Origin of the sequence: Streptomyces sp. Root1310 (assembly GCF_001426425.1) — a bacterium.
Classification (GTDB): Bacteria; Actinomycetota; Actinomycetes; order Streptomycetales; family Streptomycetaceae; genus Streptomyces.
In genome coordinates this window covers 227,774-339,959 of the sequence record NZ_LMEQ01000012.1, presented here as the reverse complement: position 1 = coordinate 339,959, position 112,186 = coordinate 227,774, and the positions used below count along the sequence as shown (strand labels likewise).

Sequence of the window (112,186 nt, the reverse complement as noted above, 5' to 3'; positions counted from 1 at the left end):
CAGCGAAGGGACCTGCGCTCGGAGGGGGGCGCAGGTCCCTTCGTCTTTTGTCGGCGGAACGCGGGCTCGGACTCGGACTCGAACTCGGACGGAACGCTTACCGCTCGGACCGGACGCCTACTGCTTGGGCGGGACGGCCGGCATTCCCAGGAACGGCAGGCGCAGCGCGCCGAACGCCTCCGCCGGTACCGCCGGGCTGACCGGCTCCACCGGCTTCAGCCGCTCGTAGGCCGCGCCCTGCGTCGGACGCGGGTCCGTCTCGCCCTTGTTCGGCCAGTACGACATCGCGCGCTCGGCCTGGGCGGTGATGGTGAGCGACGGGTTCACGCCCAGGTTCGCCGAGACCGCGGCGCCGTCGACGACCGAGATGCCGGGGTGGCCGTAGAGGCGGTGGTAGGGGTCGATGACACCCGTCTCGCGCGAGTCGCCGATTGGGCAGCCACCGAGGAAGTGCGCGGTGAGCGGGGTGCCCATCAGCTCGCCGACGTTGGACCCGGCGAAGCCGTTGATCTCGGCGGCGATCGCGGAAGCCGCCTCGGAAGCCGCCCTGATCTGCTTGGGGTTGGGTGCGCCGTGGCCCTGGCGGGCGGTGAGCAGCCCCTTGCCGACGCCGTCCGGTTTCAGATACGTCGTCAGCGAGTTGTCGAGGGACTGCATCACCAGACCGATGATGGTCCGCTCCGACCACTTGCGGTTGGAGAGCGAGCGCAGGACGAGGAGCGGGTGGCGGGCCGCGTTCGCGAGCCAGCCGGCGACCCTCGACGAGCCCTCCGCGTACGGCACTTGCAGGATCGACAGGCCGCCCATCGAGTTGGAGCCCTTGCCGTAGCGGACCGGCTCGATGTGGGTGCTGTCGTCCGGGTGGACCGAGGAGGTGATGGCGACTCCGCGGGTGAAGTCCACCTTCGCCGCGCCCGTCGCCTTGCGGTAGCGGCGGTCGTCGGTCTGCGCACCGACCAGCGCCTCCGAGTTGGTACGGGTCAGCTCACCCAACCGCTGCGAGAGATAGGGGAGTTGACCGCCCGCCTTCATGCGGTGCAGCAGCGTCTGGGTGCCGTAGGTGCCCGCGGCGAGCACCACCCGGCGGGCCTTGAAGACCCGGCCCCTCGCCTTGCGGCGGTCGTCGGTGGGCAGGGTGGCGACCGCGTAGCCGCCCCGCGAGTCGTCCGTGACCGAGACGGCCGTCGTCAGCGGGTGCACGACCGCGCCCGCCTTCTCGGCGAGGTGGAGGTAGTTCTCGTTCAGGGTGTTCTTCGCGCCGTGCCGGCAGCCGGTCATGCACTCGCCGCACTCGGTGCAGGCCTTGCGGGCCGGGCCGACGCCGCCGAAGTAGGGGTCGGCGACCTGCTCCCCCGGCGCGGCCTTCGCCGTCCCGTCGGCGTCCTCGCCGTCGCCGAAGAACACGCCGACGGGCGCCATGTGGAAGGTGTCGCCGACGCCCATCCGCTCCGCGGCCGCCTTCAGATGCACGTCGGAGGGGGTGGTCGTCGGGTTGAGCCGTACGCCCAGCATGCGCCGCGCCTGGTCGTAGTACGGCTTGAGCTCCTCCTGCCAGTCGGTGATGTCACGCCACTGGGGGTCGTCGAAGAAGGGCTTCGGCGGTACGTAGAGGGTGTTGGCGTAGTTGAGGGAGCCGCCGCCCACGCCCGCGCCCGCCAGCACCATGACGTTGCCCAGCAGATGGATGCGCTGGATGCCGTACATGCCGAGCCTGGGGGCCCAGAGGTAGTTCTTCAGATCCCAGGAGTTCCTGGGCAGCGACTCCCGGGTGAAACGGCGGCCCGCCTCCAGGACACCGACTCGGTAGCCCTTCTCCGTCAGGCGCAGGGCGGTCACCGAGCCGCCGAAGCCGGATCCGACGACGAGGACGTCGTAGTCGTAGTCGTGGGTGTCCTGGGGCACGTTTGCTCCTCTTTGAGTGTCCGTGCGGGTCGTACGTGGTCGCTCGCGCTCACGAGGCGGGGGCCGCACCTGGATGCGGCCCCCGCCCCTTCAAGGCCCTGGCCCGGCTCCTACCTGAACCGGAATGCCTTCATCAGCCTCAGGCTCCGGCTCATGAACTCCGCGTACTTCTCGTCGTTCATGCCCAGTGCCGGAGCCATCGGGAGAAGCCGCTGCTGGGCCACCGTCTGGGCCTCGGTGTACTTGAGGATGCCCTCGGAGCCGTGGCGGCGGCCGAGACCGGAGTCCTTCATGCCGCCCATCGGCGACTGGACGCTGCCGTAGGCCGGGGCGTAGCCCTCGTTGACGTTCACCGTGCCGGTGCGCAGGCGGGAGGCGACGTCCCGGCCGCGGCGGCCGTCCTTCGTCCAGACCGACGAGTTCAGCCCGTACGGCGTGGAGTTGGCCTGCTCGACGGCCTCGTCGTCGGTCTTGAAGCGGTAGATCGAGACGACCGGGCCGAAGGTCTCCTCGGTGCAGACGGACATGGGTTCCGTCACTCCGTCGAGGATCGTCGGCTCGAAGAAGTACGGGCCGATGTCCGGGCGGGCGACCCCGCCTGCGACGACCTTGGCGCCCTTGGCGACGGCTTCCTCCACGTGCCGGGTCACCGTCTCCAGCTGGCGCTCGCCCACCAGGGAGCCCATGTCGGCGCCGTAGGCGAGGGAGGTGCCCAGGCGCATGGCCTTGGTGCGGGCGGCGAAGCGCTCGACGAAGGCGTCCGCGATCGACTCGTGGACGTACAGCCGCTCGATGGAGATGCAGAGCTGGCCCGCCGAGGAGAAGCAGGCGCGGACGGCGCCGGCCGCCGCCTTCTCTATGTCGGCGTCCTCGAGGACCAGCATGGCGTTCTTGCCGCCGAGTTCGAGGGAGACGCCGACGAGACGGGCGGCGGCACCCTGGGCGACCTCGCGGCCGGTACGGGTGGAGCCGGTGAAGGAGACGTAGTCGGCGTGCCGGACGACCTCCGGGCCGACGACGGGACCCTCACCGAGGACGACCTGGAAGACCTCGGCGGGCAGCCCCGCCTCGACGAGCAGGTCACGGGCCCACAGGGCGGTCAGGCAGGTCTCGGTGTCCGGCTTCATCACGACCGCGTTGCCCGCGACGAACGCCGGCAGCGCGTCGCCGACGGACAGCTCCAGCGGGTAGTTCCAGGGGGCGATCTGGCCCACGACACCGCGCGGGTGGCGCAGTTCGGTCACCTTCGTCAGTGTCGGCATGGCGCCCGCGTGCCGCTTGGGGCGGAGGTAGGCGGGGGCCTTGCGGCCGTAGTGCCGGGCGGCGACGGCCACCGCCTGCACCTCCTCGTGGGCGTGCAGACGGGCCTTGCCGGTCTCCAGCTGGATGAGGTCGAGCACCTCGGCCTGGCGCTCCAGCACCAGGTCGTGGAAGCGGAGCAGGACGGCGGCGCGTTCCCGCACGGGCGTCCGCTCCCAGACCGCCTGTGCCTTGCGGGCCGCCTCGAAGGCCTTCAGCACGTCGTCGGGCGTGGACTCGGGCAGGTCGGCCAGCTTCCCGCCGGTGAAGGGCGTGTGGTTGGCGGTACGGCCGGAGCCGGTCACCCCCTTGGTGAGCTGGGCGACCAGCTCCGGCGTGACCACGTCTGCGGCGGTACGGACGCCGGTGGGAGCGGGGGCGAGGGGGTTGGTACCGGTCGTGGTCGTCCCACTGAGCTCGGTGCCGGTCTTTTCCGGGGCCTGCGAGTCCGTCATGAGGCGCAGAGTATGACGTGGGGAAGACTTTGGGTACCCGCCGGTAATACGGTTTCACCGACCGCACACATGGCGCCAGCGTTCACTGGCAACAAACCCGCTGATCAGGACGTCGCCCGGTCGTCTACCGACCTCCAGCCGGTCGCGCGCCACTTTGGACACCGCCGTGCGTCTTCTCCTCTTCCTCCGGCTGCTCCGACTTCCCCGACTCCCCCGCCCCGTACCCCCCGGGCTCTCGGTGCTCCCCGGGCCCTCCGTACCCCCCGGGCTCTCCGTGCCCTCCGTGCTCCCCGGCCGGGGTCCCGGCCGGGAGGCTCTCCGCGATCGCGGCGAGGGCCTCGGCGACCTCCGCCGGGTCGGGCCGCTGTACCGGGTCGCGTACCAGGAGCCGTACGAGCAGCGGGCCGAGCGGGCCGGCCTGTTCCGGCTCCGGTGGGTCGGCGGCGATGACCGCGGCGAGCGTGGACTCCACGGTCGTACGGCGGAACGGGGACCAGCCCTCGACGGCCGCGTACAGCAGGACGCCCAGGGACCAGAGGTCGGAGGCGGGGCCCCCGCCCCGGCCGGCCATCCGCTCCGGCGCGACGAACTCCGGCGAGCCGACGAACTCGCCGCCTACGGTGAGGGATTCCTCGCCCTGAATGTGGGTGATGCCGAGGTCGGTGAGGACGACCCGGCCGTGGGGGTGCCCCCGCCGGAACGAGGTCGGGAGCGGGGAAGGGCCGAGCAGGACGTTGGCGGGTTTCACGTCCCGGTGGACGATGCCGACGGCGTGCGCGGCACGCAGGGCGCCGAGGACGTCGAGGCCGATCCGGGCGGCCTCGGCCGGGGCGAGCGGGCCGCGCTTCAGCACCTCGTGCAGGGACTCGCCGCGAACCAGCTCCATGACGATCCACGGGAGTCCGCCCTCCCCGTCGGCACCCGCGCCCTCCTCGAACACGACGTCGTGGATGGCGACGGCGCAGGGGTGGTCGACCCGGGCGGCGGCCCTGGCCTCGCGGTGCAGACGGCGGGCGGCCCGGCGGTGGAAGTCGTCCTCGGGATCACCGGGCAGCCGGGGCTGCTTGACGGCGACCTCGCGCTCCATGAGCTCGTCGCGGGCCCGCCAGACGGTGCCCGTACCGCCGGAGCCGATACGTTCCAGCAGCCGGTAGCGCCCGCCCACCGTGCGGCTTTCGGCGCCGCCGGGGTCCCCGTCGTTGCTCATGCCTCCATGACTACCACGATCTCCAGCGCCCTCACCTGCCCACGGCGAACCGTCCCGTTTCCAGCCGTCACACCTCGACCGCACCCGGCCCGGAGAAGTGTGCGGGTATCACCAACTCCCTTTCCTCCAAAGCGCTTTGGAGGACCGTGCGCAGCCGGAGCGGGCCGCGCCGGGCGCCTGGGCCGGGGAGAGGCGATACGGCAGCCCGTACGCCCTCTCCCACGCCTTGAGCCGCGAGTTCGGGACGGCTCCGGGGAGGTACCGGGCCGCCACCGGCCGCCCCTGGCCCGTCACCGGCCGCCCCCCTGGCCCGTCACCGCCCGCCACAGGCCCGGCACGGGCCCGCCACCGGACTAGAGCTTGTCGATCTTCAGGTTGGCGATCGCGATGCGGGCCACCTCCTGGCCGCGCCGGGTGAAGTCGCCCTTGCCCGGGTAGCCGATCATCAGTTTGTACATGTCGCCACCGGTGGACTTGTAGTACAGGATCCTGAGCTCGCGCGGAGCCGGTTCCTGGGTGTCGGTGGTGGTGTACTCGACCGTGTTCCCGGCGGCCTTGCGGTCGTGGAAGGTCATGTTGTCGTCGGTCCGGGTCTTCGGCCCCTCCGGCATCTCCAGCTCGTAGCTGCCGGACTCCTTGAAGTCCCCGTCGTCGGCGTACATCTCGGCGGCCGCGGAGGCCTTGATCTCGCGGCCGGTGTCCTCGGCCTTGCGCTCCACCAGCAGGACGACCGAGATCGCGCCGCTGGGGTCGGTGTAGCTGACCCAGTGTTCGTCGGCGGCGGCGTTCTTCCCGGGCTCGCCGCGTACGTAGGTGTCGGGCACCGCCAGCGTCGCGGTGACCTCCTTCTCGGGCTTCGTCGCCCAGCCGTCCGGCAGCGGCCCCGCGAACGGGTCGGCGACCACCAGGTACGCCGCCACCGCCACCGCGACGACCGCCGCGCCGAGCCCGCTCCACACCGCGCGGCCGAACCGGCGCCGGGCGCGCGGGACTTCCACCTCCCGTACGACCTGGGTGGGCGGGGATGCGGGCGGGTTCGCGGCGGCCTCCAGCAGGGCCCGCACCCGTGCGGCGGCCGGGCGGCGCGCCGGGTCCTTCTCCAGCAGTCCGTTGACCGCCTCGGCGAGCGGGCCCTGGGCGGCGGCGGGCGGCGCGGGCACCGCGTTGAGGACGGACTGGAGCGTGGCCGGGGTGTTGCTGCGGCGGAACGGCGAGACGCCCTCCGTCGCCGCGTACAGCACCACGCCCAGGGACCACAGGTCGGAGGCCGGGCCGGGGCGCTGGCCCAGCACCCGCTCGGGGGCGATGTACTCGGGCGAGCCGACGAAGCCGCCGGTGTCGGTCAGGTTGGTCTCGCCCTCGATCTGGGCGATGCCGAAGTCCGTGAGGACGATCCGGTCGTGGCGGCCGAGGAGGATGTTGTCCGGCTTCACGTCCCGGTGCAGGATGCCCGCCGCGTGCGCGGCCTCCAGCGCGCCGAGCACCTCCAGGCCGACCCTGGCCGCCTCGCGCGCGCCGAGCGTGCCCTCCTGCAGGGCGTCGCCGAGCGAGCGTCCGTGGACCAGCTCCATCACGATCCACGGCCGGCCGTCGACGACCGCCACATCGTGCACGTTCACCACGGCCGGATGGTCCAGCCGGGCCGCGGCCCGCGCCTCGCGGCGCATCCGCTCGAACGCGTTGGCCTGTTCACGTTCGGGAAGGTGGTCCGGGACGCGGGGCTCCTTGACGGCGACCTCGCGGTCCACCGTCTCGTCCTTGGCGCGCCACACCGTGCCCATGCCGCCGTGCCCGAGCTTGGCGAGCAGCCGGTAGCGTCCCGCGATGAGCCGCCCGACGCCCGGCTCCTGCGGCGGGGCGACCTGGACGGGCACCGCGGCCTGCTGGTGCGGTGCCGGCCTGGGCGGTTGCAGAACAAAACTCGTCGTCTCGTCGGCCTCGTGGCCGGCGCCCCCGTCGAAACTCATGGTCCATCCATATCGCGCCAGGCAGGCCGGTATCCACCGGCGGCGCCCACCGGTCACAGACCCGTGACGCGCAACGTTCCTTATCTCCCGTTTAGGTCGATACGGTGAACGTGTCGACCGCGACGTCGAAGTACTCCCGCGCCTCCCGCACCTTCCCGACCGGCGCCGACACCCACACGTCGTACAGCAGACCGCCCTCCTGCCAGCACAGGTCGTAGGTGTGCCGGGGCCCCTCCGCCGCGCTGAAACCGTTCCAGGTGAACTCCCAGAGGGCGGCGGGGTGCCCGCCGTGGCGGGTCTCGGTGACCCGGCCGTCGTGGTAACCCGGGTTGGTGTCCGGGCCCTTGGCGGCCGCCGACTCCATCACGGCGAGCGGGCCGCCGGGCGGTGCGGCGGCGACCTTGACGCCGAGCCGGAAGACCTGCCCGGGGGACATGTAGAAGACCCGCTCGCCCTGCGGTACGCGGGTGAAGTCCTCCGGCACGGCGAGCGAGAACCCGGCGGGATCCACCGCCACCCGGTAGCCGGAGGGGGCGGTGGGCGTACCGGGACGGTCGTCCGAGGCGGGGGAGGCGGAGCCGGCCGTGGAGGAGGCGGCCGGCCGGGAGGGCCGGGAGGACGTGGTCGCACCGGACGGGGAACGGGTGCCCGAGGAGTCCCCGGTGGGCGTCGGGCTCGTCGAGGAACTCGCCGAGGACCCCGGCGCCGAACTCGTGGGGGTGCGCCCGCCGTCGCCGTCCCCGTTCAGCAGCAGCGCCGCCGCCGACACCCCCGCTCCCGCCATCGCGGCGACCAGCAGCGCGGCCACGAGCACCCCTCGCGTGGAGCGCTCCCTCGCCGGCGCCTCCCACCGCGGCCGGGGCAGGTCCGCCTGGGTCGGCGTGTATCTCGACGACACCGGCGTCGGCGTATGCCCGGTGTCCAGATAGGCGCGCAGCAGCCGCTCCGCCTCCTCGGCGCCCAGCCGCCGGTCCGGATCGCGTTCCAGCAGCCCCCTGACCACGGGGAGCAGCGGCTCGGCCTGCGCGGGTGTCCTGATCTCGGCGAAGACCACGGCGTGCAGGATGCCGCCCAACGAGTCGCGGCGGAAGGGGGATTCGCCGCTCAGCGCCGTGCACAGCAGCGCGCCCAGCGACCACAGGTCGGCTTCCGCTCCGGTCCGCGCCCCGGACATCCGCTCCGGCGCGGTGTATTCGGGCGAGCCGACGAACGACCCGGTCTCGGTGAGCGTGGTGGCGCCCGCGACCTGCGCGATACCGAAGTCGGTGAGGACGACGCGGTCGCTGTCGCCTTCGAGCAGGACGTTGGCGGGCTTGATGTCCCGGTGCAGCACCCCGGCCGCGTGCGCGGCGCGCAGGGCCCCGAGCAGAGCGATGCCGATCCGGGCCGCCTCGGCCGGCTCGATCGGTCCCCGCGCGGCGATCCGGTCGGCGAGCGAGCCGCCGTCGATCAACTCCATGACGATGTACGGCCGTTCGCCTTCCTCGACGACATCGTGCACGACGATGATGTGCGGGTGGCTCAGCTGGGCCACCGCGCGGGCCTCGCGCAGGGTCCGGTCGCGGCGGCCCCGCGCCTCCTCGTCGGAGAGCGCGTCGTCCTGGGTCAGCTCCTTGACGGCGACACGCCGTCCGAGCAGCTGGTCGGTGGCGCCCCACACGACCCCCATGCCTCCGCGCCCGAGTCTCGCGTCCAGCCGGTAACGGCCCGCGATGACCCGTGCGGCGTCCCCGCCCCCCTCTGTCCCCATGGGCTCATCATGCCCCACCGGACGTCACGCCTCCGGGGCGCCGTCCGGCCAACTACCGGGACGGGCACGACGCTACGATGTCGGCTCCCGCCAGCTCTGCAGTACGGACCTGAACTGCCCGGCCGCCTCGGTCCAGTCCTCGGCGGGCGAGGACATGTAGATCGCGTACTCGGTGCCGTCGCGGGACACGTACGTCTCCTCGATCGCGCGGCGCGGCCCCGGGAACTTCGTGTCCTTGGCCAGCGCGGTCCAGGTGTACTCCCACTCGGAGCCTTCCCGGTCGCGGTAGACGTTCTTCTCCAGGGTGACCCGGTTGTAGGCGACCAGCCGCTCGAGCTGCTGTTCGAGGTCGATCTGGTGCGCGTACGGATCGCTGAAGTCGGGGGACGTGTCGAGGGCGATCCGGAGGAAGTGCTCGCCGCCGTCGGGCGAGTAGTCGATCTGCTTGAGGTCGCCGTCGTCCTGGAACACCTCCCGTTCCCAGCCCTTGGGGAGGGAGAGCCCGAAGCCCAGCGGGTCGTCGATCTCCTCCCAGGTGTCGGCGCCCTGCCCGCCGGGGGTGCTCGTCCCGGCGGGGGTGCTCGGGCTCGGCGAGGTGGACGCCGTCCCGGACCCGCCGGTGTCCCGCCGCCCCTCGTCCCACTTCTGCCACGCCACGGCCGTACCCCCGCCGACCAGCGCGGCGAGGACGACGACGAGCGCCAGCACGCGACGACGGCGCCGGGGCGGCCGGGACGGCCGGGTGGACGGCGCCGGGCCGATGTCCGTCGGGCCCACGGCGGTCGCGCTGGTCACGGGGTGACCGGGAACGGGCGTCGCCGCCTCCGCCGCCACCGGGACGTACGCGGTGCCGGCCGTCGGACGGGACAGTGAGTGCGCCCCGGAATGATGACCCCCCGCAGAACGGTCGGGCCCTCCGTACTGCGTCGGCACGTACGCCTGCGCCCCGCTGGGGCGCCGGCCCTCGGCCGCCTCCGCGAGGAGTTGCTCGGTCTCGGCGGTGTCCGGGCGGGTGGCCGGGTCCTTGCGCAGCAGGGCGCTGATGACGGGGCCGAGCGGACCGGCGTACCCCGGTTCGGCGGCCTCCTCCTCGACGACGGCCTGAAGAGTGGTCAGCGGCGAGGTGCGCCGGAACGGGGACCGCCCCTCGACCGCCGTGTACAGCGTCGCGCCCAGCGCCCACAGGTCGGAGGACGGGCCGGGGTCCTGACCGCGCACCCGCTCGGGGGCCAGGTAGTCGACCGAACCGACCACCTCCCCGGTCCGGGTGATGGTGCTGTCGCCCTCGATCTGGGCGATGCCGAAGTCGGTGAGGAGGACGCGTCCGTCGTGCGAGAGCAGCACGTTGCCGGGCTTGACGTCACGGTGCAGGACGCCGGCGGCGTGCGCGGCGCGCAGGGCACGCAGCACCCACAGACCGATCCGGGCCGCCTCGGTGGGCTCGACCCGCCCGTCCTCCTTGACGGCGTCGGCCAGCGAACGGCCTTCGACCAGTTCCATCACGATCCACGGCCGGCCGTCGTGTTCGAGCACGTCGTGCACGGTGACCACGGCGGAGTGGTTGATCCGCGCGGCCGCGCGGGCCTCCGCCCTGGTCCGCGCCAGCAGGATGGCCTGGTCGCCCTCCGCGACGTAGAGCGCCGCCGTCAACTCCTTGATGGCCACGGCCCGGTGGAGCAGCTCGTCGTGCGCACGCCACACCCGGCCCATACCGCCGCTCCCGATGGCGTCGGCAAGCCGGTAGCGACCCGCCAGGAGCAGGCCCTGCATCTGATTCACGTTGCCCCGCAATGCTCTTGACAGCGCCAGCCTAAAGACCGGGCAGCTCCCGGGGAACCGGCAGGGTGCCAAGGTGACAGCACTGTGACGGTTGTCGCTTCTCCGGCAGGCGGGGAAGCGGACGGACCCGGGCGGGACCGGACGGGCCCTCAGCCGGTGTACTGGTAGGTGGCCGAAGCCTGCTCGAACAGCCGGCTGACCTCGTCCCGCTCGGCCTCCGGACCCCTGACCTGCACGATGTGGTAGCGCCCCGAGATGAGGATCGCGACATTGCGGACGTACAGCGCCCGCCCGTCGCCGCCGGTCCAGGTGAACTGCCCCTCGGCCATGGTCCGAGCGCCCACCGTCGTCGTGCGCAGCCCGGACGCCGTCGCCCAGCTGGAGTCACGGTACGGCTGGAGCTCGCTCTCCTTCTCCCGCTGGTAGACCATCGGGTCGCTGCTGTTGGACGACGCGCTGTCGCGACCGGGTACGACGATCAGCTCGAAGTCGCCGTGCGTGTACACGACCTGGCCACGCCCGTTCTTCGGGGTGCGGTCCCAGCCGTTGGCCACGGCGACCCGGAAGCCGGCGTCGTCCGCGCGGACGGTGAACCCGTCGGCGGCCTCCGCCCCGGACCCGCCGGTCTGCGTCTGGGTGGCCTCCGCTCCCGAGGACCCGGCGGACGGGGAGGTTGCGGTGCCCGGCGAGGTCTGGTCGGGCCGGGGCTCGCTGCTCGCGTCGGGAGCCTGGCCGCCCGCTGCCCCGGTGGCCCCGGTCCGCCGGGCGCCGTCCGTACCGGCCGCGCCCTCCTCGTCCGCCTTGGGCATGAACATCAGGGCGTACGCGATCGCCCCGGCCAGCAGGAGCAGGATCAGCACCAGCAGGGTGCGGCCCAGGCTGCGGGGCGAACCGCTCGTCTCCGGCCGGCCGCGTTTGTGCCGCGCGTGGGTGGCGGGCAGCCGGGCACGGCGTCTGCGCACCAGTTCGCCCCGGCGGCGGACGATCGGCAGCCGGCGCGGATCGGTCGGCGGCGCGGCGACGACGTACGTGCCCGCCTCCGGCTCCGGCGCGGACCGCACCAGCGAGCGCAGCCAGCCCCGCAGTTCCTCGAATCCGAGGCGCTCGGTCGGGTCCTGGCGCAGCAGCGACTCCACGACCGGCCTGAGCGGGCCGCACTCCTCGGCGAAGGCCGGGGGCTCGGCGCACACCATCTGCACCAGCTCGGCCGTCGACTCCTCCGGATAGGGCGCATGCCCCTGCACGGCCCGGAAGAGCAGCGCGCCCAGCGCCCACAGGTCGGTGGCGGGACCGATCGGCGCGGCCAGCTGCCAGTTCTCGTGCACCGGCCCGGCCTGCTCGGGCGCCCACCGCTCGGTGACCGGCCCGACCACGGCCATCCGCGCCTGACGCGCCCGCTCGGCGGCCAACGCGGTGGCGGGCCCGCGCCGGGGCACGCTCCCGGTCGTCCCGGCCACCGGCTCGTCCCACCGGGCCGCGCCCCGCACCTCACCCGACGGCCCCTGGCCCTGCCCCGGTGCGGGCACCTGAGCGCCGGGTACGGGCGTGAGCGCGGGGTGCGCGGGGTGCGCGGGGTGCGCGGGGTGCGCGGGGTGCGCGGGGTGCGCGGGGTGCGCCGCCGGAGGGGCGGCATACGGTGCGCCGCCAGGAAGGGGACCCGGACCGGCGGTGTGGAGGTGAGCGGGCCGGCCCTGGCCGTAACCGGCGGGGCCGGGCACGGGCGCGCCCGCGACGCCGTAGGGGTCGGCGATCTGCCCGGGGGGATTGCCTCCCGGGGCCCCGTGGCCGTCGTCGCCCGGGGTACGGGCGCCGGGCAGGGCCGCACGTCCGTTCTGCTGCGCCTCCTGGGCCTCCTGCACCCGGGCCGCCGCTCGCGCGCCCGCGCGGTACGCGGCGATCGCCCCGGCACGCGCGGCCCGGATGTCTCCGCCGGTCTCCACGTGCGCCCTGCGGGCCACCGCCCCGGACGCCCCGCCGCCACCGGACGGCTCACCCGCAGGCACCGGCAGCGCACCGGACCCCCGCGCCTCTATGGCCGCCCGCCGAGCGGCCTCGGGATCGGCCGCGCCGGTCCCGGGCCCACTCCCACCGTGGCCGGCCCCGACGGAACCGGCCCCGACAGAACCGGCGAAACCACCGAAGCCGCCCGAGCCACCGGAACCGGCGGAACCACCGAGAGCGCCCGGTCCGTCCTGCCGGGACGGAGCCGCGGAAGTCCGGGGCCCGACGACGCTTCCGCCGTGGCCCGCGTCTGCGTTCCCCCGGCCCGCCGCGCCCCGCTCACGCTCCGCCGCGTCCGGCGCCGGCACCGGGTCGTACCCGCACAGTGCCTCTTCCGCCGCGCCGACCGCCAGTCCGGTCAGCATCACCCGCCCGTCGTCGCAGACGAGGACCGTGCGCGCGGTGATGTTCCGGTGCACCCAGCCGTGAGCGTGCAGGACCCTCAGCGCCATGAGCACGTCGGAGGCGACCTCGGCCGCCCGGTACGGCGTCAGGGGCTTCTCGGCGAGCAGTGCCGACAACGGCCGCGCGGCCACCAGTTCACTCACTATCCACAGCGAGCCGCCCTCGGCGAACACGTCGAAGACCTGGTCGAGCCGCGGATGGTCGGGAATGCTCGCCGTGGCCTGCGCCGCCTCCATGGCACGCCGGACGACGGGGTCGGCGGGCCGTCGCGTTCCCTCACCCACACCCACGCCCCGGGACCTCGGCCCCCGGGCCCCGCGTTCACGCGCGGTGAAGCCCTCGGGCAGCCCCTCCGCGTCGAGCACCTCGGCCTCGACCACCTCAGGCAACGGCACCTGGCGGACCAGGACTTCCTGCCCGCTGTAGGTGTCGAAGGCGCGGGTCTCGGTGAGTTCGTACTCGTCGGCGGGCGGCAACGGCAGGCGGTAGCGGTCGACGAGTACTCGACCCGCGTAGTCGTCCACGTTGCCTCCCCCGGCCGCCCGGTCGATCAATTCCGTTCGCGTTGCGTGCCGTTACAGCCTTATCCGGCCGCATAGCTGGATGCGTACGGTCCGCAAGCACTCACGATACGTGCCGGAGGCAACCCGCAAAGAGGGGATGCCAGATCTCACCCCCGAACACGGCTCCTCGGCGGCCACTACTTCTTGGGCGTGAACGTCTCCGTCAGCGTCGTCCAGGTGGTCTGCCGCAGGTCGGTGCCCCATGCGGCGGACTTGGCCGTGTACATCAGCGCGTACCCGAGGCTGCCGTTCACGACGAACCCGCGGTCGACGGTGCGGTAGGCCGTCCCGCCGTCCGTGTAGGTGAACTCCCAGTCGGCCGTGTTCCAGCCGCGGTAGTTCACCGCCGCTATTCGGATCTTCTTGTACTGGGAGCGCGTCATGCCGCGCTCCTGGTTGTTCCAGTCGGCGACGGGGTCGTCCTTGGGCGTGGTGGTCCAGGCGATGAGCAGCTTCTGTCCGTCGGGCCCGGTGAAACGGTCGCCCGCCGCGTCCGAGGAACGGTACTTCCACCCGGTGGGCAGCCCGATCGAGTACCCCTGACCGCCCTTGTACGTCGTCGTCGCGCTGCCACCGGACGCGGTGACGCCGGATCCGGCGCCCCCGGCCGCGGAGGTGCCGCCCGAGGCGGAACCGGAGGACGCGCCGGGCTCCGAGGACGACGATCCGTCCGCACGGGCCCCGCTGTCCTCGTCCTCCTTGGTGTCGGCGCTCGCGCTCGCGCTCCCGCCGGCCACCGCCCGGGAAGCCCCGCCACCCTTGGCGCCGCCGGCGGTGTCGTCGCCCCCACCGAGGGTGAGGGCCAGCACGGTACCGAGCACCGCGAGCGCCACGACGACGGCGATGATCACCAGCGTCCGCTTGGGCACCACGTCGGTCAGCGGTGCCCTGGGCACGGACCGCGGCGGCAGATCCGGCGGCGTCATCACGGGCCACCCGGAACTCCGCCCGGCACCCCCGCCATTGCCCCCGGAACCAGCACCGGCACCCGCGCCGCCACCGTTACCCGCACCCGTGCCCGTACCGGAACCGGAACGCGCCGCCGGTACGGACGGCGACGCCTGCGCCGCACCGGACACCGGCCCGGACGTCGGCCTGGACGCCGAGGCCGGAGCCGACCCCGTCGTGGCCCGGGAAGCCGGGGCCGCGGGCGCGGCGGCGGAAGCGGTGGCCCCGGTCCCCCGGGCCACACCGCCCTGCTGCGCACCGCCCTGCTGCGCTCCGCTCTTCCGCGTCTCGGGCGCGCCCACGGAACCGGAAGCACTCGTGCCGTTGGCCGACCTGGCGCGGGCCGCGGCCGCCGAGGTCGCGGCGCCCGCCGCGACGGCGGCCTTGCGCACCGAGCGGAACGCGCCGCGCAGCTTCTCGCCCGCCTCGGCGCCCGCCGAACTCCCCCTGCCTCCGGCGGCGTCCGGCAGCGCCGGCAGCGGCACGACCTTCGTCGCGTCGGCCGGCTCCGCGTGCCGCGGCTCGGGCGCGTGCAGCACCGCGTTGAACATCGCCCGCGCACCGGCGTCGTCGAGCCTGCGCGCGGGATCCTTGGTGAGCAGGCCGTAGATGACGTCCTTCAGCGGACCCGCGTTCTTCGGCTCCTCCAACTGCTCGGTCATCACCGCGGTGAGCGTGGCGATCGCCGAACCCTTGTCGTACGGGGGCGAGCCCTCGACCGCCGCGTACAGCAGACCGCCGAGCGACCACAGGTCGGCCGCCGGGCCCGGCTTGTGACCGCGGGCCCGCTCCGGGGAGATGTACGAGGGGGCGCCCACGAGCATGCCGGTAGAGGTGATCGACGGATCGCCCTCGACCTGCGCGATGCCGAAGTCGGTGAGCACGACCCGGCCGTCCTCGGCGATCAGCACGTTCGACGGCTTCACGTCACGGTGCAGGATGCCCTCGCGGTGCGCCGAACGCAGCACGTCGAGGATGGCCAGCCCGACCTCCGCCGCACGCTTCGGCTCCAGCACGCCGTCCTCACGGATGACCTCGGCGAGCGACTTGCCCTCGACGAGTTCCATCACGATCCACGGCCGGTCGTCCTCCTCGACCACGTCGAAGACCGTCACCGCGCTGTTGTTGCGGATCCGCGCGATGGCCTTGGCCTCGCGCAGGGTCCGCGTGATCAGCCGGCGCTTCTCGTCCTCGTCGATGTTCCCCGGGAACCGCAGCTCCTTGACGGCGACCGTGCGTCCGAGGGTCTCGTCCTCGGCGCGCCACACCGTCCCCATGCCGCCGCGGCCGAGTACGTCTCCCAGCCGGTACCGCCCGGCGAGGAGACGTGCGCTCTTGTCCTGACGGGATGCTCCCGCCCGCTCCGCCTCCGACATGCGTCCCCTCATGCAACCCGCCCTGACAGAGCCTCCATTGTCCCTCACCCGACAAGTGCCCAACGCCCAGGGTGCCCCTCATCCCCTTTCGGCCGCACTCAGGAGCGGTGCATTCCGGCCAGAAGGTGCAGCACACTCCGGCCACGGAGCCCCCACGAGCCCCTTTCGTCGGTCGGGGACCGGATGAAGTGAGGCGCGACCGACCCTGGATGATGAGCCTGCCGGGAGAGAAGAGAGGAAGGAGGAGCCGTGATGCGACCGCTACGGAGCCTGGTGGCCGTACCCGTGTCCCTCGCGCTCCTCGGCCTGTTCACAACCGGCTCACAGGCGGCTGCCCCCGTTCTCCCCACGGACTCCCTCCTCCCGCTGCTCCTCCCGCGGGGCAAGGCGCCCGCCGCCGCCCTGCTGGCCCGTGAGGAGAGCGGCACCCGCTACGCGGAGGCGGGCCCGGACATCTCCCGGTCCGACCACTTCCGGGCCGGCAGCATCACGAAGACCTTCCTCGCGACCGTCGTACTGCAACTGGCCGCCGAGCAGCGGCTGTCGCTGTCCGACACGGTGGAGTCGCACCTGCCGGGCCTGGTGCGCGGGGCGGGCAACGACGGGCGCGCGCTGACCCTGCGTTCCCTGCTCACCCACACCAGTGGCCTGTACGACTTCACCCGGGACACCGAGGGCACCGTCCCGCTGCTCCCGCTGCAAGCCGTCCGTATCGCTGTCACCCACCCTCCGGCCGACCTCGGCCGCTTCGCCTACTCCAACACCAACTACGTCCTGCTCGGCCTGGTGGTCGAGCAGGTCACCGGCCGCTCGTACGCCACGGAGGCGGAGCGGCGGATCATCGCTCCCCTGCGTCTGACGGGCACCTCCTTTCCCGGCTCCCGCACCTCTTTGCCCTCCCCGCACAGCCATGCCTACGACCTTGACGGGATCGAAGTCACCGAGCTCGACCCTAGGGTGGCCGGGGCCGCGGGCGAACTGGTGACCACACTCACCGACCTGGACCGCTTCTACGCGGCACTGCTCGGCGGTGAACTGCTACCCCCGCGCCGGCTGCGCGAGATGCTCGACACCCGTACCGCACACGGCTCGTACGGCATGGGCCTGTTCCCCGCGAAGCTCCCGTGCGGCGTCACGGTGTGGGGGCACAACGGCCGGATCTCCGGCAGCTACGTGCGCACCGCGGCCACCGTCGACGGTCGGCGTGTCCTCACGTTTCGGGTGAACACGACGGCGATCGCAGACCCCGCCATCGAACCGGCCCTGCTCGCCGCCGAGTTCTGCCCTCGCACTACGTAGAACGAGCCGGTGGCGAACAGAGATCCCGCATCCCGACACCCGTTCGAGTGAACCCACCACGCGAAGCCGAACCCGGTCCGACCTGGCCGGACCCGTCCCGACCTGGCCGGACCGGCCGGACCGTGCGGACCCAGGTGGACAGGCCCCGCACGGAGGCCGGGCAGGACCCGAACAGGGGCTGGGCAGGACCCGAGCAGGGACCAGGACAGGGAACGGGGCGTCAGAACTGCACGATGTCCGGTGCTCCCAGGCGTGCCGCGTCCGCCGTCAGGTCGTCGGGCTGGCGCTGGGACTCGCGCTCGGCCTCCACCCGCTTCTCGTAGTGCTGGACCTCGCGCTCGATGTGGTCCTTGTCCCAGCCGAGGACCGGCGCCATCAGCTCGGCGGCCTCGCGGGCGCTGCGGGTGCCGCGGTCGAAGGTCTCGATGGAGATGCGGGTGCGGCGCGTCAGGACGTCGTCCAGGTGCCGTGCTCCCTCGTGCGAGGCGGCATAGACGATCTCGGCGCGCAGGTAGTCGTCGGCGGCCTGGAGCGGCTCGCCCAGCGTCGGGTCGGCGGCGATGAGGTCCAGCAGCTCCTCCGTCATCGCCCCGAAACGGTTCAGCAGATGCTCCACCCGCACCACGTGCAGCCCGGTCCGCGCGGCGATCCGCGCCCGCGCGTTCCACAGCGCCCGGTAGCCTTCCGCGCCGATCAGCGGCACGTCCTCCGTGACGCAGTCGGCGACCCGCTGGTCGAGCCCGCGCACCGCCTCGTCGACCGCGTCCTTCGCCATCACCCGGTACGTCGTGTACTTGCCGCCCGCCACGACCACCAGTCCCGGCACCGGATGCGCGACGGTGTGTTCCCGCGACAGCTTGCTGGTGGCGTCGGACTCGCCGGCCAGCAGCGGCCGCAGCCCGGCGTACACGCCCTCGACGTCGTCGCGGGTCAGCGGCACCCGCAGGACCGAGTTCACATGCTCCAGCAGATAGTCGATGTCCGCGCTGGAGGCGGCCGGGTGGGCCTTGTCGAGGTCCCAGTCGGTGTCCGTGGTGCCGACAATCCAGTGGCGGCCCCACGGGATGACGAACAGCACGGACTTCTCGGTGCGCAGGATCAGACCGGTGGACGAGCTGATCCGGTCCCTCGGCACGACGAGATGGATGCCCTTGGACGCGCGGACGTGGAACTGCCCGCGCTCCCCCACCATCGCCTGGGTGTCGTCGGTCCACACACCCGTGGCGTTGACGATCTGGCGGGCGCGGATCTCGTACTCCCCGCCGCCCTCGACGTCCTGCACCCGCGCGCCGACGACCCGTTCGCCCTCGCGGAGGAAAGCCGTCACCCGAGCGCGGTTGGCCGCCTTGGCCCCGTAGGCCACTGACGTGCGCACGAGGGTGGCGACGAAGCGGGCGTCGTCCATCTGGGCGTCGTAGTACTGCAACGCGCCGACCAGCGCGTCCTTCCTCAAGGCCGGGGCCACCCGCAGGGCATGACCGCGGGTCAGGTGACGGTGCATCGGCAGGCCCCGACCGTGCCCGCGGGCCATGGACATCGCGTCGTAGAGCGCGACACCCGAACCGGCGTACAGCCGTTCCCAGCCCTTGTGCTGGAGCGGGTACAGGAAGGGAACGGGCTTCACGAGATGCGGAGCGAGTCGCTCCAACAGCAGCCCGCGCTCCTTCAGCGCCTCCCGTACGAGCGCGAAGTCGAGCATCTCCAGATAACGCAGACCACCGTGGATCAGCTTGCTCGACCGGCTCGACGTGCCCGACGCCCAGTCGCGCGCCTCGACGAGCCCGGTGGACAGACCACGTGTCACGGCGTCCAGGGCGGTGCCCGCGCCGACCACACCGGCTCCCACCACCAGCACGTCCAGCTCCCGCTCGGCCATGGCTGCCAGTGACTCTGCTCGCTGCGCCGGCCCCAGTGTCGCTGTCCTCACCACTGCCTCCCGCTGTAGGTCGCGCCGGCCGCGCCCTCAGGGCGAGATCCGGTTCGTATCCCTCATGCCCAAATTCTGACCTTGATGCCCGGCTTCAGCCACCACTCGCCCCCAGCCTGTGGATAACTCTCACGGAACCCGAACCGGCCTTCCGGAGAACACGGCGGCAGCCGCGGCGGGCGACAGGGCTTGTCACCGCCGGTCGGCGCACCGCCCGAGCAGGCCGGTCGACACAACCGGCCAACACAGTCGATCAATCCCGCATAACGGTCATATTTACTCCTAGTCTGACATTGCGCTCGTCCACTCTGTCCACCGGGCTTGCGCACCTGTCCCACCTCGGTTACTGGGAAGGACGGCATACGCCATGCCCGCAGATCTCGCCGTCATCGGACTCGGCCCGTTCGGCCTGCCCCTGGCCCAGGCCGCCGTGGCCGCCGGAATCCCCACCATCGGCTACCGCACCGGCCCCGAGGCCGGCTCCCTCAGCCCCGCCGAACTGCGCCGGATGCTCTCGGGAGGCTTCCGGCCCGCCACCAACCCCGCCGAGCTCGGCCGGGTACGCACCGCCGTCATCTGCGCCCCCACCCCGCGCGACGCGGACGGCGGACTCGACCTGAGCCAGCTGGAGACGGCCGCCCGCACCCTCGCCGGGCATCTGCGCCCGCACACCACCGTGATCCTCGAGTCGCCCGTGTATCCCGGGGCCACGGAGGACTTCCTGCGGCCGCTGCTGGAGGAGACCTCCGGCCTGCGCGCCGGACGCGACTTCCACCTCGCCTACTCCCCCAGCCGGGTCGACCCCGGCAGCCGCGTCTTCAACCCGGCCAACACCCCGAAGGTCATCGGCGGCCTCACCCCCGCCTGCACCGAGTCCGCCGCCGCCTTCTACGGCCGTCTCACCGACAAGGTGGTACGCGCGCGCGGCCTGCGCGAGGCCGAGACCGTGCAGCTCCTGGAGACCAACTTCCGCCACGTCAACATCGCCCTCGTCAACGAGATGGCCGTCCTGTGCCACGACCTGGGCGTCGACCTGTGGGACGTCGTCCGCTGCGCGGAGACCAAGCCCTTCGGCTTCGAGACCTTCCGCCCCGGCCCCGGCGTCGGCGGCCACTCCGTCCCCCTGGACCGGACCGGCCACTCCGGCAGCCCGCTGCGCATGGTCGAACTGGCCCAGCAGGTCAACAGCCGCATGCCCCGCTACGTCGTCCAGCGCGCCGCCGCCCTCCTCAACGAGCACGGCAAGTCGGCGCGGGGCGCGCGCGTGCTGCTGCTCGGCGTCACCTACAAGCCGGACCTCGCCGACCAGCAGAACACCCCCGCGCGCGAGATCGCGATCCGCCTGATGGAGCTCGGCGCCGCCGTCAGCTACAACGACCCGCACGTCCCGTCCTGGAGCGTCCTGGACCGCCCGGTGCCCCGCGCCGACTCCCTCTACGAGGCCGCCGCCGACGCCGACCTGACGATCCTCCTGCAGCAGCACCGGACGTACGACCTCCAGGGCCTGTCGGTGAAGGCACAGCTGCTGCTGGACACCCGGGGAGCCACCCCTACGGGGGCGGCGCACCGGTTGTGAGCCCGGGGCGCACACCGCCACCCCGGGCTCCGGGGGCTGGTGGCGTGCGCCACGGCCCGCCGCCTACGTACGGAACAGGCGGAGCCCACCGCAGCGGGTAACCGCGGCAGGCTCCAGGATGGATCACGGAGTGTCCGCCCTCATGAGTGTTGGGGGCGGACACTCACCATCCGCAAAGACGCGAGATCCACCTCCTCCGGCACTGCACCGTCCGAAGACGGAGTCGGTCCCGGCGGGTGGGCTTGCGGTGACGTCCCACGGGCGCCCCCTTCCACGACGCCGCCGTGACCGCCGCACGCCCCGGCCCGTCCGGGCATGCGAAAGGGGCCGGCCATCTCACCCGAGTGAGTTGACCGGCCCCTGCCGACGTCCTACGGAAAAGCGTCTATCGCCGGTGCACCGAGTCCGCGACCGTCACCTCGACGCGCTGGAACTCCTTCAGCTCGCTGTAGCCGGTGGTGGCCATGGCGCGGCGCAGGGCGCCGAAGAGGTTCATCGAGCCGTCGGGCGTGTGCGAGGGGCCCGTGAGGACCTCCTCGATGGTGCCGACCGTGCCGAGGTCGACCTTCTGCCCGCGCGGCAGCTCCTCGTTGACCGCCTCCATGCCCCAGTGGTGGCCACGGCCCGGCGCGTCGGTCGCGCGCGCGAGCGGCGAGCCCATCATCACCGAGTCGGCGCCGCAGGCGATCGCCTTGGCCAGGTCGCCGGACCAGCCGACGCCGCCGTCCGCGATCACGTGCACGTAGCGGCCGCCGGACTCGTCCATGTAGTCGCGGCGGGCAGCCGCCACGTCAGCGACCGCCGTCGCCATCGGGACCTGGATGCCCAGCACGTTGCGCGTGGTGTGCGCCGCGCCGCCGCCGAAGCCGACCAGGACGCCCGCCGCGCCGGTGCGCATCAGGTGCAGGGCCGCCGTGTAGGTGGCGCAGCCGCCGACGATCACCGGCACGTCGAGCTCGTAGATGAACTGCTTCAGGTTCAGCGGCTCGTGCGAGCCGGACACGTGCTCCGCCGAGACGGTCGTGCCGCGGATGACGAAGATGTCCACGCCCGCGTCCACGACGGCCTTGGAGAACTGGGCCGTGCGCTGCGGGGAGAGCGCGGCCGCGGTGACCACGCCCGAGTCGCGCACCTCCTTGATGCGCTGCCCGATCAGCTCCTCCTTGATGGGAGCCGCGTAGATCTCCTGGAGGCGGCGGGTCGCGGTCTGCGCGTCCAGCTCGACGATCTCGTCGAGCAGCGGCTGCGGGTCCTCGTGCCGGGTCCACAGGCCCTCGAGGTTGAGGACGCCGAGGCCGCCCAGCTCGCCGATGCGGATGGCGGTGGCCGGGGAGACGACCGAGTCCATGGGGGCGGCCAGGAAGGGCAGCTCGAACCGGTAGGCGTCGATCTGCCAGGCGATCGAGACCTCCTTCGGGTCCCGCGTACGGCGGCTGGGGACGACGGCGATGTCGTCGAAGGCGTACGCCCGGCGGCCGCGCTTGCCGCGCCCGATCTCGATCTCAGTCACGTGTGTGGCCTTTCCCTGATGCGTTGCAGCGTCTTCCAGTATCGCCGACGGGTACGACAAGGGCGGCCCCGGAGTCTCCGGGACCGCCCTCGGTACGCCTTGCGCACGCTTCACGCGCGCGTGGGGGTCACTTGCGGCTGTAGTTCGGCGCCTCGACCGTCATCTGGATGTCGTGCGGGTGGCTCTCCTTCAGGCCCGCGGACGTGATCCGGACGAAGCGGCCGTTGTCCTGGAGCTCCGGCACCGTCCGGCCGCCGACGTAGAACATCGACTGACGCAGACCGCCGACCAGCTGGTGGACGACGGAGGACAGCGGGCCTCGGTAGGGCACCTGGCCCTCGATGCCCTCGGGGATCAGCTGCTCGTCGGAGGCGACACCCTCCTGGAAGTAGCGGTCCTTGGAGAACGACTTGCGCTCGCCACGGGTCTGCATGGCGCCCAGGGAGCCCATGCCGCGGTACGACTTGAACTGCTTGCCGTTGATGAAGAGCAGCTCGCCCGGCGACTCCTCGCAGCCAGCGAGCAGCGAACCCAGCATCACCGTGTCGGCGCCCGCGACCAGGGCCTTGGCGATGTCGCCGGAGTACTGCAGACCGCCGTCGCCGATGACCGGAACACCGGCCTCCTTGGCGGCGAGCGCGGCCTCGTAGATCGCGGTGACCTGCGGGACACCGATGCCGGCGACCACGCGGGTCGTACAGATGGAGCCCGGACCGACGCCGACCTTGATGGCGTCGGCGCCCGCGTCCACCAGGGACTTGGCGCCGTCACGGGTGGCGATGTTGCCGCCGATGACGTCCACCCGCGTGTGGTTCGACTTGATCTTGGCGATCATGTCGCCGACGAGCCGCGAGTGGCCGTGGGCGGTGTCCACGACGATGAAGTCGACACCGCGCTCGATCAGGGCCTGGGCCCGCTCGAAGGAGTCACCCGCGACGCCGACGGCCGCGCCGACCAGCAGACGGCCCTCGGCGTCCTTCGCGGCGTGCGGGTACTTCTCCGCCTTGACGAAGTCCTTGACCGTGATGAGTCCCTTGAGGACACCCTCGTCGTCGACCAGCGGAAGCTTCTCGATCTTGTGCTTGCGCAGCAGCTCCATGGCCTCGACACCGGAGATGCCGACCTTGCCGGTGACCAGCGGCATCGGCGTCATGACCTCGTGCACGCGGCGCGTGCGGTCGGTCTCGAAGGCGATGTCGCGGTTGGTGACGATGCCGAGCAGCCGCTTGTTGCCGTCGGTGACCGGGACGCCGCTGATGCGGAACTTGCCGCACAGCGCGTCGGCCTCGGCGAGCGTGGCCTCCGGGTGGATGGTGATCGGGTCGGTCACCATGCCGGACTCGGAGCGCTTCACGAGGTCGACCTGGTTGGCCTGGTCCTCGATGGACAGATTTCGGTGCAGAACACCGACGCCGCCCTGACGGGCCATCGCGATCGCCATGCGCGATTCGGTGACCTTGTCCATGGCGGCGGAGAGCAGCGGGATGTTCACCCGCACGTTCTTGGAGACGTACGAGGCGGTGTCGATCTCGTCGGGAGCCATGTCCGACGGGCCCGGCAGCAGCAGCACGTCGTCGTAGGTGAGCCCGAGGGTCGCGAATTTTCCGGGCACTCCGTCGACGTTGGCAGTCATGACACCTTCCCCAAATGGCCTTGATCGGTGCGGATGTCCATGCTAACGGGAAGCGCACCTCCCGAATTCCACGGCCGAGTGTGACTCCGGGCTTCGTATGTTCGTACGGAAACGGTCGGCGCCCTGTTCATCGACGCCTGTTCCGAAGGGGCTGCTACGGACTGCTACTGCTCGGCGAGCGCCCGCAGTCTGCTCAGTGCCCGGTGCTGGGCCACGCGGACCGCCCCGGGTGACATTCCCAACATCTGGCCGGTCTCCTCGGCGGTGAGGCCCACGGCGATGCGCAGCAGGAGCAGCTCGCGCTGGTTCTCCGGCAGGTTGGCCATGAGCTTCTTGGCCCACTCGGCGTCGCTGCTGAGCAGGGCGCGCTCCTCGGGGCCGAGTGAGTCGTCCGGCCGCTCGGGCATCTCGTCGGAGGGGACCGCCGTGGAGCCCGGGTGGCGCATCGCGGCGCGCTGGAGGTCGGCGACCTTGTGCGCGGCGATGGCGAAGACGAAGGCCTCGAAGGGCCTGCCGGTGTCCCGGTAGCGGGGCAGTGCGAGGAGAACCGCGACACAGACCTCTTGCGCGAGGTCCTCCACGAAGTGGCGCGCGTCGCCGGGCAGCCGGGACAGCCGGGTGCGGCAGTAGCGCAGCGCCAAGGGGTGGACATGGGCCAGCAGGTCGTGAGTGGCCTGCTCATCGCCGTCCACGGCGCGATGGACGAGCGATCCGATCGTCCCCACGGCAGTGACCGCCTCGTCATCGCGCATCGGTCCATGGTGCACTGCGGCCGGACCGGCCGCGGCACCGTGCCCGTCGTTGTGCACCGAAGCGTTATGAGCAGGTGCGCCGGAACTCATCCCCTGCGCCCTCCCCTCCCGCTCGACCGACTCGTCCCCGAGGAACTCCACACCTCAAGGATGCGGCATCCGCGGCGAAACGAGCAGCGGTCACCCGGCGGGAGCCTGTGCCGCCCCCGTCCGCCGTGCGGTGGGAGGGGTCCTCGTGCGACCTCCGCACCGCGTCTGAGCAGGGAGGTTCACCCATGACCCCGCTCTCCTCACTGAATGACGGATGTCACCCGAACCCGGTCGGATCTGCCGGACGGCCGGGGCCGACCCGCCTCGAACCGACCCGGGACCCGCCCCGCTCCGGACCGCTCGCCCGTACCCGCACACGACGGGACAGACAGGCGGGCGGCGGGGACGGGAGGGCGGGGACGGGGCCTAACGGACCAGTCCCCACCGGAAGCCGAGCGCCACCGCGTGCGCACGGTCCGAGGCGCCGAGCTTCTTGAAGAGCCGGCGGGCGTGCGTCTTGACGGTGTCCTCGGAGAGGAACAGCTCACGGCCGATCTCCGCGTTGGAGCGGCCGTGGCTCATGCCCTCGAGGACCTGGATCTCACGCGCGGTGAGCGTGGGCGCGGCGCCCATCTCGGCCGAGCGCAGCCGGCGCGGGGCGAGCCGCCAGGTCGGGTCGGCGAGCGCCTGCGTGACGGTCGCCCGCAGTTCCGCGCGGGAGGCGTCCTTGTGCAGATAGCCGCGGGCGCCGGCGGCCACCGCGAGGGCGACGCCGTCGAGGTCCTCCGCGACGGTCAGCATGATGATGCGTGCTCCGGGGTCGGCGGACAGAAGCCGCCGCACCGTCTCGACGCCGCCCAGTCCGGGCATGCGTACGTCCATCAGAATCAGGTCCGAGCGGTCGGCACCCCAGCGGCGGAGGACTTCCTCGCCGTTGGCCGCCGTCGTCACGCGCTCGACGCCGGGCACGGTCGCGACCGCGCGGCGGAGCGCCTCTCGGGCAAGCGGGGAGTCGTCGCAGACGAGGACGGAAGTCATGGCCGCCCTCCGCAGCTGATGCGCGTCACCTTGTGCCTCCAGGCTGTTACGAATCGTCACCTGTGCGGTCGACCGTCTCGGACGCCTGCCCGAGCGTTTGTGTTTTCAACCGCCACCGCACTCTCAACGACGGTCACTCGAAAGAGTTACGGGGCTGCATGCATTCTTCGGCACTCTACGTGAGGGGGCGGATACGGAGGAGGCAACCACACGGACCCTCAAGCTTTCATCACAAGCGATGCCCCATTCGGCCCTATTTCTTCCCTTTTACTGGTGTCTGAGGCTAGATTCGCAATGAGTCATATTTTCATCTCCTTAGATCGTAGTTGTACGGTCGTGGGCACCGTATCCGCTCTGAACGGCTACAAGGGGTCACGCAATGGCAGATTTCTCCCGCCTTCCCGGACCGAACGCGGACCTGTGGGACTGGCAGCTCCTGGCTGCCTGCCGCGGGGTGGACAGTTCGCTCTTCTTCCATCCGGAGGGTGAGCGCGGGGCGGCTCGGAGCGCTCGAGAGAACTCGGCCAAGGAGGTCTGCATGAGGTGCCCGGTCCGCGCGCAGTGTGCGGCGCACGCGCTGGCGGTACGCGAGCCGTACGGCGTGTGGGGCGGGTTGACCGAGGACGAGCGCGAGGAGCTGATGGGCCGGGCGCGCAATCGCCTGGTGTCGGCGTCGTCGGGCGCGAGAGACGATTCCTCGAACACATGAAGGAACGTTTCTGCAAAGCGCTGTGAGGAAGCGGTACCGAAAACGGCGGGCACACGTGTGTGCCCGCCGTTTTCGCTGCCGTGCGCGTCGGTTCCGGCTGCCGTGCATGTCTGTTCCGACCGCCGTGCCCGCCGTTCTCGGCTGCTGTCAGCCGAGGCGCGCCGCCGCCCGCCCCAGCTGTTCCAGCGTGGCCGACACCGCCGGCACCTGGGCCAGATCGGGCAGCGTGAGCGCGACGATCTCCCGCCGCACCGCTGGTTCCAGGGTCACCGCGCGGGCACCACGCGGGCGGACGGACTCGATCGCGAGCTGGGGCAGCACGGCGACGCCGAGGCCGGCGCCCACCAGGCCCACCACCGCCGGATAGTCGTCGGTCGCGAAGTCGATGCGGGGCGTGAATCCGGCGCTCTCGCACACCTGGACCAACTGGCCGCGGCAGCGCGGACAGCCGGCGATCCACGGCTCGGCGGCGAGGTCGCCGATGGCGACGGACCCCGAGGGCCCCGTGCGCGCCAGGCGGTGCCGTTCGGGGACGAGGGCGACCAGCCGGTCCGTCAGCAGCGGCCGTACGACCAGGTCGTCCCATTCGCCTTCGCCGGCCTGCTCGGCGCCGCCGCTGCCCGTCGCGCGTTCGTAGCGGAAGGCGAGAGCGATGTCGCAGTCGCCCTCGCGGAGCAGCTCGACGGAGTTCGGCGGCTCGGCCTCCTCCAGGGAGACCCGGGTGCCGGGGTGGGCCGCGCGCAGGGCGGCGAGGGCGGTGGGAACGAGGGTGGAACTGCCGCTGGGGAAGGACACCAGACGGACCCGGCCGGCGCGCAGCCCCGCGATGGCGGCGACCTCCTCCTCGGCGGCGGTGAGTCCGGACAGGATGCCGGCCGCGTGCCGGACGAGGGCCTCGCCCGCCTGGGTCAGACGCATCTCGCGACCGCTGCGGATCAGCAGGGGTGTGCCGACGGACGCCTCCAGCGCCTTCATCTGCTGGCTGACGGCCGGCTGGGTGCAGCCCAGTTCGCGCCCGGCCGCCGAGAAGGAGCCGGTGGCGGCCACGGCACGCAGGACGCGGAGATGACGGGCCTCGATCATTCGCCGAGCATAAGCGAGCCTTGGACAACCGCGCGAATAATGCGTCGACACTTTGACCACCGGCCTCGTACCGTGCCGCTATGAGGCTTCTGTCTGTCAATCTGGGCCGCGCGAAGGCCGTGCCGTACACCGACCAGCCGCAGGGCCTGACCGGGATCGACAAGCGGCCGGTCGAGGGGCCCGTGCGGGTCGCGGCGCCCGGCCCCAAAGGGGTCGGGGCGAGCGGAGTGGCCGGGGACACCGTGTGCCATCTGCGCCACCACGGCGGCGACGACCAGGCGGTGTACGCCGTCGCCCGCGAGGACCTCGACGACTGGGAGAGCGAACTGGGGCGCACGCTGGCCAACGGCGCGTTCGGCGAGAACCTCACGACCACGGGTCTCGACGTCTCCGGCGCGCGGATCGGCGAGCGCTGGCAGATCGGCTCCGAGGTCGTGCTGGAGGTGACGTCCGGGCGGATACCGTGCCGCACCTTCCAGGGCCACCTGGGCGAGGAGCGGTGGGTCAGGAGGTTCACCGAGAAAGCGGCCACCGGCGCGTATCTGCGGGTCGTCGTGCCGGGTGAGATCCGCGCGGGGGACGAGGTGCGGATCGTCCACCTGCCGGAGCACGAGGTGACGGCCCGGATGGAGTTCCAGGCGGGCACCACGCACCGGGAGCTGCTGCCCCGGCTACTCGCGGCGGGCGAGGCGCTGCACCCGGAGGCGCTGGCGGCGGCCCGTAAGTACGTGGAGAAATACGGAGACGGGTCCGGGAACGAGTCCGGGAACGAGTCCGGAAACGGGTCCGGGGGCAGGTAAGGGGCGGGCAGAGAGCAGGTCGGGGGCCAAGTGCGGTGACGGGTAAGGGGGCTGAGTTCGCGTCAGTCCGGCCCGTGCCAGGTGCCCGGGGAGCGGGTGGGGCGCGAGGCGGCGTACGCGGTCTCACGCACGAGCCCTTCACCTTCGGGAGGCCACGTGCAGAGAACGGACGTCCGTACTCCAGGTCACTAATCTTCTGCCATGACAACGGCTCTGATTACGGGTTCGACCGCGGGCATCGGTGCCGCGTTCGCGCGCAGACTGGCGGCGGACGGGCATGATCTCGTCCTCGTCGCACGGGACATCAAGCGGCTGCGTGAGCAGGCGACCGAGTTGCACGACCGGCACGGCATCGAGGCCGAGGTGCTGACGGCCGACCTAGCCACCGACGGGGGCATCGAGGCGGTGGCCACCCGGCTCGGCGACCGCAAGAACCCCGTCGATCTGCTGATCAACAACGCCGGCTTCGGCAACAAGGGCCGCTATCTCGATGTGTCCATGGCCGACGAGCTGAAGATGCTCAAGGTGCACTGCGAGGCGGTGCTGCGGCTGACGTCCGCGGCGACGGCGGCGATGCGCGAGCGCGGGCGCGGAGGTGTCGTCAACGTGGCCTCGGTGGCGGCCTTCGTGCCGCGCGGGACGTACGGGGCGTCCAAGGCCTGGGTCGTGCAGTTCACCCAGGGAGCGGCGAAGGACCTGGCGGGCAGCGGGGTGCGGCTGATGGCGCTGTGCCCGGGGTTCGTGCGCACGGAGTTCCACGAGCGGGCCGGGATGGGCACGGACAACATCCCGGGCTGGATGTGGCTGGACGCGGACAAGCTGGTCGCGGCGGCGCTGCACGACCTGGCGCGCGGGAAGTCGCTGTCGATCCCCGACCCGCGCTACAAGGCGTTGATGGGCCTGGTGAAGGTGACGCCCCGCTCGCTGCTGGGCGGGATCAGTTCGAGGACGGGCCGGAAGTACGGGCCGCAGTAGCGGGCCCGGCGGTGGGCGGGTGGCGTCGGCGCTCCGGTGGGAAAATGGGCGTGACAGGGACCGGACCCAGGGGGGCCGGAGGCGGCGTCATGACGTTCGTACAGCTCATCGACTGCAAGACCAGCCGGTTCGAAGAGATGGACCGGCTGATGGACACCTGGGTCGAACAGACCAGGGGCAAGCGGACCGCGTCGCACGCGGTGGTCGGCAAGGACCGCTCGGACGCCTCGCACTTCATCGAGATCGTGGAGTTCCCCTCCTACGAGGAAGCGATGCGGAACTCGAACCTTCCGGAGACCGACAAGGTCTTCCGGGAGCTGGTGGCGCTGTGCGACGAGATGCCCACCTTCACGGATCTGGATGTCGTACGGGACGAGCAGCTGTACGCGGGTACGGCACGGCGGTTCTTCGAGGCGATCGGCGCGCGGGGCGAACTGCCGCCGCTGGACGGCCTGATCGCCGAGGACTATCACGACCACGATCCCGCCAACGAGCAGGACACCATGGGGATGGACGCGATGCGCCGGGAGGTCGAGATGTGGCGGGGCGGATTCGACTTCGCCTTCTCCCTCGAGGACCAGATCGAGCAGGGGGACCGCGTGTGCAACCGGTGGACCTGGAGCGGCACCCACAAGGGCGACTTCATGGGGATCCCGGCCACCGGGAAGCAGGTCGGCATGACCGGCACGACCGTCTTCCGGTGCCGGGAGGACGGGAAGATCGTCGAGGCCTGGTGGCAGTACGACCGGCTGGGGCTGATGGAGCAGCTGGGGGCGCTGGACGCGCTGGAGCGGTAGACGACGCAGAGGCCCGGCACCCCTTGTTCTCGGGGTGCCGGGCCTCGGCCGTGCCTGCGACCTGGGTCAGTGTCCGTCGACCCGGGTCGGTGTACCGACGCGCTGCGTCAGTGGGAGTGACCGTGCGAGTGGCCCGCGGCGGCCGGCTCTTCCTCTTCCTTCTTCTCGACGACCAGGGTCTCGGTCGTCAGGAGGAGGGAGGCGATGGAGGCGGCGTTCTCCAGGGCGGAGCGGGTGACCTTGACCGGGTCGATGACGCCGGCCTTGACCAGGTCTCCGTACTCGCCGGTCGCGGCGTTGAAGCCCTGGCCCTTGTCGAGCTCGGCGACCTTGGAGGTGATGACGTAGCCCTCGAGGCCCGCGTTCTCGGCGATCCAGCGCAGCGGCTCGACGACGGCGCGGCGAACGACGGCGACACCGGTCGCCTCGTCGCCGGTCTTGCCAAGGCCGCCCTCGAGCACCTTGGCGGCGTGGACGAGCGCGGAGCCACCGCCGGAGACGATGCCCTCCTCGACCGCGGCGCGGGTCGCGGAGATGGCGTCCTCGAGACGGTGCTTCTTCTCCTTCAGCTCCACCTCGGTGGCGGCGCCGACCTTGATCACGCACACGCCGCCGGCCAGCTTCGCGAGGCGCTCCTGGAGCTTCTCGCGGTCCCAGTCGGAGTCCGTGTTCTCGATCTCGGCCTTGATCTGGCCGACGCGGCCCTGGACCTCGGCGGAGTCGCCGGCACCGTCGACGACCGTGGTGTCGTCCTTGGTGACGGTGACGCGGCGGGCGGAGCCGAGCACGTCGACGCCGACCTGGTCGAGCTTGAGGCCGACCTCTTCGGAGATGACGGTGGCGCCGGTGAGGACCGCGAGGTCCTGCAGCATCGCCTTGCGACGGTCACCGAAGCCGGGGGCCTTCACGGCGACCGCGTTGAAGGTGCCGCGGATCTTGTTCACGACCAGGGTCGACAGGGCCTCGCCCTCGAGGTCCTCGGCGATGATCAGCAGCGGGCGGGAGGAGTTGGTCTGGATGACCTTCTCCAGCAGCGGCAGCAGGTCGGCGATGGAGGAGATCTTGCCCTGGTTGATGAGGATGTAGGGGTCCTCGAGGACGGCCTCCATGCGCTCCTGGTCCGTCACGAAGTACGGCGACAGGTAGCCCTTGTCGAAGGCCATGCCCTCGGTGAAGTCCAGCTCCAGACCGAAGGTGTTGGATTCCTCGACGGTGATGACGCCGTCCTTGCCGACCTTGTCCATCGCCTCGGCGATGAGCTCGCCGACCTGCTGGTCCTGGGCGGACAGCGCGGCGACGGCGGCGATGTCGGACTTCTCGTCGATCGGGCGCGCGGTGGCCAGCAGATCGTCGGAGATGGCCTTGACGGCGGCGTCGATGCCCTTCTTCAGGGCGGCCGGGGAGGCACCCGCGGCGACGTTCTTCAGACCCTCGCGTACCAGCGCCTGGGCGAGCACGGTGGCGGTGGTCGTACCGTCACCCGCGATGTCGTTGGTCTTGGTCGCCACCTCCTTCACCAGCTGGGCACCGAGGTTCTCGTACGGGTCGTCGAGCTCGACCTCGCGGGCGATCGTGACACCGTCGTTGGTGATGGTGGGGGCGCCGAACTTCTTGTCGATGACGACGTTGCGGCCCTTGGGGCCGATCGTCACCTTGACCGTGTCGGCAAGCTTGTTGACGCCGCGCTCGAGGGCGCGACGGGCGTCCTCGTCGAACTTCAGGATCTTCGCCATGGGAGCGGTTCAGCCCTCTCGGAAAACGTGGGAGAAACGAACTGCGCCCCCAGCACCCGGCTTCACAAAGTCGCGGGGCCAGGAGCGCAGTTCACTGCAAAACTGGGTGAATTACTTCTCGATGATCGCGAGCACGTCGCGAGCCGAGAGGACGAGGTACTCCTCGCCGTTGTACTTCACCTCGGTGCCGCCGTACTTGCTGTACAGGACTACGTCGCCGACCTTGACGTCGAGCGGCAGGCGCTCGCCGTTCTCGAAGCGACCCGGGCCCACCGCGAGGACAGCGCCCTCCTGGGGCTTCTCCTTCGCGGTGTCCGGGATGACCAGGCCAGAGGCGGTGGTCTGCTCGGCGTCGAGCGGCTGGACCACAATGCGGTCCTCGAGCGGCTTGATGGCAACCTTGGAGCTGGTGGTCGTCACGATCCGACCTCCCCCTTCGGAGATCTCACGGGGCTAACTGTCTGAGGTGGCGACCAGGTGGATCCGTCGTCGCGGGTGCCGGACCTGCCCGTCGCGTGTTGGCACTCTCCTGGGGGGAGTGCCAGACCTGAGACTATGACCGCGATTAGCACTCGGTCAAGCGGAGTGCCAATGCGTGCGGCGCGTCGGCCGGATTTCAGTGGGCGTGAGTGGCCTTGTTCGCCCGGTGTCGGTGCGGACGTCACCAGGGGCTGCCGCCCCGGACCCACGCTTCGGCCCTGGACGGGCCTCGTCCTCGAACGCCCGACGGACCGACGGACCGACGGACCGACGGACCGACGGACCGACGGACCGACGGACCGACGGACCGATGGGCCGATGGGCCGACGGACCGATGGGCCGATGGGCCGACGGACCGATGGGCCGACGGGTGAGCCAGCCCCCACAAGGCGCCCTACAGATAGTCCTCCAAGCGGCCCACCGTCAGACCCTGTTCCTGTACCCGGCGCAGGAGTCGTGTCGTGCGTTCCCTCAGGCCCGGGCCCGTCGACTCGTCCGGGGCCACGGCGATGATGTCGCCCGGGCGGGGGCGGTGGGGGCCGTGCGGGTAGGTGAGGTCCGTGGGGCCCATCGAGGCGCGCCAGAGGACGATGGCCGCGATGCCGCAGTCGGCGGCGGCGCGTCGGGTGGTGGTGTCGTAGGTGCCGTAGGGCGGACGGAAGAGGCGTGGGCGCAGGCCGAAGCGGGCGCGGAGTTTGTCCTGCTGGCCGCAGATCTCGGCGCGCTGGCCGGCGTAGGGCAGGCCGCGCAGGGCCGGGTGGTCCAGGGTGTGGTTCTGGATGTTCGCGCCGACCGACCGCAGGCGCGCGAAGTGGGCGTAGCCCGGCCCCACCACGCTGTCCGTGAGGAACATGCTCACCGGGAGGCGCAGCTCGCGGACCATGTCGACGAAGCGGGGGTCGCGCTCGGCGCCGTCGTCGTAGGTGAGGAAGACGACCCTGTCGGTGGTCGGGACGTGGTCGACGACCGGCGGGAAGGCCGCTCCCGGACTGCCCGCCAGGGAGCGGGCGGGGTGGCGCGGCGCGGGGGCCAGCGGGGCCGTCAGACCCCAGTGGCGGTAAGCCTCCCGCCCGGTCGGGCCGTGCGGGCGGACCCGGGCGGCGGCCTTCTTGCCGAGCCGTTCGATCGGGTCGACGGACTGGGCGCAGCCCGCCAGCGCGGCCAGTGCCGAGAGGGTCGTCAGGATCAGCAGTACGGCCGGCAGCCCCCGCGTCCTCACAGGTAGTCCTCCAGCCGTGCCACCGCGTATCCCTTCGCCGTGACCTTGTTCAGGAACCGGCGGACCATGTCGGGCATCGTGCCCTTCCAGTCGCCGCGGCCGCGGAAGTGGCTCAGGACGATGTCGCCGGGATGGAGGTCCTGGTCCCACTCGCGGTACTCCCAGTGGTCGACGAACACCTCCTCGGCCCAGAGCGGGGCGTAGCGCACGCCGCAGGCCTTCGCCGCGCGCAGGGTGTCCTGGTCGTAGTTGCCGAAAGGCGGCCGGAAGAGGGTGGGGCGCTTGCCGTAGCGCTCCTCGATCACGTTCTGCATGCCGCAGATCTCGCGCTTCTGGCGGGCGTAGGAGAGGGCGGGCAGGTAGGGGTGGTGCAGCGTGTGGTTGTTCAGCCCCACACCCCGGTCCTGCATCCGCTTGAAGTAGCCGTAGTCGTCCTTGACCAGGTAGTCGCTGAGGAAGGCGGTGTACGGGATCTTCAGCTCGCTCATCATGCGCAGGAACGCCGGGTCCTTCTCGGCGCCGTCGTCGATGGTGAGGAAGACGACCCGGTCCCCGGTCGGGACGGTGGTGAAGACCGGCGGCAGACCGAGTTCCTCGTGGTCGTCGACCTCGAAGCCCTTGCGGGTGGTGATCTCCGGCTTGCTCGCGGGCGGCGCCGGGGGTGTCAACGGGACCTTCTTCAGACCCCAGCGCTTCGCCGCGGCGACCCGGGCCTGGTGTGCGGCGCGGAGCCTGGCGGCGTAGGAGTGCAGGGCGCGGGCGGGCGGCGCCGCGGGGGGCGGCCCCGCCTTCCGCGGCTGCTGGCCCGGGGCGGGGCGGGCCGGGCGGTCGGCGCCCTCGCCGCCTCCCGCGCAGCCCGAGGCGATGGTGGCGAGCGCGAGGACGGCGATCAGGCTGCGGACGCCCGCACGCCGGCCGGCCGGCGCGCGCCGACGCGCCACCCGAGAACAGCCGCGCTTGTCATCATTTTGTACGACAGGTCCCATGGCGCCGGATCCTCGCAGTCACCGCCCCGCAACCCGGTCCGACACCGCCGCCGCGGACACACCATCCACCGACTGGCCCAAAGCGGCCGGCAGCGGCGGGCGGTGACCGGTGCCGTGGCCCGCTGGTCGACAATGAGGTGGTGAACGACCTCGCTCCCCTCCTCACCGCCGAGGGCCGTGCCCTCCTCGACCTGGTGCGTGGCACCGCTCCCGCCGACGAACTCGCCGTCGCCACCCGGCTGCGCCGCGAGCATCCCGCCGGCCTGGTGTCCGCGGCGCTCGGCCAGGCCCGGCTGCGACAGCGGGCGGCGGCGAAGTTCGGGACCGCGGACGCGGAGCGGATGTTCTTCACGCCGAACGGGGTGGAGCAGTCGACGCGGGCGAGTGTCGCCGGATACCGGGCCGAGCGGATGAGGGCACTGGGCGTCACGTCGGTCGCCGACCTGTGCTGCGGGATCGGCGGCGACGCGATCGCGCTCGCCCGGGCCGGGATCCGGGTGCTGGCCGTGGACCGGGACCCGGTCACGGCGGAGGTGGCGCGCGCGAACGCCGACGCGCTCGGGCTGAGCGGGCTGATCGAGGTGCGGGAGGCGGACGTCACCGAGGTGGACACCGGTGGCTACGACGCCGTGTTCGTCGACCCGGCGCGCAGGGGTGGCCGCGGGCGCATCTTCGACCCCGAGGCGTACTCGCCTCCCCTGTCGTGGGCGGTCGGCGCCGCCCTCGCCGCCCCGCGCGCCGCCCTGAAGATCGCGCCCGGCGTGCCGCACGAGGCGATCCCGGCCGAGGCCGAGGCCGAGTGGATCTCGGACGGCGGGGACGTGAAGGAGGCGGTGCTGTGGTTCGGCACCGAGCCGGGGGCCGTGCGGGCCACCCTGCTCCCGGGGCCGCGGACCCTGCTCGGCGCCGGGCTGCCCGACCCGGACGTCCGGCCGGTCGGACGGTATCTGTACGAGCCCGACGGCGCCGTCATCCGGGCTCATCTGGTCGCCGACGTGGCCCGGGACCTCGACGGCGGGCTGATCGACGAGACCATCGCCTACGTCACCGCCGACACCCTGCGTCCGACCCCTTACGCCACCGCCTACGAGATCACCGACCGGCTTCCCTTCAACGTGAAGAAGCTGAAGGCGCTGCTGCGGGAGCGGGGGGTCGGGATCCTGACCGTGAAGAAGCGGGGGTCGGCGGTGGAGCCTGAGGAGCTGCGGAAGAAGGTGCTCCCCAAGGGGCACGGGCCGCACTCGGCGACCGTGTTCCTGACGCGCCGACGATGCTCGTCGGMGCCCCCGCCGGGCCGGCCGCCACTGCCGGTGGAGCGTCTTGAGGCTGTGAGGTGCCTCAGTTCGGGCGGCACTCGTCGGCGCGCGCCCGCAGCAGCTCCCGTTCGCGCTCGTTGCCCGTCAGCTCCGCGGCCCGTTCGAACTCGGCCCTGGCCTCCGCCGTCCGGCCCAGCCGCAGCAGCAGGTCGCCGCGGACGCTGGGCAGCAGGTGGTAGTCGCGCAGGGTCGGTTCGGCGACGAGACGGTCGACGATCTCCAGCGCGGGCTCCGGGCCGTCCGCCATCGACACCGCGACCGCGCGGTTGAGTTCGACGACCGGGGACGGGGTCCGGGCCGCCAGTAGTCCGTACAGGGTGGCGATGGCCCTCCAGTCGGTGTCCTCGTAGGTGTGGGCGTGCGCGTGACAGGCGGCGACGGCCGCCTGGAGGGCGTACGGGCCGGGAGCGCCGGTGGCGGTGGCGCCGGCCCGGTCGAGGGCGGCGATACCGCGGGCGACGAGCATGCGGTTCCAGCGGCGCCGGTCCTGGTCCTTGAGGAGGACGGGCCTGCCGTCGGGGGCGGTGCGGGCGGCCGTGCGGGACGCCTGGAACTCCAGCAGCGACACCAGGCCGTGGACCTCGGGCTCCTTCGGCATCAGGGCCGCAAGCTGCCGGGCCAGCCGGAGCGCGTCCTCGCACAGGGCCGGGCGCAGCCAGTCGTCGCCCGCGGTGGCCGCGTACCCCTCGTTGAAGATGAGGTAGATGACGTCGAGGACCGAACCGAGCCGGGCCTCGCGGTCGGGTCCGTACGGCACCTCGAAGGCGATGTTCCTGGTGGCCAGGGTCTTCTTGGCGCGGACGATGCGCTGGGCCACGGTCGGTTCGGGGACCAGGAAGGCGCGGGCGATCTCGGGTGTGCTCAGGCCGCCGAGCAGACGCAGGGTGAGGGCGATGCGGGCTTCGGCGGAGAGCACCGGGTGGCAGGCGGTGAAGACGAGCCGGAGCAGGTCGTCGTCGATGGCGTCCGGATCGGCGGGCTCCTCCGGCGGGGCCGCCTGGTCCAGGCTCCGGCCGATCTCCTGGAGCTTGCGGGCGTAGTTCTCCCGGCGCCGGACCAGGTCGACGGCGCGGTGCCGCGCGGTGGCCGTGAGCCAGGCACCGGGGTTGTCCGGCACGCCGTCGCGGGGCCACTGCTCCAGGGCGGCGACCAGGGCGTCCTGCGCCAGCTCCTCCGCGATGCCGACGTCCCGCACGACACGGGCGACGGCGGCGATGACACGGGGGGACTCGAGGCGGAAGACGGTCTCGATGGCGACCCGGGGATCCGGCGGTCGCGTGACACGCGGATCCGAGGCGCTGCCGGAGTCCGAGGCGGTGCCGGGATCCGAGGCGCTGCCGGGATTAAAGGCGGTGCCGGAGTCCGAGGCGGTGCGGGGGTCCGAGGCGGGCTGTTGTTCCACAGCCCACCATCGAACACCCCGGCGGTCGTTCAGGCCAAGGAAGGCTCAGCCTTCCGCGATCTCCCGCACCTCACAGGTCACCGTCCAGTGCTCCTCGTGCACCTTCAGGAACCGCTTCGTCCACTCGATGGCCTCGGCCATGTCCTTGCACTGCATGAGCGCGTAGCCGCCGACGACCTCCTTGGACTCGGTGAAGGGTCCGTCGGTGAGGGAGATCTTCCCGCCCTCCCAGTGCGCGCGGACGCCCTGCGCGGACGGTGTGAGCCCGGCCGTGTCGAGCATGACGCCGGCCTTGGTGACCTCCTCGATCAGCTCGCCCATCCGCTGCATCAGCTCGGGGCTCGGGCCCTCGGCGGGGGCGGTGGCCTCGTCGATCTTCACGAGCGACAGGTAGCGGGGCATGGTGACTCCTCGGTGCGGTGAACCGGGTCCTTCCCGGCCTCTCACTCCTTCGTCGAACGGAGGGCGACCGGATCGACACCCTCGCCGAACTTTTCCCGGGAAACTTTTCCGGCCGGCGTTTCCGCAGCTCGCCGCCTGCGGCAGCAGCACGGAGACGGGGGCGGTTCGCTCAGGGGCGGTTCATCTCAGCGACGCCCACAGCTCGCTCGCCGCCGGTTCCTGTGCCACCACCCGGTTGGGGTCGGAGGGGGCCGCCACCACGGGCATGGTCACCGTCTCCAGGCGGTCGGCCGAGAGGCCCTTCAGGCTCTGGGCGAGCTCCGTCAGCTCGGTGAGGGAATCGAGGCCGGTGTCCGTCGTGAGGCTGCCGGTGACCGCGTCGGCGACCGCGTACAGCCTGGTGGGGCCGGTCAGCAGGTCGGTCGAGGCGATCTGCTCCAGCAGGGCCTTCACCAGCGTCTGCTGGAGGCCGATGCGGCCGAGGTCGCTGCCGTCGCCAATGCCGTGCCGGGTGCGGGCCAGGGCGAGCGCCCGGGTGCCGTCCAGATGGTGGGTGCCGGCCGCCAGATGCAGATGGCTGTCGTCGTCGTCGATGTCCTCGTCGGTGGTGACGGTGACTCCGCCGAGCGCGTCCACGAGCTTCGCGAAGCCCGAGAAGTCGACCTCGATGTAGTGGTCCATGCGGACGTCGGTGATCGACTCGACCGTCTTGACGGCGCAGACGGGACCGCCGACCGAGTAGGCGGTGTTGAACATCGCGCCGTACGCCACCGCCGTCGAGCCTCCGCCGGACAGCGGGCAGGAGGGGCGCGTGACCAGGGTGTCGCGCGGGATGCTGACGACGGTGGCGGTCGTGCGGCCCGCGTCGATGTGCACGACCATCGCGGTGTCGGAACGGGCGCCCGAGCTGTCGCCGCCGCCGAGCGCCTGGTTCGCCTCGCCGCTGCGCGAGTCCGAGCCCAGCACCAGGATGTTCACGGCCTCGGTGGGGAGCGGGGAGGCGGACGCCGAACCGGACGGGGACGGGGACGTGACCGCCTTCGCGGGGCGGTTGTCACCGAGCGCGCTGTCGATGTCGACGCTCGTGATGTTGTCGTTGAGGTGCCAGTAGGCCCAGCCCGCCGTCCCGATGCCCACCACCAGGACGGCGGCCAGGGTGAGACCGGCGGCCTTCAGCACTCTCGACCGCCGGCCCGGTTGTCTGCCCGCGTCGTCCTGCTCCTCGTGTCGCGTCACGCACAGGAACGTAAGTCCGAATTATGAGCGAACCGTTAGGACGGCCGCCCCACGGCGAACTTCTTGTGAAAATCTCACGATCCCCGGTCCGGAGTCACCGTCAGCCCGGCGTCACCTTAGGCCCGTCGTCGTCAATCCCTTCTCGTCGTCAGCCCAGTGTCACCGCCGGTACCGGATTGCTGCCGCTCCAGCTCGCGTTGAACCCGAAGCTCACCGAACCCCCGTCCGGAACCGACCCGTTGTACGAGGCGTTCGCACAGGTCACGGCCGCCCCCGTCTGGGTGCAGCCGGCGTTCCAGGCCTGGGTGATCTGCTGGCCCGCGCCGTACGTCCAGGTCACCTTCCAGGAGGACAGCGCGGCACCCGAGCAGGAGATCGTCACGTTCCCGGTGAATCCGGTGTTCCACTGACTGCCCACGCTGTACGCCGCCGTGCACGCGCCGGTCGGCGGAGGTGTCGTCGTGCCGCCCAGCGCCTCCGCGATGCCGTAGTACGCGGGTTTCGGCGCGTAGTTCGCGTCGTACGGCGTCGCCGCCCCCTGTCCCGGGAAGGTGCTCTCCACCCAGGAGTCGGAGTCGGTGAAGCCCCACACGGTGAGGTTCACGCAGCGCGCGACCGCGACACAGGCCGCGGTGACGGCCTTGTAGTCGGCCTTCTGCTGGGTCAGCTTGGCGCTGTCGGACGGGAGCGTCATCCGGATGTCCAGCTCGGTGATGGCCACGTCGACGCCGAGGTCGGCGAAGCGCTGGATGTTCTGCTGGAACGTGGACGGGACCTGACCGAGGATGAGGTGGGCCTGCAGGCCGACCCCGTCGATCGGGACCCCCCGCTCCTTCAGCGACCTGACGAGGTTGTAGAGGGCGGTCGACTTCGCGTTGACGCCTTCCACGTTGTAGTCGTTGATGTACAGCTTGGCGGCCGGGTCGGCGGCCCGCGCCCAGGTCAGCGCGTTGGCGATGTAGTCCGCGCCGAGGCCGTTGTACCAGAGGGTCGAGCGGTAGGTGCCGTCCTCGTTGAAGGGCTCGTTGACGACGTCCCAGGCGGCGATCTTCCCCTGGTAGCGGCCGACCTCGGTGTTGATGTGGTTCTGCAGCAGGGTGCTCAACTGGGCCGACGTCCAGGTGCCGTTGGCGAGCCAGTTGGGGTTCTGGCTGTGCCAGACCAGGGTGTGGCCGCGCACCTGCTGGTTGTGGGCCTGCGCGAAGGCCACGATCTGGTCGGCCTCCGCCCAGTTGAAGGAGCCCTGGGTCGGCTCCACCGAGCCCCACTTCATGGCGTTGCCGGGGGTCAGCGAGCCGAACTGCGCCCCGGTGATGTCGCCGTAGGTCCCGGTGAGTTTGGAGCCGGTGACCGCCGTGCCGACGACCTTGCCCTTGGCCGCCCCGAGCTCGCGCAGCGGGGTGTCGGCGGCGTGCGCCACTCCGCTCAGGAGGGCGCCGACGGTGGCCGCCCCGGCGAGCAGGGCGGCGAGACGTGCACGTATCGACGAACTGGAGGATCTCATTGCGGGTGCCTCCGAAAGTTTCGGTCGTGCAACCGATTGACTTCGGAGGAGTGTGGAGGCCTCCGTCACACCCGTCAATACGTCAACTTCCGGCCACTCGCGTTTCCTGTCCTACCGGGCGGGCGGCGCCCCGGTGCTCGTCCGCACCACCAGGCTCGTCGCCAGCTCCACCCGCGTCGCCGTCGGCGTCTCCCGGGACGCCGAGCGCCCCAGCTCCAGCACCAGCCGCGCCGCCGCCTCGGCCATCTCCGTGAGCGGCTGCCGCACGGTCGTCAGCGGCGGGCCCACCCAGCGGGCCACCGGCAGGTCGTCGAAGCCGACCACGCTCACGTCCTCCGGGATGCGCAGTCCCAGCTCACGGGCGGCCTCGTAGCAGCCGAGCGCCTGGAGGTCGTTGCCGGCGAAGACGGCGGTGGGCCGGTCGGGGCGGTCGAGGAGCTCGCGGCCGAGCCGGTAGCCGGTCTCGTGGTGGAAGTCGCCGGTCTTGATCAGCTGAAGGTCGACCGGCAGCCCGGCCGTCTCCAGCGCGGCCCGGTAGCCGTCCATCCGGGCGCGGCTGCACATCATCTGCGGCGGCCCGCTGATCGCCCCGATCCGCCGGTGCCCCAGTTCGACCAGGTGCCGGGTCGCGGCGAGGCCGCCCTGCCAGTTGGTGGCCCCGATGGACGGCACGTCGGCGCCCGGGTCCCCGGCCGGGTCCATCACCACGAACGGGATCGACCGGCTGGTCAGCAGCGCCCGCTGGGACTCGTCGAGCCCGGACAGGACCAGCACGACCCCGTGCGGGCGGCGGGCGGCCACCTGGTCGGCCCAGGTCCGGCCGGGCGTGAGCCGTCCGGCGCTCTCGCTCAGCACGACACTCAGCCCGGCGTCCCGCGCCACGTTCTCCACGCCCCGGATGACCTCCATCGCCCAGGCGCTCTCCAGCTCGTGGAAGACCAGGTCGATCAGCGGGGAGCGGGTCGCCTCGGCGCGGCGGCGACGATAGCCGTGGGCGCGCAGCAGTTCTTCGACGCGGGTGCGGGTCGCCGGGGCGACGTCGGCGCGGCCGTTGAGGACCTTCGAAACAGTCGGTGCCGATACGCCGGCCTCGCGGGCGATCTCCGCGAGCGTCGCGGTCTGCGTCGGCCGCGCTTCTGTCCGCGTTTCCGCGGGCTCCGAGGGTGTCATGGCGGCGATCGTATCGCCACGCGACCTCTTGACGAACCTATTGCGACGCCATAGGTTCCCGGAACATTCGAAGTACAGCTCGAAACATTCGTACTCCTTGCTCTCCGCACCGACTGTCCACCTGGTGGCTCACCGACCTCTGACAGGAGTTTCATGACCACCGCCCCCTGGCGTGACCCCGCCCTGCCCGCCGCCGCCCGTGTCGACGACCTCCTCTCCCGGATGACCCTGGAGGAGAAGACCGCCCAGCTGTACGGCGTGTGGGTCGGCGCCGCGACGGACGGCGACGGAGTCGCCCCGCATCAGCACGACATGACCGCCGACTACGACTGGAACGAGCTGATCACCCGGGGGCTCGGCCAGCTGACCCGGTCCTTCGGCACCGCGCCCGTGGACCCCGCGCTCGGCGCCCGCGCGCTGGCCCTCGCCCAACGGCGGATCGCCGCGGCCGGCCGCTTCGGCATCCCGGCCGTCGCCCACGAGGAGTGCCTGGCCGGCTTCACCGCCTGGCGGGCCACCGCCTACCCGGTCCCGCTGGCCTGGGGCGCCGCCTTCGACCCGCCGCTGGTGGAGGAGATGGGCCGGGCGATCGGCCGCGACCTGCGCGCGGTCGGCGTCCACCAGGGCCTCGCCCCCGTCCTGGACGTCGTCCGCGACCCGCGCTGGGGACGGGTCGAGGAGACGATCGGCGAGGACCCGTACCTGGTCGGCACGGTCGGCACGGCCTACGTCCGCGGGCTGGAGTCCGCCGGGATCGTCGCCACGCTCAAGCACTTCGCCGGGTACGCGTCCTCGGCGGGCGCCCGCAACCTGGCCCCGGTGCGGGCGGGCACCCGGGAGTTCGCCGACGTGACCCTGCCGCCCTTCGAGATGGCCCTGCGCGAGGGCGGCGCCCGCTCCGTGATGGCGGCCTACACGGAACGCGACGGCGTCCCGGCCTCCGCCGACCCCGAGTTGCTGACCCGCCTCCTGCGGGAGGAGTGGGGCTTCACCGGCACGGTCGTCGCCGACTACTTCGGCATCGGCTTCCTCCAGACCCTGCACCGGGTCGCCGGCACCCCCGCGGAGGCGGCCCACCTCGCCCTGGCGGCCGGCATCGATGTCGAACTGCCCACCGTGAAGTACTACGGCGAGACACTGGTCGCGGCCGTGCGCGCCGGCGAGCTCCCCGAGGAGCTGGTCGACCGGGCCGCCCGGCGCGTCCTGCTCCAGAAGTGCGAGCTGGGCCTGCTGGACGAGGACTGGCAGCCGCCGAGCCCCGAGACGGTCGACCTCGACCCGGCGGCGAACCGCGCCCTGGCCCGCCGGCTGGCGGAGGAGTCGGTGGTCCTGCTGGACAACCCCGACGGGCTGCTCCCGCTCGCCCCCGACACCCGCGTCGCCGTGGTCGGCCCGCGGGCGGCCGACGCGCTGGCGATGCTGGGCTGCTACTCCTTCCCGTCCCATGTCCTCACCCACCACCCCGAGGTGGACGCGGGCATCGACATCCCCACCGTGCTGGAGTCCCTGCGGGCCGAACTCCCGGACGCCAAGGTCACGTTCACGGAAGGGTGCGGGGTCTCGGACCCGGACCCGTCCGGCTTCACCGAGGCCATCGCCCGCGCCGCCGAGGCGGACGTCTGCGTGGCCGTCCTGGGCGACCGGGCGGGCCTGTTCGGCCGGGGCACCTCGGGCGAGGGCTGCGACGTGGCCGACCTGACCCTGCCCGGCGTCCAGGGCGAACTGCTGGACGCGCTGGTCGCGACGGGCGTCCCGGTCGTCCTGGTCCTGCTCACCGGCCGCCCGTACGCGCTCGGCCGCTGGCACGGACGGCTCGGGGCGGTCGTCCAGGCGTTCTTCCCGGGCGAGGAGGGCGGCCCGGCGGTCGCGGGCGTGCTCTCGGGCCGGGTGAACCCCTCGGGCCGCCTCCCGGTGAGCGTGCCGCACGTGCCGGGCGGTCAGCCCTGGACCTACCTCCAGCCGCCGCTGGGCCTGGCGGGCGAGGTCAGCAACCTGGACCCGACGCCGCTGTACCCGTTCGGACACGGGCGCTCGTACACGGAGTTCGCGTGGGAGGACTTCTCCGGCCCGGACGCGGAGATCGGCACGGACGGCTCGTACGACCTGTCCGTCACGGTCCGCAACACCGGTGGGCGGGCGGGCGCGGAGGTCGTGCAGCTGTACCTGCACGACCCGGTGGCGAGCGTCACCCGTCCCGACGTACGGCTGATCGGCTATCAGCGGCTGGAGCTCGCGGCGGGCGGGTCGGCACGGGTGACCTTCCGCTTCCACGCCGACCTGTCGGCGTTCACCGACCGCGCGGGACGCCGGGTGGTCGAACCCGGCGATCTGGAACTGCGCCTGGGAACCTCCAGCGGGCAGGTGCGGGAGGTGGCCCGGGTGCGGCTCACCGGGCCGGTGCGTGAGGTGGGGGCGGAGCGGCGGCTGCGCTGCGAGGCGGACGTCCTGCCGCGTTGAGGTGTCCACGGGCGGCACCCGTCCGCGGCGACGACGCGGTGGACTCCCCCGGGGCCCCCGGCACCCGGAGCGCCGGGGGCCGGTGCCGGAGGCGCTACCCCCCGACCGGCTCGAACCGCCACCGGTGCGGGGCCCGGCTCGCCAACCCCGCGTCGGGGTCCGGGAGTTCGGGGAGGACGGCGTCGTAGTCGGCGTCCCACCAGGTGATGACCAGCACCCGGTCCTGCGGGGCACGGAAGGTCTCCCGGCGCGTGGGCGCGGGCGCGAGATCCTGCGCCCGCGCCCAGGCCAGCAGGTCCTCGCCCCGGCCGGTGACCGCCCGGGCCTCCCACATCAGCGCGACCGTCATGAGTAGAGATTTCCCTTGCCGACCTCGTGGACGTGGTCGTGGTCGTGCGGGCGGCCCGGCACATGCGGGTCGGTCACCGGCAGCGAGGAGTCCGCCGAGAGGTCCCAGTCGGACGCGGCGCGTCCCCGGGCCACCATCTCGGCGCCCAGGGCCGCCACCATCGCACCGTTGTCCGTGCACAGCTTGGGGCGCGGGACGCGCAGCCGGATTCCGGCGGCCTCGCAGCGCTCCTGGGCCAGGGCCCGCAGCCGGGTGTTCGCGGCCACCCCGCCGCCGATCATCAGGTGGTCGACGCCCTCGTCCTTGCAGGCACGTACGGCCTTGCGGGTCAGGACGTCCACGACCGCCTCCTGGAAGGAGGCCGCCACGTCACGGACCGGGACCTCCTCGCCCGCCGCCCGCTTCGCCTCGATCCAGCGGGCGACCGACGTCTTCAGCCCGGAGAAGGAGAAGTCGTACACCGGGTCGCGCGGGCCGGTCAGGCCGCGCGGGAAGGCGATCGCCGAGGGATCCCCCTCACGTGCGTAGCGGTCGATGACCGGGCCGCCCGGGAAGCCCAGGTTCAGCACCCGGGCGATCTTGTCGAAGGCCTCGCCCGCCGCGTCGTCGATGGTCGCGCCCATCGGGCGGACGTCGGAGGTGATGTCGGTGGACAGCAGCAGGGACGAGTGGCCGCCGGACACCAGCAGGGCCATCGTCGGCTCGGGCAGCGCGCCGTGCTCCAGCTGGTCCACGCAGATGTGGGAGGCGAGGTGGTTCACCCCGTAGAGGGGCTTGCCGAGGGCGTAGGCGTACGCCTTCGCCGCCGAGACGCCGACCAGCAGGGCACCGGCGAGCCCGGGACCGGCCGTGACCGCGATGCCGTCGAGGTCCTTCGGACTCACCCCCGCTTCCTTCAGCGCCCGCTCGATGGTCGGGACCATGGCCTCCAGGTGGGCCCGGGACGCCACCTCCGGCACGACCCCGCCGAAGCGGGCGTGCTCGTCGACGCTGGAGGCGATCGCGTCCGCCAGCAGGGTCGTGCCGCGCACGACGCCCACGCCGGTCTCGTCGCAGGAGGTCTCGATCCCCAGAACCAGGGGTTCGTCAGCCATTGTTCTCGGTTTCCTGTGTCCCTTGTACCGGGGTCGGTACGGATGTCGATGGATCGGTCAGCCGCATCACCAGGGCGTCCACGTTCCCCGGCTGGTAGTAGCCGCGCCGGAAGCCGATGGCCTCGAAGCCGAAGCGTTCGTAGAGCTTCTGGGCGCGCACGTTGTCGATCCGGCACTCCAGCATGACCTCGGCGCACTCGAAGGCGGTCGCCGCGCGGAGCAGCTCCGTCAGCAGGCGGGCGCCGAGCCCGGTGCCCCAGTGACCACGGGCGACGGCGATGGTCTGGACGTCGGCGACCGCGGCGAAGCCGCTGTCGGACCCCGTGCCGGCCGCGGCCAGGCCCGCGTACCCGACGATCCGCTCGCCCTCGGCCGTCGTTTCGACCGCGACGACATAGCGCCGGGTCGCCTCGGGGCCGCGGGCATGGGCCAGGTCGGACCAGAACATGCCCCGTGACCAGGCGTCCTCGGGGAAGAGGTCCTTCTCCAGCTCCAGCACGGGTTCGATGTCCCACCAGCGCATCTCCCGCAGCTCGGGCAGGCCGGTCGGGTTGGCGGCTTCGGTCACTTGGGGGTGACCACCTTGTAGTTCTTCGGCGCCTGGGCGTCCGGCCGGCGCAGGTACAGCGGGCGCGGGGCCGGCAGCTCCTCGCCCCGGACGAGCCGCTCGGCGGCGAGCGAGGCGAGGGCGGCGGCGGAGACGTGCTCGGGCTCGTACGCCTCGGGGAAGGTGTCCGGGTACAGCAGCGCGCCCGCGCCGACGGACGGCAGCCCGGCCACCTCGTCGGCGATGTCGGCGGGCCGGTCCACCGCGGGGCCCGAGACCCGGGTCCGGGAGTTGTCGTATCGCGCCCAGTAGACCTCCTTGCGGCGGGCGTCGGTGGCCACGACGAAGGGGCCTTCGAGGTCGGACGCGTAGGCGAGGCCGTCGAGCGTGCACAGGCCGTGCACCGGGACGCCGAGCGCGAGCCCGAAGGTGTCGGCGGTCATCAGGCCGACTCTCAGCCCCGTGTACGGGCCGGGGCCGACGCCGACGACGATCCCGGTGACGGCGTCGAGACCGCGCCCGGCACCGGCGAGCAGCCGGTCGACGGCCGGCAGCAGCAGCTCGCCGTGCCGGCGCGCGTCCACCTGACTCGAGGAGGCGATGACGTCCGTTCCGTCGTGCAGCGCGACGGTGACGGCGGGGGTGGCGGTATCCAGAGCGAGCAAGAGCACGCAAACAGCCTACGGCTCCCGTGCCCCGGACATGGCCGCACCGGTCGGAGGCGTGATGGCTGCTAACGTCGCCGCGAAACGTGACGTACGGGACAGACTGGGTGGTCGTCGATGCCAAGCAACAGCGCGACTTTCGTGGCCGGGCTCACCTCGGCGGCCCTGGCGACGGTCGCGTTCCTCACCTTCCAGGCATCGGCGAACGCGCCCGCCGACCTGACCCGGCCGCAGCGCAGCGGCGCCCCCGCGAAGGCGGCCCGGGACAGGGGCCACCCCGCCGCGCTGCCGGCCGACTCCGGCCTCGGCACGCGGGTCGTGTACTCGCTGGACGCGGACCGGGTGTGGCTGGTCGGGCCGGACGGCGGGGTCAAGCGCACGTTCAAGGTCGCCCCCGGCAGTGTGGACCCGCTCCCGGGCACGTACGCCGTCACCTCCCGCGCGGGTGCCGTCACCGGCACCGACGGCACCCCCATCGAGCACGTCGTGCGCTTCACCACCGTGAACGACGTGACGATCGGCTTCAGCGCGGCACTGGACGGCTCGCTGCCCGGCCCCGACCCGACGGTGAAGACGGGCGGCATCCGGCAGACCGTCGCGGACGGCGACGCGATGTGGGACTTCGCGACGATCGGACAGGCCGTCGTCGTGATCCCGTAGGGGTGACGCGGGCCGTGGGGGCGCCTCGCCCGAGGATCCCGTGAACGTTCCGACGAGACGTCGGCAAAATGTTGCGTCCGGTGTCCCGTGCGTGGTCACATGGTATCAACTTCGTAGTTAGGTCTACCTAACTACGCCCGCCCCCGAACCTCAGGAGGCGTCCATGTCGGTCACCGAGCCCAAGGGCCGGCCGTCGCGGCCGTTCACGCTCGCCGGTGTGTCCATGCGTGACCTGCTGGCCTCCTGCGCGGCCGCGGAAGCCGTCTCGACGCCGCCGCGGCTGCCCGATCAGGCACTCACGGAGCGGCCGGTGGAGCGTCCCAAGGCGGCGTGAGCCCCACCGGCGACCGGCCGCGGCCACCCGTCCGGCACCCGTCCGGCCGACCGCACGCCGATCACCGCGACCGCACGCCGATCAGGCCGACAGCACGCCGAGGTCCGCCGAGGCCCAGCGGTCACCGAGCCCCGTCACCGTCACGTGCCGCACCTCGTCCGTGGTGTCGCCGACGGCACGGTGGATGAGGACCTGGAGCCGGTCGTCGGTCAGTTCCTCGACCTTGCCCTCGCCCCACTCCACGACGATCACCGACGCGGGCAGCGACACGTCGAGATCGAGATCCTCCATCTCGTCGAGCCCGCCGCCCAGGCGGTACGCGTCGACGTGGACGAGCGGCGGACCGTCCCCGAGCGAGGGGTGCACGCGGGCGATCACGAACGTCGGGGACGTGACGGCACCCCGGACCCCGAGCCCCGCACCGAGCCCGCGGGTGAGCGTCGTCTTGCCCGCGCCGAGTTCCCCGCTGAGCATCACGAGATCACCCGCGCGCAACAGCTTGGCGAGACGACGGCCCAGCTCCCCCATCTGCTCGGGGGAGTTGACGACGATCTCGACGCGGTTTCCGACGCGGTTTCCGAGAGGTCCGGGCTCAGCCGGGTTGTGCGCTGCTGCTGGTGCTTCCATAGCCGTTCACGGTAGCTCCTGCGGGCACCGCGCCCGCGCGGGTGAGCAGGTCGGCGAGGCGGTCGGTGACCACTTCCGGGTGTTCCAGCATCACGAGGTGCCCGGCGTCGGGCACGAGGACCAGCTCGGCGTCCGGCAGCAGGTCGGCGATCGCCTCGCTGTGCTCGCTCGGCGTGACCAGGTCCCCGATCCCGGCGAGCACCAGCACCGGCATGTCGGTGAAACAGCCCAGCGCCTCGGTCTTGTCGTGATCCGTGAACGCCGGGTAGAACTCGGCGACCACGTCGATCGGCGTGCCCTCGATCATCCGCTCGGCGAACCGCGCCACCGCCGGATCCACGTCACGTGACGCGAACGAGTACCGCTTGATGATCCCGGCGAAGAGATCGGCGGTGGCCCGCCGCCCCTTCTCCACCAGGGCGGCCTGCTGTCCCAGAGCCTTCAGGACCCCCGGCAGCACCCGCCGCACCGCGTTCACGCCCGCGACCGGCAGCCCGAAGTTGACCTCGCCGAGCCGCCCCGAGGACGTACCGACGAAGGCGGTGGCGACGACCCGCTCGCGGATCAGCTCGGGGTACAGCGCGGCCAGCGCCATCACCGTCATCCCGCCCATGGAGTGCCCGACGAGCACGATCGGCCCCTCCGGCACGGCCGCGTCGATCACGGTCCTCAGGTCGCGCCCCAGCTGATCGATGGTGACGGGCTCGCCGTCCCGTATCTGGGCGGTGCCGCGACCGGACCGGCCGTGGCTGCGCTGGTCCCAGTGCACGGTCCGTACGACGCCCCGCAGGGCCGCCCGCTGGAAGTGCCAGGAGTCCTGGTTGAGGCAGTAGCCGTGGCTGAAGACCACGGTGACGGGGAGCGGGGCCTTGCGTCCGAAGAGCCTGCGCCGCCGGTTCGCCGGTCCGCCCTGCGGCTCGACGTCGTCGACCTCGTAGTACAGCTCGGTGCCGTCCTCGGCGTACGCCTTGCCGGGGGTGCCGCGCAGGCCGCCGTAGGGGCCCGTCGAGTCGAGGGCGAGCCGGGCCTTCGCCCGCATGCCGCGCCCGACGGTCATCCGCTCCAGGGCGACGCCCGCCGCGGCGCCCGCGGCGATCACGCCTATCGCGGCGCCGGCGATGCCGGTCGCCCGGCGCCACCCTCCGCCCGCCCCCGTGGCGGAGGCGGCAACGACCGCCGAGGCGGCGCTCGCCACCGCCTCCGCGCTGCTCTCGCTCACGTACCGCTCCTCTTTGGCCGATGCCCGTGTACTGACTGCGGGTTACCCGTCCCGGTCACTCGTTCACATAGACGCGGGGGACCCGCGATCCGATGCGCGTGACGATCTCGTACCCGATGGTGCCGGCCGCCTGGGCCCAGTCCTGCGCCGTGGGTTCACTGCGGTCGCCGGGCCCGAAGAGGACCGCCTCCGCCCCGGGGCCGGGCTCGTCCCCGCCGAGGTCGACGACGAACTGGTCCATGGCGATCCGGCCGGCCGCCGTCCGCCACTTTCCGGCGACCAGCACCGGACCGCTCCCGGAGGCGTGCCGGGGAACACCGTCCGCGTAGCCGAGGGGGACCAGGCCCAGGGTGGTCTCGCCCGGGGTGACGTAGTGGTGGCCGTAGCTCACGCCGTGGCCGCCCGGCACGTGCTTCACCAGGGCCAGCGAGGCCGCGAGGGTCATCACCGGGCGCAGCCCGAAGTCGGCGGCGGAGCCCAGCTCGGGGCTGGGCGACAGGCCGTACATCGCGATGCCCGGCCGGACCAGGTCGAAGTGGGTCTCCGGGAGCGTGAGGGTGGCCGGGGAGTTGGCGATGTGCCGCACCTCGGGCCGCACACCCTGCCGTTCGGCGTACGCCACCATCTCGTGGAAGCGGTCGAGCTGGGGCGCGATGGAGGGATGGCCGGGCTCGTCGGCACAGGCGAAGTGGGACCACAGCCCGGTGACCCGGAGCAGCCCCTCCCCCTCGGCCCGCAGCGCCTCGCCCACCAGCTCGGGCCAGTCGGCGGGCTGGCAGCCGTTGCGCCCGAGCCCGGTGTCGGCCTTGAGCTGCACGCGCGCGGCCCGCCCGGCGGCCCGTGCCCCCTCGACGACCTCCCGCAGGGCCCAGAGTCCGCTCACCGACACGTCGAGGCCGGCCTCCACCGCCTCCCGCCAGGGCCCGCCCGGTGTCCACAGCCAGCACATGATCCTGACGTCCGCCGGCAGCCCGCCGTCGGCGCGCAGCGCCAGCGCCTCCTCGGGCGTGGCGGTGCCCACCCAGCCGGCGCCGGCCGCGACCGCGGCGCGGGCGCAGGGGGCTGCGCCGTGCCCGTACCCGTCGGCCTTCACCACGGCCATGAACTCCGCGCCCGGCGCCTTGGCGCGCAACGTACGCACGTTGGCCCGCAGCGCGGCCAGGTCGATCTCGGCACGGGCGCGCGACGGGGCGGCGGGCGGCTTGGCAGTCTCACTCATCGCGCCCAGTGTCTCAGAGGGCCAGGACAGCCCCCTAGGTACCGGGCCGGTGCCCCCACACGTAGACCCGGTCGCCCTTCTTCAGGACACCCCACAGCCTGCGCGCGTCACCGACGGTGAGATTGACGCAGCCCATGGAGCCGATGGTGGTGTGGATGCTGTCGTAGACGGCGTGGAAGGCCTGGCCGCCGTCGAAGAACTGCGCATACGGCATAGGGGCGTTGTAGAGCGTGGAGACGTGGTTCTTGTGCCGCCAGTAGATGGTGTGCCACCCCTTGCGCGTGGGGTGCACGGCCCGCCCGCTGCGCATCGACACGGGTCCGAAGACGACCTTCGTCCCCTTCTGCACCCAGGTCAGTTGCCGGTCGAGATCGACGCAGGCGACCCGGCGGGTCCGCACCGGACACTTCTTCTGGGCGTTGGGGTTCTTCCTCGCGGCGACGAGCTGCATCCGCGCCCAGGTGACGGGCCCGGCGAACCCGATCGCGGGCTGGATCCCCTGCTGCCGCTGGAACGCCCGGATCGCCCTGCAGTCGGCCGCGGACTGCTTCCCGTCCACCTTCAGCCTCAGCCACCGCTCGACCGCCCGCTGGTACGGCCCGACCCGCTTGCTGCACGCCACCCGGGTCATCACCTCGTCCAGCGGCACGTACTCGACGAGCGCGTACGTCCCCTTCACCGCGTCCCGCGGCTCGACGGCGTCCTCGGCGGCGGTGGGCGTGTACACCCTCGGCGCGAGCACCTGGTCGGGCGTGTCGATCTCCCAGGACGGAGGGGACGGAGGGGACGGAGGGGACGGAGGTGGAGTGGCGCCGGCCGGCGTACCCAGGGGAAGAAGCGCGGCGGCGGCAAGAAGGAGACTCACGATTCGCGTGCTGAACATCCGATCAGACAAACGCGCCCCGTACGTCCCCCGGGACTGCCGCGCGGCAGCTTCACCCTTTCAGCGGGGGCACCGACAGCCCGTCCGGTGCTTGAGGACGAGGCCGTCCAGGCCGAGGGGGTCTGGGGCACAGCCCCCAGGGCCGGGAGCCGTCCAGGCCGACAGGGGGTCTGGGCACAGCCCCCAGGGCCGGGAAGGGACGGGAAGGAAAGGGGCTGCGGGGGCGAGAAACCCCTGCCGCCTACCGCCGCACGTCCCGCCAGGCCCCCGCGACCGCCGCGGCCACATCGTGCGCCCCCACCGGCGCCCCGTCCGCGGCGAACCGCCCCGCCAGCCCGTGCAGATAGGCCCCCACACTCCCCGCGTCCAACGCGCTCAGCCCCGCCGCCAGCAACGACCCCGCGAGCCCCGACAGCACGTCCCCGCTCCCGGCCGTGGCCAGCCACGCCGTTCCCGTCGCGTTCACCCGCACCACCCCCGCACCCCCCGCGTCCGCGACCAACGTCGTCGACCCCTTCAGCAGCACGGTCGCCCGGTAGCGGGCCGCCAGCTCCCGCGCGGAACGCAGCCGGGCCCCCTCCACCTCCTCGCGCGCCACCCCCAGCAGCGCGGCCGCCTCCCCCGCGTGCGGTGTCATCAGCGTCGGCGCGGTCCGCCCGCGCACCGCGTCGGCGTCCGCGAGCCGCAGCCCGTCGGCGTCGATCAGCACCGGCACCTCGGCGGACAGCACCTCCGCCACCGTCGCGGCGTCGTCCCCGGCGCCCGGCCCGACGACCCAGGCCTGCACCCGCCCGGCCTGGCGGGGCCCCTGGTCGGACACGAGCGTCTCGGGGAACCGCGCGACGACCGCGTCCCCGGCCGGCCCCACGTACCGCACGGCCCCGGCCCCGCCCCGCAGGGCCCCCGCGACGGCCAGCACGGCGGCCCCCGGATACCGGGCGGAGCCGGCGGCGATCCCGACGACGCCCCGCCGGTACTTGTCGCTCTCTCCGCCGGGCACGGGCAGCAGGGCGGCCACGTCCGCGTGCTGAAGGGCCGCCAGCTCGGGCTCGGCGGGCAACTCGCCCCCGAGCCCGATGTCGACGAGCCGCACCGACCCGGCGTACTCCCGCGCCGGATCGACGAGCAGCCCCGGCTTGTGCGTGCCGAACGTGACGGTGAGGTCGGCCCGGATCGCGCTGCCGTGCACCTCGCCGGTGTCCGCGTCGACACCGCTGGGCAGGTCGACGGCGACGACGGCGGCCCCGGCCTCGGCGACGATCGCGGCCAGCGAGGCCGCGTCCGGCCGCAGCCCGCCCTTCCCGCCGATCCCCACGATGCCGTCGAGCACGAGATCGGCCCGCCGGACGACGGCTTCGGCGCCGGCCGGCGCGACGGTGTGCCCGCCCGCCCGCCGCAGGGCCGCGAGCCCTCCGGCGTGGGTCCGCCCGGGCGCGAGCAGCACCGCGGTCACGCCCGCCCCGCGCCGGGCGAGCCGGGCACCGGCGTACAGGGCGTCACCCCCGTTGTCGCCGCTGCCGACCAGCAGCACGACCCGCCGCCCGTACACCCGCCCCAGCAGGTCGGCGCAGGCGGCGGCGAGCCCGGCGGCGGCCCGCTGCATGAGGGCCCCTTCCGGAACCCGGGCCATCAGTTCCCGCTCGGCACGACGGACGGTCTCGACGCGGTAGGCAGTACGCATACGGTCGAGTCTCCCCCGGACTCCCCCGCCACCGCACGCCGTCGGCCCGCCCCGGTGCGCGCGTCGGTCCAGCCCTCGGTCCGGCCCTCGTTTCAGCCTTCGGTCCGGCCCTCGGTCCGGCCCCTGGTTCACCACGCGGCGCCCCGGCGGTGCGCGCCCCGGCTCAGCCTTCGGCCACCACCACCGCCGAGGCGACGCCCGCGTCATGACTCAGCGACACATGCCAGCTCCGCACCCCCAGTTCGGCCGCCCGCGCCGCGACACTCCCCTGCACCCGAAGCCGAGGCCGCCCGCTCTCCTCGACGTACACCTCCGCGTCCGTCCACAGCAGCCCGGGCGGCGCCCCCAGCGCCTTGGCGAGAGCCTCCTTCGCGGCGAACCGGGCCGCCAGCGAGGCGGCACCCCGCCGCTCCCCGCTCGGCAGCAGCAACTCGCTCTCCAGGAAGAGCCGCTGGGCCAGCCCGGGCGTCCGCTCCATGGACGCCGCGAACCGCTCGATCTCGGCCACGTCGATACCGACCCCGATGATGCTCATGCCGAGCACCCTACGGCCGCACTGTCACAGCCTGCTGCTAGCCTGCGGCGACTTGATCACGTCGGTCGAGAAGCAGGATTTCACCGCCGCACGCCCTGGGGGGCCAGCCCGCGTGCCGCGGAAAGTGACGCCAGGGGGCGGAGGAATGACCAGCACCACCAACGGCATGTCCGGCGGCGGACCCACGAGCACCTGGGGACCGACCTTCGACCCGTACGACAACACACCCGAGCTGATCCCGATGCGCACCGCCGCTCAGGCCGGACACTGGCCTGCGGTGCAGGCCTTCTTCGCCGGCCTCGACTCGGTCGACAAGCTCTCCTCCGCCGTCGGCCTCCTCGCCGACATCCCCGGCGTCGAGAACTTCCTGGAGCGGGCGGCGGCGGAATCGCCCGACGACCCGCTGCCGCGCACGCTGCTGGCCGAGCGGTACGTCTACATCGGCTGGGACATCCGCAGCGGCGCCCGCGCCCAGCACGTCTCACGGGACCAGTTCACCCAGTTCCACGACTGGCTGCGCAGGGCCGAGCAGCTGCTCATCGAGATCTGCGCCGAGCACCCCTCGTACGCCCCCGCCTGGACCGCCCGGCTGATGACCGCGCGCGGCCTCCAGCTGGGACAGGCCGAGGCGCGCCGCCGCTACGACCGCCTGTCCGCCCACCATCCGCACCACTACCACGCGCAGGTCCAGCTGCTCCAGCAGCTGTGCCCGAAGTGGAGCGGCTCCTGGGAGGCGGCGCACGGCTTCGCCCGCGAATGCGCGACCGCGGCCCCCGACGGCTCGACCTCCGGCGCCCTGGTCGCCCTCGCGCACATCGAGCGCTGGCTCGACCTGGACAGCGGCGAGGACGCGGCCTACATGCGGGGCCTGTCGGTCCGCGACGACCTGCGCAACGCCGCCCAGGTCTCCGTGCTGCACCCGGCCCACCGGCCCGACTGGAACTCGATCGGCGCGCACAACGCGTTCGCGTTCGCCTTCTCGCTCGGCAACCACTGGGAGTACGCGGCCCCGCACTTCGCCTTCCTCGGCGACCGCGCGACCGAGTCCCCGTGGCACTACGTGCCCGACAAGAAGTCCTCGTTCCTCAAGTCCCGCAAGGCCGCGCTGGAATCCCGAGGAGGCGGCAACCGATGACCACCGACCTGCACGAGCACGACGACCGTGCCGATCTCGCCGCCCTCGCCGGCCTCGTCTCGCACACCACCACGCAGCACATCCCCACCCTCCACGCCCCCGCCTCCGGCAAGGAGATCACCGCCGGTCTCTTCTTCCGGGTGGGCCGCGCCGACGAGACCCTGGCCACCGCCGGCCTCACCCACCTCGTCGAACACCTCGCCCTGCACCGCCTCGGCCTGTCCGATCTGCACTACAACGGCGCGACGGCGAACGCGTACACCCTCTTCCACGTCACCGGCAGCGAGGAGGAGGTCGTCACGTACCTCAACAGCGTGTGCGCGGGCCTGCGGGACCTGCCGATGGAGCGGCTGGAGACCGAGAAGGAGATCCTGCGCACCGAGGCGGCCGGCCGGGGCAGCGGCCCCCAGCACCAGATGCCGCTGTGGCGGTACGGCGCCCAGGGCTACGGCCTGTCCAGCTACAACGAGCTCGGCACCTGGAGCCTGACCCCGGACCAGGTGCGCCACTGGGCCGAGACCCGCTTCACCGCGGACAACGCGGTGCTGTGGATCACCAGCGACCAGGTCCCCGACGGCCTGGACCTCACGCTCCCCCGGGGCACCCGCTTCCCCGCTCCGGCCGCGACCAGCGCACTGCCCGAGACCCCCGCGTTCATCAGCGGTGACGACGGCCATGTCGTCCTCACCTCGGTGCTCCGCCGCTCCACCGCGGCCAGCGTCTTCGCGGACGTCCTCGGCCGGGCCCTCTTCCAGGACCTGCGCCAGGAGGGCGGCTACTCCTACTCCGCGGAGGCCGACTACACCCCGCGCGACGCCGACTTCGCCACCCTCACGGCGTACGCGGACTCCCTCCCGCAGAAGCAGGACGCGGTCGTCGGCGGCTTCGTCGACACCCTCGCCCGGCTGCGCGCGGGCCGCATCGAGCAGTCCGAACTGGACTCCGCCCGCGCCAAGCTCCTCAAGATGTACGACACCCCCGACCTCGCGGCGGCAGCGCTCCCCTCGTACGCGCTGAGCCTGCTGCTCGGGCACCGGATCCTCACCCCCGAGCAGCACCGGGCCGAGCTGAACGCGGTGACCACGGACGACCTGCGCGAGGTCGCCCGGGAGACCTGGGACAACGCGCTCCTGCAGGTACCGGGCCGGGGCGTCGACTGGGCGGGCCTCACCCTCGCCCCGCAGCACTCGCAGGCCGCCCTGACCGGCACCCGCCACCAGTCCCTGGAGGACGAGGAGGTCACCCTCGTCATCGGCGCCGAGGGGGTGAGCCTGCTGACCCCGAGGGGCCCGGTCACCGTCCGCTACGACGCCTGCGCGGCGATGACCGCCCGCCCCGACGGCGCCCGCACTCTGACCGGCCACGACGGCTTCTCGGTCACCGTGGAGCCCACCCTGTACCGAGGGGTGACGCCGGAACGCACGGCCGCGCTGGACGCGGCCGTGCCCGCCGGGGCGGTGGTACGGATGCCGGCGCGCGAGCCCGACCACATCCCCCGGCCGCGCAAGCGGACCTCGGGCCCGCGGTCGGCCGGCAGCGGCCGCTCCACGGTGGGCTGGACCATCGCGCTCTGGCTGGTCGGTCTGCTCGCGGCGGTCTGGGGCCTGCTGTGCGGGATCATCACGGCCGACGAGGCCTCGGCCACCGCCCCGGAGTGGGACGCGGTGGTCGGCATCTGGATCCTGGAACTCCCCCTCGCCTTCGCGACCTGGAAGGTCTACGCGGCCAGAAGACAACGCGCCCGGAGCTGACACGCGCCCCTGGGGGCGAGGACCGTCGCAGACGGTCCAGCCAGCCAGGGGCGCGGAGAACTACGGGGCGCCGGAAACTGGTGTGGGGGCGCGGGCCGTCGCAGACGGTCCAGCCGGCCAGGGGCGCGGGGAACTGCGCGACCAGCCACGACGCACCCGCACCCGCGCGCGGCGAGAACCCTCACCCCCTCAGGCGCCCCCGCTCAAAGCCGCCTCACTCCACCGTCACCGACTTCGCGAGGTTGCGAGGCTGATCCACCTCGTTGCCCCGCGCGGTAGCCAGCTCGCACGCGAACACCTGCAAAGGAACCGTCGCGACGAGCGGCGACAGCAGCACCGGCGTGACCGGGATCCGCACGAGATGGTCGGCGTACGGCACCACCGTGTCGTCCCCCTCCTCCGCGATCACGATCGTCCGCGCCCCCCGGGCCCGGATCTCCTGGATGTTGGACACGATCTTGTCGTGCAGGACGGACCGCCCCCGGGGCGACGGCACCACCACGACGACCGGCAGATCCTCCTCGATGAGCGCGATCGGCCCGTGCTTCAGCTCACCCGCGGCGAACCCCTCCGCGTGCATGTAGGCGAGCTCCTTCAGCTTCAGCGCGCCCTCCAGCGCCACGGGATACCCGACGTGCCGCCCGAGGAACAGCACGGTGTCCTTGTGGGCGAGGGACCGCGCCAGTGCCCGCACCGGCCCCATGGTGTCCAGCACCCGCTCGACCGCGCCGGAGATCTGCGCGAGGTCCCGGATGACGGCCCGGATCTCGTCGCCCCACTTGGTGCCGCGCACCTGCCCGAGGTACAGCGCGACGAGATAGCAGGCCACCAGCTGCGTCAGGAACGCCTTGGTGGAGGCGACGGCCACCTCCGGCCCGGCGTGCGTGTACAGCACCGCGTCCGACTCCCGGGGGATCGTCGACCCGTTGGTGTTGCAGATCGCCAGCACCTTGGAACCCTGCTCCCGCGCGTGGCGCAGCGCCATGAGCGTGTCCATCGTCTCCCCGGACTGGGAGATGGCGATGACCAGGGACCGGGAGTCGAGAATCGGGTCCCGGTAACGGAACTCGCTGGCCAGCTCCACCTCGCACGGGATCCGCGTCCAGTGCTCGATGGCGTACTTGGCGATGAGGCCCGCGTGGAAGGCCGTACCGCACGCGACGATGACGACCTTGTCGACCTCCCGCAGCTCGGAGGCCGGGATCCGCACCTCGTCGAGCGACAGCGCGCCGGAGGCGTCGATGCGGCCGAGCAGCGTGTCGGCGACGGCCTTGGGCTGCTCGGCGATCTCCTTGAGCATGAAGTAGTCGTAGCCGCCCTTCTCCGCGGCCGACGCGTCCCAGTCGACGTGGTACGACCGGACGTCCGCCGGGCGCCCGTCGAAGCCGGTCACCGTCACACCGTCCCGCCGCAGCTCGACGACCTGGTCCTGCCCCAGCTCGATCGCCGACCGGGTGTGCGCGATGAACGCGGCGACATCCGAGGCGAGAAACGCCTCGCCCTCCCCGACGCCCACCACGAGCGGTGAGTTCCGCCGCGCGCCGACCACCACGTCCGGCTCGTCGGCATGCGCCGCGACCAGCGTGAACGCCCCCTCCAGCCGCCGGCACACCAGCCGCATGGCCTCGGCAAGGTCGGCCGTCACCGAGAACTCCTCGGCGAGCAGATGGGCCACGACCTCGGTGTCGGTCTCGGAGAACAGCTCGTGCCCTCGCTCGGCCAGTTCGGCCCGCAGGACGGCGAAGTTCTCGATGATCCCGTTGTGCACCACGGCGACCCGCCCGGCGTTGTCGAGATGCGGATGCGCGTTGGCGTCCGTCGGCCCGCCGTGTGTGGCCCACCGGGTGTGTCCGATGCCCGTCGTCCCGGTCGGCAGTGGCCGGGCCGCGAGCTCCTTCTCCAGATTGACGAGCTTGCCCGCCTTTCTCGCCGCGGCGAGCCCCCCGTCCGCCAGCACGGCGATCCCCGCCGAGTCGTAGCCCCGGTACTCCAACCGCCTCAGCCCGGCCAGCACGACCTCCAGCGCCGACTGAGACCCCACGTATCCCACGATTCCGCACATGCGCGGCAGCCTACGACCGAATGACGCTCGGAAAGAGCCTCCGCGTGCCCGATTTCGGAAATTCCCACGGGTGTACGCCGCCTCGACGGGGCGTGACGGACCCCACCCACCATCCCGTTCAAACTCCGTTAACAATGGACTGTGATCTCTCCGGTCTCCCCGATGCCCCGGAGCGCCCACCGGCACAGGCCGGAGGCGACTCCCTACGTCGACCTCACCCGCTCCGAGTGGAGCGCGCTGCGCGAGAAGACTCCGCTGCCGCTGACCGCCGAGGAGGTCGAGAAGCTGCGCGGCCTCGGTGACGTCATCGACCTCGACGAGGTACGTGACATCTACCTTCCGCTGTCGCGCCTGCTCAACCTCTACGTGGGCGCCACCGACGGCCTGCGCGGCGCCCTGAACACCTTCCTCGGCGAACAGGGCTCCCAGTCCGGCACCCCGTTCGTCATAGGCGTCGCGGGTTCGGTGGCGGTCGGCAAGTCGACGGTCGCGCGGCTCCTGCAGGCCCTGCTGTCCCGCTGGCCGGAGCACCCCCGCGTGGAGCTGGTCACCACGGACGGCTTCCTGCTGCCCACCCGGGACCTGGAGGCCCGCGGCCTGATGTCCCGCAAGGGCTTCCCCGAGTCCTACGACCGCCGCGCGCTGACCCGTTTCGTGGCCGACATCAAGGCGGGCAAGGGCGAGGTCACCGCGCCCGTCTACTCCCACCTGATCTACGACATCGTCCCGGACCGCAAGCTCACCGTCCGGCGCCCCGACATCCTCATCGTCGAGGGTTTGAACGTCCTGCAGCCCGCCCTTCCCGGCAAGGACGGCCGCACCCGCGTGGGCCTCGCCGACTACTTCGACTTCAGCGTGTACGTCGACGCGAGCGTCGAGGACATCGAGCGCTGGTACCTCAACCGGTTCAGGAAGCTCCGTCAGACGGCCTTCCAGAACCCGGACTCGTACTTCAGGAAGTACACCCAGGTCTCCGAGGAGGAGGCCGTCGACTACGCCCGCACCCTCTGGCGCACCATCAACAAACCCAACCTGGTGGAGAACATCGCCCCCACCCGGGGCCGGGCGACCCTGGTGGTCCGCAAGGGCCAGGACCACAAGGTGCAGCGGCTGAGTCTGCGCAAACTCTGACGGCTACCCTGCCTGCATGCTGCACCTGCGCCTGATCACCCCGTCGGGCAGTACCGACGACGTGGTCTCCCTGATCGAGAACACCGTCGGCACCACCCACCTCGTGGTGATGCCGGGGGCGGCCCGCAACCCGGCCGGCGATGTCGTGCTGTGCGACGTGGCACGCGAAGCCGGTGACGAACTCCTCACCGGGCTGCAGGAGTTGGGCCTGGACCAGACCGGCTCGATCGCCGTGGAGAACATCGACCTGTCGCTCTCGCTGCGCGCCGACAAGGCCGAGGCGGAGGCACCGGGCGAGGGCGCCGACGCGGTCCTGTGGGAGCACCTCACGGACGCCACCCACGAGGAGTCGACGCTCTCCGTCACCTATCTCGCGTTCATCACGCTCGCCACGATGATCGCGGCCTGTGGTGTGGTGCTCGACAACGCGGTGCTGGTCGTGGGCGCGATGGCCGTGGGACCGGAGTTCGGCCCGCTGGCCGGCGTCTGCACGTCGATCGTGCAGCGCGCTCCCCGGCTGGCCCTACGGTCGCTGATCGCCCTGCTGGCCGGCTTCGCGGTGGCGATGGCGGTGACGGTGGGCTTCAGCCTCTTCATGAACGCGATCGACCTGTTCAGCATGGAACAACTGGAGGCCGACCGGCCGCAGACCGGGTTCGTCTACGCCCCCGACGCCTTCTCCTTCATCGTGGCCGTCCTGGCGGGCGCCGCCGGCACCCTCTCCCTGACCTCGGCGAAGTCCGGCGCCCTGGTGGGCGTGGCCATCTCGGTCACGACGGTCCCGGCAGCCGCCAACGCCGCCGTGGCCCTCAGCTACGGCGACATGGCACAGACCCGGGGCTCGACAGAACAACTCCTGCTGAACCTCCTGGGCATCATCCTGGCCGGCACCCTGACCCTGCTGGCCCAGAAGTGGTTCTGGTCGAAGCAACGGCAACGCGCAAACGCGGGCTAGCGCGAAAGCCCTGCCTCCAGAGGCAGGGCGCAAGGCGCGACACGGCCCGGCCACAGGGCTGCAGGGGGCGCGGGGCTCTGTAGATCTGCGGCTTCGCCGCGTGGGCGCGGCAAGCCACGACGCAGTCGCGGCCCGCACCACACAGAACCCCCACCCCGAACCCGCCCGAGGAACCGGCCCGAGGAACCGGCCCGAGGAACCGGCCCCGCCGTTTAACCCAGCGCCGACTTCACGACATCCGCCAGCCGCCCGGCGACGGACCGGGCCTGATCGATGTCCGCGGCCTCGACCATCACCCGCACCAGGGGCTCCGTCCCGGAAGGCCGCAGCAGCACCCGCCCGGTGGACCCGAGCTCCCGCTCCGCCTCCCCGACGGCGGTCGCCAGCTCGGCCGACTTCCCGACCCGGGACCGATCGACGTCCGGCACATTGATCAGCACCTGCGGCAGCCGCTCCATCACGGACGCCAGCTCCCGCAGCGACCGCCCGCTCTCGGCGACCCGAGCCGCCAGCATCAGCCCCGTCAGCGTCCCGTCGCCGGTCGTCGCGTGGTCGAGGATGATCACGTGCCCGGACTGCTCGCCCCCGAGCGCGTACCCGTGCTCCTTCATCTCCTCCAGCACGTACCGGTCGCCGACGGCGGCCTGGACGAGCTGGATCCCCTCGCGCTCCATGGCCAGCTTGAAGCCGAGGTTGGACATGACGGTCGCGACAACGGTGTCGGACCGCAGCGCCCCGTGCTCGCGCATGGCCAGCGCGAGCACGGCGAGAATCTGGTCCCCGTCGACCTCGTCACCCGTGTGGTCCACGGCCAGGCAGCGGTCGGCGTCCCCGTCGTGCGCGATGCCGAAGGCGGCCCCGTGCTCGATGACCGCGGCCTTCAGCTTGTCCAGGTGCGTGGACCCGCACCCGTCGTTGATGTTGAGCCCGTCCGGCTCGGCCCCGATGGTCACGATCTCCGCGCCGGCCCGCGTGAACGCCTCCGGCGACACCCGGGCGGCGGCGCCGTGCGCCTCGTCGAGGACGATCTTCAGCCCGTCCAGCCGGTTGGGAAGCACGGCGATGAGGTGGGCGACGTAGCGGTCGAAGCCCTCGTTGTACGCCCGCACGCGTCCGACGCCGCTGCCGGTCGGCCGGCTCCAGGGCGCGCCGGTGCGGTGCTCGTCGTAGACGGACTCGATCCTGCCCTCGAGTTCGTCGGCCAGCTTGTGGCCGCCGCGGGCGAAGAACTTGATGCCGTTGTCGGGCATGGCGTTGTGGCTGGCGGAGAGCATCACCCCGAGGTCGGCGCCCAGCACACCGGTGAGATAGGCGACCGCGGGCGTCGGCAGCACGCCGACCTTCAGCACGTCCACGCCGGCGCTCGCCAGACCGGCCACCACCGCGGCCTCCAGGAACTCCCCGGACGCGCGCGGGTCCCGTCCGACGACAGCCACCGGCCGGTGGCCCTCGAACGTGCCCGCCTCGGCCAGCACATGCGCCGCCGCGACGGACAGGCCGAGCGCCATCTCCGCCGTCAGATCCGCGTTGGCGACACCGCGCACGCCGTCCGTGCCGAAGAGTCGTCCCACTTGTCCTCCTGAGGAAGCGTCAGTTTCAAAAGCCGTGCGGGTGCGTCGGACGATCGACCGATCAGCCGGCCGACGGCGGCTCCGCGTCCAGGCATTGGATGCCCTGAACATCCGATCACACAAGCCTTTGAGCACCTTGTGCCGTTATACGCCCACGGCTGCGAGAAAACGAACGCCCCGGCGACACTGTGGCGTGCCGCCGGGGCGTTCGGAGTACGTACGAGCGGACCGCACGGGTCCGACCCGGAATACGTACGAGCAGGCAGCGAAGCTTAGCGCTTGCTGTACTGCGGGGCCTTGCGGGCCTTCTTGAGACCGGCCTTCTTGCGCTCGACCGCACGGTCGTCACGCGTGAGGAAGCCGGCCTTCTTGAGGGCGCCACGGTTGTTGTCGACGTCGGCCTCGTTCAGCGCGCGGGCGACACCGAGACGGAGCGCACCGGCCTGACCGGAGACACCGCCACCCGAGATACGGGCGATGACGTCGTAGCGGCCTTCGAGCTCGAGCACCTTGAAGGGCTCGTTGACTTCCTGCTGGTGCACCTTGTTCGGGAAGTAGTCCTCGAGGGTGCGACCGTTGATCTTCCACTTGCCGGTGCCCGGAACGATCCGGACGCGGGCGATGGCGTTCTTGCGACGGCCCAGGCCGGCGGCCGGCTGGGGCTCGCCGAAGCGGGACGCGAGGGACTCCGAGGTGTACTCACCCTCGACGGGGACCTCGGACTCGGTGGTGTAGCTGTCGATGTCGACGAGCTCGGTCTCTTCGAGCGGCTGCTCGGCAGTGGTCTCGGCCACGGTTCTCCTCAGTTCTTTTCAGCTAGGGGTGTGGCCGGAATTACTGCGCGACCTGGGTGATCTCGAACGGCACGGGCTGCTGAGCCGCGTGCGGGTGCACGTCACCCTTGTAGACCTTCAGCTTCGACAGCATCTGACGGCCCAGCGTGTTCTTGGGGAGCATGCCCTTGACGGCCTTCTCGACGGCCTTCTCGGGGTTGTTCGCGAGGAGGTCGTCGTAGCGCACGGAGCGCAGACCGCCCGGGTACCCGGAGTGGCGGTACGCCATCTTCTGGGTCCGCTTGTTGCCGGAGAGGTGCACCTTGTCGGCGTTGATGATGATGACGAAGTCACCGGTGTCGACGTGGGGCGCGTAGATCGGCTTATGCTTGCCCCGGAGGAGGGACGCGGCAGTGGTGGCGAGACGGCCCAGGACGATGTCCTGAGCGTCGATGACGTGCCACTGGCGCGTCACATCGCCGGGCTTGGGGCTGTACGTACGCACGGTTCGTAGCCTTCGCTTCTTCAGTGAATTGGTCCTGACAAGGTCACCGAAGACGATCACGACAGCCCAGACCGCACTGCGGTGACGCAAACCGCGTGCTGGTCGCTGGTCATCGGCCCGGTGGACCGGTGTAAGGGCCCGTCCCGTGAGAAGAGCAAGCCAATACACAACGAAGATGCAGGATACCCGCGTCTCGGGGGCCGGGTCAAAACGGGCCTGCCATCCGATCACACGTGAGCATGTCAGCCTGACCGGAACCCGCCACCGGAAACCCCCTGCCGGAGTGGCCTGCGCCACACTACAGGTCCCCGCCTGCGAATATGCCGCACCAACCACCCGGAGATGTCACGTTTGCCCGTACTCGCGCAGGGAAAACCGGGGACTTCAGCGCCGGTTGGGGCGGAACAGCACCCCCCGCTCCCCGTCTAAGATGCGGCCCATGAGCTATGGGCAGGGGGGACCTCAGTCCCAGTGGGATCCGTGGAAACCGAACTCCCAGCAGCCGTGGACCAGCGGTGATGACGGCCGGACCCCGGACTGGGCCGCGCTCGCGGAGGCGTCCGAGACGCGCAACAAGCGCCGTCGGCTGCTCTTCATAGGCGGCGGCGCGCTCGCCACGGTCGCCGTCGGCACCGCCGTCGCCATGGCCGTGGTGTCGGCGAACGGCAGCGACGAGGCGAACAAGCCGACCTCCTCCCAGGCCGCGTCCGACCTGCCGAGCGCGTCCGGCACCCCCTCCTTCGCGCCGACCAGCGCCCCGCCCCCGCTGGACCCGAAGGAGTTCGTCGCCAGCAAGGCCAAGGACACCGCCCCCAACGGGCCGGACCTGCTCTTCCCCGGCACCCAGCTGACCATGGGCTCGGCCGTGTACAAGAAGGGCCCCAAGGCCGACAGCACCACCTGCACCACGGGGGTCCAGGGCACCCTGCCCCAGGTGCTCACCGCCAATGACTGCACCCGCCTCATGCGCATCACCTACACCAAGGGCAACATCGCGGTCACGGTCGGTGTGGCGGTCTTCGACACCGAGGCACAGGCCCTCAAGGTCAAGAGCCAGGCCGACAAGAAGAGCATCGTCAAGGCCCTCACCGGCGGGGACGTCAAGACGTTCTGCGACGGCGCGATCTGCCGCTCCACGACCAACTCCTACGGCCGGTACGCCTACTTCACCATCACCGGCTTCACGGACGGCAAGGACGTGACCACGAAGGACACGGCCGTCTTCACCGCGGGCGACGACCTCGCGGAGTTCACCTTCCAGCGGATCCGCCAGCGCGGCGAGGCCCAGGCGTCGGCGGCGGCCGCGAACTGACCGCGGGCGCCGACGCGGGGCCGGCCGGTCAGCAGCACCCGGCCCCGGGCAGCGTCCGCCTGTTGCGCGCCTCCTTGTTGCGTGCGGCGAGCAGCTCGTCGGCCGGGTAGCCGACCTCCTCCAGCGTCAGCCCGTGCGGCCGTACGACATGCACGGCCGAGTCCCGCACACCCGCGGCCAGCACCTTCCCGGGCCACTCCGGACCCCGGTGCCCGTCGCCGACGAACAGCAGCGCCCCGATCAGCGAACGCACCATGTTGTGGCAGAAGGCGTCGGCCCGGACGGTCGCGGTGACGACCCCGTCCTCGCCGCGCACCAGGCTCAGCTCCTGGAGCGTACGAATGGTCGTCGCCCCCTCCCGCCGCTTGCAGTAGGCGGCGAAGTCGTGCTCGCCCAGCAGCCGCCGGGCGGCCTCGTTCATGGCGTCGACGTCCAGGGGCCAGTCGTGCCAGAGGACGTGGCTGCGCAGCAGGGGGTCGACACCGCCCGGGTTGTCGGTGACCCGGTACGCGTAGCGCCGCCAGATCGCCGAGAACCGCGCGTTGAACCCGGCGGGCGCCTCGTCGAGGGACCAGATCCGCACATCCTTGGCGAGCCGCCCGGCGAGCCGCTTGAGCAGCTTCTCCCGGTGCTCGGCCCAGAGGGCCTCCGGCAGGTCGACGTGCGCCACCTGTCCGCGCGCGTGCACCCCGGCGTCCGTCCGCCCGGCCACGGTCAGCTCGTACGTGGTCTCCCCCGACCGGGTCACGGTCCGCAGGGCGTCCTCGATCTCCCCCTGCACGGTCCGCCGCCCGCCGGCCTGTTTGGCCCACCCGGAGAACCCGCTCCCGTCGTACGAGAGGTCCATCCGCACCCGTACGAACCCGGGCTGTACTTCGTCACTCACTCCTGGATCCTCTCCAGCCTGCGACCTTCGGAGAACGCCCCCGGAAACCCCTCCGGAAGCCCGTCCGGAAACGCTTTCGGAAACGCGGAACGGGCCCGCCCCGAAGGGCGGACCCGTCCACTGCGAGGCGATGCCTCAGGCGTCCTTGGACTCCTCGGCCGCAGCCTCGTCGGCGGGCTTGGCGTCCTCGACGGCCTCGTCCTTCTTGAGGCTGTCTTCCTTGACCGCACGCTTGGTGGCGGCCTCGGCCTCACCGGTGGCCTGCTGCGCGACGGTCAGCGCCTCGACCAGCTCGATGACAGCCATGGGCGCGTTGTCGCCACGACGGTTACCGATCTTGGTGATGCGGGTGTAACCACCGGGACGGTTCTCGTAGCGCGGGCCGATCTCGGTGAAGAGCGTGTGCACGATGCTCTTGTCCGTGATCACCTGGAGCACCTGACGGCGGTTGTGAAGGTCGCCCTTCTTCGCCTTGGTGACCAGACGCTCGGCGTACGGACGCAGCTTGCGCGCCTTCGCCTCGGTGGTGGTGATGCGGCCGTGCTCGAACAGCGACTTCGCGAGGTTCGCGAGGAGCAGCTTCTCGTGCGCGGCGCTGCCGCCCAGACGGGCACCCTTGGTGGGCTTCGGCATGGTCTTTCTCCTAGGTGTCTGCCCCGGCCGTATCAGGTACCGGGGTCAGTGTCCGAGCGGGCGATTACCCGTCGAAGATCCGGCGAGCCCCGAAGGGGCGAGTCGGAAGGGGCGCGGGGAACTGCGCGACAAGCCACAGCGCACCCGCACCCAGGAACCAGCAGTCGGTCCCGAGCTCTTAGTACTGCTCGGTCTCGACGAAGCCGGCGTCCGCGTCGTCGTCGGCGCCGAAGGCGTCGGCGGCGGCGGTGGGGTCGAATCCGGGCGGGCTGTCCTTGAGCGCGAGGCCCATGCCGGCCAGCTTCGCCTTGACCTCGTCGATGGACTTCGCACCGAAGTTGCGGATGTCCAGCAGGTCGGCCTCGGAACGAGCGACGAGCTCACCCACGGAGTGGATGCCCTCACGCTTGAGGCAGTTGTACGACCGAACGGTGAGCTCGAGCTCCTCGATCGGCAGGGCGAGATCAGCGGCGAGAGCTGCGTCCGTGGGGGACGGGCCCATGTCGATGCCCTCGGCGTCGATGTTCAGCTCGCGGGCGAGACCGAACAGCTCGACCAGCGTCTTACCGGCGGAGGCCATGGCGTCACGGGGACGCATCGCCTGCTTGGTCTCGACGTCGACGATCAGCTTGTCGAAGTCGGTGCGCTGCTCGACACGCGTGGCCTCGACCTTGTACGTGACCTTGAGAACCGGCGAGTAGATCGAGTCGACCGGGACGCGCCCGATCTCCTGACCGATCTGCTTGTTCTGCACGGCGGAGACGTAACCGCGACCGCGCTCGACGGTCAGCTCCATCTCCAGCTTGCCCTTGCCGTTGAGCGTGGCGAGGACGAGGTCGGGGTTGTGCACCTCGACACCGGCCGGGGGCGCGATGTCGGCGGCGGTGACCAGACCCGGGCCCTGCTTGCGCAGGTACATCACGACCGGCTCGTCGTGCTCCGAGGAGACGACCAGCTGCTTGATGTTGAGGATCAGGTCGGTGACGTCCTCCTTGACGCCCGGCACGGTGGTGAACTCGTGCAGCACGCCGTCGATACGGATGGACGTGACAGCCGCACCCGGGATCGAGGACAGGAGGGTCCGGCGGAGGGAGTTACCGAGGGTGTAACCGAAGCCCGGCTCCAGCGGCTCGATCACGAACCGGGAGCGGAACTCGTCGACGACCTCTTCGGTCAACGAGGGACGCTGAGCAATCAGCATGTTGCGATCCTTCAGTCATGGACGCCCGCTATTTGACGTCCTGCTGTTAATGCAAGGGTACGGGCGGCACGCCTCCGAGGAGACGTACCGCCCGGACCCCGGTCAAACCTGAGACAACCGTGCGTCAGACGCGGCGACGCTTGGGCGGACGGCAGCCGTTGTGCGGGGTCGGGGTGACGTCCTGGATGGAGCCGACCTCGAGGCCCGTCGCCTGCAGGGAACGGATGGCGGTCTCACGACCGGCGCCCGGGCCCTTGACGAAGACGTCGACCTTGCGCATGCCGTGCTCCTGCGCGCGACGGGCAGCCGACTCGGCGGCCATCTGCGCGGCGAACGGCGTGGACTTGCGCGAGCCCTTGAAACCGACGTGGCCGGCGGAGGCCCACGAGATCACGTTTCCGGCCGGGTCCGTGATGGACACGATCGTGTTGTTGAACGTGCTCTTGATGTGCGCCTGGCCGTGCGCGACGTTCTTCTTTTCCTTGCGGCGCACCTTCTTGGCAGCGCCCTGACGACCCTTGGGGGGCATCTACAAACTCCTACGGGGAGGTGGTCGGTCCTACAGCGAAGACCGCTGATGAAGCGTTGTCCCGCTGAGGACTACTTCTTGCCCGGCTTCTTCTTGCCGGCGATGGCGCGACGCGGGCCCTTGCGGGTACGAGCGTTCGTGCTGGTGCGCTGACCGCGGACAGGCAGACCACGACGGTGACGGAGACCCTGGTAGCAACCGATCTCGACCTTGCGGCGGATGTCGGCCTGGATCTCGCGACGAAGGTCACCCTCGGTCTTGATGTTGGCGTCCACGTACTCGCGGATCGCGACGAGCTGCTCCTCGGAGAGGTCGCGAACGCGGGTGTTCGGGTCGACGCCGGTCGCTGCCAGCGTCTCCTGGGAGAGGGTCCGGCCGATGCCGAACACGTAGGTGAGGGCGACCTCCACACGCTTTTCGCGCGGGATGTCGACACCGGAAACGCGTGCCATTCAATGGCTCCAGTTGATCTTCGGAGGTCTTCCGCAGAACCGACTCCCATCCGCCGGCCTCCACCTGTCGCCCGATGAGCGACGGAGGATTTGGTACGAATGGGTCCCCGGCCTCCGAGCCGGGGGTATCAGGAGGGAGAACCCGCCTGGGATCTGCGTATGAACAAATTCAGCTCGCGTCGCGCGAAGTCTCTGCGATATCGATGCAGAGGGTGTGATCTGTAAGCGATCAGCCCTGGCGCTGCTTGTGGCGCGGGTTCTCGCAAATGACCATGACCCGACCGTGACGGCGGATCACCCTGCACTTGTCGCAGATCTTCTTGACGCTCGGCTTGACCTTCATTGGGTGAGGTTCTCCGGGTCAGTTGCCGACAGCCCCGAACGCCCGACAGGGCGCACGAAGACCTGGGCAAGATCTACTTGTAGCGGTAGACGATCCGGCCACGCGTCAGGTCGTACGGAGACAGCTCCACCACGACCCGGTCGTCAGGGAGGATACGGATGTAGTGCATACGCATCTTGCCGCTGATGTGTGCCAGGACCTGGTGGCCGTTCTGGAGCTCGACCTTGAACATGGCGTTCGGAAGAGACTCGACGACAGTGCCCTCGATCTCGATGGCACCTTGCTTCTTGGCCACGCTTCGCCCTTCGAATCGACTACCTTGATCGACTCCCCTGCGTTTCCCCTAAGGGTGCATGCAGACATGCGGGTGCACGAGAGCCGACGAGTCAGTCTACGTCAGGCCCCCCGGAAACACGAATCCAGAAGCCTGCCCCACACACGAGATCCTTAAGCAACGCGCCCACTCGGCCCGTCCGGCGCACCAGGACAAGGCCAGGCCTCCCAGCCCGTCCGGCGCACCAGGACAAGCCCCGGCCTCCCAGCCCGTCCGGCGTTTGAGGACGAGGCCGTCCAGGCCGAAAGAGGGGGCGCCGAAAGAGGGGGCCCGGGGGCACAGCCCCCAGGGACGGGAAGGGAAGGGGCGGCGGGGGCGAGAAACCCCACAACGCGCCCCGGAAGGGGCCCCTCAGCCCAGCGGGTCCGGCGCAGCCACGACCCCGTGCTCCGCCAGCTTCGCCTTGCCGCCGTCGACAGCCGTCAGCACCAGCGGCCCCGCCTCCGTCAACGCGACCGAGTGCTCCCAGTGCGAGGACCAGGTCCCGTCCGTCGTGATGACCGTCCAGTCGTCCTCGAGGACCTCGGTCCGCGGGGTCCCCAGGGACACCATCGGCTCGATGGCCAGGCAGAAGCCGGGAACCAGCTTCGGCCCCTTGCCCCGCCTGCGGTCGACGTAGTTCAGCAGGTGGGGGTCCATGTGCATCTCGGTGCCGATGCCGTGACCGCCGTAGTCCTCGACGATGCCGTAGCGCCCGCCGCCCGGCTTGGGCTGACGGCGGATGTACGTCTCGATCGCGCGGGAGACGTCGACCAGCCGGCCGCCCGTCTTCATGGCCGCGATGCCGGCCCACATCGACTCCTCGGTGACCCGGGAGAGCTCGATCAGCTCCGGAGCGTGCCCCGAGCCGACGAACGCCGTGTACGCCGCGTCACCGTGCCAGCCGTCGACGATCGCTCCGCAGTCGATGGAGATGATGTCGCCGTCCTTGAGGACGACCTCGTCGGAGGGGATGCCGTGCACCACGACGTCGTTCACCGAGGTGCAGATCGTCGCGGGGAAGCCGCCGTAGCCGAGGAAGTTCGACTTCGCGCCGTTCTCCGCCAGGACCTTGCGGGCGACGTCGTCCAGGTCCTTCGTCGTCGCCCCCGGCACCGCCGCTTCCCGCGTGGCCGCGTGGATGGCGGCGACGACCAGCCCCGCCTCACGCATCTTGGCGATCTGCTCGGGGCTCTTGATCTGCACCATGGGGGGCCTGCGCTCTCCGTCACTCAGGTCGGTCGGGTTACGTATGCACACAACAGTACGGCCGTGGTGTCCCGAAGGACTCCACGGCCGTACGGGGAGCGACGACTACTCGTCGTCGCCCTCACGCTTCAGTGCGGCCAGCGCACGGGCGGTGACCTCTTCCACCGGGCCCATGGCCTCGATGGTCACGACCAGGCCCTGCGACTTGTAGTAGTCGATGATCGGCTCGGTCTGCGTGTGGTAGACCTCGAGCCGCGTGCGGACCGTCTCCTCGGAGTCGTCGTCCCGCTGGTACAGCTCGCCGCCGCAGACGTCGCAGACGCCTTCCCGGGCGGGCTTCTTGTACGTCACGTGGAAGACGTGCGAGGAGTCGTTGCGGCAGATGCGCCGGCCGGCGATCCGCTTGACGACCTCCTCCTCCGGGGCCTCCAGGTCCAGTACCGCGTCCAGCTTGATGCCCTCGATGGTGAGCAGCTCGTCCAGCGCCTCGGCCTGCGAGACGTTGCGCGGGAAACCGTCCAGCAGGAAGCCGCGCTCGGCGTCCGGCTGCTCCATGCGGTCCTTGGCCATGGCGATGGTGACCTCGTCGGGGACGAGGTTGCCGGCGTCCATGTAGGACTTCGCGAGTTTCCCGAGCTCCGTCTGCTGGCTGATGTTGGCGCGGAACAGGTCGCCCGTGGAGATGTGCGGAACGCGGAGCTTCTCGGCCAGACGTGTGGCCTGCGTTCCCTTTCCGGCGCCCGGCGGCCCGACGAGGACGATACGCATCAGCGGAGGAACCCTTCGTAATTGCGCTGCTGGAGCTGGCTCTCGATTTGCTTCACCGTCTCGAGACCGACACCCACGATGATCAGGATGCTGGTACCACCGAACGGGAAGTTCTGGCTTGCCCCGAAGCCAACCAACGCCATCGTCGGTACAAGAGCGATCAGACCCAGATACAGCGAACCCGGCCAGGTGATCCGGTTGAGTACGTAGGAGAGGTACTCAGCGGTCGGTCGGCCAGCCCGGATGCCCGGGATGAAGCCACCATACTTCTTCATGTTGTCGGCTACTTCCTCGGGGTTGAAGGAGATAGCCACATAGAAGAACGCGAAGAAAACGATCAGCAGGAAGTACATGCTGATGTAGATCGGGTGGTCACCCTTGGTCAGGTTGGTCTCGATCCAGGTCTTCCAGCTGGAGGTTCCGCTGGAGAACTGGGCGACGAGAGCCGGGATGTAGAGCAGCGACGAGGCGAAGATGACCGGGATCACACCGGCCTGGTTCACCTTCAGCGGGATGTACGTCGAGGTACCGCCGTAGGACCGGCGGCCGATCATGCGCTTCGCGTACTGCACGGGGATACGGCGCTGGGCCTGCTCGACGAAGACCACCAGACCGACCATGACCAGGCCGACCAGGATGACGGTGCCGAACTCGATCCAGCCGCCCGCGAGCGTGCCCTGCTTCTTGATGGCCCACAGGGCCGAGGGGAAGGTCGCGGCGATCGAGATGAACATCAGGATCGACATGCCGTTGCCGATACCGCGGTCGGTGATGAGCTCACCGAGCCACATGACCATGGCCGTACCGGCGGTCATGCAGATGACCATGACGATGGTGGTGAAGATCGCGCGGTCCGGGACGATGCTCGAGGCGACCGTGCAACCGGAGAACAGGGCGCCGCTGCGGGCGGTGGCCACCAGGCCGGTGCCCTGAAGGATGGCGAGCGCCACGGTGAGGTAGCGGGTGTACTGCGTGATCTTCGCGGTGCCGGCCTGGCCCTCCTTCTTGAGGGCTTCCAGACGCGGGATCACCACGGTCAGCAGCTGAAGGATGATGCTCGCGGTGATGTACGGCATGATGCCCAGCGCGAAAATGGTGATCTGAAGCAGCGCGCCGCCGCTGAACATGTTCACCAGACCGAAGAGGCCCTGGTTGCCGGACGCCTCGTCCACACACCGCTGAACGGACGTGTAGTCGACACCGGGAATCGGGATGTGCGTTCCGAGCCGGTAGATCACGATGATGGCAAGCGTGAAGAGCAGCTTCTTGCGCAGGTCGGGCGTCCTGAACGCCCGGGCGAACGCGGTGAGCACGGTGCCTCCTGCGACCCCCGCGCATCTGCGTCAAGGGTGACGGTCTTGAGGGTCCAATAAGAACAACGACAACGACAACGACATGTGTAACGGTCGACTGCCGCTCAAGGTGCCCCATGGGAAGCATCTTGTGAAAGTGGGCAGTGCAGGTCACCTTACCGGCGAGAGTACCGCCGTAGGAACGACCAACCGGGGATACCCCAAATGTGGGGTATCCCCGGTCGGGATCGCTCAAGTCATCGAGACGCCTGTGGTGTTCAGACGAGCTCGGTGACGGTACCGCCGGCGGCGGTGATCTTCTCCTTGGCGGAACCGGAGACGGCGTCGACCGTCACCTGGAGCGCCACGGAGATCTCGCCCTGGCCGAGGACCTTGACGAGGCTGTTCTTGCGAACGGCGCCCTTGGCGACGAGACCCTCGACGGTGACCTCGCCACCCTCGGGGTACAGCGCCGCCAGCTTGTCGAGGTTCACGACCTGGAACTCGGTCTTGAACGGGTTCTTGAAGCCCTTGAGCTTCGGGAGACGCATGTGGAGGGGCATCTGCCCACCCTCGAAGCGCTCCGGAACCTGGTAACGGGCCTTCGTGCCCTTGGTACCACGACCGGCCGTCTTACCCTTCGACGCCTCACCACGACCGACACGGGTCTTGGCGGTCTTGGCGCCCGGGGCGGGACGGAGGTTGTGGATCTTGAGCGGGTTGTTCTCCGCCATGATCAGTCGACCTCCTCAACCGTCACGAGGTGGCGGACGGTGTGCACCATTCCGCGGAACTCGGGGCGGTCCTCCTTGACGACCACGTCGTTCAGGCGCTTGAGCCCGAGCGAACGCAGCGTGTCGCGGTGGTTCTGCTTGCTGCCGATGTACGACTTCGTCTGCGTGATCTTGAGGCGAGCCATTACGCACCAGCCCCGGCACGCGCACGAAGCAGAGCCGCGGGAGCGACGTCCTCGAGGGGCAGACCGCGGCGGGCCGCGATCTCCTCGGGACGCTGCAGGCCCTTCAGGGCCTCCACGGTCGCGTGCACGATGTTGATCGCGTTCGACGAGCCGAGCGACTTCGACAGGATGTCGTGAACGCCGGCGCACTCGAGCACAGCACGCACCGGGCCACCGGCGATAACGCCGGTACCGGGGGAAGCAGGCTTGAGCAGGACGACGCCCGCGGCCTTCTCGCCCGTGATCGGGTGCGGGATGGTGCCCTGGATACGGGGGACCTTGAAGAAGTGCTTCTTGGCCTCTTCAACACCCTTGGCGATCGCGGCCGGCACCTCCTTGGCCTTGCCGTAACCGACACCGACGGTGCCGTCACCATCGCCCACCACGACCAGCGCGGTGAAGCTGAAGCGACGACCACCCTTCACAACCTTGGCGACACGGTTGATCGCGACGACGCGCTCAACGTACGCGGTCTTCTCGGCGGCAGCAGCGCCGCCGTCACGGCCCTTCCGGTCCCGCCGCTCGCCGCCACCGGCACCGCTTCCGCGGCGCTGGGGTCCAGCCATTGGATTACCTCTCTCTTTTTCCGCTAGCTACGCAGCGACCTAGGTCGCTAGCGCGACGGGCGACTCAGAACTTGAGTCCGGCTTCGCGGGCGGCGTCCGCCAGGGCGGCGATGCGCCCGGCGTACTGGTTGCCGCCACGGTCGAATACGACAGCCTCGACACCGGCGGCCTTGGCGCGCTCGGCGACCAGGGCGCCGACCGACTTGGCCTGCGCGGACTTGTCGCCCTCGCCGCCGCGGATCGTCGTGTCCAGGGTCGACGCCGACGCCAGGGTGTGACCCTTGATGTCGTCGATGACCTGAGCCACGATGTGGCGGTTCGAGCGCGTCACGACCAGGCGCGGACGCTCAGCCGTACCCGAGATGTGCTTACGGATCCGGATGTGGCGACGCTTGATCGCGGCACGCTTGTAAGCGTCGCCCTTGAGGATCTTCTGTCCGTATGCCATGGCTTACTTACCCGCCTTTCCGACCTTGCGGCGGATGACTTCGCCCTCGTACTTGACACCCTTGGCCTTGTACGGGTCGGGCTTGCGCAGCTTGCGGATGTTGGCCGCAACCTCGCCGACCTTCTGCTTGTCGATGCCCTCGACCGAGAACCGGGTGGGGTTCTCGACCTTGAAGGAGATTCCCTCGGGGGCCTCGACGGTGATCGGGTGGCTGTAACCGAGCGCGAACTCGAGGTTCGAGCCCTTCGCGGTCACGCGGTAACCAACACCACTGATCTCGAGCTTCTTCACGTAACCCTGGGTCACGCCGGTGATCATGTTCGCCACCAGCGTGCGGGACAGGCCGTGCAGGGCCTTGCTCTGACGCTCGTCGTTGGGGCGGGTGACGTTCAGAACGCCGTCCTCACCCTTGGCGATCTCGATCGGCGCAACGACGGTGTGGGTCAGCGAGCCCTTGGGGCCCTTGACCGAAACCGTCTGGCCGTCGATGGTGACGTCCACGCCGGCGGGAACCGTGATGGGGAGCTTGCCAATGCGCGACATAGCTGTTTCCTCCGTTCCCTTCCGCTACCAGACGTAGGCGAGAACTTCTCCGCCTACGCCCTTCTTGCCGGCCTGCTTGTCGGTGAGGAGACCGTGCGACGTGGAGATGATCGCCACGCCGAGGCCGCCCAGCACCTTGGGCAGGGAGGTGGACTTCGCGTAAACCCGGAGACCGGGCTTGGAGATCCGCTTGATGCCCGCAATGGAGCGCTCACGGTTCGGGCCGAACTTGAGCTCGAGGGTGAGGTCCTTGCCGACCTCGGCGTCCTCGACCTTCCAGCCCGTGATGAAGCCCTCCTGCTGGAGGATCTCCGCGATGTGAGACTTGATCTTGGACGCCGGCATCGTCACGGAATCGTGGTACGCCGAGTTCGCGTTCCGCAGACGCGTCAGCATGTCTGCGATCGGATCAGTCATGGTCATGAATTGGCCTGTGGCCTCTCTCGCCGGGGTTTCCTGGTGCGCCATCCCTCTCCCCGATCCGAGACGGGACGGGTGCGGCGCGGTGGACCTACGGCGTAGTAAGTCGTACGGGCGTCAGGTGCCCAACCCTCCAAGCCTAAGCCATGAAGAGGTGGGCATCTGACACGCCCATTGCTTACCGAGAGCCTCTGGAACCCTTAAAAGGGGGTTTACCAGGAGCTCTTGGTCACGCCCGGCAGCTCGCCGCGGTGAGCCATCTCACGAAGGCACACACGGCAGAGGCCGAACTTGCGGTACACGGAGTGGGGACGGCCGCAACGCTGGCAGCGGTTGTACGCCCGCACAGCGAACTTGGGCTTACGAGCAGCCTTTGCGATCAGAGCCTTCTTCGCCATCTCGCTCACGCCTCCTTGAAGGGGAAGCCGAGGTGACGAAGGAGCGCACGGCCCTCAGCGTCGTTGGTCGCCGTGGTGACCACGGTGATGTCCATACCCCGGACACGGTCGATCTTGTCCTGGTCGATCTCGTGGAACATGACCTGCTCCGTGAGACCGAAGGTGTAGTTGCCACGGCCGTCGAACTGCTTGGGGGACAGACCACGGAAGTCGCGGATGCGCGGAAGCGCGAGCGACAGGGTGCGGTCCAGGAACTCCCACATGCGGTCGCCACGAAGCGTGACGTGGGCACCGATCGGCTGACCCTCACGCAGCTTGAACTGCGCGATGGACTTGCGGGCCTTGGTGACGGCCGGCTTCTGACCGGTGATCGTGGTGAGGTCGCGGATGGCGCCCTCGATCAGCTTGGAGTCGCGGGCGGCGTCGCCCACACCCATGTTGACCACGATCTTGACGAGGCCGGGGATCTGCATGACGTTCTCGTAGGAGAACTCCTCACGCAGCTTGCCCGCGATCTCCTCGCGGTACTTCGTCTTGAGACGCGGAGTGGTGGTGGTAGCCATCAGATGTCCTCACCCGTCCGCTTGGCAACGCGGATCTTGTTGCCCTCGTCGTCGAAGCGGTAACCCACACGCGTGACGACCTTGTTGCCGTCCTTCTCAACGACCAGCTGGACGTTGGAGACGTGGACAGGCGCCTCGGTCGTGACGATGCCGCCGGCCTGCGAACCCTTTGCGGTCGGGCCGGCCTTGGTGTGCTTCTTGACCCGGTTGACACCCTCGACCAGGACGCGGTCCTCACGGGGGAAGGCCGCGATGACCTTGCCCTGCTTGCCCTTGTCCTTACCGGTGATGACCTGAACCAGGTCGCCCTTCTTGATCTTCATGCTTACAGCACCTCCGGAGCCAGCGAGATGATCTTCATGAACTTCTTCTCGCGCAGCTCCCGGCCGACCGGGCCGAAGATACGGGTGCCACGAGGGTCGCCGTCGTTCTTCAGAATGACAGCGGCGTTCTCGTCGAAGCGGATGTACGAGCCGTCGGGACGGCGACGCTCCTTGACGGTGCGAACGATGACCGCCTTGATGACGTCACCCTTCTTCACGTTGCCGCCGGGGATCGCGTCCTTGACGGTGGCGACGATGACGTCACCGATGCCCGCGTAGCGGCGACCGGAGCCACCGAGCACACGGATGCAAAGGATTTCCTTCGCACCAGTGTTGTCGGCGACGCGAAGTCGCGACTCCTGCTGGATCACGTCTATCTCCTGTGTGTCTGCCGGTTCCCCGCAGGGGCCTCGTGAGAGGACCCCTGCGGAGCCTGGCGGAACTGTCCTGCGAGGGATGCCCCGCAGGCCGACTTACTGGAATTCCCTTGCGGGAATTACCTACTTGGCCTTCTCGAGGATCTCGACGACGCGCCAGCGCTTCGTGGCGGACAGCGGCCGGGTCTCCGCGAGGAGGACACGGTCGCCGACGCCCGCGGCGTTCTGCTCGTCGTGAGCCTTGAGCTTGTTCGTACGGCGGATGACCTTGCCGTACAGCGCGTGCTTCACACGGTCCTCGACGGCGACGACGACGGTCTTGTCCATCTTGTCGCTGACGACGAGACCCTCACGGGTCTTGCGGAATCCGCGCGCCTCAGTGGTGTTCTCGGTCACGTTGCTCTCGCTCATCAGGCGCTCTCCACCGTCTCGATGCCCAGCTCGCGCTCACGCATCAGGGTGTAGATCCGCGCGATGTCCTTGCGGACGGCCTTCAGCCGACCGTGGTTCTCGAGCTGACCCGTCGCCGCCTGGAAGCGGAGGTTGAACAGCTCTTCCTTGGCTTCGCGGAGCTTGTTGAGAAGCTCCTCGTCACCCAGTTCGCGCAGCTCGGACGCCTTGGTACCGGCCGACATCACGCTTCACCTGCCTCGCGCTTGACGATCCGGCACTTCATCGGCAGCTTGTGGGCTGCGCGAGTGAGGGCCTCACGGGCGATCTTCTCGTTGGGGTAGGACAGCTCGAACATGACCCGACCCGGGTGCACGTTCGCGATCCACCACTCGGGAGAACCCTTACCGGAACCCATGCGGGTCTCGGCAGGCTTCTTCGTGAGCGGGCGGTCCGGGTAGATGTTGATCCAGACCTTGCCACCACGCTTGATGTGGCGGGTCATCGCGATACGGGCCGCCTCGATCTGGCGGTTGGTCACGTACGCCGGCGTGAGGGCCTGAATGCCGTACTCGCCGAACGAAACCGTCGTACCGCCCTTGGCCTGACCACGGCGCTTCGGGTGGTGCTGCTTGCGGTGCTTGACCCTACGGGGGATCAGCATGTCGGTCAGGCCTCCGTTCCGGTGCTCTCAGCCGGAGCGGCAGCCGGAGCGTCGGCCTTGGGGGCCTCGGCAGCGGGAGCCTGCTGCGGCTTGCGACCGCGACCGCCACGCTCGCCACCGCGGCCACCACGGGCCGGGCGGTCGGCGCCGCCACGGGCCGGGCGGTTGCCGGCGCGGGCAGCAGCGTTCTCGGCGCGGACCTCGGCGATGTTCTTGACATCGCCCTTGTAGATCCAGACCTTCACGCCGATGCGGCCGAAGGTCGTCTTGGCCTCGAAGAAGCCGTAGTCCACGTTCGCGCGGAGCGTGTGCAGGGGCACACGGCCCTCGCGGTAGAACTCCGAGCGGGACATCTCGGCGCCACCGAGGCGGCCACCGCACTGGATCTTGATGCCCTTGGCGCCGGCCTTCATCGCCGACTGCATGCTCTTACGCATGGCGCGACGGAAGGAGACGCGGGAGGAGAGCTGCTCGGCGACGGCCTGAGCCACCAGCTGAGCGTCGACCTCGGGGTTCTTGACCTCGAGGATGTTCAGCTGGACCTGCTTCTTGGTCAGCTTCTCCAGGTCGCCACGGATACGGTCGGCCTCGGCGCCGCGGCGGCCGATGACGATGCCCGGACGCGCGGTGTGGATGTCGACGCGGACCCGGTCACGGGTGCGCTCGATCTCCACCTTCGAGATACCGGCGCGCTCCATGCCGGACGTCATCATCCGACGGATGGCGACGTCCTCGCCGACGTACTCCTTGTAAGACTTGTCGGCGTACCAACGGGACTTGAAGTCCGTGGTGATGCCGAGCCGGAACCCATGCGGGTTAACCTTCTGGCCCATTACCGGGTTCCTTCCTTACTGCTGACGACCACGGTGATGTGGCTGGTCCGCTTGCGGATCCGGTAGGCACGGCCCTGGGCACGCGGACGGAACCGCTTCAGGGTCGGACCCTCGTCGACGTACGCCTCGGAAATGAAGAGGCTGTCGGCGTCAGTGTGGTCGTAGTTGTGCGCGGCGTTGGCAATGGCGCTGTCCAGCACCTTGCCGACCGGCACGCTCGCGGCCTGCGGGGCGAAACGCAGGACCGCCTGAGCCTCCGTGGCGTCCATGCCACGGATAAGGTCCACCACCCGGCGGGCCTTCATGGGCGTGACGCGGATGTACCGCGCCTGGGCCCTGGCTTCCATGGTTGTCCTTCCAGTGTCTGTCATGGTCATTCCACCCCGCGTTAGCGGCGCTTCGACTTCCGGTCGTCCTTGACGTGACCCCGGAAGGTGCGCGTCGGCGAGAACTCGCCGAGCTTGTGGCCGACCATCGACTCGGTGACAAACACCGGAATGTGGGTCTTGCCGTTGTGCACCGCGATCGTGTGACCCAGCATGGCCGGGATGATCATCGAGCGACGGGACCAGGTCTTGATGACGTTCTTGGAACCGGCTTCGTTCTGGGCGTCCACCTTCTTTACGAGGTGTCCGTCGACGAAGGGCCCCTTCTTGAGACTGCGCGGCATCTAAACCCGCTCCTAGCGCTTCTTGTTCGTCTTGCGGCGGCGGACGATGTACTTGTTCGAAGCCTTCTTCGGCGAACGAGTACGACCCTCCTTCTGACCCCAGGGGCTGACCGGGTGGCGACCACCGGAGGTCTTGCCCTCACCACCACCGTGGGGGTGGTCAACCGGGTTCATCGCCACACCGCGAACGGTCGGGCGGACGCCCAGCCAGCGCTTACGGCCGGCCTTGCCCCAGTTGATGTTGCTCTGCTCGGCGTTGCCCACCTCGCCGACCGTGGCGCGGCAGCGCTGGTCGACCAGACGGATCTCACCGGACGGCATACGAAGGTGGGCCATCGTGCCCTCCTTCGCGAGCAGCTGCACCGAGGCACCGGCGGAGCGGGCGAACTTGGCGCCGCCACCGGGACGGATCTCGATCGCGTGGATCGTGGTACCGACCGGGATGTTGCGGAGCGCCAGGTTGTTGCCCGGCTTGATGTCGGCCCCGGGACCGTTCTCGACGCGGTCGCCCTGCGACAGGTTGCGCGGCGCGAGGATGTAGCGCTTCTCGCCGTCGGCATAGTGCAGCAGCGCGATGCGCGCGGTGCGGTTGGGGTCGTACTCGATGTGCGCGACCTTCGCCGGCACGCCGTCCTTGTCGTGACGACGGAAGTCGATCACTCGGTAGGCGCGCTTGTGTCCGCCACCCTGGTGGCGAACGGTCACACGACCGGCGTTGTTACGGCCGCCCTTGCTGTGCAGCGGGCGGACCAGCGACTTCTCCGGCGTGGACCGCGTGACCTCGACGAAGTCGGCGACGCTGGAGCCACGACGGCCCGGCGTAGTCGGCTTGTACTTGCGGATTCCCATTATTCAGTCCTCGTCCGATATCGGACGATCCGGACCGCCCTCAGGCGGTCGGACCGCCGAAGATGTCGATACGGTCGCCCTCGGCAAGGGTCACGATCGCGCGCTTCGTGCCGGCACGCTGACCGAAACCGGTCTTCGTGCGCTTGCGCTTGCCGATGCGGTTGATCGTGTTGACCCCGGTGACCTTGACCGAGAAGACCGCCTGGACGGCCTGCTTGATCTGGGTCTTGTTGGCGTTCGGGGCGACGATGAACGTGTACTTGTTCTCGTCGAGGAGCGCGTAGCTCTTCTCCGACACGACCGGCTTCAGCAGAACGTCACGGAGGTCCGTGAACGCCTTGCTGGGCGCGGTGACGACGGTGTTCTTGCCTTCGGTGGCGTGGCGCTTCGCCTTGGCGACGCGCGCAGCCTTGGCGACCTTGGCCGCCTTGGAGGCGATGCTCGGGTGACGCGTAGCCATCAGGCGTCACTCCCTTCGGTGTCGTTGGCCTTCGGGCCGGCGACGAAGGACTCGAGAGCGGCCTGGGTGAAGACCACGTCGTCCGAGACGATCACGTCGTACGTGTTCAGCTGGCCCGGCTCCAGGATGTGCACCTGGGGCAGGTTGCGGGCGGACAGCCACGCGGCCTCGTCGGCGCGGTCGACGACCAGGAGCAGGTTCTTGCGCTCCGAGATCTTGCCGAACAGCGTGCGAGCGGCCTTCGTGGAGGGAGCCTCGCCCTCGATCACGCCGGTGACGACGTGAATGCGGTTGTGGCGGGCCCGGTCGGTGAGGGCGTGACGCAGAGCGGCAGCCTTCATCTTCTTCGGGGTCCGCTGCGAGTAGTCACGCGGCTGCGGGCCGTGGACGACGCCACCGCCGGCGAACTGCGGCGCGCGGGTCGAGCCCTGGCGCGCACGGCCGGTGCCCTTCTGACGGTAAGGCTTCTTACCGCCACCGCGAACCTCGCCGCGGGTCTTGGTCTTGTGCGTGCCCTGACGGGCAGCCGCGTTCTGCGCGACGACGACCTGGTGGATCAGCGGGATGCTGACCTTCTCCACGCCGAAGATCTCCGCGGGGAGCTCGACGCTTCCGGTCTTCTCGCCTGCAGGCGAAAGGATGTCAACAGTGCTCATCGGTACCTCAGGCCCCCTTGGCCGCAGTGCGGACCAGGACGAGGCCGCCGTTCGGACCGGGGACAGCGCCCTTGATGAGCAGCAGACCCTTCTCCGCGTCAACGGCGTGGACGGTCAGGTTCTGGGTGGTGACACGCTCGTTGCCCATGCGACCCGCCATGCGGAGGCCCTTGAACACGCGGCCCGGGGTGGCGCAGCCACCGATGGAACCGGGCGAGCGGTGCTTGCGCTGGGTGCCGTGTCCGGCGCCGAGGCCCTTGAAGTTGTGACGCTTCATGACACCGGCGAAGCCCTTGCCCTTGCTCTTGCCGGTCACGTCGACCTTCACGCCGGCCTCGAACACCTCAGCGGTGATCTCCTGGCCGAGCGTGTACTCGGAGGCGTCCGCGGTGCGGATCTCGACGAGGTGGCGACGGGGGGTGACGTCGGCCTTGGCGAAGTGACCCTTGAGGGGCTTGTTCACCTTGCGCGGGTCGATCTCGCCGAAGGCGATCTGGACGGACTCGTAGCCGTCGCTGTCGTTCGTACGGACCTGGGTCACGACGTTGGGGCTGGCCTTGACGACGGTGACCGGAACAACACGGTTGTTCTCGTCCCACACCTGCGTCATGCCGAGCTTCTCGCCCAGGATGCCCTTGATCTGCTTAGCCATCTTCAGATCACCGGCCCCTAAAGCTTGATCTCGATGTCGACACCGGCCGGGAGGTCGAGTCGCATCAGAGAGTCAACGGTCTTGGGAGTCGGGTCGAGAATGTCGATCAGGCGCTTGTGCGTGCGCATCTCGAAGTGCTCGCGCGAGTCCTTGTACTTGTGCGGCGACTTGATGACGCAGTACACGTTCTTCTCAGTGGGCAGCGGCACCGGGCCCGCGACCGACGCACCAGTGCGGGTCACCGTCTCGACGATCTTCTTCGCCGAGGAGTCGATGACCTCGTGGTCGTAGGCCTTGAGCCGGATGCGGATCTTCTGTCCCGCCATGGCTACTCAGTAGTCCTGTCTCTTCTAACGCTCTGGAACCAGATGGTCCGTTTACTTCGTTTCTCCGACCCACGCGGTCGGGTGTGTCGCGCTCTCGCCGACACAGATGCCCCTTGTTCGAACATCCCTGCTGGGAAAGCACGGCCCTTCCGGAACCGCAAGCCGGGGACGAAAGGTCCACCGGGTGCCTGGTCGGTGCCCTATTGACACTTCCCGAAAGATTCCCGTACGTCCGCCCCAGCGCTGCCGACTGGCAGTTAGGGCGACGAGTACTGTGGGACTCGCTTTCGGTCCTCCCGGCGGGAGGCGCGCAACATCAACACTCGACCGAGCAACTCCGACAGTCTGCCATATGGGGCACTCCCTCCGCCAATCGAGCCGGAGACAATACCCCGGACGTGACGTAGGTCAAACGCCGACCGGGCCGACCAGGGCCCTTTCCGCCCCGGTACGTGAGACCGGTCACCGTGAACCCGTTCGAGGGCTACGGGTAAAAACCGGTGCATCCGACGAGGACATCACCGCCGAGACCTTCCTGGCCGCCTTCCGCACGCGCGGGCGCTACGACGTATCCCGCGCCGGGGCGCGGCCCTGGCTGTACGGGATCGCCGCGAACCTGATCGGCAAGCAGCGCCGTACCGAGGTGCGGGCGCTCAGGGCCCTGGCCCGCACGGGCCGCGACCCCGTGGCCGACTCCTGGACCGACCGCAGCGACAGCCGGGTGACCGCCCAGGCCGCGCAGGGCCGCCTGGCGGGCGCCCTGGCCGGTCTCTCGCGCGGCGACCGGGACACATGGCAGTGCCGGACCGACCTGGGCCCGGAAGGCTACGGCGAAGTCGGCGCGTTCTCCATGGGTTCCGGACCGGATCCGTGCGCCAAGGAACCGACCAGGTCCACGGACGACGAGGTGTGGATCCGGTACGACGGCGGGAGGCAGGCCGTCGGGGACGCGAGTGGCGCAGACGCCCTTCACGAGTGGGGTGGCCCCAACGCGAACTACCTCTCGCCCCAAGCCACCGACGCGCTGGTGGCGGACCTCCCCGACGACCCTGACGCGGCGCTGCGGATGATCCTCGAGCGGTCCGTCCCCGACCGCGCCACCTACAAGGTCAGGCTCACCCAGGCCCAGCGCGACTTCGACGAGGTGGTCGAAGTCCTCTCCGGAGCCACGGCCGTCCCCTCCGACAAAGCCCGCACGATCCACCGCGTCATCACGGGCCTCGCCGAAGCCACGGAGGCCGTCGGCACCACCGACGGGACAGGACGGAAGGTCCTGGCGATCGGCATCGACGGCAACTTCCCCGACCACGCGTGGGAGCGCAACAGCATGCAGGTGCTCCTCGACCCGGAGACCTTCGCCTATCGCGGCGTCCGGTGGGTGGCCGGAATGGACTACTACGTGGGCGGCAAGGCCTCAGGAGGCCCGTTCGTCCCGAAGGGGACGGTTCTCGCCACGGCCACCCGTCTCGCCACCGTCGTCGTCGACGAGGCCGGCGACCGGAGCTGAGCCACCGAGGCGGCAGCGGCATGCGAAAGGGCCCGTACGACCGAAGTCGTACGGGCCCTCTCAGGTGCTCAGCTCAGGCTGGAGCTACCAGGTCGATCAGCAAGAACTACTTGGTGATCTTGGTGACCTGGCCGGCGCCCACCGTACGACCACCCTCACGGATGGCGAACTTCAGGCCCTCTTCCATGGCGATGGGCTGGATGAGCTCCACCTTCATCTCGGTGTTGTCACCCGGCATCACCATCTCGGTGCCCTCGGGGAGGGTCACCACGCCGGTCACGTCCGTCGTGCGGAAGTAGAACTGCGGACGGTAGTTGTTGAAGAACGGCGTGTGGCGGCCACCCTCGTCCTTGGACAGGATGTAGGCCTGGGCCTCGAAGTCGGTGTGCGGCGTGACCGAACCCGGCTTGATGATGACCTGGCCGCGCTCGACGTCCTCGCGCTTGATGCCACGAAGCAGCAGACCGACGTTCTCACCGGCCTGGCCCTCGTCGAGCAGCTTGCGGAACATCTCGATACCGGTGACCGTGGTGGTGGTCTTCTCGGTCTTGATGCCGATGATGTCGACGGTCTCGTTGACCTTGAGGATGCCACGCTCGATACGGCCGGTGACGACCGTACCGCGACCGGTGATCGTGAAGACGTCCTCGATCGGCATGAGGAACGGCTTGTCGACGTCGCGCTCCGGCTCCGGGATCGACTCGTCGACGGCCTGCATGAGGTCGAGAACCGACTGACCCCACTCGGCGTCGCCCTCGAGCGCCTTGAGCGCGGAGACCTTGACGACCGGCAGGTCGTCGCCCGGGAACTCGTACTCGGAGAGGAGCTCACGGACCTCGAGCTCGACGAGCTCCAGGATCTCCTCGTCGTCCACCATGTCGGCCTTGTTCAGGGCGACGACGATGTACGGCACGCCGACCTGGCGGGCCAGGAGCACGTGCTCCTTGGTCTGCGGCATCGGGCCGTCGGTGGCGGCGACCACGAGGATCGCGCCGTCCATCTGCGCGGCACCGGTGATCATGTTCTTGATGTAGTCCGCGTGACCCGGGCAGTCGACGTGCGCGTAGTGACGCGTCTCCGTCTGGTACTCGACGTGCGCGATGGAGATGGTGATACCGCGCTGACGCTCCTCAGGAGCCTTGTCGATCTGGTCGAAGGCCGAGGCCTCGTTCAGGTCCGGGTACTTGTCGTGCAGCACCTTGGTAATGGCGGCCGTGAGGGTCGTCTTACCGTGGTCGATGTGACCGATGGTGCCGATGTTGACGTGCGGCTTAGTCCGCTCGAACTTCGCCTTCGCCACGGGGGTCCTCCTGGGAGTGGTTCTGGAACGCCTTGCTTCATCGGCGCCAGGTGATCTTTGCTGGAAAGCCCGGGTCCAGGGGGCAAACATCCGGGGATGCGGTTGTTTGCCCCTTGAGGCTCCGGAGTCAAGCCTACGGCGTGTAAACCGAGTGTGTTACTCGCCCTTGGCCTTCGCGATGATCTCCTCGGCGACGTTCCGGGGAACCTCGGCGTAGGAGTCGAACTGCATCGAGTAGCTTGCGCGACCCGACGTCTTGCTGCGGAGGTCGCCGACGTAGCCGAACATCTCCGACAGGGGCACCAGGCCCTTGACGACGCGGGCACCGGCCCGCTCCTCCATGGCCTGGATCTGACCACGGCGGGAGTTGATGTCGCCGATGACCTCGCCCATGTAGTCCTCGGGCGTGGTGACCTCGACGGCCATCATCGGCTCGAGCAGCACGGGGCTGGCCTTGCGCGCGGCCTCCTTGAAGGCCTGCGAACCGGCGATCTTGAACGCGAGCTCGGAGGAGTCCACCTCGTGGTAGCCACCGTCGAGCAGGATCACGCGCACACCGGTCATCTCGTAACCGGCGAGGATGCCGAACTGCATGGCCTCCTGCGCACCGGCGTCGACCGAAGGGATGTACTCCTTCGGGATACGACCACCGGTCACCTTGTTCACGAACTCGTACGAGGCGTCGCCGCCCTCGATCGGCTCGATCGCGATCTGCACCTTCGCGAACTGGCCGGTACCGCCAGTCTGCTTCTTGTGCGTGTAGTCGACCCGGTCGACCGCCTTGCGGATGGTCTCGCGGTAGGCGACCTGCGGCTTGCCGACGTTGGCCTCGACCTTGAACTCACGGCGCATACGGTCGACCAGCACCTCGAGGTGCAGCTCGCCCATGCCACCGATGATGGTCTGGCCGGTCTCCTCGTCCGAGTGGACCTGGAACGACGGGTCCTCCTCGGCCAGGCGCTGGATCGCAATGCCCAGCTTCTCCTGGTCGCCCTTCGACTTGGGCTCGATGGCGACCTGGATGACCGGAGCCGGGAAGTCCATGGACTCCAGGATCACGGGCTGCTTGTCGTCGCACAGCGTCTCGCCGGTCGTGGTCTGCTTCAGACCCATGACGGCGACGATGTCGCCGGCGCCGACCGACGCGATCTCCTCACGCTTGTTCGCGTGCATGCGGTAGATCTTGCCGATGCGCTCCTTCTTGCCCTTGACGGAGTTCAGCACCGCGGTGCCGGACTCCAGGCGGCCCGAGTAAACCCGGACGAAGGTGAGCTTGCCGAGGTGCGGGTCGCTCATGATCTTGAACGCCAGCGCCGACAGCGGCTCGTCGTCGGACGGCTTGCGCTTGACGATCTCCTCCGGGTCCTTGACGTCGTGGCCCTCGATGGCCTCGACGTCCAGGGGGGAGGGGAGGTAGCGCACGACCGCGTCGAGCAGGGGCTGAACGCCCTTGTTCTTGAACGCGGTGCCACAGAACACCGGGGTGACCGTGGTGTCGTTGGACTTGCCGGACGCGATGGTGATGCGACGGATCGCGGCGTACAGCTGCTCCACGGAAGGCTCCTGGCCCTCCAGGTACAGCTCCATGATCTCGTCGTCGTTCTCGGCGACGGTCTCGACGAGCTTGCCGCGGTACTCCTCGGCAGCCTCGGTGTGGGTGGCCGGGATGTCGACGACGTCGTACATCTCGCCCTTCTCCGCCTCGGCGGACCACACGAAGGCCTTCATCGTGACCAGGTCGACGACGCCCTTGAAGTCGGCCTCGGCACCGATCGGGAGCTGCATGACGATCGGCTGCGCGCCGAGGCGGCTGCTGATCATGTCGACACAGCGGTGGAACTCGGCACCGGTCCGGTCGAGCTTGTTGACGAAGCAGATACGCGGGACGCCGTAGCGGTCCGCCTGACGCCAAACGGTCTCGGACTGGGGCTCGACGCCCGCGACACCGTCGAACACCGTCACGGCACCGTCGAGCACGCGCAGCGAACGCTCCACCTCGACGGTGAAGTCGACGTGGCCCGGGGTGTCGATGATGTTGATGGTGTGGTCGACATCGGCAAGCGGCCAGTGACAGGTGGTGGCAGCAGAGGTGATCGTGATGCCACGCTCCTGCTCCTGCTCCATCCAGTCCATCGTGGCGGCGCCGTCGTGGACCTCACCGATCTTGTAGGAGACGCCGGTGTAGAACAGGATCCGCTCGGTGGTGGTCGTCTTGCCCGCGTCGATGTGGGCCATGATCCCGATGTTGCGGACCTTGGCCAGGTCAAGTGAAGTGGTAGCCATAAGGCTTTCGTCTTCTCTCGGTCTCGATGTGGGTAGCGACTACCAGCGGTAGTGCGCGAAGGCCTTGTTGGACTCGGCCATCTTGTGGGTGTCCTCGCGCTTCTTCACAGCGGCGCCGAGGCCGTTGGACGCGTCGAGAAGCTCGTTGAGGAGGCGCTCGGTCATGGTCTTCTCGCGACGGGCGCGGGAGTAACCGACGAGCCAGCGCAGCGCCAGGGTGCTCGCGCGACCCGGCTTGACCTCGATCGGGACCTGGTAGGTCGCGCCACCGACACGGCGGGACTTGACCTCGATGGTCGGCTTGATGTTCTCGAGAGCGCGCTTCAGCGTGATGACCGGGTCGTTGCCGGTCTTCTCGCGCAGGCCCTCCATGGCGCCGTAGACGATGCGCTCGGCGGTGGAGCGCTTGCCGTTCAGCAGCACCTTGTTGATGAGCGACGTGACAAGAGGAGAACCGTAGACCGGGTCGATGATGACCGGGCGCTTCGGGGCAGGGCCCTTACGAGGCATTGTTTACTTCTCCTTCTTGGCGCCGTAGCGGCTGCGGGCCTGCTTGCGGTTCTTGACACCCTGGGTGTCGAGCGAACCGCGGATGATCTTGTAGCGAACACCGGGCAGGTCCTTCACACGGCCACCACGCACGAGCACGATGGAGTGCTCCTGCAGGTTGTGTCCCTCACCCGGAATGTAAGCAGTGACCTCGATACCGCTGGTCAGACGCACACGCGCGACCTTACGCAGGGCCGAGTTCGGCTTCTTCGGGGTGGTCGTGAACACACGCGTGCAGACGCCGCGACGCTGGGGCGAACCCTCGAGTGCGGGCGTCTTGTTCTTCTCGACCTTGTCCTGCCGGCCCTTCCGGACCAGCTGCTGGATCGTAGGCACTACTTCTCCGGTTTCTGTGTGCCGAATGGTGAAGCTAACCTGGAACTTCGCCGACCCACGCGGTCGGGTGTGTCGGATCCGGCGGACTTCCGCCGCGAGGCGAGAAGAGGCGCAGATCACGGTGGCCGCTAGCTAGGCCCCGTGTGCGGTTGAAGACACGCACGAGGGCCAGGGCACACCCCAGGCACAAGGTCTGAGCGTACCTAGCGCATTCACTCCGGTCAAAACAGAAGCCCCGCCCCCGACACGCCGCAGGTTTACGAGCGCCTCCCCAGCCCCTGCGGCAGCGGCGCCGCAGGGTCCGCGGAACCCCCCGGGGGCGATGCCGGGGACGGCACGGTCGGATCGCCGCCGGCCCGGAGCGGCACCTTCGCCGCGTCCGCCGCCGTGTCGTGACCGATGAAGTACGTCGGACGGTTCTGCACGGCCGTGTAGATGCGGCCGACGTACTCGCCCAGCAGGCCCACGCAGACCAGCTGGACCGCGCCGATGAACAGCACGCCGATGAAGAGCGACGTCCAGCCGGGGACGGTGTGCCGGAAGGCGTGGGCGCTCAGGGTGTAGATCATCAGGGCCAGGCAGACCAGGAACGCGAAGCCGCCCAGCCAGGTGGCGATGCGCAGGGGCGCCGCCGAGAAGCCCGTGACGCTGTCGACGGCCAGCCGGATCATCCGGCCGAGGGGGTACTTGCTCTGGCCCGCCGGCCGCGGGGCACGCTCGTAGCGGACCTCGCCGCTGGGGAAGCCCAGCCAGGGCACGAGGAGCCGGTAGACCCGCTGCTGGTCCGGCAGGGCCATCAGGGCGTCCACGGCGGCCCGGCTCAGCAGCCGGAAGTCACCGGCCTGGGCAGGCACCGACGGTCCGGCGAGACGGCGGACGAGCCGGTAGTACAGGCCCGCCGTCCACCGCTTGAAGCCGGTGTCGCTGGCCCGGTCGGCGCGGATGCCGTAGACGATGTCGAGGTCCTCGGCGCGGGCCAGCGCGAGCATCTCGGGAATCTTCTCGGGCGGGTCCTGGAGGTCGGCGTCGATGCTGACGACGTACGCGCCGTGTGCCCGGTCCAGGCCCGCGGTGAGGGCGGCCTGATGGCCGGAGTTGCGGCGCAGGCCGATGACCCGCAGCTCCGGCCAGCCGAGCCGGAAGGCGGCCAGCAGCTCGGCCGTGCGGTCGGTGCTGCCGTCGTCGACCGCGACGACCTCGTAGTCGACGCCGAGCTCCGCCAGGACCGGGCGCAACCGGCTGACCAGCGCGGGAAGAACCTCTTCCTCGTTGTACATGGGTATGACGACCGACAAGACGGTCGCCGTGGCCGTGCTGCTGGGCGCTTCGGTCACCCGTCCTCCCCCAACCTGTGGCGCACATGTGCGACTCTGTTGCGATCTTATGACCGCACTCTTATGACCACACTTCACGATCATCCGGACAACGTGCCGCCCCTGGTGTCCGGCGATCGGCCGAGGGGGGACCCCAGCGATGAGCACGGCTTCCAGCGACACGGCGACGGGCCCCGCCGTGCCCGACGGGCCGGAGGAGCGCTCGCGGAGACCGCGCCGCCTCACCCTGCCGGACGGTGTACGACCGTACCTCGCCCCGCTGCTCCTCTACGGCGTCACGAAGCTCGTGGGCCTGACCGTGTTCGCCTGGCTGCTGGAGTCGGCCGACGAGTACCAGAAGAAGAACCCGCGTTTCGGGGGCGGCGCCCACTGGTGGGACGTCCTGGCCACCTGGGACGGCTGGTGGTACCTCCAGGTCGCCGAGAAGGGGTACGACCCCCGCCCGCTGGAGCAGCTCGCCCCTGGCGGGCTGTTCACCGTCAAGCAGAACTCGGTCGCCTTCTTCCCGCTCTACCCGGGCCTGATCCGGGGCGTCTCCGAGATCACCGGGCTGGGGCTGTACGGCTCCGGGATCCTGGTCTCGGTGTTCGCCTCCTTCGTCGCGGCCGCCGGCATCTACGCCGTGATCTCGACGCTCGCCGGGGTACGGGCGGGCACGATCGCGGCCGGGCTGTGGGCGGTGGCACCCGGCGCGGGCGTGGAGTGGGCGGTCTACTCGGAGTCGCTCTTCGTCGCCATCGCCGCCTGGTGCTGCTACTGCGTGATGAAGCGGCGGTGGGTCGCGGCCGGGCTGCTCGCCTTCGTGGCCGGGCTCAACCGGCCGACCTCCGCCGCGCTCATCGGCGCGGTCGGGCTGGCCGCGATCGTCGCCCTGGCCCGGCGGGAGACCAGGCGCGAGCACGGGGTCTCGGGCCCCCTGTACGCCATGTTCGCCGCGCCGCTCGGCCTGCTCACCTACGTCACCTGGGTCGGCCTCAGCATGGGCGACCTCACCGCGTACTTCACGCTCCAGCGCGAGGGGTGGGCGCACTACTTCGACTTCGGCTCCTACACCCTCGACGTGCTGGGCAACACGGCGATCGGTCGCCACAACTACCTGTTCGCGTTCTCGGTCCCCGACCTCCTCGGCGTCCAGCTGGTGCTGGCGCTGCCCTTCCTGATCGCGCTGATGCTCCGCAAGAAGCCGCCGCTGGTGCTGGTCGCGTACACCCTGGCGAGCGTGATCACCGTGCTGGGCACCCAGCAGATGTTCGGCAACACGGGGCGCTACCTGCTGCCGGTCTTCCCGCTGGTGCTGGCCCCGGCGGCGGCGCTGAGCCGGCTGAAGTGGCCGAGCCTGGCGGTGTTCTTCGGGACGGCGGCCCTCGCGTCGGGGTGGTACGCGCACTACGTGATCTTCGAGTTGGGCATCCCGTAGAGCCGGTGCGGTGAGCCGGCGCCGTGCGCCGGTGCGGTGAGCCAGGCGCCGCGAGCCGGTGCGGTGAGCCAGGTGCGGTGAGCCAGGTGCGGTCGAGCGGCCGGGAGTCACCGGGCCCGGCGGGTGGCGCGTTCGGCGGCGAACACGTCCTCCAGCCGGAAGAGCTGGGCCCTCCCCGCCTTGCCGGCCGGCTCGAGATGCCCCAGCTGGACCCACTTGCGGATGGTGGCGGGGGCCACACCGACCTCCTGGGCCGCGAGAGGGCCGGGAATCAGGGTCGGCCGCCCGGCGGTGCGTCGGTCGGCGCGTCCCTCGGTGGCGCGTCCGTCCGTGGTCCGTCCGTCGGTGGTCCGTCCCTCGGTGGTCCGTCCGTCGGTGGTCCGTCCGTCGGTGGTGCGTCCTTCGGTGGTGCGTCGGTCCGGGGTGCTCACGCGCGCGTCCACTCCCCCTCGTCCCAGGTGTGCCGGTAGGCCGGGTCGTCGTGACAGCCGCAGTCCGGTTCCGGGCAGCGGCAGGCCGGATTGACGCAGAGGACGGCCGCGCGGTCGGGGAACGCGCGCAGGGAGACGGAGTCGCACCAGGGGCAGCGGCCGGCGACCCGGACGACGGTCTCGGTGTCGCCCAGCGCGCGGGCGCAGCGGCGGGCCATCCGCCGGGTCTCGTCGCGCACGTGCGCGGCCAGGACGGTGTCGGCGGCCACGCGGTCGAGGAGGGACGCGATCCGGCGCAGCCGCTCGGGCACGGAGGCGCGGCGCGGACGGGGCAGACCCAGCCGGTCGCGTACCGCCTCCTCCAGTTCGAGCACGCCGTCGGTGATGTCACGGATGGCGTCGGAGACATGCAGGCGGAGCGGGGCCGCCCCGTGGCCGGGCGCCACGAGCCCGTGCCGCTGCCGGAGCAGCAGCTGCTCCTCGCGCTCCTCGCGCAGGCGGGCGCCGAGATCGGCGGGAGGCCGCGCCGCGGCGGGGCGGTGGGCGGGGGTGGTGCGGCCGGGGACCAGTTCCGTGGACAGCTCGGGGAACTGCTGGAGCAGGGTGCCGATCCAGAGGGCGGCCTGGGCGGTGGGGCGGTCCTGGCAGCCGTCAGCCACGGGTGCCTCCCTGGGCCGAGAGGTGGGCGAGACCGGCGGACGGGGCCGGCGGGAGGAGTCGCGCGGGCACGGGGACCGGGCGGCCCGAGCGCCAGAGGCGGCCGCCGCAGACGCCGTCGAACCAGTTGTCGGCCGGTGCCACCGCCTCCTCGCAGGCCCGCCGCACCCGGCAGCCGGCGCAGGCCCGGAGCGCGGGGGCGGCGACCTTGGCCTTCTTGGAGAAGACGACCCGCGGGGAGAGCCCGGAACAGGCGGCCGCGGACTGCCAACCGGGGGCTGACGGGCAGGAACTCGTTTCGGACATGGACATGGGACCCCCCTGGGTTCGTGAACGAGCCGTACTGGGTGAACGTCCTCCAGACTTACAGATTGCGTGCGCGCCCGCAACGACATTCCGGCGAGGTAAGGCTTCACGGCTCCCCCGAATCTCCACGAACCGCACGAACTTTCCTCAGTGCTTGCTCGAGAGCACGTAATTCCGCGCGCGCAAGCAAGCTAAACTCTTGCCCACCCCCGAAGGAAGAGAGAAAGACATGACCAACCAGGGCTTGGACGCATTCGCCGCGTGGGTCGAAGACCTCATGCGCGAACGCGGCTACGACATCGACAGTCCACGCGGCGGCGGCAAGTCGAGAATCGCGGACGAGGCCGGAGTGCACCGCGCCGCGGTCACCCGCCTGCTCCAGCGGCAGAGCATGCCGGACCTCGAGACCACCCGCAGGCTCGCCCGCGTGCTCGGGGTGCCGGTCCGCGACATGCTCATCCGCTCCGGCCGGCTGACCGCGGAGGAACTGGCCGACCCGCACGACTACCTGGCCTCGCCCGCGCCCGGCCCGGATTTCGGCCGCCGCCCCACACTGGAGGAGGTCGCCGACCTGCTGGGCGTGCCCGCCGACCGGCGGGAGATGTTCGTCAGGGTGGTGGAGCAGTTCCTGCCGAGCGAGGCCGAGGCCGAGGTGACGCAGGCGCACGCGGACCGGCGGATCCTGGTGGAGACGGCCGCGGCCGCGCCCACCGCCGACTGACCGAGCCGAAACCGCCGGTCACGCCCGACGTGGCGGTTCCGGTCGCAGAGCACCCGTGGGCCGACGGGAGCTCCGGCCGACGAATCACCCCCTCCGTGGGGCCGAGGGGCCCGGGTCGACGACTCGCCCCTCCCCGGAGCCGAGAGCCCGGATCGATGGCACCCCCTCCTGACCTGCACTCCCGCCCCTCCCGCACCTCCCCTCACATGCATATCGCCGTTCTTCTCGCCGTTCATTCGCCGTTTTAGTTGCGTGCGCGCACGCTCGTCTGTCACAGTTGGTGCAGCGGCGGAGCTGTGCCCGCGAGCCCCGAGCGGGCCGCACCCGCCGCCGTACGCCGGGCCGAGGCGCCGCGCGCCTCCCCTCCCCCGCCCCCGCGCGGCGCCCGCCCGGCGACTTCCCCTTCTTCACGGCGAGGTGACCCGGCATGACCACACCCACCCCACCGAGCGCCTTCCCGGACGTCGAGGCCCTGGTCGTCGACATCCTGGAGGCCGACTCGGCGCTCTCCACGGCGCTCGTCGCCGTCGAACCACCCGCGAACTTCGACGGCACGACCGCCGCCGTCCTCGTCAACCGGCGCGGCGGCGCGTGGATCGGCGAGCTGCACGTCGACCAGCCGCTGATCGAGCTGGAGGTGTACGGCCCGACCAAGCAGGCCGCGCACGTCCTGGCCAACTCCGCCCGCCGCGCGCTGCTGGCCGCGGCCGGCAACCGGTACGGCACGAACCTCCTCACCGAGGTGGAGGAGCAGGACGGCCCGCGCTGGCTGCCCGACTACCTCTACCGCGCGGCCCATCGCTACGTGACCGTGCTCAAGGTGTACCTGGACGTCCACTGACAGGCCGGCACGGGCGATACGCCCGGACGCCGCGCCGCACAGACCGAAGGCCCCGCCCTCGCATCCGCGAGTCGGCGGGGCCTTCGCCGTACCCGGAACGGCCGGGAACGGCGCCCCGCATCACCCCTCTATAAGGAGACCCACCCATGGCAGGAACCAACTCCTCCGAGATCCGCATCGCAGGCGTCGGCCGGCTCTACGTCGCCGCCGCCGACACCAAGGTGCCGACGACCTTCTCCACCGACCCGTCCACCGACTGGGCCACCGGTTGGAAGAACCTCGGCTTCACCTCCGGTGACGGCGTCACCTTCAGCAAGAAGGACAAGCTGGAGCCGGTCGACGTGTGGCAGGCCGTGAGCCCGGTGCACTTCGTGTACTCGGACCGCGACCTGACCCTGAAGTTCTCGCTGATGCAGTTCAACGAGGACACGCTGCCGTTCTTCATGGGCGGCGGCGCGGTCGAGGCGGTCACCGGCTCGACCGGCGTGTACAAGTACGAGATCGCCGACCGCCCGTACTCCGACGTGCGCGCCCTCGGCCTGGAGTTCACGGACGTCCGCGCCTCCGACGGCGCCACGGTGACCTACCGCTTCGGTGTTCCGCGCGGCCAGGTCACGGCGGCGGACGACATCAAGCTGGCCCGCAAGTCGGCGGCACAGCTCGGCATCACCTACACGGCGATGGCCGCCGCCGACGGTTCGGCACTGGCCAGCTTCGTGATGAAGGACGCCGCGTACGCCGCGTCCTGACCCACCGGGGGCGGGGCTGGTCGACCGGCCCCGGCCGACCAGCCCCGCCCCGGACCCACCGCCTTTCCGCAGGCCCGGACCCGAGGCCCAGGACCCAGGGCGCAAAGCCCCGGGGCGCAAGACCCAGGGCCCAAGACCCAGGGCACAGGACCCAAGGACCCGAGAACCCAAGGAGCACCCATCGCCATGGCACGTTTCGACGTCAACGCCGCCCGCGCCCAGCGCCTCGAAGCGCTCGGTCGTACCTGGTCGTTCGAGCTGGACGACGAGAGCTTCACCCTGCCCACGGAGCTGACCCGCGCCACCGCGAAGGCGCTGCGCGAGCTCGACGACAACGACGTGGACGGGCTGCTCGGACTGCTCATGGGCGAGCAGCAGTTCGCCCGCTTCGAGCGGCACGAGGTCACCATGCAGGACATCGCGGCGATCCTGGAGGCCTACGGCAAGGAGACCGGGCTCGGCCTGGGGGAAGGCTGAGCCTCGTCGGGTTCGTCGACGAACACGCCGAGGCCCTCGAGGCGGACCTGCTCCGCTATTACGGGATCGATCTGCTCGACTGGCACCGTGAGCGCCTCTCCGCGCGGCGGCTCGCGGTGCTCATCAAGCAGTTGCCGCGCGACAGCGCGCTGAACCGCGAACTGCACGGCGAGGCCGCCGAGTGGTCGGTGACCGACCATCTGCTGGCCGCCGCCGTGGACCATCTGGCGGCCGCCAACTGGATGTTCGCCTGCGTCAACTCGGAGGAGGGGGAACAGCCGGACGCCCCGGCCCCGGTGCCTCGTCCGACGGAACCGGCCGGGAACGGCACCTACGGCCCGGGCGACGCGTACGAGGAGCAGGAGGAGCGGGAAGACCGCGAGGGGTACGCGGAATCCGGCGCGCGCTCCGGGGACGCCGGGTGGCCGGCCCCGGGGCCCGTCCCCACGGCGGACGGGTCGCGGGCGCCCGCGCCGGAAGAGGCACCGTCGGCGTTCCAACTGGCCCGCTTCTTCGGCTGACCGCCCGGAGGCCCGGCGGCCCGGCGGCCCGGTCGCCGGGTGGCCCGGTCGCGGGGTCGCCGGGTTCACCGGGATGCCCGATCGCCGGGATGTCTGGTCGCCGGGTTACCCGGAGGCCGGTCGCCGGGTCGCCCAATGGCCTGGTCGCCGGCCGCGGGGTCGCCGAGCCGCAGGGTCGCTTAGAAGCTCAGAACCCGGTCGCAGCGTTGCCCGGTCGCCCGGTTACCCGGAGGCCCCGGTTTCCCGGTCGCCGGGTTACCCGAAGGCCTGGTCGCCCGGCCGCGGGGTCGCCGAGCCGCAGGGTCGCTCAGAAGCTCAGAACCCGGTCGCAGCGTTGCCCGGTCGCCCGGTCGCCCGGAGGCCCCGGTTTCCCGGTCGCCGGGTTACCCGAAGGCCAGGTCGCCCGGTGGCTCGGAGGCCAGGTATCGCCCGGAGCCCCCGGTCGCCCGGCTGTCCGCCGGCCGGCCGGCCGGTCGCCCGCCGGACGGCCGGTCACGGTGTGCCCGTCGGCTCCGTTCAGCGGGAGCCCGACGGGCCGTTCTGCTCGTCCCGGCGGCGGCCACCGGCCCGGCCCTCCAGTTCGTCCGCGAGGGCCCGGGCTTTGTCCGAAAGCAGCCGGGGCCGGGGGGCGTCGCGCACGCCCTGCGGCTCGACCGGCTCGTCGACCGGCTCGTCGACCGGCTCGACCGGTTCCGGCCGCTCGACGTCGTCAGCTCGCTCACTCCGCTGGGACCGCCCAGTCCGCCCAGTCCGCCCAGTCCGCTCGACCTGCTCACTCCGCTCGGGCCGCCCAGCCCGCTCGGTCTGCTCGGTCTGCTCAGTCCGCTCAGTCCGCTCCCGTGGTGGTCGTTCCGCGGGCCCGGCGCCGTCCGGCCTGCGCGCCCGCTCCCGTCCGGCGGCTCCGATCTCGCCGGGCAGGGTCAGCGGGGGCACGCTCGGGCGGCCGTTGCGCCGGACCACCGGCCGCCGGTCGGAGGATGTGACGCCCTTTCCCCGCACCTCACGGGCGGAGAGCAGGATGTCCCCCTCGGCACCGGAGCCGGCCTCGGCGCCGCCCGCACCGCCGACCTCGTCCCTGACGTCCCGGTCCCCGGCGGGCGAGCCGCCGCCCGGGTCGCTCGCGCTCGTCGTCCCCGTCGGGCTCTCCGTCCCGGTCGGGCTCTCCGTCCCGACAACGTTGGCCGTGCCCGGGTCGCCGTACGGATCGTCCTTGCTCCCGTCCGTCTCCCCCGCCTGCCCCGCCTGCCCCGCCTGCCCCGCCTGCCCCGCCTGCCCCGCCTGCCCCGCCTGGGAAGGTGCCGGCACCGGGGTGCCGTCCGCCATCGAACGTTCGTGTTCGCCTCGTTCCTCCACGCGCGTCCAGGCGGACGGAGGGCGCAGCAGTTCCACGTAGGGCAGCGGAATGACCTCGCCGCCGCGCTCGTGTTCGCGCTCCCGCTCGTCCCGTCGGGCCCGGCGGGGACGGTGGCCCGTGCGGGCGTCCTCCTGGCCCTGGAGGTAGGCGGCGGTGATCCGCTCCTCGTAGGCGCGGCGGATCGCGGGCAGCTGTTCGTCGACCACGTCGGCCCAGCCCGCGCTGTACGCGGCCAGTTCCCGCCGGTCGAGTTCGCCGCGGGGGAGGACCACCAGGTCGGCCGGTTCATGGCCGAGCAGGAGCACCAGCTCCGAGACACGGGCGATGAGGTGCGGCAGATCCGAGGCCTGTTCGAGCCAATCGATCGCATGCTCGCGCCGCACGTCGCTCGCGTCCCCGTCCACCCCGTAGGCCTTGCTCTCGTCCCCTGGCCCCATCGCGCCCCCGCGCGAGGACGGCTGCCCGTCGCCGTCCACCGTCGTCTGGCGGCCACTCAGTTCCCTTGCGAAGCGCCGCTGTTCACCTTTTCGAATCCGACGGGAGAACGGCCGGATCCTACTCCACGAACCTGGGCGGCACTTCGGCCGCACCCGGCATCACCGCAGGTCCCGACCGCTGGACGGCGGGTGCTCCTCGCCAAACACAGAACGACACCACAGGATTACTCGTACACTAGTTCGAACACGCGTTTCGAAGGCCCCAGAGGCGCCACCTGTACCACAGCCCAGCGGACAGACCGGAAAGCAGGCCGACATGGTGACTGGCACCAGCAACTCCCCGAAGCAGCCGATCGACACCTACACCCGCCTCGCCCACCTCCCGCACACCACGCCCCCCGACCGCGAGGCCCTGCTCGACCGGGTGTACGAAGAGCTGCTCGCCCGGGAGTCCCGCGCCTACGCCGCCGGCTGGTCGGACGCCCTGACGGAGGCGCGGCGGGCACGCCGGGGCCGTCGGCAGCCCTAGGAAGCCAGGAAGCTCCAGGAAGTCCCAGGAAGCCCTAGGCCGGTCCACAGCCGCGAAGCGAAAGCGTCCCCCCTGCCCGTACGCCCGCTTGTATGCTTCGGCACCTCGCGCATCGCGGCCGCCAGGGGGATGAACGGACTTGTACACCACGCTCGCGGGCACCACGAACTACGGCGTTCCCTTCCTGATCATCGCCGTGCCTTTCGCGATCACGTCGCTTCTGTTCATTCCCCAGCAACTGCGGAACCGGCGGCTCAGAAAACACGGTGTGGAGACCCTCGCCGTCTGCCGGGAGCGGATACGCCGCGGCGGCTCCGACGTGGACCGGCTGAACTGCTCCTTCCGCACCGCCGAGGGCGAAGAGGCCTGGGCCCTCGTCACCGCCCCCAAACCGGCGCCGTGGGAGGGCGAGGAGTTCCCCGTCGTGTTCGACACGCGGAACCCCTCGGCCGCCGAGAGCAGGTACTACCTCTCCTCGTTCGGGTCACGTGCCGGTCTCGTGATCCAGTCGCTGGTCGGTCTGCTGCTCCTGGCAGCCGCCGTGGCCGGCGCCCTTTCCTGACGCCACCCGCGCACGACCTCACCGATGCCCTCTCCCGCCCCGCGGGAGGGGGCATCGCCATGTCCGGACCCCGTGCCGCACGAGAGGACCCAGATGACCGAGTACGTGAGCCAAGCAGAAATGGACAAAGCCCGTTCCGACATCACCAAGGAGATCGAGGGGGCCATCAAGAAACACGACCCCGACGTCACCAAGGAGATCGAGGGGGCGATCAAGAAACACGACGCCGAGCAAGAGGCCCAGAAGCCCAAGTGGTTCAACGACCTGAAGGGCCTGACCGAGTGGGTTCCGACGGAGTTCAACGGCATCAAGTCGGAACTCACCCTGCTCAAGTCGGAGTTCGTCCCGTTCAACGCCAGCCTGCCGTCGATCTTCAGCCTTGAGGAGCTCATCAAGAAGCGGCTCAACCTGGACTACAACGACTGGGGCGTTCTCACCCGGCAGACCGGTGGCGGCGGTGGCGGCGGCGGCGCGCAGGGGGCGCGCGGCCCACGCGGCGAACGCGGAGCCCAGGGCCCCGAGGGTCCCCGGGGCCGCGAGGGCCGTGAGGGTCGGCGGGGAGCGCGCGGCGAACGCGGCCGTCCGGGTCGACGGGGTCCGCGCGGCGAGGAGGGGCGCCAGGGCAGGCAGGGCCCCGCGGGACCGCCGCCGTCCACCGAGGCACTGCGCAACGCCACCCGGGACGCCCGGACCGCCGAGGAGGCGCTCCGTGGCGTCGTCGACCAGGCCGACCGGCTGCGGACCCGGCTCGACGGCGGCTCATGAGCCCCGATCCACCGCCATGCGCCCGGTGACTCCGCGTCCCGTCCCCGCAGGCCACAGACGACACATCCGGAGGGTTGAATGTCTCTCGTACGATCCCTGAGCCGAACCTCGGGAGCCTTGCAGGACTTCAGAACGAAGGCTTCCGGGGCGGCGACCGCCGCCCAGAACCTGGGCGGCGCCGGTCAGAAGGGCGCGGGCCGGCTCAACACGCTGAAATCCGCCGCCCAGGGCGCCGAGAAGGAACTGAAGGACCTCAAGACGGCCTCCGACCAGGCCGAGAAGGCCGTCTCCAAGGCCGGCAAGACCGGTTCCACCGCCGGCACGAACCTCGGCAAGTACGAGTCCGGGGCGGGCAAGGCGGCCAAGGGCCAGGACAAGATGAACAAGTCGATGAAGGGCAACTTCTTCGGCATGCTCATGCAGCTCCTGGCGCCGTTGATCGAGAAGGTCGTCGAGATGGCGACCCGGTCGAAGACCATGCAGAAGGTCCTCAAAACCGCCTTCGACGTCATCAAGTCCGTGATCAGCACCGTCATGAAGGCCATCGGGCCGATCATGAAGAACGCGGCCAAGCTCATCAAGTCGGTCTGGACCGGCATCAAGACGGCGATCTCGGCCGTCGTGAAGGCCGTCGCCACGGTCATCAAGACCTACGTCGCCATCTGGAAGAAGGTCATCACCACCGCGCTGAACGCGATCAAGACGGTCGTCTCCGGCGTCTGGAAAGGCATCAAGGCCGTCATCTCGCCGGTCGTCAACTGGGTCAAGTCCGCGATCCCGAACGCCTTCAAGGCCGTCAAGGACAAGCTGTCCAGCATCTGGGGCGGCCTCAAGGGCATCGCGGGCCGCGCCTTCGACGGCATCAAGAGCGCGGTGAAGGGCCCGATCAACGCGGTCATCGGCATCATCAACCGCGCGATCGGCGCCCTCAACGGCATCAAGGTGTCGATCCCGGGCTGGGTCCCGGGCGTCGGCGGCAAGACCTTCGGCGTCAGCCTGCCGAGGATCCCCATGCTGGCCACCGGCGGTGTCGTCATGCCCCGCTCCGGCGGTGTCCCCGCGATCCTCGCCGAGGCCGGTGAGGCGGAGGCCGTCCTGCCGCTGAGCAAGCTGGACCGGCTGCTGCGACGGGCCGCCGCCCAGGGCTCGCCGTACGCCGGGACGAGCGGTGCGGGCGGCGCGCTGCACATCGAGCACTACTACGCCGCCGAGAGCAGCAGCCCGCAGCGGACCGCCGACGCCCTGATGTTCCTGGCGAAGGCGCGCGGATGAGCACCGCCAGGAGGACCGCGGCCGGATGGACGGCCGACCCGCTCGTGGGGGTGCGGCCGGCCCTGCGTACCCTCCGCACCCGGCTCGAGCAGAGTGGCGGCGGTCTGCGTTCCCTCACCGGCGGCATCACGAGCGCCGGCACCGCGACCGACCGGATCCGTTCCGCCACCGAGCAGAGCAGCGCCGCGGTACGGCAGACGAAGGCGAACGCCGACGCCGCCGCCCGCTCCGTCGCCAGGGCCGGCCGGACCGCGACCACCGCCGCCGCCGGAGTGAAGTCCGCGGGCGGCAAGGCCAAGAGCTCCTCCCGGTCCCTCGGCAGACTCCTGTCGGGACTCGGAGGTGTCGTGGCCGTCGTCGCGGGGCTGCTCAGCATCGCCGGCCCGCTCGGCGACGTGCTCGGCGCCTTCGGCACCGCCATGACCATCGGCTCCGGCGTGATGCTGATCGTCAACGCCCTCACCCGCGCCAACCCCATCGGGTTCGTCACCGGGCTGCTCCTCCCGGTCGCCGGCTGGCTGATCGATCTCGCGCTGAACTCCGAGACCGGGCAACGGCTGATGGAACAGCTCGCCACCCTCGTCCTGAAGTACGTCGAGGGCTACCTGACCGTCATGGCCCCGCTGCTCAAGGCCATCGCGAGCGCGGTGAACACGTACGTCACCGGATACCTGGCCGTCATCACCACCGCGCTCACCGCCATCGGCACGCTCGTCGGCACCGGCTTCGCCGTCCTCAGGGCGCTGACCACCGGGGACACCCGGGCGCTCAGCGGCAAGGTGTCGTCGGTCTGGCGGGGGTTCAAGGACGCGGTGAAGCCGGCGCTGGAGTGGATCAGTAAGGACATCCCCCGGATGTTCACCCGGATCAAGGAGGCCACCTCCCGCACCCTCGACGCGATGGGCAGGTTCGTGACGACCGGCGCCCAGACCGTCGCCGGCGTGGTCAAGGGGCCGATCCAGGGACTCATCGCCTTCGCCAACTGGGTCGTCGACGGGCTCAACTCCCTGAGCTTCTCGATCCTCGGCAAGAAGTTCGGCGTCCACCTGGACAAGATCCCGATGCTCGCGGAGGGCGGCATCGCCGTCCCCGGCGCCTCCCGGAACGCGGGCCGGGTACTGCCGCTGACCGCCCTGGAGCGGCAGCGCGTGCTCGCCCGGCGACAGCGGGCATCGGCGTCCCGGCCGCCCCACCGGGTCGAGGAGTTCCACGAGAGCGCGCGCACGGGCGCCCGGGGCACCGCGGAAGACCTGCTCTTCCTGGCCGCGGCCCACGCGTGCGCCTGAACCCGCACGCGGACCCGCACCCGGGAGCCCAGTCGCAACCGGGCACGCACCCGCACCCGGCCCGCACACCAGTTCGCCCACGAGCCCGCGCACAAGGAGTGAGGTGACGGCCCGATGGCCGAGATCACGACAACCGCATACACAGACGATGTGGCCCCCGGCTCACTCATCACCCGAGACGGGCAGATGCAGTGGGCCGGACTGCTGATGGGCCCCGGCACCTCCTACGAGATCGACCGCGGCGGCCTCAGCGGCTGGGAGGACCTGCCGGAGTACGACTCCTCCGACGCCGACCACCCCACCGCGCACGGTGCCTGGCCGGGCGCCCGCTACGCCAAGCCGCGCAAGGTCGGCGGCACGGTGTGGACCGTCCCGGCGCAGGACGACGCCGCCTCCTCGCTCACCGCCACCCGTGTCCTGCGCCAGGCGCTGCTGCTCGGCGACGCGGAGCGATGGCTGGCGGTGCGGCTGCACGGCGAGACGCTGGCCGTCCGGGCCCGGGTCAGCCAGCGGGTGCTGGCCGCCGACCGGACGTACACCACGCAGGGCGTCTCCCGGGCGTCCGTGCAGTGGTACGCCACCGACCCGCGCCGCTACGCGGTCACCGAGCAGACCGCCGTCACCGGCGCCCCGCAGCCGGAGAGCGGTCTGACCTGGCCGCTGACCTGGCCGCTGTACTGGGGGCAGGCCGCCTCCACCGGGGACGTCAACGCCGACAACGGCGGCTCCGCACCCACCCATCCGGTGATCACCTTCACCGGTCCGTGCACCAACCCGACGGTGACCGACCGCACTTCGGCGCAGCGGCTGCGCTACGAGATCGCGCTGGCCACGGGCGACGAGCTCGTCGTCGACACCGCCGCCGGCACGGTCACCCTCAACAGCACCGCCTCCCGCCGGCACACCGCGGCCGCGGACAGCAGCCCCGAGGAGCTCTTCGCGTTCGCCCCCGGCCGCGCGCAGCTGGCCTTCCGGCCCGACACCTACGGCTCCGGCGCCCGGATGACGGTGCGCTGGCGAGAAGCGGAGTGGTGACGCCATGCCGCTGATCGGCGCGGGCCCCGGCGCGACCTCGCCCGTCGGCGACGCCCTGATCGGATGCGCCGCCGGCGACAGCCCCGCGCTCCACGGGCCGCGGATCCCGGGCGTGACCGTCGACACCCTCGGCGGCTCCGGCCACTGCACCGGCTTCACCGGCTTCACCGGCTTCACCGCCGAACGGCTCGGGTCCTGACGGGCGCCGACCGCCCCTCACCTCACCCACGCACCCCGGAGTCCGCCTCCGAAGACCACAGGAGACCAGCAGATGAACCTGCGCAGCTCATGGGTGGCCGAGATTGGCCAGACCCGCGAGGACACCCGCCTGACCCAGCTCGGCGCGACCACCCCGGCCAACCCGCTGGACGTCCGCTCCGGCATCCTGCCCGGCTCCTACGACGGCCAGTACCGCCTCTCGGGCTTCTGGATGGAGGGCGGCGCGGGCACCATGACCGCCACCGTCCACGAGGGCCGGGCGGTCGTCCAGGCCGACAGCAGCCAGGGCGCCTACCCGGTCACGCTGGCCGAGCCGATCACCCTCACCTTCGCCGACGGCGACGCCTCCTACGGCCGGATCGACGTCGTCGTGCTGCGCGTCTACGACGACCTGTACGACGACTCGGGCTTCACCAAGGCCGCCGTGGAGATCGTCCGGGGCACACCGGCGGCCACCCCCGTCGTGCCCGCGCTCCCGGAGATCGCACTGCCGGTCTACCAGGTGGCCGTCCGGGCCGGCATCAGCGCCGGCAAGGGCGGGATCAACTGGAGCACCGACGTGACCGACCTGCGCACACCCACCGTCGCGGTCGGCGGCATCCTGCCCGTCTACGGCGACACCGGCAACGGCGCCTACCCGGGCCAGTACCGTGACTCCGGCGGCGCCCTCCAGCGCTGGGACGGCTCCGCCTGGGTGTCCTACCCCAGCGCCCTGGGCGGCATCGCCCCCTCCGGCGCCGTCACCACGGCCAGTTACACCGGCCAGTACCGCGACACCCCCGGCGGACTGCAGCGCTGGAACGGCACCACCTGGGTGACCTACCAGCCAGTCCCGACCTGGACGAACTACACGCCCGTCTGGCGCTGCGAGACCGGCACGGCGCCCACCATCGGCAACGGCACGCTGGCCGGGGCGTACGTGAAGACGGGCACCGTCGTCACCTTCCGGATCTACCTCAAGATCGGTTCGACGACCAACCTGTCCGCCCAGTCCGCCGACGGCGACTGGACCTTCTCGCTGCCGGCCGCACCGGTCTCCACCGCCTGGAAGCTGGACGGACGCGTGGTGAACGCGGAGGCCTTCGACGACTCCGCCGTCCTGATGTACCAGGGCAGCGGGCTCCTCGCGGTGGCCAACGGCGGAGTCGTCCGCTCGCTGCGCGACACCCTCAAGACCGGCACCAGCCCCTGGGACAGGTCGGCCCCGTTCGCCTGGGCCGTCAACGACATCCTCTCCCTCCACGGCACCTACGAGTCGGCCTCCTGACGAAAGGACACCCCATGACCGTACGTTCCGCCTGGCTGTCGGCCGACGGCCAGACCCGGGAGGACACCCGGGTCACCCAGATCGGGGCGGTCACCCCGGTCACCGACATCAAGGGGCGCTCCGGGGTCCTGCCCGGCTCCGAGAACGGCCTGTACCGGGTCACCGGTCTCTGGCTGAACGGCACCACCGGCGGCATGACCGCCACCGTCGGGGTGGGCCGGGCCGTCGTCCAGACGTCCGTCGCCCGCGGCGCCTACCCGGTCGCCGTCACCGAACCGGTCCCGCTCACCTTCGACGCCGGCGACGCCCAGTTCGGCCGGATCGACCTCGTCGTCCTGCGGATCTACGACGACGACTACGACGGCTCCGACCGCACCGAGGCCGCCGTCGAGATCGTCAAGGGCACCCCGGCCGCCACCCCGGTCGCCCCCGCCGCGCCGGACGCCTCCCTGGTCCTGTTCAGCGTCGCCGTGGCCAAGAACGCCGGCGCCGGCAGCGGCGGCATCGACTGGGACAACGCACGCGTCGATCTGCGCCCCACCACCGTCCCGCTCGGCGGCATCCTGCCGACCCGCTCCGACGACACCGCTCCCGGCGGCTACCCCGGCCACTACCGGGACATCAACGACACGCTCCAGCGCTGGAGCTCCACGGCCTGGGTGCCCTACCCCAGGGGCGTCGGCGGGGTCGTCCCGGCCGGGGTGCTGACCACCGGCGGCTATGCCGGCCAGTACCGCGACTCCTCGCTCGGCCAGCTCCAGCGCTGGAACGGCAGCGCCTGGCAGCCGGCCGTTCCGGGGCCCGCCTTCGTACAGTCGCTGGACGCCGGAACCACCGCCTCGACGACGTACACGGCCGCGCTGGCCTCCACCGCCGTCACGGCGCTCACGCTCAACTTCACCGCTCCGCCGTCCGGCTCCGTGATCATCGGCCTGGGCGCCCGGATGTCCTCCGGCGGCGAGACCGCGCAGGCGCACATGTCCCCGCAGGTCACCCTGGGCTCCACGGTGATCTGGGCGGCGGACGACGAGCGGGCCGCGTCCGGTTCGGGCGCCGTGTCCAAGTCGACGTCGACCCAGCTGCGCCTGAACTCCCTCACCGCCGGCTCGACCTACACCGTCACCGCGATGCACCGGTCGAGCAACGCGAGCTTCACCTGCGCGTTCGACACGATCTTCCTGCGCGTCGACCCGATCGCCTGAACCACCGTCCCGCTCCCGCCCGTTCTCCCGAAAGGAGTCGACCATGCCCGTGCGCTCCGGCTGGCTCTCCCCCGACGGCCAGTCCCGTGAGGACACCCGCCTCGTCTCGCTCGGCGCCCTGACCCCCACCTCGCCCGTCGCCACCCGCTCCGGTGTCCTGCCGGGCTCCTCCGACGGCGCCTCCCGCATCTCCGGCTTCACGCTCACCGGCACCGCGAACAGCATGTCCGCCACGGTCAGCCCCGGCCGTGCCGTGCTCCAGGGCACCGACGCCAGGGGCGCCTACCCGGTCGCCCTCGCCGAGTACCTGCCCGTGACGTTCCCGGACGGCAACGCCCAGTACAACCGCATCGACCTGCTCGTCCTGCGGATCTACGACGACGCCTACGACGGCTCGGGCCGCACCGAGGCCGTCGTCGAGATCGTCCCGGGCACCCCGGCCGCGGCGCCGACGGTACCGCCGGCGCCCGGCCTGTCCCTCCCGCTGTACGAGGTCACCGTGCCGGCCAACGCGAGCGCGGGCACCGGCGGGATCGCCTGGGCCTCGGCGCTGGTCGGCCGCCGCACCGCCACGGTCGGCGTCGGCGGCATCCTCCCGGTGACCACGGACACCTCCGTCGGCGCCTATCCCGGCCAGTACCGGGACCTCGGCGGTCAGCTCCAGCGCTGGAGCGGCACCGCCTGGACCGACTACCCGGTCCTGCCCACCTGGCAGAGCTGGACGCCGGCGTGGACGACGAGCACCGGCCTCGCGACGCCGTCCTACGGCAACGCCACCGTGAACTGCCGGTACCTGAAGTCCGGCAGGACCGTGCACTGCAACTTCTCGATCGTCTTCGGCAGCACCACCACCTTCGGCACCGGCTCCGCCACCACCGACAACTGGCGCTTCTCCCTGCCGGTGCCGGCCTCGGCCGCGCAGTCGGTCGTCGGGTTCGCCGAACTCGGCGTGGACAACACCAGCCGGAGCGTCTCGCGCGTGCAGATCCCCACGACCACCACCTTCGAACTGGTGATCTCCACCGGCCGTTCCAGCGGGGTCGCGCTCGCCAACACCGGTGTCGTGGACGCCACCTCGCCATGGACCTGGGCGAGCACGAACTCCATCCTCGGCACCGCCACCTACGAGGCGGCCTCATGAGTGTCAACACGCCCTACCGCGCGATCTTCTGCGATCTGCGCACCGACGGCACCATCGACATCCTGCCCCTGCGGGACGTCACCGTGGACGACTACATCGGCAAGGCCGGATCCCTCTCCGGCACCGTCCCCGTCCCCAACGCACAGGTCGCCGCCCGCGTCCGCCGCATCGAGGAGGGCCGCACCGCGGTCTACCTCCAGCGCGGCGACGACCTGTGGTGGGGCGGCATCATCTGGACGTCCACCCTGCAGAGCGACGACCGGGGCGTGCTCACCCTCGGCATCCAGGCGGCCACCTTCGAGTCGTACGCCGGCCGCCGGCGTATCCGCCAGGACCTCACGTTCTCCGGGAGCAACGACCAGCTGGAGGTGGTGCGGCGGCTGTGGCGCCACCTCCAGACCGGCGAACTCGTCGACGACGGCACGCCTCCTGCGCCGACCGGCGGCGACATCGGCGTCACCTTCGGTCAGGAGCTCTCCGGGGTGACGCGCGCGGTGTCGTACCGCGACGGCGACGAGACCGTCTACCTGGAGGCGATCGACGCCCTGGCCGCCCTGGAGAACGGCTTCGAGCACTACATCGCCGTCTACCGCGACCCGGTCACCAGCGCCCGGGTCCGCCGGCTGCGGCTGGGCAGCCCGAAGATCACCACCGGCAGCACCGACCTGGTGATGGACCGGCCCGGCACGATCCTGTCGTACACCTTCCCGCGCGACGCCACCCGCGGCGGGACCACCGCACGGGCCCGCGGCGCCACGGACAACACCAACCAGGCCGTCGAGTCCCGTCCGCTGTTCGCCGACGCCGACATCCCCGACGGCGAAGCCCTCATCGCGGTCGGCTACCCGCGCATCGACCTCGCCTCGGACCACAACGACATCGCCAGCACGACGATCCTGCGGTCCCTGGCCAACGCCGAACTCGCCGAGGGCACCGGCGCCGTGGTGATCCCCGAGATCAGCGTCCGCCTCGACGACCTGGTGCCGTCCGCGCTGCTGGGCCGCACCGTCCGCCTCCGGATCACCGACGAGTGGTGGACCGAGGGCATGGACGCCCGCTTCCGGATCATCGGCGTCAAGGTCAGCCCGGCCCAGCGCGGCCGCCCCGACACCGCCGAGCTCTACCTGGAGGACGCCTGATGCCCCAGCTCCCCGAAGACATCATCGACCGGCTCACCCAGATGGAACGCCGCATCCAGCAGCTGTCCACCGCCGTCAACACCCGCCCCGCCCTCAACACGATCACCGGCGGCGAGGTGGAGATCAAGGACGGCACCCTGAAGGTCACCGACGGCGGCACCCTGCTGGTCCAGCGGCCCGGCAGCACCGACACGATGTTCCGGGTCGGCTCGTGGAAGGACGCCGAGTACGGCCTGGAGATCCACCGCCAGACCGGCAGCCTCGCCATGACCCTGTTCAACGGGGACGGCAGCGCGAACTCGCTCCAGCCGCTGCGGATCTACGACAACGGCAACCGGGAGATCTTCTCCGACGACGTCAACAGCGGCGGCCTGGCCCGGCCCTGGCTGGCCATGCTGCCCCCGCAGGACTCGGCGACGGCACGCTGGCCGCAGACCACCTCGACGTCCTGGGTGACGATCGCGATGTCGTACAACCCGGTCTGGCAGCCGAAGATGCGGCTGCGGCTGAGCACCGCGGCCAGTTCCGGCGCGGCCGGCCAGGTCCGGGTGCTGGTGAACAGCGCCCAGTGGGGGCCCACGGTGACCGCGGGCACCGAGTTCGACTACACGGACCTGGTCAGCGCCACCTTCTCCTCCGTGTACACGACCACGCTCAAGGTGGAGATCCAGGCCGTCGTCACCAGCACCTCGGGCACCGTCTACGCCAACCCCGTCCTCATGCACGGCCGCCAGAGCTGATCCCGACACCACAGGAAGGCAGCGCGTCCATGGACATCGACCCCACCCAGCCCTGGGGCCTCGCGATCGACTACGCGGGCCGGGCCACCCTCACCGAGAGCGGCCACACCGTCCACGTCAACGTCTCCGACACCAGCCTCAGCTCGATCATCGGCCCCGACTCGATCAGCGGGACCTATTCGCCGGTCAACGTCACCGCCCAGTTCACCGAGACCGGCGAGGGCGGCGCGGTCCTGCGCGGCACCGGTCGCATCACGATCATGCCCGTGGGCGCGGACCCGGTCGTCCCCGACCCGACGGCCGTCCGGCGAGCGGTCGCCGACGCCCTGACCGACTTCGCGGCCAACGCGGCGGCCTATGTCGCCCTGTGCGCCCGGTGGCAGCCGGACGACGGCGCCGAGGACGGCGGCGGCACCACCCCGGACCCCGGTACCGAACCGGACCCGGACACAGCGGCCGCCCCCGAGACCGCCGAGGGTACGGCCGCCGATACAGACCCCGCCGCCAACGTCGACGCCGACGCCGAGGCCGACGGCGGCATCGAAATCAGCACCAGCACCGGTACCGACGGCGACAGCGACCCCGCCATGGTCTGAGGCCACCGTACGGAAGACCACCCCGCCACCCCGAGCCGCTCCCCCGCCGGCCGGGGTTTTCTCATGCCCGAACACTCCCCAGGGAGGCATCACCATGGCCAACCCCCTCTCCGCCGACGCCCTCGTGTCCGCACTGCGGGCCGAGGGCGTCACCGTCGTCGAGCGCTCCGGCTGGCGTACCAACAACCGCAACCACAAAGGCAGTTGGGGTCCGGTCCACGGAGTGGTCGTGCACCACACCGTCACCTCCGGCACCGGCAACAGCGTGAGCCTGTGCTTCGACGGCCATTCCGCCCTGCCCGGCCCCCTCTGCCACGGCGTGATCGCCAAGGACGGCACGGTCCACCTCGTCGGCAACGGCCGCGCCAACCACGCGGGCAGCGGCGACGGCGACGTCCTGAAGGCCGTCATCGCCGAGAAGGCGCTGCCCGCGCCGAACGAGAACGACACCGACGGCAACGTCCACTTCTACGGCTTCGAGTGCGTCAACCTCGGCGACGGCAAGGACCCCTGGCCGGCGGTCCAGCTGGAGGCCATGGTCCGCGCGTCCGCCGCGCTGTGCCGGGCGCACGGCTGGTCGGCCGCCTCCGTCATCGGCCACAAGGAGTGGACCAGCACGAAGGTCGACCCGCGCGGCTTCACCATGGCCGACTTCCGCGCCAGGGTCGCGGCCCGGCTCGGCAAGCCGACCACCCCGGGCACCGGCAAGCCGCAGTACCAGCCCTTCCCCGGCGCCGCCTGGTTCCGGAAGAACCCGAAGTCGGCGATCGTCACCGCGCTGGGCAAGCGCCTGGTCGCCGTCGGCTGCTCCGCCTACACCTCCGGCCCCGGCCCGCAGTGGACCGAGGCCGACCGTCTCTCCTACGCCAAGTGGCAGCGCAAGCTCGGCTACACCGGCTCCTCCGCCGACGGCTGGCCGGGCGCCAAGTCCTGGGCGGCGCTGAAGGTCCCCTACAGCTCCTGAGAATCCTCAGCTCCCCAGAGAATCGAGGCTCCCGATGTCAGAGGCCGCCAAGCGCACCCTCCGTACCGTTCTCCAGTCCGCCGTCGGCCTGTGCGTCCTGCTGCCGACGGTCGTCGACGCCGCCGGCCTCCCCGCCACCCTGCCCTGGGCCGCCGCGGCGCTCACCGCGGCCGCCGGCGTGACCAGGGTCATGGCCCTGCCCGCCGTACAGGCCCTGCTGCCCTCCTGGCTGCGCACGGACACCCCGGCCGGCGGAAGGCCCAGCGAAAAGAGCGACGCGTGAACGAACCCTTCTCCGACCCGGCCGCCGTGGCCCTGGAACTGGAACGGCTGCGCGGCACCGTCGAGGCCGGCTTCGCCCGCGTCGACGGGTCGCTCGCCCTGCTGGTCCAGCGCAGCGACCAGACCGACAAACAGATCGCCGACCACGAGCAGCGCCTCGACGCCCTGGAACGCTCCCGCTGGCCGCTCGCCAGCATCGGCGCCCTGGCCGCCCTCGCCACGGTCGCCGTCGCCGCCTGGGAGCTGACCGGCCGCTAGGCCGTGTCCGCAGGAGTCCCGCCCGGACATGCCGAAGGGCGGCCACCCCGTACGCAACGGGGTGACCGCCCTTCGGTACTTCAGACGTACGCCTTACTGGTTGTACGGACCGTAGTCGTAGTCCTCCAGCGGAACGGCCTGGCCGGAGCCCGTGCCGAACGGCGAGTAGTCGATGTCGTCGTAGCCGACGGCCGAGTACATCGCGGCCTTGGCCTCCTCGGTCGGCTCGACCCGGATGTTGCGGTAGCGGGACAGACCCGTACCGGCCGGGATGAGCTTACCGATGATGACGTTCTCCTTGAGGCCGATCAGGGAGTCGGACTTGGCGTTGATCGCCGCGTCCGTCAGCACCCTGGTCGTCTCCTGGAAGGACGCCGCCGACAGCCAGGACTCCGTGGCCAGCGAGGCCTTGGTGATACCCATGAGCTGCGGACGACCGGAGGCCGGGTGACCGCCCTCCTGCACCACGCGACGGTTCTCGACCTCGAACTTCGAGCGCTCGACGAGCTCGCCGGGCAGCAGCTCGGCGTCGCCGGACTCGATGATCGTCACCCGGCGCAGCATCTGCCGGATGATGATCTCGATGTGCTTGTCGTGGATCGACACACCCTGCGAGTTGTACACCTTCTGGACCTCGCCGACCAGGTGGACCTGGACGGCACGCTGACCCAGGATGCGCAGCACGTCGTGCGGGTTGGTGGCACCCACGGTGAGCTTCTGGCCCACCTCGACGTGCTCGCCCTCGCTGACCAGGAGACGGGCGCGCTTCGAGATCGGGAACGCCGTCTCGTCGCTGCCGTCGTCCGGCGTGATGACGATCTTCTTGGTCTTCTCGGTCTCCTCGATCCGCACGCGGCCCTGGGCCTCGGAGATCGGGGCGACCCCCTTCGGGGTACGGGCCTCGAAGAGCTCGACGACACGCGGCAGACCCTGGGTGATGTCGTCACCGGCCACACCACCGGTGTGGAAGGTACGCATCGTCAGCTGGGTACCGGGCTCACCGATGGACTGGGCGGCGATGATGCCGACCGCCTCACCGATGTCGACCAGCTTGCCGGTGGCCAGCGAGCGGCCGTAGCACATGGCACAGGTGCCGACCTGGGACTCACAGGTCAGGATCGAGCGGGTCTTGACCTCCTCGACACCGTGGCGCACGAGCTGGTCGATGAGCACGTCGCCCAGGTCCACGTTGGCCGGCGCGATCACCTTGCCGTCGATGACGACGTCCTCGGCGAGCATGCGGGCGTAGACGCTGGTCTCGACGTCCTCGGCCTTGCGCAGCACGCCGGCCTC

Annotated in this window: 112 protein-coding genes and 4 pseudogenes (1 of these 116 only partly in view); 38 read left to right on the top strand and 78 right to left on the bottom strand. The window is 70.9% G+C overall.

The annotated features are described in order from the left end of the window. Positions 1–117 precede the first annotated feature (117 nt). The 8 genes and pseudogenes from ASD48_RS19735 to ASD48_RS19700 all read right to left on the bottom strand — a co-directional run bounded on the left by ASD48_RS19735 (position 118) and on the right by ASD48_RS19700 (position 15,652). A complete protein-coding gene (locus tag ASD48_RS19735) occupies positions 118–1,902 on the bottom strand; it encodes a GMC family oxidoreductase (RefSeq protein WP_057602923.1) in 1,785 nt (594 codons plus the stop codon). 110 nt (positions 1,903–2,012) lie between these two features. After that, entirely contained in the window at positions 2,013–3,656 is a 1,644-nt protein-coding gene (locus ASD48_RS19730; RefSeq protein WP_057602922.1) for a succinic semialdehyde dehydrogenase, read from the bottom strand. A gap of 319 nt (positions 3,657–3,975) precedes the next feature. Then, a pseudogene (locus tag ASD48_RS19725) lies at positions 3,976–4,863 on the bottom strand (serine/threonine-protein kinase); the annotation flags it as partial. Positions 4,864–5,216: 353 nt separating this feature from the next. After that, positions 5,217–6,830 (bottom strand): serine/threonine-protein kinase, encoded by a 1,614-nt coding sequence (locus ASD48_RS19720; protein ID WP_057602921.1) that lies wholly within the window; start codon positions 6,828–6,830, stop codon positions 5,217–5,219. 91 nt (positions 6,831–6,921) lie between these two features. Then, positions 6,922–8,580, bottom strand: coding sequence for a serine/threonine-protein kinase (locus tag ASD48_RS19715; protein ID WP_057602920.1), 1,659 nt, complete (start codon positions 8,578–8,580; stop codon positions 6,922–6,924). A gap of 72 nt (positions 8,581–8,652) precedes the next feature. After that, on the bottom strand, positions 8,653–10,350 hold the full coding sequence (locus ASD48_RS19710; RefSeq protein ID WP_057602919.1) for a serine/threonine-protein kinase: 1,698 nt from the start codon (positions 10,348–10,350) through the stop codon (positions 8,653–8,655). Between the two features lie 158 nt (positions 10,351–10,508). Then, positions 10,509–13,289, bottom strand: a complete 2,781-nt coding sequence (locus ASD48_RS19705) for a protein kinase (RefSeq protein ID WP_057603534.1) — start codon at positions 13,287–13,289, stop codon at positions 10,509–10,511. Between the two features lie 176 nt (positions 13,290–13,465). Beyond that, on the bottom strand, positions 13,466–15,652 hold the full coding sequence (locus ASD48_RS19700) for a serine/threonine-protein kinase (RefSeq protein ID WP_057602918.1): 2,187 nt from the start codon (positions 15,650–15,652) through the stop codon (positions 13,466–13,468). 252 nt (positions 15,653–15,904) lie between these two features. Between ASD48_RS19700 and ASD48_RS19695 the strand changes: the two genes are divergently transcribed. After that, positions 15,905–16,951 (top strand): serine hydrolase domain-containing protein, encoded by a 1,047-nt coding sequence (locus ASD48_RS19695; RefSeq protein ID WP_057602917.1) that lies wholly within the window; start codon positions 15,905–15,907, stop codon positions 16,949–16,951. 220 nt (positions 16,952–17,171) lie between these two features. Here the strand turns inward: ASD48_RS19695 and ASD48_RS19690 are convergent, their stop codons facing one another. Continuing rightward, positions 17,172–18,878, bottom strand: coding sequence for a glycerol-3-phosphate dehydrogenase/oxidase (locus tag ASD48_RS19690; RefSeq protein ID WP_057602916.1), 1,707 nt, complete (start codon positions 18,876–18,878; stop codon positions 17,172–17,174). A gap of 367 nt (positions 18,879–19,245) precedes the next feature. On the opposite strand from ASD48_RS19690, the gene ASD48_RS19685 reads away from it, so the two are divergent. After that, entirely contained in the window at positions 19,246–20,454 is a 1,209-nt protein-coding gene (locus ASD48_RS19685; RefSeq protein WP_057602915.1) for a nucleotide sugar dehydrogenase, read from the top strand. Between the two features lie 385 nt (positions 20,455–20,839). On the opposite strand, the gene ASD48_RS19680 is transcribed toward ASD48_RS19685, so the two are convergent. The 4 genes from ASD48_RS19680 to ASD48_RS19665 all read right to left on the bottom strand — a co-directional run bounded on the left by ASD48_RS19680 (position 20,840) and on the right by ASD48_RS19665 (position 25,417). Then, the gene (locus ASD48_RS19680; RefSeq protein ID WP_057602914.1) at positions 20,840–21,964 is read right to left on the bottom strand and encodes a GuaB3 family IMP dehydrogenase-related protein; all 1,125 of its coding nucleotides are present in this window, start codon (positions 21,962–21,964) and stop codon (positions 20,840–20,842) included. 127 nt (positions 21,965–22,091) lie between these two features. Then, a complete protein-coding gene (gene guaB / locus ASD48_RS19675) occupies positions 22,092–23,597 on the bottom strand; it encodes an IMP dehydrogenase (protein ID WP_020132150.1) in 1,506 nt (501 codons plus the stop codon). Between the two features lie 164 nt (positions 23,598–23,761). Further along, on the bottom strand, positions 23,762–24,349 hold the full coding sequence (locus ASD48_RS19670; protein WP_028807228.1) for a sigma-70 family RNA polymerase sigma factor: 588 nt from the start codon (positions 24,347–24,349) through the stop codon (positions 23,762–23,764). Positions 24,350–24,805: 456 nt separating this feature from the next. Then, positions 24,806–25,417 carry a response regulator transcription factor gene (locus tag ASD48_RS19665; protein WP_003948568.1) on the bottom strand — a complete coding sequence of 204 codons (612 nt, stop codon included), beginning with the start codon at positions 25,415–25,417 and terminating at the stop codon, positions 24,806–24,808. A gap of 379 nt (positions 25,418–25,796) precedes the next feature. On the opposite strand from ASD48_RS19665, the gene ASD48_RS19660 reads away from it, so the two are divergent. Then, positions 25,797–26,126: a WhiB family transcriptional regulator gene (locus tag ASD48_RS19660; protein WP_057602913.1), complete on the top strand. Its 330-nt coding sequence runs from the start codon at positions 25,797–25,799 to the stop codon at positions 26,124–26,126. 147 nt (positions 26,127–26,273) lie between these two features. Here ASD48_RS19660 and ASD48_RS19655 read toward each other — a convergent pair whose 3' ends face one another. Beyond that, on the bottom strand, positions 26,274–27,209 hold the full coding sequence (locus ASD48_RS19655; protein ID WP_057602912.1) for a LysR family transcriptional regulator: 936 nt from the start codon (positions 27,207–27,209) through the stop codon (positions 26,274–26,276). Between the two features lie 80 nt (positions 27,210–27,289). Here ASD48_RS19655 and ASD48_RS19650 point away from each other — a divergent pair, with 80 nt between their 5' ends. From ASD48_RS19650 to ASD48_RS19640, 3 genes are all read left to right on the top strand, one after another. Continuing rightward, a complete protein-coding gene (locus tag ASD48_RS19650) occupies positions 27,290–28,009 on the top strand; it encodes an MOSC domain-containing protein (protein ID WP_057602911.1) in 720 nt (239 codons plus the stop codon). A gap of 201 nt (positions 28,010–28,210) precedes the next feature. Further along, positions 28,211–28,984, top strand: coding sequence for an SDR family oxidoreductase (locus ASD48_RS19645; RefSeq protein WP_057602910.1), 774 nt, complete (start codon positions 28,211–28,213; stop codon positions 28,982–28,984). A gap of 89 nt (positions 28,985–29,073) precedes the next feature. Next, the gene (locus ASD48_RS19640) at positions 29,074–29,781 is read left to right on the top strand and encodes an ester cyclase (RefSeq protein ID WP_057602909.1); all 708 of its coding nucleotides are present in this window, start codon (positions 29,074–29,076) and stop codon (positions 29,779–29,781) included. 107 nt (positions 29,782–29,888) lie between these two features. Here the strand turns inward: ASD48_RS19640 and groL are convergent, their stop codons facing one another. The 4 genes from groL to ASD48_RS19620 form a co-directional block, all read right to left on the bottom strand. Beyond that, positions 29,889–31,514: a chaperonin GroEL gene (gene groL, locus ASD48_RS19635; protein WP_020132157.1), complete on the bottom strand. Its 1,626-nt coding sequence runs from the start codon at positions 31,512–31,514 to the stop codon at positions 29,889–29,891. 111 nt (positions 31,515–31,625) lie between these two features. Beyond that, complete coding sequence (gene groES, locus ASD48_RS19630) at positions 31,626–31,934, bottom strand: co-chaperone GroES (protein ID WP_020132158.1); 309 nt, start codon at positions 31,932–31,934, stop codon at positions 31,626–31,628. A 454-nt stretch (positions 31,935–32,388) separates the two neighbouring features. Then, positions 32,389–33,213: a polysaccharide deacetylase family protein gene (locus ASD48_RS19625; protein WP_242432658.1), complete on the bottom strand. Its 825-nt coding sequence runs from the start codon at positions 33,211–33,213 to the stop codon at positions 32,389–32,391. After that, a complete protein-coding gene (locus tag ASD48_RS19620) occupies positions 33,210–34,199 on the bottom strand; it encodes a polysaccharide deacetylase family protein (RefSeq protein WP_242432657.1) in 990 nt (329 codons plus the stop codon). The genes ASD48_RS19625 and ASD48_RS19620 overlap by 4 nt, the downstream gene beginning before the upstream one ends. Positions 34,200–34,339: 140 nt before the next feature. Here ASD48_RS19620 and ASD48_RS42120 point away from each other — a divergent pair. Further along, positions 34,340–35,523: pseudogene (locus ASD48_RS42120) on the top strand (methyltransferase domain-containing protein). 14 nt (positions 35,524–35,537) lie between these two features. Here ASD48_RS42120 and ASD48_RS19605 read toward each other — a convergent pair. The 5 genes from ASD48_RS19605 to ASD48_RS19585 form a co-directional block, all read right to left on the bottom strand. Next, entirely contained in the window at positions 35,538–36,767 is a 1,230-nt protein-coding gene (locus ASD48_RS19605; RefSeq protein ID WP_057603531.1) for an RNA polymerase sigma factor, read from the bottom strand. Positions 36,768–36,962: 195 nt separating this feature from the next. After that, a complete protein-coding gene (locus ASD48_RS19600; RefSeq protein ID WP_020132164.1) occupies positions 36,963–37,319 on the bottom strand; it encodes a YciI family protein in 357 nt (118 codons plus the stop codon). A gap of 180 nt (positions 37,320–37,499) precedes the next feature. Then, entirely contained in the window at positions 37,500–38,555 is a 1,056-nt protein-coding gene (locus ASD48_RS19595) for an LCP family protein (RefSeq protein ID WP_057602906.1), read from the bottom strand. Between the two features lie 148 nt (positions 38,556–38,703). After that, positions 38,704–40,059, bottom strand: a complete 1,356-nt coding sequence (locus tag ASD48_RS19590) for an endo-1,4-beta-xylanase (RefSeq protein ID WP_057602905.1) — start codon at positions 40,057–40,059, stop codon at positions 38,704–38,706. A gap of 111 nt (positions 40,060–40,170) precedes the next feature. Further along, positions 40,171–41,229, bottom strand: coding sequence for a LacI family DNA-binding transcriptional regulator (locus ASD48_RS19585; RefSeq protein ID WP_057602904.1), 1,059 nt, complete (start codon positions 41,227–41,229; stop codon positions 40,171–40,173). A 153-nt stretch (positions 41,230–41,382) separates the two neighbouring features. Between ASD48_RS19585 and ASD48_RS19580 the strand changes: the two genes are divergently transcribed. Next, entirely contained in the window at positions 41,383–43,686 is a 2,304-nt protein-coding gene (locus ASD48_RS19580) for a glycoside hydrolase family 3 N-terminal domain-containing protein (protein ID WP_057602903.1), read from the top strand. 94 nt (positions 43,687–43,780) lie between these two features. On the opposite strand, the gene ASD48_RS19575 is transcribed toward ASD48_RS19580, so the two are convergent. The 4 genes from ASD48_RS19575 to tsaB are packed head-to-tail and all read right to left on the bottom strand — an operon-like array spanning position 43,781 to position 46,347. Next, the gene (locus ASD48_RS19575) at positions 43,781–44,035 is read right to left on the bottom strand and encodes a hypothetical protein (RefSeq protein ID WP_057602902.1); all 255 of its coding nucleotides are present in this window, start codon (positions 44,033–44,035) and stop codon (positions 43,781–43,783) included. Further along, positions 44,032–45,129: a tRNA (adenosine(37)-N6)-threonylcarbamoyltransferase complex transferase subunit TsaD gene (gene tsaD, locus ASD48_RS19570; protein ID WP_057602901.1), complete on the bottom strand. Its 1,098-nt coding sequence runs from the start codon at positions 45,127–45,129 to the stop codon at positions 44,032–44,034. The genes ASD48_RS19575 and tsaD overlap by 4 nt, the downstream gene beginning before the upstream one ends. Then, a complete protein-coding gene (locus tag ASD48_RS19565; RefSeq protein WP_057603530.1) occupies positions 45,122–45,652 on the bottom strand; it encodes a GNAT family N-acetyltransferase in 531 nt (176 codons plus the stop codon). Before ASD48_RS19565 ends, tsaD begins: the two co-directional genes overlap by 8 nt. 41 nt (positions 45,653–45,693) lie before the next feature. After that, positions 45,694–46,347, bottom strand: a complete 654-nt coding sequence (gene tsaB / locus ASD48_RS19560; RefSeq protein ID WP_057602900.1) for a tRNA (adenosine(37)-N6)-threonylcarbamoyltransferase complex dimerization subunit type 1 TsaB — start codon at positions 46,345–46,347, stop codon at positions 45,694–45,696. A 111-nt stretch (positions 46,348–46,458) separates the two neighbouring features. Here tsaB and ASD48_RS19555 point away from each other — a divergent pair, with 111 nt between their 5' ends. Together ASD48_RS19555 and ASD48_RS44790 are read left to right on the top strand one after the other, a co-directional pair. Then, a complete protein-coding gene (locus tag ASD48_RS19555; protein ID WP_057602899.1) occupies positions 46,459–47,001 on the top strand; it encodes a L,D-transpeptidase in 543 nt (180 codons plus the stop codon). A 163-nt stretch (positions 47,002–47,164) separates the two neighbouring features. Further along, complete coding sequence (locus tag ASD48_RS44790; RefSeq protein WP_199875873.1) at positions 47,165–47,335, top strand: hypothetical protein; 171 nt, start codon at positions 47,165–47,167, stop codon at positions 47,333–47,335. An 81-nt stretch (positions 47,336–47,416) separates the two neighbouring features. Here the strand turns inward: ASD48_RS44790 and tsaE are convergent, their stop codons facing one another. The 6 genes from tsaE to ASD48_RS19525 all read right to left on the bottom strand — a co-directional run bounded on the left by tsaE (position 47,417) and on the right by ASD48_RS19525 (position 53,499). Next, entirely contained in the window at positions 47,417–47,962 is a 546-nt protein-coding gene (gene tsaE / locus ASD48_RS19550; RefSeq protein WP_063887471.1) for a tRNA (adenosine(37)-N6)-threonylcarbamoyltransferase complex ATPase subunit type 1 TsaE, read from the bottom strand. Continuing rightward, on the bottom strand, positions 47,928–49,181 hold the full coding sequence (locus ASD48_RS19545) for an alpha/beta hydrolase (RefSeq protein ID WP_057602897.1): 1,254 nt from the start codon (positions 49,179–49,181) through the stop codon (positions 47,928–47,930). The genes tsaE and ASD48_RS19545 overlap by 35 nt, the downstream gene beginning before the upstream one ends. A gap of 55 nt (positions 49,182–49,236) precedes the next feature. Further along, entirely contained in the window at positions 49,237–50,400 is a 1,164-nt protein-coding gene (gene alr, locus ASD48_RS19540) for an alanine racemase (RefSeq protein WP_057602896.1), read from the bottom strand. A gap of 34 nt (positions 50,401–50,434) precedes the next feature. Beyond that, a complete protein-coding gene (locus ASD48_RS19535) occupies positions 50,435–51,283 on the bottom strand; it encodes a L,D-transpeptidase family protein (RefSeq protein WP_079073852.1) in 849 nt (282 codons plus the stop codon). A 241-nt stretch (positions 51,284–51,524) separates the two neighbouring features. Then, complete coding sequence (locus tag ASD48_RS19530) at positions 51,525–52,964, bottom strand: NAD(P)H-hydrate dehydratase (protein ID WP_057602895.1); 1,440 nt, start codon at positions 52,962–52,964, stop codon at positions 51,525–51,527. Between the two features lie 163 nt (positions 52,965–53,127). Next, a complete protein-coding gene (locus tag ASD48_RS19525; protein WP_057602894.1) occupies positions 53,128–53,499 on the bottom strand; it encodes a holo-ACP synthase in 372 nt (123 codons plus the stop codon). 145 nt (positions 53,500–53,644) lie between these two features. On the opposite strand from ASD48_RS19525, the gene ASD48_RS19520 reads away from it, so the two are divergent. Beyond that, positions 53,645–54,634, top strand: a complete 990-nt coding sequence (locus ASD48_RS19520; protein ID WP_057602893.1) for a hypothetical protein — start codon at positions 53,645–53,647, stop codon at positions 54,632–54,634. After that, the gene (locus ASD48_RS19515) at positions 54,631–56,385 is read left to right on the top strand and encodes an insulinase family protein (RefSeq protein WP_057602892.1); all 1,755 of its coding nucleotides are present in this window, start codon (positions 54,631–54,633) and stop codon (positions 56,383–56,385) included. The genes ASD48_RS19520 and ASD48_RS19515 overlap by 4 nt, the downstream gene beginning before the upstream one ends. A gap of 214 nt (positions 56,386–56,599) precedes the next feature. On the opposite strand, the gene glmS is transcribed toward ASD48_RS19515, so the two are convergent. Next, on the bottom strand, positions 56,600–58,447 hold the full coding sequence (glmS, locus tag ASD48_RS19510) for a glutamine--fructose-6-phosphate transaminase (isomerizing) (RefSeq protein ID WP_057602891.1): 1,848 nt from the start codon (positions 58,445–58,447) through the stop codon (positions 56,600–56,602). 162 nt (positions 58,448–58,609) lie between these two features. On the opposite strand from glmS, the gene coaA reads away from it, so the two are divergent. Beyond that, the gene (gene coaA, locus ASD48_RS19505; RefSeq protein ID WP_057602890.1) at positions 58,610–59,578 is read left to right on the top strand and encodes a type I pantothenate kinase; all 969 of its coding nucleotides are present in this window, start codon (positions 58,610–58,612) and stop codon (positions 59,576–59,578) included. 16 nt (positions 59,579–59,594) lie between these two features. Beyond that, on the top strand, positions 59,595–60,533 hold the full coding sequence (locus tag ASD48_RS19500; protein WP_057602889.1) for a DUF389 domain-containing protein: 939 nt from the start codon (positions 59,595–59,597) through the stop codon (positions 60,531–60,533). A gap of 212 nt (positions 60,534–60,745) precedes the next feature. On the opposite strand, the gene glmM is transcribed toward ASD48_RS19500, so the two are convergent. From glmM to rplM, 3 genes are all read right to left on the bottom strand, one after another. After that, a complete protein-coding gene (gene glmM, locus ASD48_RS19495) occupies positions 60,746–62,104 on the bottom strand; it encodes a phosphoglucosamine mutase (RefSeq protein ID WP_057602888.1) in 1,359 nt (452 codons plus the stop codon). 272 nt (positions 62,105–62,376) lie between these two features. Continuing rightward, entirely contained in the window at positions 62,377–62,898 is a 522-nt protein-coding gene (rpsI, locus tag ASD48_RS19490) for a 30S ribosomal protein S9 (protein ID WP_020132188.1), read from the bottom strand. 40 nt (positions 62,899–62,938) lie between these two features. Further along, positions 62,939–63,382, bottom strand: coding sequence for a 50S ribosomal protein L13 (rplM, locus tag ASD48_RS19485; protein WP_020132189.1), 444 nt, complete (start codon positions 63,380–63,382; stop codon positions 62,939–62,941). Between the two features lie 439 nt (positions 63,383–63,821). Here rplM and ASD48_RS19480 point away from each other — a divergent pair, with 439 nt between their 5' ends. Continuing rightward, positions 63,822–64,694, top strand: a complete 873-nt coding sequence (locus ASD48_RS19480; RefSeq protein ID WP_057602887.1) for a hypothetical protein — start codon at positions 63,822–63,824, stop codon at positions 64,692–64,694. Positions 64,695–64,722: 28 nt separating this feature from the next. Here the strand turns inward: ASD48_RS19480 and truA are convergent, their stop codons facing one another. The 31 genes from truA to rpsJ all read right to left on the bottom strand — a co-directional run bounded on the left by truA (position 64,723) and on the right by rpsJ (position 82,416). Next, complete coding sequence (truA, locus tag ASD48_RS19475) at positions 64,723–65,580, bottom strand: tRNA pseudouridine(38-40) synthase TruA (protein ID WP_057602886.1); 858 nt, start codon at positions 65,578–65,580, stop codon at positions 64,723–64,725. A 135-nt stretch (positions 65,581–65,715) separates the two neighbouring features. Then, positions 65,716–66,213 (bottom strand): 50S ribosomal protein L17, encoded by a 498-nt coding sequence (rplQ, locus tag ASD48_RS19470; RefSeq protein WP_020132192.1) that lies wholly within the window; start codon positions 66,211–66,213, stop codon positions 65,716–65,718. A gap of 178 nt (positions 66,214–66,391) precedes the next feature. Next, positions 66,392–67,414, bottom strand: a complete 1,023-nt coding sequence (locus ASD48_RS19465) for a DNA-directed RNA polymerase subunit alpha (RefSeq protein ID WP_057602885.1) — start codon at positions 67,412–67,414, stop codon at positions 66,392–66,394. Between the two features lie 124 nt (positions 67,415–67,538). Continuing rightward, complete coding sequence (gene rpsK, locus ASD48_RS19460; protein ID WP_010354218.1) at positions 67,539–67,943, bottom strand: 30S ribosomal protein S11; 405 nt, start codon at positions 67,941–67,943, stop codon at positions 67,539–67,541. A 71-nt stretch (positions 67,944–68,014) separates the two neighbouring features. Beyond that, positions 68,015–68,395, bottom strand: a complete 381-nt coding sequence (gene rpsM, locus ASD48_RS19455; RefSeq protein WP_020132619.1) for a 30S ribosomal protein S13 — start codon at positions 68,393–68,395, stop codon at positions 68,015–68,017. A gap of 229 nt (positions 68,396–68,624) precedes the next feature. Continuing rightward, positions 68,625–68,738 carry a 50S ribosomal protein L36 gene (gene rpmJ / locus ASD48_RS19450; protein WP_003998809.1) on the bottom strand — a complete coding sequence of 38 codons (114 nt, stop codon included), beginning with the start codon at positions 68,736–68,738 and terminating at the stop codon, positions 68,625–68,627. Between the two features lie 73 nt (positions 68,739–68,811). Further along, complete coding sequence (gene infA, locus ASD48_RS19445; protein ID WP_003948620.1) at positions 68,812–69,033, bottom strand: translation initiation factor IF-1; 222 nt, start codon at positions 69,031–69,033, stop codon at positions 68,812–68,814. 390 nt (positions 69,034–69,423) lie between these two features. Next, complete coding sequence (gene map, locus ASD48_RS19440; protein ID WP_057602884.1) at positions 69,424–70,260, bottom strand: type I methionyl aminopeptidase; 837 nt, start codon at positions 70,258–70,260, stop codon at positions 69,424–69,426. A gap of 105 nt (positions 70,261–70,365) precedes the next feature. Then, positions 70,366–71,028, bottom strand: a complete 663-nt coding sequence (locus ASD48_RS19435) for an adenylate kinase (protein ID WP_057602883.1) — start codon at positions 71,026–71,028, stop codon at positions 70,366–70,368. After that, a complete protein-coding gene (gene secY / locus ASD48_RS19430; protein ID WP_057602882.1) occupies positions 71,028–72,341 on the bottom strand; it encodes a preprotein translocase subunit SecY in 1,314 nt (437 codons plus the stop codon). Before secY ends, ASD48_RS19435 begins: the two co-directional genes overlap by 1 nt. Positions 72,342–72,598: 257 nt before the next feature. Next, a complete protein-coding gene (rplO, locus tag ASD48_RS19425; protein WP_003974249.1) occupies positions 72,599–73,054 on the bottom strand; it encodes a 50S ribosomal protein L15 in 456 nt (151 codons plus the stop codon). Between the two features lie 2 nt (positions 73,055–73,056). Further along, positions 73,057–73,239, bottom strand: a complete 183-nt coding sequence (rpmD, locus tag ASD48_RS19420; RefSeq protein WP_005313525.1) for a 50S ribosomal protein L30 — start codon at positions 73,237–73,239, stop codon at positions 73,057–73,059. Next, positions 73,239–73,844, bottom strand: coding sequence for a 30S ribosomal protein S5 (gene rpsE, locus ASD48_RS19415; RefSeq protein ID WP_020132624.1), 606 nt, complete (start codon positions 73,842–73,844; stop codon positions 73,239–73,241). Before rpsE ends, rpmD begins: the two co-directional genes overlap by 1 nt. 64 nt (positions 73,845–73,908) lie before the next feature. Continuing rightward, complete coding sequence (rplR, locus tag ASD48_RS19410; protein WP_020132625.1) at positions 73,909–74,292, bottom strand: 50S ribosomal protein L18; 384 nt, start codon at positions 74,290–74,292, stop codon at positions 73,909–73,911. A 3-nt stretch (positions 74,293–74,295) separates the two neighbouring features. Further along, positions 74,296–74,835 carry a 50S ribosomal protein L6 gene (gene rplF, locus ASD48_RS19405; protein WP_057602881.1) on the bottom strand — a complete coding sequence of 180 codons (540 nt, stop codon included), beginning with the start codon at positions 74,833–74,835 and terminating at the stop codon, positions 74,296–74,298. A 24-nt stretch (positions 74,836–74,859) separates the two neighbouring features. Beyond that, the gene (gene rpsH, locus ASD48_RS19400; RefSeq protein ID WP_028807312.1) at positions 74,860–75,258 is read right to left on the bottom strand and encodes a 30S ribosomal protein S8; all 399 of its coding nucleotides are present in this window, start codon (positions 75,256–75,258) and stop codon (positions 74,860–74,862) included. Between the two features lie 209 nt (positions 75,259–75,467). Further along, on the bottom strand, positions 75,468–75,653 hold the full coding sequence (locus ASD48_RS19395) for a type Z 30S ribosomal protein S14 (RefSeq protein WP_030890724.1): 186 nt from the start codon (positions 75,651–75,653) through the stop codon (positions 75,468–75,470). A 5-nt stretch (positions 75,654–75,658) separates the two neighbouring features. Beyond that, positions 75,659–76,216 (bottom strand): 50S ribosomal protein L5, encoded by a 558-nt coding sequence (rplE, locus tag ASD48_RS19390; RefSeq protein WP_030788262.1) that lies wholly within the window; start codon positions 76,214–76,216, stop codon positions 75,659–75,661. Continuing rightward, positions 76,216–76,539, bottom strand: a complete 324-nt coding sequence (rplX, locus tag ASD48_RS19385; protein ID WP_006376030.1) for a 50S ribosomal protein L24 — start codon at positions 76,537–76,539, stop codon at positions 76,216–76,218. Before rplX ends, rplE begins: the two co-directional genes overlap by 1 nt. A gap of 2 nt (positions 76,540–76,541) precedes the next feature. Then, positions 76,542–76,910 carry a 50S ribosomal protein L14 gene (gene rplN / locus ASD48_RS19380; RefSeq protein WP_003992364.1) on the bottom strand — a complete coding sequence of 123 codons (369 nt, stop codon included), beginning with the start codon at positions 76,908–76,910 and terminating at the stop codon, positions 76,542–76,544. A gap of 129 nt (positions 76,911–77,039) precedes the next feature. Further along, the gene (gene rpsQ, locus ASD48_RS19375) at positions 77,040–77,327 is read right to left on the bottom strand and encodes a 30S ribosomal protein S17 (protein WP_057602880.1); all 288 of its coding nucleotides are present in this window, start codon (positions 77,325–77,327) and stop codon (positions 77,040–77,042) included. Then, a complete protein-coding gene (gene rpmC, locus ASD48_RS19370; RefSeq protein WP_005481220.1) occupies positions 77,327–77,551 on the bottom strand; it encodes a 50S ribosomal protein L29 in 225 nt (74 codons plus the stop codon). The genes rpsQ and rpmC overlap by 1 nt, the downstream gene beginning before the upstream one ends. After that, positions 77,551–77,970, bottom strand: a complete 420-nt coding sequence (gene rplP, locus ASD48_RS19365) for a 50S ribosomal protein L16 (protein WP_006140905.1) — start codon at positions 77,968–77,970, stop codon at positions 77,551–77,553. Before rplP ends, rpmC begins: the two co-directional genes overlap by 1 nt. Positions 77,971–77,975: 5 nt before the next feature. Next, positions 77,976–78,803, bottom strand: coding sequence for a 30S ribosomal protein S3 (gene rpsC / locus ASD48_RS19360; RefSeq protein ID WP_020132630.1), 828 nt, complete (start codon positions 78,801–78,803; stop codon positions 77,976–77,978). Continuing rightward, complete coding sequence (gene rplV, locus ASD48_RS19355) at positions 78,803–79,150, bottom strand: 50S ribosomal protein L22 (RefSeq protein WP_003974262.1); 348 nt, start codon at positions 79,148–79,150, stop codon at positions 78,803–78,805. Before rplV ends, rpsC begins: the two co-directional genes overlap by 1 nt. A 41-nt stretch (positions 79,151–79,191) precedes the next feature. Then, entirely contained in the window at positions 79,192–79,473 is a 282-nt protein-coding gene (rpsS, locus tag ASD48_RS19350) for a 30S ribosomal protein S19 (protein WP_020132632.1), read from the bottom strand. A gap of 12 nt (positions 79,474–79,485) precedes the next feature. Continuing rightward, positions 79,486–80,322, bottom strand: coding sequence for a 50S ribosomal protein L2 (rplB, locus tag ASD48_RS19345; protein WP_020132633.1), 837 nt, complete (start codon positions 80,320–80,322; stop codon positions 79,486–79,488). Positions 80,323–80,362: 40 nt separating this feature from the next. Beyond that, positions 80,363–80,782 (bottom strand): 50S ribosomal protein L23, encoded by a 420-nt coding sequence (gene rplW / locus ASD48_RS19340; RefSeq protein ID WP_020132634.1) that lies wholly within the window; start codon positions 80,780–80,782, stop codon positions 80,363–80,365. Further along, positions 80,782–81,438, bottom strand: coding sequence for a 50S ribosomal protein L4 (gene rplD / locus ASD48_RS19335; RefSeq protein ID WP_057602879.1), 657 nt, complete (start codon positions 81,436–81,438; stop codon positions 80,782–80,784). Before rplD ends, rplW begins: the two co-directional genes overlap by 1 nt. 7 nt (positions 81,439–81,445) lie before the next feature. Further along, positions 81,446–82,090 (bottom strand): 50S ribosomal protein L3, encoded by a 645-nt coding sequence (rplC, locus tag ASD48_RS19330; RefSeq protein WP_020132636.1) that lies wholly within the window; start codon positions 82,088–82,090, stop codon positions 81,446–81,448. A 17-nt stretch (positions 82,091–82,107) separates the two neighbouring features. Continuing rightward, positions 82,108–82,416: a 30S ribosomal protein S10 gene (gene rpsJ / locus ASD48_RS19325; protein WP_003948644.1), complete on the bottom strand. Its 309-nt coding sequence runs from the start codon at positions 82,414–82,416 to the stop codon at positions 82,108–82,110. 487 nt (positions 82,417–82,903) lie between these two features. On the opposite strand from rpsJ, the pseudogene ASD48_RS19320 reads away from it, so the two are divergent. Continuing rightward, positions 82,904–83,203 (top strand): annotated as a pseudogene (locus tag ASD48_RS19320) (sigma factor); the annotation flags it as partial. Positions 83,204–84,029: 826 nt separating this feature from the next. Here ASD48_RS19320 and tuf read toward each other — a convergent pair. The 5 genes from tuf to ASD48_RS19295 form a co-directional block, all read right to left on the bottom strand. Continuing rightward, entirely contained in the window at positions 84,030–85,223 is a 1,194-nt protein-coding gene (tuf, locus tag ASD48_RS19315; RefSeq protein ID WP_057602878.1) for an elongation factor Tu, read from the bottom strand. A gap of 156 nt (positions 85,224–85,379) precedes the next feature. Then, the gene (fusA, locus tag ASD48_RS19310) at positions 85,380–87,506 is read right to left on the bottom strand and encodes an elongation factor G (protein WP_020132640.1); all 2,127 of its coding nucleotides are present in this window, start codon (positions 87,504–87,506) and stop codon (positions 85,380–85,382) included. 39 nt (positions 87,507–87,545) lie between these two features. Beyond that, positions 87,546–88,016 (bottom strand): 30S ribosomal protein S7, encoded by a 471-nt coding sequence (gene rpsG / locus ASD48_RS19305; RefSeq protein WP_020132641.1) that lies wholly within the window; start codon positions 88,014–88,016, stop codon positions 87,546–87,548. A 3-nt stretch (positions 88,017–88,019) separates the two neighbouring features. Further along, positions 88,020–88,391, bottom strand: coding sequence for a 30S ribosomal protein S12 (rpsL, locus tag ASD48_RS19300; RefSeq protein WP_003948652.1), 372 nt, complete (start codon positions 88,389–88,391; stop codon positions 88,020–88,022). Positions 88,392–88,648: 257 nt separating this feature from the next. Continuing rightward, positions 88,649–89,725 (bottom strand): glycosyltransferase family 2 protein, encoded by a 1,077-nt coding sequence (locus ASD48_RS19295; protein ID WP_079073850.1) that lies wholly within the window; start codon positions 89,723–89,725, stop codon positions 88,649–88,651. Between the two features lie 139 nt (positions 89,726–89,864). Here ASD48_RS19295 and ASD48_RS19290 point away from each other — a divergent pair, with 139 nt between their 5' ends. Next, positions 89,865–91,142, top strand: coding sequence for a glycosyltransferase family 39 protein (locus ASD48_RS19290; RefSeq protein WP_057602877.1), 1,278 nt, complete (start codon positions 89,865–89,867; stop codon positions 91,140–91,142). A gap of 107 nt (positions 91,143–91,249) precedes the next feature. Here the strand turns inward: ASD48_RS19290 and ASD48_RS19285 are convergent, their stop codons facing one another. From ASD48_RS19285 to ASD48_RS19275, 3 genes are read right to left on the bottom strand one after another with little or no spacing between them, the layout of a single operon-like run. Further along, positions 91,250–91,573, bottom strand: a complete 324-nt coding sequence (locus tag ASD48_RS19285) for a hypothetical protein (RefSeq protein WP_157880656.1) — start codon at positions 91,571–91,573, stop codon at positions 91,250–91,252. Then, entirely contained in the window at positions 91,570–92,232 is a 663-nt protein-coding gene (locus ASD48_RS19280; RefSeq protein ID WP_057602875.1) for a hypothetical protein, read from the bottom strand. The genes ASD48_RS19285 and ASD48_RS19280 overlap by 4 nt, the downstream gene beginning before the upstream one ends. Next, positions 92,225–92,542 carry a WhiB family transcriptional regulator gene (locus ASD48_RS19275; protein WP_242432656.1) on the bottom strand — a complete coding sequence of 106 codons (318 nt, stop codon included), beginning with the start codon at positions 92,540–92,542 and terminating at the stop codon, positions 92,225–92,227. The genes ASD48_RS19280 and ASD48_RS19275 overlap by 8 nt, the downstream gene beginning before the upstream one ends. 223 nt (positions 92,543–92,765) lie before the next feature. Between ASD48_RS19275 and ASD48_RS46005 the strand changes: the two genes are divergently transcribed. The 5 genes and pseudogenes from ASD48_RS46005 to ASD48_RS44785 form a co-directional block, all read left to right on the top strand. Next, the gene (locus ASD48_RS46005) at positions 92,766–93,257 is read left to right on the top strand and encodes a helix-turn-helix transcriptional regulator (protein ID WP_057602874.1); all 492 of its coding nucleotides are present in this window, start codon (positions 92,766–92,768) and stop codon (positions 93,255–93,257) included. Positions 93,258–93,684: 427 nt separating this feature from the next. After that, positions 93,685–94,098 carry a hypothetical protein gene (locus tag ASD48_RS19265; RefSeq protein ID WP_057602873.1) on the top strand — a complete coding sequence of 138 codons (414 nt, stop codon included), beginning with the start codon at positions 93,685–93,687 and terminating at the stop codon, positions 94,096–94,098. Between the two features lie 146 nt (positions 94,099–94,244). After that, on the top strand, positions 94,245–94,847 hold the full coding sequence (locus ASD48_RS19260; RefSeq protein ID WP_057602872.1) for a hypothetical protein: 603 nt from the start codon (positions 94,245–94,247) through the stop codon (positions 94,845–94,847). A 186-nt stretch (positions 94,848–95,033) separates the two neighbouring features. Further along, on the top strand, positions 95,034–95,324 hold the full coding sequence (locus tag ASD48_RS19255; RefSeq protein ID WP_054238774.1) for a hypothetical protein: 291 nt from the start codon (positions 95,034–95,036) through the stop codon (positions 95,322–95,324). Positions 95,325–95,389: 65 nt separating this feature from the next. Next, positions 95,390–95,635, top strand: a pseudogene (locus ASD48_RS44785) (hypothetical protein); the annotation flags it as partial. A 726-nt stretch (positions 95,636–96,361) separates the two neighbouring features. Here ASD48_RS44785 and ASD48_RS19245 read toward each other — a convergent pair. After that, on the bottom strand, positions 96,362–97,636 hold the full coding sequence (locus ASD48_RS19245; protein ID WP_157880655.1) for a hypothetical protein: 1,275 nt from the start codon (positions 97,634–97,636) through the stop codon (positions 96,362–96,364). A gap of 316 nt (positions 97,637–97,952) precedes the next feature. On the opposite strand from ASD48_RS19245, the gene ASD48_RS19240 reads away from it, so the two are divergent. The 16 genes from ASD48_RS19240 to ASD48_RS19165 all read left to right on the top strand — a co-directional run bounded on the left by ASD48_RS19240 (position 97,953) and on the right by ASD48_RS19165 (position 110,893). Beyond that, positions 97,953–98,165, top strand: a complete 213-nt coding sequence (locus tag ASD48_RS19240) for a hypothetical protein (RefSeq protein WP_057602870.1) — start codon at positions 97,953–97,955, stop codon at positions 98,163–98,165. A gap of 139 nt (positions 98,166–98,304) precedes the next feature. Then, the gene (locus ASD48_RS19235; RefSeq protein WP_057602869.1) at positions 98,305–98,727 is read left to right on the top strand and encodes a hypothetical protein; all 423 of its coding nucleotides are present in this window, start codon (positions 98,305–98,307) and stop codon (positions 98,725–98,727) included. A gap of 93 nt (positions 98,728–98,820) precedes the next feature. Further along, a complete protein-coding gene (locus tag ASD48_RS41335) occupies positions 98,821–99,492 on the top strand; it encodes a hypothetical protein (RefSeq protein ID WP_157880654.1) in 672 nt (223 codons plus the stop codon). A 78-nt stretch (positions 99,493–99,570) separates the two neighbouring features. Then, positions 99,571–100,764: a hypothetical protein gene (locus ASD48_RS19225; RefSeq protein WP_057602868.1), complete on the top strand. Its 1,194-nt coding sequence runs from the start codon at positions 99,571–99,573 to the stop codon at positions 100,762–100,764. Next, positions 100,761–102,050, top strand: coding sequence for a hypothetical protein (locus ASD48_RS19220; RefSeq protein WP_057602867.1), 1,290 nt, complete (start codon positions 100,761–100,763; stop codon positions 102,048–102,050). The genes ASD48_RS19225 and ASD48_RS19220 overlap by 4 nt, the downstream gene beginning before the upstream one ends. Before the next feature lie 114 nt (positions 102,051–102,164). Further along, positions 102,165–103,085 carry a phage tail domain-containing protein gene (locus tag ASD48_RS19215; protein WP_057602866.1) on the top strand — a complete coding sequence of 307 codons (921 nt, stop codon included), beginning with the start codon at positions 102,165–102,167 and terminating at the stop codon, positions 103,083–103,085. A 4-nt stretch (positions 103,086–103,089) separates the two neighbouring features. Continuing rightward, complete coding sequence (locus ASD48_RS19210) at positions 103,090–103,284, top strand: hypothetical protein (protein ID WP_057602865.1); 195 nt, start codon at positions 103,090–103,092, stop codon at positions 103,282–103,284. Positions 103,285–103,356: 72 nt separating this feature from the next. Continuing rightward, the gene (locus ASD48_RS19205; protein WP_057602864.1) at positions 103,357–104,571 is read left to right on the top strand and encodes a hypothetical protein; all 1,215 of its coding nucleotides are present in this window, start codon (positions 103,357–103,359) and stop codon (positions 104,569–104,571) included. A 14-nt stretch (positions 104,572–104,585) separates the two neighbouring features. Continuing rightward, positions 104,586–105,773: a hypothetical protein gene (locus ASD48_RS19200; protein WP_057602863.1), complete on the top strand. Its 1,188-nt coding sequence runs from the start codon at positions 104,586–104,588 to the stop codon at positions 105,771–105,773. A 43-nt stretch (positions 105,774–105,816) separates the two neighbouring features. Next, positions 105,817–106,914, top strand: coding sequence for a hypothetical protein (locus ASD48_RS19195; protein WP_057602862.1), 1,098 nt, complete (start codon positions 105,817–105,819; stop codon positions 106,912–106,914). Beyond that, a complete protein-coding gene (locus ASD48_RS19190; protein WP_057602861.1) occupies positions 106,911–108,053 on the top strand; it encodes a hypothetical protein in 1,143 nt (380 codons plus the stop codon). The genes ASD48_RS19195 and ASD48_RS19190 overlap by 4 nt, the downstream gene beginning before the upstream one ends. Then, complete coding sequence (locus ASD48_RS19185; protein WP_057602860.1) at positions 108,053–108,793, top strand: hypothetical protein; 741 nt, start codon at positions 108,053–108,055, stop codon at positions 108,791–108,793. Before ASD48_RS19190 ends, ASD48_RS19185 begins: the two co-directional genes overlap by 1 nt. Positions 108,794–108,822: 29 nt before the next feature. Continuing rightward, a complete protein-coding gene (locus tag ASD48_RS44780; protein WP_063887469.1) occupies positions 108,823–109,389 on the top strand; it encodes a hypothetical protein in 567 nt (188 codons plus the stop codon). 94 nt (positions 109,390–109,483) lie between these two features. Next, positions 109,484–110,353 (top strand): peptidoglycan-binding protein, encoded by an 870-nt coding sequence (locus tag ASD48_RS19175; protein WP_057602859.1) that lies wholly within the window; start codon positions 109,484–109,486, stop codon positions 110,351–110,353. A gap of 34 nt (positions 110,354–110,387) precedes the next feature. After that, complete coding sequence (locus ASD48_RS19170) at positions 110,388–110,636, top strand: hypothetical protein (RefSeq protein ID WP_057602858.1); 249 nt, start codon at positions 110,388–110,390, stop codon at positions 110,634–110,636. Then, positions 110,633–110,893 carry a hypothetical protein gene (locus tag ASD48_RS19165; protein WP_057602857.1) on the top strand — a complete coding sequence of 87 codons (261 nt, stop codon included), beginning with the start codon at positions 110,633–110,635 and terminating at the stop codon, positions 110,891–110,893. The genes ASD48_RS19170 and ASD48_RS19165 overlap by 4 nt, the downstream gene beginning before the upstream one ends. Positions 110,894–110,986: 93 nt before the next feature. On the opposite strand, the gene ASD48_RS19160 is transcribed toward ASD48_RS19165, so the two are convergent. Continuing rightward, positions 110,987–112,186: the 3' portion of a DNA-directed RNA polymerase subunit beta' gene (locus ASD48_RS19160; protein WP_020132668.1), read on the bottom strand. Its footprint extends 2,700 nt past the window's final position; only the last 1,200 of its 3,900 coding nucleotides appear in the window; the start codon falls outside the window, past its right edge — the gene reads right to left on this strand; its stop codon occupies positions 110,987–110,989.

Coding starts and splice junctions, on each gene's coding strand:
- ASD48_RS19685 (WP_057602915.1), top strand. CDS start 19,246: ATGCCCGCAGATCTCGCCGTCATCGGACTCGGCCCGTTCGGCCTGCCC.
- rpsQ (WP_057602880.1), bottom strand. CDS start 77,327: ATGAGCGAGAGCAACGTGACCGAGAACACCACTGAGGCGCGCGGATTC.
- ASD48_RS19565 (WP_057603530.1), bottom strand. CDS start 45,652: ATGCGCTGGTGGGACATCGAACCCGTGCTGGAGCTGGAGAAGGACCTC.
- ASD48_RS19225 (WP_057602868.1), top strand. CDS start 99,571: ATGTCTCTCGTACGATCCCTGAGCCGAACCTCGGGAGCCTTGCAGGAC.
- ASD48_RS44780 (WP_063887469.1), top strand. CDS start 108,823: ATGGACATCGACCCCACCCAGCCCTGGGGCCTCGCGATCGACTACGCG.
- ASD48_RS19480 (WP_057602887.1), top strand. CDS start 63,822: ATGAGCTATGGGCAGGGGGGACCTCAGTCCCAGTGGGATCCGTGGAAA.
- ASD48_RS19645 (WP_057602910.1), top strand. CDS start 28,211: ATGACAACGGCTCTGATTACGGGTTCGACCGCGGGCATCGGTGCCGCG.
- ASD48_RS19575 (WP_057602902.1), bottom strand. CDS start 44,035: ATGACGGTCGCGCTGATGTGGGAGGCCCGGGCGGTCACCGGCCGGGGC.
- map (WP_057602884.1), bottom strand. CDS start 70,260: ATGGTGCAGATCAAGAGCCCCGAGCAGATCGCCAAGATGCGTGAGGCG.
- ASD48_RS19720 (WP_057602921.1), bottom strand. CDS start 6,830: ATGAGTTTCGACGGGGGCGCCGGCCACGAGGCCGACGAGACGACGAGT.
- ASD48_RS41335 (WP_157880654.1), top strand. CDS start 98,821: ATGACCGAGTACGTGAGCCAAGCAGAAATGGACAAAGCCCGTTCCGAC.
- ASD48_RS19665 (WP_003948568.1), bottom strand. CDS start 25,417: ATGACTTCCGTCCTCGTCTGCGACGACTCCCCGCTTGCCCGAGAGGCG.
- ASD48_RS46005 (WP_057602874.1), top strand. CDS start 92,766: ATGACCAACCAGGGCTTGGACGCATTCGCCGCGTGGGTCGAAGACCTC.
- rpsH (WP_028807312.1), bottom strand. CDS start 75,258: ATGACCATGACTGATCCGATCGCAGACATGCTGACGCGTCTGCGGAAC.
- rpsJ (WP_003948644.1), bottom strand. CDS start 82,416: ATGGCGGGACAGAAGATCCGCATCCGGCTCAAGGCCTACGACCACGAG.
- ASD48_RS19395 (WP_030890724.1), bottom strand. CDS start 75,653: ATGGCGAAGAAGGCTCTGATCGCAAAGGCTGCTCGTAAGCCCAAGTTC.
- ASD48_RS19260 (WP_057602872.1), top strand. CDS start 94,245: ATGGCAGGAACCAACTCCTCCGAGATCCGCATCGCAGGCGTCGGCCGG.
- ASD48_RS19715 (WP_057602920.1), bottom strand. CDS start 8,580: ATGGGGACAGAGGGGGGCGGGGACGCCGCACGGGTCATCGCGGGCCGT.
- rplR (WP_020132625.1), bottom strand. CDS start 74,292: ATGGCATACGGACAGAAGATCCTCAAGGGCGACGCTTACAAGCGTGCC.
- alr (WP_057602896.1), bottom strand. CDS start 50,400: ATGAGTGAGACTGCCAAGCCGCCCGCCGCCCCGTCGCGCGCCCGTGCC.
- rplX (WP_006376030.1), bottom strand. CDS start 76,539: ATGAAGATCAAGAAGGGCGACCTGGTTCAGGTCATCACCGGTAAGGAC.
- rplO (WP_003974249.1), bottom strand. CDS start 73,054: ATGGCGGAGAACAACCCGCTCAAGATCCACAACCTCCGTCCCGCCCCG.
- ASD48_RS19435 (WP_057602883.1), bottom strand. CDS start 71,028: ATGCGTATCGTCCTCGTCGGGCCGCCGGGCGCCGGAAAGGGAACGCAG.
- ASD48_RS19210 (WP_057602865.1), top strand. CDS start 103,090: ATGCCGCTGATCGGCGCGGGCCCCGGCGCGACCTCGCCCGTCGGCGAC.
- rpmJ (WP_003998809.1), bottom strand. CDS start 68,738: ATGAAGGTCAAGCCGAGCGTCAAGAAGATCTGCGACAAGTGCAGGGTG.
- ASD48_RS19580 (WP_057602903.1), top strand. CDS start 41,383: ATGACCACCGCCCCCTGGCGTGACCCCGCCCTGCCCGCCGCCGCCCGT.
- ASD48_RS19170 (WP_057602858.1), top strand. CDS start 110,388: ATGTCAGAGGCCGCCAAGCGCACCCTCCGTACCGTTCTCCAGTCCGCC.
- ASD48_RS19200 (WP_057602863.1), top strand. CDS start 104,586: ATGACCGTACGTTCCGCCTGGCTGTCGGCCGACGGCCAGACCCGGGAG.
- rplV (WP_003974262.1), bottom strand. CDS start 79,150: ATGGAAGCCAGGGCCCAGGCGCGGTACATCCGCGTCACGCCCATGAAG.
- rplD (WP_057602879.1), bottom strand. CDS start 81,438: ATGAGCACTGTTGACATCCTTTCGCCTGCAGGCGAGAAGACCGGAAGC.
- rplE (WP_030788262.1), bottom strand. CDS start 76,216: ATGGCTACCACCACCACTCCGCGTCTCAAGACGAAGTACCGCGAGGAG.
- ASD48_RS19730 (WP_057602922.1), bottom strand. CDS start 3,656: ATGACGGACTCGCAGGCCCCGGAAAAGACCGGCACCGAGCTCAGTGGG.
- ASD48_RS19520 (WP_057602893.1), top strand. CDS start 53,645: ATGACCAGCACCACCAACGGCATGTCCGGCGGCGGACCCACGAGCACC.
- rpsE (WP_020132624.1), bottom strand. CDS start 73,844: ATGGCTGGACCCCAGCGCCGCGGAAGCGGTGCCGGTGGCGGCGAGCGG.
- ASD48_RS19590 (WP_057602905.1), bottom strand. CDS start 40,059: ATGAGATCCTCCAGTTCGTCGATACGTGCACGTCTCGCCGCCCTGCTC.
- ASD48_RS19255 (WP_054238774.1), top strand. CDS start 95,034: ATGGCACGTTTCGACGTCAACGCCGCCCGCGCCCAGCGCCTCGAAGCG.
- rplB (WP_020132633.1), bottom strand. CDS start 80,322: ATGGGAATCCGCAAGTACAAGCCGACTACGCCGGGCCGTCGTGGCTCC.
- rpsC (WP_020132630.1), bottom strand. CDS start 78,803: ATGGGCCAGAAGGTTAACCCGCATGGGTTCCGGCTCGGCATCACCACG.
- ASD48_RS19660 (WP_057602913.1), top strand. CDS start 25,797: ATGGCAGATTTCTCCCGCCTTCCCGGACCGAACGCGGACCTGTGGGAC.
- rplP (WP_006140905.1), bottom strand. CDS start 77,970: ATGCTGATCCCCCGTAGGGTCAAGCACCGCAAGCAGCACCACCCGAAG.
- ASD48_RS19220 (WP_057602867.1), top strand. CDS start 100,761: ATGAGCACCGCCAGGAGGACCGCGGCCGGATGGACGGCCGACCCGCTC.
- ASD48_RS19290 (WP_057602877.1), top strand. CDS start 89,865: ATGAGCACGGCTTCCAGCGACACGGCGACGGGCCCCGCCGTGCCCGAC.
- ASD48_RS19215 (WP_057602866.1), top strand. CDS start 102,165: ATGGCCGAGATCACGACAACCGCATACACAGACGATGTGGCCCCCGGC.
- rpsK (WP_010354218.1), bottom strand. CDS start 67,943: ATGCCCCCCAAGGGTCGTCAGGGCGCTGCCAAGAAGGTGCGCCGCAAG.
- rplC (WP_020132636.1), bottom strand. CDS start 82,090: ATGGCTAAGCAGATCAAGGGCATCCTGGGCGAGAAGCTCGGCATGACG.
- ASD48_RS19655 (WP_057602912.1), bottom strand. CDS start 27,209: ATGATCGAGGCCCGTCATCTCCGCGTCCTGCGTGCCGTGGCCGCCACC.
- ASD48_RS19465 (WP_057602885.1), bottom strand. CDS start 67,414: ATGCTGATTGCTCAGCGTCCCTCGTTGACCGAAGAGGTCGTCGACGAG.
- ASD48_RS19515 (WP_057602892.1), top strand. CDS start 54,631: ATGACCACCGACCTGCACGAGCACGACGACCGTGCCGATCTCGCCGCC.
- ASD48_RS19275 (WP_242432656.1), bottom strand. CDS start 92,542: ATGTCCATGTCCGAAACGAGTTCCTGCCCGTCAGCCCCCGGTTGGCAG.
- tsaE (WP_063887471.1), bottom strand. CDS start 47,962: ATGGAAGCACCAGCAGCAGCGCACAACCCGGCTGAGCCCGGACCTCTC.
- ASD48_RS19265 (WP_057602873.1), top strand. CDS start 93,685: ATGACCACACCCACCCCACCGAGCGCCTTCCCGGACGTCGAGGCCCTG.
- ASD48_RS19525 (WP_057602894.1), bottom strand. CDS start 53,499: ATGAGCATCATCGGGGTCGGTATCGACGTGGCCGAGATCGAGCGGTTC.
- ASD48_RS19240 (WP_057602870.1), top strand. CDS start 97,953: ATGGTGACTGGCACCAGCAACTCCCCGAAGCAGCCGATCGACACCTAC.
- ASD48_RS19670 (WP_028807228.1), bottom strand. CDS start 24,349: ATGCGCGATGACGAGGCGGTCACTGCCGTGGGGACGATCGGATCGCTC.
- ASD48_RS19175 (WP_057602859.1), top strand. CDS start 109,484: ATGGCCAACCCCCTCTCCGCCGACGCCCTCGTGTCCGCACTGCGGGCC.
- ASD48_RS19245 (WP_157880655.1), bottom strand. CDS start 97,636: ATGGGGCCAGGGGACGAGAGCAAGGCCTACGGGGTGGACGGGGACGCG.
- ASD48_RS19535 (WP_079073852.1), bottom strand. CDS start 51,283: ATGTTCAGCACGCGAATCGTGAGTCTCCTTCTTGCCGCCGCCGCGCTT.
- rpmD (WP_005313525.1), bottom strand. CDS start 73,239: ATGGCTCGCCTCAAGATCACGCAGACGAAGTCGTACATCGGCAGCAAG.
- rpmC (WP_005481220.1), bottom strand. CDS start 77,551: ATGTCGGCCGGTACCAAGGCGTCCGAGCTGCGCGAACTGGGTGACGAG.
- tsaD (WP_057602901.1), bottom strand. CDS start 45,129: ATGGCTGACGAACCCCTGGTTCTGGGGATCGAGACCTCCTGCGACGAG.
- ASD48_RS19640 (WP_057602909.1), top strand. CDS start 29,074: ATGACGTTCGTACAGCTCATCGACTGCAAGACCAGCCGGTTCGAAGAG.
- ASD48_RS19695 (WP_057602917.1), top strand. CDS start 15,905: ATGCGACCGCTACGGAGCCTGGTGGCCGTACCCGTGTCCCTCGCGCTC.
- ASD48_RS19620 (WP_242432657.1), bottom strand. CDS start 34,199: ATGGGACCTGTCGTACAAAATGATGACAAGCGCGGCTGTTCTCGGGTG.
- rpsM (WP_020132619.1), bottom strand. CDS start 68,395: ATGGCACGCGTTTCCGGTGTCGACATCCCGCGCGAAAAGCGTGTGGAG.
- ASD48_RS19190 (WP_057602861.1), top strand. CDS start 106,911: ATGAGTGTCAACACGCCCTACCGCGCGATCTTCTGCGATCTGCGCACC.
- ASD48_RS19530 (WP_057602895.1), bottom strand. CDS start 52,964: ATGCGTACTGCCTACCGCGTCGAGACCGTCCGTCGTGCCGAGCGGGAA.
- ASD48_RS19555 (WP_057602899.1), top strand. CDS start 46,459: ATGCCAAGCAACAGCGCGACTTTCGTGGCCGGGCTCACCTCGGCGGCC.
- ASD48_RS19195 (WP_057602862.1), top strand. CDS start 105,817: ATGCCCGTGCGCTCCGGCTGGCTCTCCCCCGACGGCCAGTCCCGTGAG.
- glmS (WP_057602891.1), bottom strand. CDS start 58,447: ATGTGCGGAATCGTGGGATACGTGGGGTCTCAGTCGGCGCTGGAGGTC.
- guaB (WP_020132150.1), bottom strand. CDS start 23,597: ATGACTGCCAACGTCGACGGAGTGCCCGGAAAATTCGCGACCCTCGGG.
- ASD48_RS19500 (WP_057602889.1), top strand. CDS start 59,595: ATGCTGCACCTGCGCCTGATCACCCCGTCGGGCAGTACCGACGACGTG.
- ASD48_RS19205 (WP_057602864.1), top strand. CDS start 103,357: ATGAACCTGCGCAGCTCATGGGTGGCCGAGATTGGCCAGACCCGCGAG.
- groL (WP_020132157.1), bottom strand. CDS start 31,514: ATGGCGAAGATCCTGAAGTTCGACGAGGACGCCCGTCGCGCCCTCGAG.
- rplF (WP_057602881.1), bottom strand. CDS start 74,835: ATGTCGCGCATTGGCAAGCTCCCCATCACGGTTCCCGCCGGCGTGGAC.
- coaA (WP_057602890.1), top strand. CDS start 58,610: ATGCCCCGGAGCGCCCACCGGCACAGGCCGGAGGCGACTCCCTACGTC.
- ASD48_RS19650 (WP_057602911.1), top strand. CDS start 27,290: ATGAGGCTTCTGTCTGTCAATCTGGGCCGCGCGAAGGCCGTGCCGTAC.
- ASD48_RS44790 (WP_199875873.1), top strand. CDS start 47,165: ATGTCGGTCACCGAGCCCAAGGGCCGGCCGTCGCGGCCGTTCACGCTC.
- rplW (WP_020132634.1), bottom strand. CDS start 80,782: ATGGCTACGCGTCACCCGAGCATCGCCTCCAAGGCGGCCAAGGTCGCC.
- fusA (WP_020132640.1), bottom strand. CDS start 87,506: ATGGCTACCACTTCACTTGACCTGGCCAAGGTCCGCAACATCGGGATC.
- ASD48_RS19710 (WP_057602919.1), bottom strand. CDS start 10,350: ATGCAGGGCCTGCTCCTGGCGGGTCGCTACCGGCTTGCCGACGCCATC.
- ASD48_RS19585 (WP_057602904.1), bottom strand. CDS start 41,229: ATGACACCCTCGGAGCCCGCGGAAACGCGGACAGAAGCGCGGCCGACG.
- rplQ (WP_020132192.1), bottom strand. CDS start 66,213: ATGCCGAAGCCCACCAAGGGTGCCCGTCTGGGCGGCAGCGCCGCGCAC.
- ASD48_RS19185 (WP_057602860.1), top strand. CDS start 108,053: ATGCCCCAGCTCCCCGAAGACATCATCGACCGGCTCACCCAGATGGAA.
- rpsS (WP_020132632.1), bottom strand. CDS start 79,473: ATGCCGCGCAGTCTCAAGAAGGGGCCCTTCGTCGACGGACACCTCGTA.
- rpsG (WP_020132641.1), bottom strand. CDS start 88,016: ATGCCTCGTAAGGGCCCTGCCCCGAAGCGCCCGGTCATCATCGACCCG.
- ASD48_RS19600 (WP_020132164.1), bottom strand. CDS start 37,319: ATGCCCCGCTACCTGTCGCTCGTGAAGATCGACGAGGCCACCGCCCCC.
- ASD48_RS19700 (WP_057602918.1), bottom strand. CDS start 15,652: ATGTCGGAGGCGGAGCGGGCGGGAGCATCCCGTCAGGACAAGAGCGCA.